Here is a 115343-nt window from a genome sequence, read left to right as displayed (position 1 = left end):
GAAGCCGGCCAGCGTGTCGCGGCCGAACTCGGCGACGCCGCACGTTTCCAGCATCTCGACGTGACCCGCGAAGCCGACTGGCAGATTGCCGTCGATGCGACGCTCGCGCAGTTCGGCCGGCTCGACATCCTCGTGAACAACGCGGCGATCCTGAAGCTCGTGCCGATCGAAGCGTGCTCACTCGACGACTATCGCAAGGTGATCGACGTGAACCAGGTCGGCTGCTGGCTCGGCATGAAGTCGGCGCTTGGCGCGCTGAAGGCGGCAGGCGGCGGCTCGATCGTCAACGTGTCGTCGACGGCCGGGATGGAAGGCGTCGCGGGCGGCAGCGCATACGTATCGAGCAAGTTCGCGGTGCGCGGGATGACGAAGGCCGCCGCGCTCGAATTCGGCCGCTACGGCATTCGCGTGAACTCGGTGCATCCGGGCGGCATCGATACGGTGATGGCGCGCCCGCCCGAATTCGCGGATTTCGATCCGTCGTCGATCTACAGCGGCCTGCCGATCGCGCGCATCGGCAAGCCGGACGAAGTGGCGAGCCTCGTGCTGTTCCTCGCGTCCGACGAATCCGCTTATTGCACGGGATCGGAATTTATCGTCGACGGCGGGATGCTCGCGGGCAGTTCGTTCCACTAACCCGCCTCCAGGTCAACGCGCGCCCGCCAACCCGGCGGGCGTTTTCGTTTTCGTTTTCGTTGGCGTTTGCGGCCCGCCGCATGGAAAGTACGGCCGCCCCCCCCGCAGGCAATCACACGCCCGCAAACGACAATGCCGCCGGCGGCTCTCCCGCGCGGCGGCATCGTCATTTGCAGCGCAGCCCATCACGCGCTGCTCTTACCCCTTCGGCTGGATCGCCGGTGCTCCATTGCCGCGCACCACCTGCATGCCGCCGCGCACGAAGCGTCGCCCGTGCGGACCGTACACGCCATCCGGTTCCGGATACAGCGTCAACAGCACGAAATACAGCACGCCGCCCACCAGCAGCGACACCGGCACGCTCAGGTCGAGCCCGCCCGCGAGGTTGCCGAGCGGCCCGACGAACTGGCCCGGCAGGTTCACGAACGACAGACCGACGAACGCGGCCGGCAGCCACGCGCCCATCGCGCGCACGTTCCAGCCATGCGTGAACCAGTAGTGGCCGCCGCGCAGCCCGCGGTTGAACACCTGCAGGTCGTCCGCGAGATAGTAGCCGCGGCGCGTCACGTAGCCGATCACCATGATCGCCATCCACGGGCAGCTGAACGTATCGATCAGCGTCGAGAACGTCGCGACGCTTTCGACGAGGTTGAACCAGAAGCGGCCGACGAAGATGAATGCGATCGCGATCGTGCCGATCAGCAGCGTCGCACGCACGCGGTTCAGCAGGCGCGGGAACATGCTCGAGACGTCGAGGCCGGTGCCGTACAACGCGGTCGTGCCGGTCGACATCCCGCCGATGATCGCGATCAGGCACATCGGCAGCAGGAACCAGCGTGGCGAAATCGCGAGCAACCCGCCGACGTAGTCGTTCGACGCGATGAACGCGGGCGCCTTCGTCGCGATGATCGTCGCGGTCGCGAGGCCGAAGAAGAACGGCACGAAGGTCGCGATCTGCGCGGCGAACACGGCGCCCATCACGCGATGCTTCGGCGTGTTCTGCGGGATGTAGCGCGCCCAGTCGCCGAGGGTCGACGCGAACGAGACAGGGTTGCTCAGCGCCACCAGCACCGCGCCGACGAACGCGGCCCAGAAGCCCGCGCTACCCTGCTGCACCGTGCCGGCGTAGTTCATGTCGAACAGGCCGGCGAACGCGAACAGGCCGGCGACGAACAGCACGCTCGCGGCCCACACGGCGATCTTGTTGACCCACAGCATGAAGCGGAAGCCGTAGATGCAGACGATCAGCACGAGCACCGCGAACACCATGTAAGCCGCGCCGAGCGTGAAGCCGTTGACGGGCACGCCAACCATGTTGTGCGCGCCGCCGACGAGCGCATCGCCCGAGCTCCACACCGCGAGCGAGAAGAACGCGATCGACGTGAGCAGCGCGAGGAACGAGCCGACGATCCGGCCGTGAATGCCGAAATGCGCGCCGGACGACACGGGGTCGCTCGTACCGTTGCGCGGGCCGAACAGGCTCATCGGCGCGAGGATGCAGGTGCCGGCGAGCACGCCGAGCACGATCGCGCAGACACCCGCCTTGAACGACAGCCCGACCAGCACGGGAAAGCTGCCGAGCACCGAGGTGGAAAATGTATTGCAGCCGCCGAACAGCAACCTGAACAGATCGATCGGCCGCGCATAGCGCGATACATCGGGAATGCGCTCGAAACCGAACGACTCGACCTGCGTAATCCTGCCTTCACTCATTTGTCTCCAACTCCTCTGGTGCGTCTGTACTGCCCGGGGCTGCGGCGATACGACACATCGTCATCGATTCGCGGCCACTCTAAACCGGATCGCGCGGCGCAAATATCACGCATTCGAGACGTTTACGACGAAGGAGAACGATGTTTCCCGGCAGGCCAGCGGCCGGCGCCCGCGCCATCCGTGCGGCGCGGGCGATGCGACGTCAGCGCGCGCCCTCCGCCGCCGGCGCGCGGCATGCGATCAGGCCCCGCTGAACGGCCTGCCGCGCCTCGATGCCGGCGAGCCAGCGCTCGACGTGCGGGTAGCCGGCCAGGTCGAGATCGAGTTCGGGCGCCGTGCGCAGCCACGGAAACGCGGCGATGTCGGCGATCGAGTAGCGCGGCGACGCGAGATACGCCGATTCCGCCAAGCGGCCGTTCACGACCCCATAGAGGCGCCGCGCCTCGTTCCGGTAGCGCTCGAGCGCTTGCGCATTGACCGTCTTCGATGCATGCAGGAACCACCAGAGCTGGCCGAGCATCGGCCCGATCCCGCCGATCTGGAAGTGCAGCCATTGCTGGACGGCCGTGCGCTCGGCCAGCGTGTCGGGCTGCAGAACGCCCGTCTTCGCGGCGAGATAGCCGAGGATCGCGCCGGATTCGAACACGGTCAGCCCGGCATCGTGGTCGACGATGGCCGGGATCTTGCCGTTCGGGTTGATCGCGAGGAACGCCGGGCTGCGCTGCTCGCCGGCGGACAGGTCCACGTGCACGCGGTCGTAGGCGAGCCCGGCCTCTTCCAGGTAAATGGCGATCTTGTGTCCGTTCGGCGTGTCGGCCGTATGGAACGTGAGGGGATGCGTCGAGATCATGTCGGTCCTTGTCTTCCGGTTATCGTTGCAACTACAATCGTTGCAATTGCAATCCTATGCCGGAACCGATAGCTCCGGCGACATGCCAGTACTCGAAGGAGGGACATGCAGACTGCGCGATCCGGTCCGCCCGTGCGGACACCCGACACCCGCCGCGCCGCGGCGGCCTGCCTCGAAAGGCTGCTGACGCAGCGGCTCGCGCCGCGTGGCCGCGCGGTGTCGCCGCTCGGTGCGATGCGTGCCGCCGCCGATTGTCTCGAACGCGATGCCGCGACATCGGAGCGCGTATGGATCGTGCGTGCCGATGCGCGGGAGCCGTCTGCTGACACGGGAGCCCATCGCCGCATCAGCGCATGGCCGCTGCGGTTTCTCGATGCGCGCAAGCGGTTCGAGAAACCCCTGCTGTACCTGCTGCATGCGCGCGCGACCGACCGGCTGCGGCTGGCGTCGGTCGAAACCATCGATCGCGGGATCTTCGTCAACGATGCCGAAACGGTCGCGTCGTCCTGGCCGAAAGGCGTGACGCCCGACGTCCCGCACTGGCTGGCCGCGAACCCCGCGTGCACGCCGTACGATCCGGCTTCGGGGCATGAGGCGATCGCGATCCTGCGCCACGCGCTGCGCACGCTTTATGTCGCCGGCCAGCCGGGATTCTGTTACCTCGCGAGCCACGACAACCTCGTGCCCGATGCGAAACCGCTGTCGGCCACGGCGGCCCGCGATGCATTCAGCGGCATGGTGCGCGCCGGCCGGCGCGCGGCAGCGGGCGCGGCCGCGCAGATCCGGCTGTGCGGCGCGGGCAGCACGCTCGCGCAGGTGATGGAAGCGGCCGATCTGCTGCACGACGAATGGCGCGTCGATTCGACGATCTGGAGCTGCCCGAGCTACACGCAGCTCGCCCGCGACGGTCACGCGGCCGACCGGTGGAACCTGCTGCACCCGCAGGACGAACCGCAGATCGCGCATGTGCGCCGATGCTTCGGCGACAGCCGCACACCGGTGCTCGCGGTGACGGGCTACGCGGGGCACGTCGCCGCGCAGATCGGCGCGTTCGTACCGGCCCGCTTCGCGGTGCTCGGCGCGGATCTGGCCGGCCCGAGCCCCGGTACGCGCGTGCCGGGTGCGCGCTGGATCGCCGCGGTGGCGCTTCGCCTGCTGGCCGACGACGGCCGCGTGCCGGCCGACTGGGCCGCGCAGGCAATGCGCCGCTATGCGAGCGGCTGACGCGCGGGCCGGCCGCCGCTACTTCGCGTCGGCCGCCGCGTCGCGCGCCGCGGCGGCCGCACGGTCGAGCGCGGCGGCCATCGCCGCCTGCTCCTTGCCGCCGAACTGATCGAGGAAGAGTTCCGCGACCGTCGACTGGTACACCTTCCACATCTTCTTGCGCAGCGTCCGCCCCTTGTCGGTGATGCGCGCATACGCGGCGCGGCCGTCGTCCGCCGAACGGGCGCGCGTGACGAGCCCCTCCTGTTCGAGCCGGTCGACGAGGCGCGTAAGGTTGTAGCGCTCGATCGCGAGCACGTCGGCCAGTTCGTGCATGCGGCGCGTGCCGTCGGGCCCGCTTTCGAGCCCCCACAACGCGTCGTACCACGCGTAGGCCGGCAGGCCGGCCGCCGCGAGGCGGCGCTCGATCTCGCGAATCATCGTCCGGTGTGCGCGGACGAACGAGAACCACAGATCGGGTTCGGGTGCGCTCATGTCAGGTCGTTCCTCTCGTTGAATTGCAGTTGCAATTAAATTTTACCTCGATAACAATTGCCTCCATACGATTGCAATTGCAACTATCTGCCCGCCGATCGGCGGGCGTTCCGTCGCGCGACGCGGCGCCACGACCGTCGCCCCGCGCAGTCTTATGCTTCTGGAGACATTGCATGACCGCACCTCTCGCGCTACCCGACATCGACCCGCAGGAAACCCGCGAATGGCTCGATGCGCTCGAATCCGTGATCGCGCTCGAAGGCCGCCCGCGCGCGCACTTCCTGCTCGACCAGCTTTCCGACCTCGATGCGGCACGCCACGGCGACCTGCACGGCCGCGTGACGACCGCGTACGTGAACTCGGTGCCGCGTGAACGGCAACCGGCCTATCCGGGCGATCTCGCGCTCGAACGGCGCCTGAACGCGATGATCCGCTGGAACGCGATGGTGATGGTGCTGCGTGCCGGCCGGCATTCGAACGTCGGCGGGCACATCGCGACCTACCAGTCGGCCGCGGTGCTGTACGACGTCGGCTTCGATCACTTCTTCCGCGGCCGCACCGATACGTTCGACGGCGACATGGTCTACATCCAGGGCCATTCGGCGCCCGGCATCTATGGCCGCGCATACCTGGAAGGCCGCATCACCGACGCGCAGCTCGACAACTTCCGCCGCGAGACCGGTCGCGAAGCGGGACGCGACGGGCTGTCGTCGTATCCGCATCCGCGGCTGATGCCCGATTTCTGGCAATTCCCCACCGTGTCGATGGGGCTCGGGCCGCTCACGGCCGCGTATCAGGCGCGCTTCATGCGCTACCTCGAATATCGCGGGCTGAAAGCGCATCAGGGCCGCAAGGTCTGGGCATTCCTCGGCGACGGTGAAATGGACCAGCCCGAATCGCTCGCCGCGATCTCGCTCGCCGGGCGCGAACGGCTCGACAACCTGATCTTCGTCGTCAACTGCAACCTGCAGCGACTTGACGGCCCCGTACGCGGCAACGGCAAGGTCATCCAGGAACTCGAAGGCACGTTCCGCGCAGCGGGCTGGAACGTCATCAAGGTGATCTGGGGCGCCGGCTGGGATCGCCTGCTCGAACGCGACACGACGGGCCTGCTGCGCCGGCGCATGATGGAATGCGTCGACGGCGACTACCAGACCTTCAAGTCGCAAAGCGGCGCGTACGTACGAGAGCACTTCTTCGGCAAGTATCCCGAACTGCTCGAACTCGTCGCCGACCTGTCCGACGACGACATCTGGAAACTGGCGCGCGGCGGCCACGACCCGGAAAAGGTGCACGCGGCCTATGCGCAGGCGATGCGCGCGGACGGACGGCCGACCGTCGTGCTCGCGAAGACCGTCAAGGGCTTCGGGATGGGCGAAGCCGGCGAAGGCCAGAACGTGAACCACCAGTTGAAGAAGATGAGCGCGGACGCCGTCCGCGCGTTCCGCGACCGCTTCGCGTTGCCGGTCAGCGATGCGCAGCTCGACGAACTGCCCTACCTCAAGCCGGAGCCGGGCAGCGCCGAGGCACGCTACTTCGAGGAACGCCGTGCCGCGCTCGGCGGCCACGTGCCGGCCCGCTTAAGCCACGTGGAACCGCTGCCGGTGCCGCCGCTCGCCGCGTTCGACGGTCAGCTCAAGGACAGCGGCGAACGTGGGCTGTCGACGACGATGGCGTTCGTGCGCATCCTCGGCACGCTGCTGAAGGATCCGGCGCTCGGCAAGCTCGTCGTGCCGATCGTGCCGGACGAATCGCGTACGTTCGGGATGGAGGGCCTGTTCCGCCAGATCGGCATCCACTCGCATCTCGGCCAGCTCTATACGCCGCAGGACGCGGGCCAGCTCAGCTACTACAAGGAAGCGAAGGACGGGCAGATCCTGCAGGAAGGCATCAACGAATCGGGCGCGATCGCGTCGTGGATCGCGGCCGGCACGGCGTACAGCAACCACGGCCTGCCGGCGATCCCGTTCTACATCTTCTATTCGATGTTCGGGCTGCAGCGTGTCGGCGATCTCGCGTGGGCGGCCGGCGACGCGCGTACGCGCGGCTTCCTGCTCGGCGCGACGTCGGGCCGCACGACGCTGATGGGCGAAGGGCTGCAGCACGACGACGGGCACAGCCACGTGCTGTCGTCGGTGATTCCGAACTGCGTGTCGTACGACCCCACCTATGCGTACGAACTCGCGGTGATCGTGCGCGATGGCCTGCGGCGAATGTTCGCGGAACAGGAAGACGTCTACTACTACATCACGCTGCTCAACGAGAACTATCCGCATCCGGCACTGCCGGACGGCGCGGAGGCCGGCATTCTCAAGGGTCTCTATTTGCTGCGCGAAGACACGTCGCGCGCGGCAGATACGCCGCGTGCGCCGCACGTGCAACTGATGGGCAGCGGCGCGATCCTGCGCGAAGTGCTCGCCGCAAGCGACCTGCTCGCGCAGGACTTCGGCGTGTCGAGCGACGTGTGGAGCGCGACGAGCCTGAACGAGCTACGCCGCGACGGGCTGGCCGCGGAACGCTGGAACCTGCTGCATCCCGAGCAGGCGCCGCGTGTGCCGTACGTGCAGCAATGCCTCGACGGCCGCACGGGCCCGGTGGTGGTGGCGACCGACTACATGAAGATCGTCGGCGACCAGATCCGCGCGTTCGTCGACGGCCGGCGCTTCGTGTCGCTCGGCACCGACGGCTTCGGCCGCTCGGATACGCGCGACGCGCTGCGCACGTTCTTCGAGGTCGATCGGCACTTCATCGTGATCGCCGCGCTGAAGGCGCTCGCCGACGACGGCGCGATACCGCGTGCGCGCGTCGGCGAAGCCATCCGGCGCTACGGCATCGACATCGACAAGGTCGATCCGGCCAGCGTGTAGTCACGCGGCGGCGCGGCAGGCAGGATCGCTCCGGCCTGCCGCGCCACCGTGCCCGCGCGTTACTGCACCGACTGCGCGAGCGGGCCTTGCGGGCCCTGCCCCGTTCCCGACGGCCAGCCGCCTGCCAGCGCCTTGTACAGCGCCACCGTCGATGCCGCGCTGCGCATCTGCCCGTCGGCCGCCGCATCCTGTGCCTGCAGCAGCGTGCGTTGCGCATCGAGCACTTCGTAGTAGTCGATCGCGCCCGCCGAAAACCGCGCCTGCGCCAGTTGCGCGGCACGCGCGCTGTCGGCCGCGGCCTGCACGAGATGGCCCGTCTCGTCGCGCGTGCGAGCGGCGCGCAGCAGCGCGTTCTCGGTTTCCTCCAGCGCCCCGAGCACGGTCTGCCGGTACTGCGCAAGCTGGCCGGCCGCTTCCGCATCGCTCGCGGCGATCCGTGCACGCACGCGGCCGACGTCGAGGAACGACCAGTCGATGCCGAGCGCGATCAGGTTCGTGTCGCTGCCCGCGCGGAAGAACCCGTAGCTGCTCGTCGCACTGCCGAGCAACCCCGACAGCGTGAAGCGCGGGAACAGGTCGGCCGTCGCGACGCCGACGCGTGCGGTCGCCGCGTGCAGCCGCGCCTCGGCGGCCGCGACGTCGGGCCGCCGCCGCAGCAGGTCGCCCGGCGTGCCGGGATCGATGTCGGCGGCCAGTGCCGGCAGCGGCACGGGCGTGCCCGCCGACGCGGCTGCCTTCGGGAGATCGAAGCGGCCGATCAACGCGTCCGGCGTCTGCCCGGTCAGCACTGCGAGCCGGTGCTCGTCGACGCCGATCGCCGCTTCGTACACGGCGATCCGCGACGTCGTCGATTCGTACTGCGCGCGCGCCCGCGCCGCATCGAGTTCCGACCCTCTCCCCGCGCCGACGCGTGCATTGATCAGTGCGAGCGTCTGCTTCTGGTTATCGGCGTTTTCACGCGCGATCCGCAGCCGCTCCTGCGAGCCGCGCAGATCGACGTACGTGCTCGCCACCTCGCCTGCGATCGCGACGCGCACCGCGCGCACGTCCGCCGCGCTGGCAGCCGTTTCCGCCCGCTGCGACTCGATCGAACGGCGCACGCGGCCGAACAGGTCGAGCTCCCACGCGGCATTGATCCCGATGCTGGACGTCGGCGTATCGCGCTGACTGCGCGACGCGCCGAACGCCTGGTCCTTGCTCATCAGCTGATGGCCGATCTGCCCGCTCGCGGTGATCGTCGGATAGCGGTCGAACGTGGCCTGCGACAGCAACGCATTCGATGCGTCGTAGCGCGACACGGCGACCTGCAGGTCCTGGTTCGCCGCAAGCGCCGTGTCGATCAGCTGCGTCAGCGCCGGATCGCCGAAGCCGCGCCAGAACGTGGCATCGGCATCGGCCGACGCGTCGGGCGGCGTATCCGGCGTCGTACCGGGCGGCGCCGCATCGCGCGACGCCACCGGATGCGCGTCGCGGGCGAACCGCGCGGCCGTGGTCGTGTCGGGCCGCTTGAAATCGGGGCCGACCGCGCACGCGGCGAGGGTCACCGACATCGCGAGCGCGGAAAGACGGAAAGCGGCGCTCATCGGTTTTCTCCTTCGAGGGTGCCGTGGTGTTCGCTCCACACGGCCGGCGTGCCGCCCGCGAGCTTGCGGATCGCCACATAGAACACGGGCGTCAGGAACAGCCCGAACAGCGTGACGCCCAGCATCCCCGCAAACACGGTGATGCCGGTGGCCGCCCGCACTTCGCTGCCCGCGCCGCCGCCGATCAGCAGCGGCACCGAGCCCGCGATGAACGCGACCGACGTCATCACGATCGGGCGCAGCCGCAGCTTGCACGCTTCGAGCGCGGCTTCGATCACGCCCTTGCCCTGGATTTCGAGCTCGCGTGCGAACTCGACGATCAGGATCGCGTTCTTGCACGCGAGCCCCATCAGCACGACGAGCCCGACCTGCACGAACACGTTGTTGTCGCCCCCCGACAGCCACACGCCGAACAGCGCGGCGCAGATGCACACGGGCACGATCAGGATCACCGCGAGCGGCAGCGTCCAGCTCTCGTACAGCGACGCGAGCACGAGGAACACGAGCATCACCGCGAGCGGGAACACGACGATCGCCGCATTGCTCTGCGTGACCTGCTGGTAGCTGAGGTCGGTCCATTCGAGCGTGATGCCCGGCGGGAGCACTTCCTTCGCGATCTGCTGGAGCTTCTCGATTGCCTGCGACGACGACATCACCTTCGGATCGGCATCGCCGATCAGGTTCGCGGCCGGATAGCCGTTGTAGCGAACGACCGGGTCGGGCCCGTACGCCGGCGCCACCGTCACCATCGAGCCGATCGGCACCATCTCGCCCTTCGCGTTGCGCGTGCGCAGGTTCGCGATGTCGGCGGCCGTCTGCCGGTGGCCGGCATCGGCCTGCGCCATCACGCGGTACACGCGGCCGAACAGGTTGAAGTCGTTCACGTACATCGAGCCGAGATAGACCTGCAGCGTGCTGAACAGGTCAGTCAGCGCGACACCCTGCGCCTTCGCCTTCAGCCGGTCGACCTTCACCTCGAGCTGCGGGATGTTCGCCTGGTACGAGCTGACCGGGTAGCTCATCCCCGGCGTTTTCGCGACCGCGCCCTGGAACGCCGTGAGCGCGTTCTGCAATGCGCCGTAGCCGAGCCCGCCGCGATCCTCCAGGTACAGCGAATAGCCCGAGCCGTTGCCGAGGCCCTGGATCGGCGGCGGCATCAGCGCATAGGTAATGCCGCCGCCGATCGCCGCGAAGCGCGCGTTCAGGTCCGCGTTGATCTGCGCGGCACTGCGGTGGCGCTGGTCGAACGGCTTCAGGATCACGTACGAGTTCGTGATGTTCGGCGTGTTCACGCCTTGCAGCGCGTTCAACCCGGCAAACGCCGGCACCATCTCGACACCGTCGGTGCCGAGCGCGATCTTCGTCATCTGCTCGGTCACCTCGCTGGTGCGCGCGAGCGACGCGCCTTCCGGCAGTTTCGCGCCCGCGAACAGGTACAGCTTGTCCTGCACGGGGATGAAGCCGCCCGGCACCGCGTTGAGCAGCAGCGTGGTCGCCGCGAGCAGCGCCGCGTAGACCGCGAACACCACCCCGCGCCGCTTCAGCGTGCGCGACACGAAGCCGTGATAGCGATCGGAACTGCGGTCGAAGAAGCGGTTGAACGGATGGAACAGCCAGCCGAACGCGCGGTCGAGCCCGCGCGTGAGCGCATCCTTCGGCGCACCGTGCGGACGCAGCAGCTTCGCGGCGAGCGCGGGCGACAGCGTCAGCGAGTTGATCGCGGAAATCACCGTCGAGATCGCGATCGTCACCGCGAACTGCCGGTAGAACTGGCCCGTCACGCCCGACATGAACGCCATCGGCACGAACACCGCGCACAGCACGAGCGCGATCGCGACGATCGGCCCCGACACCTCGCGCATCGCCTGGTGTGCGGCGTCGCGCGGGCTCAGGCCCTGCGCGATGTTGCGCTCGACGTTCTCGACGACCACGATCGCATCGTCGACGACGATCCCGATCGCGAGCACGAGCCCGAACAGCGTCAGCGTGTTGATCGAATAGCCGAGCAGATAGAGCCACGCGAACGTGCCGACCACCGAGACGGGCACCGCGACGAGCGGAATGATCGACGCGCGCCACGTCTGCAGGAACAGGATCACGACGAGCACGACCAGCACGACGGCCTCGATCAGCGTGTGCTGCACCGCGCGGATCGATTCGCGCACGAACACCGTCGGATCCCACACGGGCCGGTACGCGACGCCGGGCGGGAACCGCTTCGACAGCTCGTCGAACTTCGCATACACGGCCTTCGCGACCTCGAGCGCGTTCGCGCCCGGCGACAGGAAGATGCCGACCACCGCCGATGGCTTGTCGTTGAAATACGAGCGCAGCGTGTAGTCGCCCGCGCCGAGCTCGATGCGCGCGACGTCGGACAGCTTCACGACCTGCCCGTCGTCGCCGGTACGCAGCACGATGTCGCTGAACTCCTGCACCGTGCGCAGCCGGCCGCGCACGTTGATCGACAGCAGGAAGTCATTTTTCTTTGGCGACGGCTCCGCGCCGAGCTGGCCGGCCGACACCTGCACGTTCTGCTCGCGCACGGCGGCAATCACGTCGCTCGCGGTCAGGCCACGCGACGCGAGCCGGTTCGGGTCGAGCCACAACCGCATCGCATAGTCGCCGGAGCCGGACAGGCCGACGTCGCCGACGCCCGTGAGCCGCGACAGCTCGTCCTTCACGTGCAGCGTCAGGTAGTTGCGCAGGTACAGCGAATCGCGGCTGTTGTCCGGCGAATAGAGGCTCACGTACATCAGCGGCGTGGGCGACTGCTTCTGCGTGGTCACGCCGTACTGGCGCACCTCGTCGGGCAGGCGCGACAGCGCCTGGCTCACGCGGTTCTGTACGCGCACGGCGGCGGTGTCGGGATCGACGCCCTGCAGGAACGTGACGACGACCTGCAGGCTGCCGTCGGAACCGGCGACCGACTTCATGTACATGATGCCTTCGACGCCGTTGATCGCCTCTTCGAGCGGTTCGGCGACCGATTCGGCGATTTCCTTCGGGTTCGCGCCCGGGTAAGTTGCTCGCACGACGACGCTCGGCGGCACGACTTCCGGGTATTCGCCGGCGGGCAGCATCGGAATCGAGATCAGGCCGATCGCGAAGATGACGATCGACAGCACGACCGCGAAGATCGGCCGGTCGATGAAGAATCGGGAGAAATCCATTGCCTGTCTCCCGTTACTGCGCAGCCGGCGGCGCGCCGGCATCGGCGACGGCCTGCGTGCCGTTACCCGGGCCGTTACCCGTGCCGTTGCCTGCGCCATTGCCGGCACCACCGGCATCGGCGCGCGCGGGCAGCGCCTTCGGCTTCACCTGCGCGCCCGGATAGTAGATCCGCTGCAGACCGTCGACGACCACGCGGTCGCCCGCCTGAATCCCCTTCTCGATGATCCGCTCGCCATCCAGCCCGCGACCGATCGTTACGTCACGACGCAGCGCCTTGTCGCCGGGTCCGATCACATAGACGTACTTGCGGTCCTGGTCGGTGAGCACGGCCTTGTCGTCGACGAGCAAAGCATCCTGGTCGCGGCCGCTGACGAGCTGCACGCGCGCATACAGGCCCGGCGTAAACGTATGGTCCGCATTCGGCAGCCGCACGCGCGCGCGGATCGTGCCCGTTTGCGGGTCGAGCCGGTTGTCGAGGAAGTCGACGGTGCCCGCATGCGGGAAGCCCGTCTCGTTCGCGAGGCCCACGCGCACCGGATCGGCACCGATCGCGCGATGCTTGGGATCGGCACGCCGTGCGTTGTAGCGCAGGTAGCTCTGTTCGTCGCAGTCGAAATACACGTAGACGGGGTTCTGCGACACGACGGTCGTCAGCAGCGTGTCGTCCGCGCGCGCCAGGTTGCCGACGGTGGCGACCGCACGGCCGACGCGGCCCGCGATCGGCGCGCGCACTTCGGTGAAACCGAGATTGAGCTTCGCATCGGCGACGGCCGCATCGGCCGCCTGCAGGTCCGCACGCGCTTGCTCGGCCGTGGCGCGCGCGTTGTCGAGTTCTTCCTGCGACGTCGCATGCGCATCGATCAGCGTCTGCACGCGCTTGAGCTGCACGTTCGCGAGGCTCGCGGCCGCGCGGGCCCGCTGCAGCTGCGCGTTCGCGCGATCGAGCGCGATCCGGTACGGGCGCGGGTCGATCTCGAACAGCAGCGCGCCCTGCGCGACCAGGTCGCCTTCCTTGTAGGCGACACGCTGCAGATAGCCGCTCACGCGCGGCCGCAGTTCGACCGCATCGACCGCTTCGACGCGTCCGTTGAATTCGTCCGCGAGGCGGATCGTGCGCGGCGCGATGGTGGCAACGCCGACTTCGGGAAGGGATTGGGCCGACGATGCGCCTTTGCCGTCGTGACAGCCCGACAACGCCAGCAGCAGTGCACAGGCCGCACCCAAAGGCGACGTCCTGCGTAGGGATAAGGAGAGCATGATGCCTCGCGACGGGTTAAACTGCCGCGTAGCATAAAAGTTGAAGTTAACTTCAAGTCAAGCTTTCCCGGAGGGGCAACATGGGTATCCAGGAAACACCACAATGGCCGCTGATGTCGATTCGTGAAGTGGCCGCACGCAGCGGCGTACCGGCGTCGACGCTGCGGTTCTACGAGACGCGCGGGCTCATCAAGTCGCACCGCAACGGCTCGAGCCATCGCCACTATTCGCGCGCGGTGCTGCGGTTGATCGCGTTCATCGTGTTCGCGCAGAAGATCGGCTATACGCTCGACGAGATCGCCGAGCAGCTCGTCAGCCTCCCCGAGGACACCGCGCCGAGCAACAAGGACTGGCAGCGGCTGTCGCGCGGCTGGAAGCAGCGCGTTGCGAACCGGATCGAGGAGTTGCAGCGCCTGTACATCAACCTCGACGAATGTATCGGCTGCGGCTGCCTGTCGCTGAAGCGCTGCAAGCTGACGAACCCGGAGGACCGCGCGGGCCGCAACGGGCCCGGCGCGCGGCGCTGGCTCGGCGACAAGCCGCCGACGGATATCGAATGACCGGCAGGCCGGGCGTGGCACGCGATGCCGTGCCGGGCCACCGGGGTCGATTGCGTCACCCGACGCGCCAGCCGCCGTTCACCGCGATCGTCGCACCGGTGACGAACGATGCACGCGGCCCGGCGAGCCACGCGACCGCGTCCGCGATATCGTCCGGATGCCCGGCGCGGCCGGCCGGCGTCTGCTCGCGGATCGTCGCGGCGATGGCCGGCGCGACGCCGCTTTCGCCGAAGAAGCGCGTGTCGGCGATATAGCCGGGCGCAACCGTATTGACCGTTGCGCCGCGCGGCCCGAGTTCGCGCGCCAGTGCGACGGTGAACCCTTCGACGCCGGCCTTCGCCGCCGCGTACGCCAGGCCGCCCGGCAGCAGGCTGCCGGCGCGCGCCGCGATCGAGCCGATGTTGACGATCCGCGCACCCTGCTCTGCAAGGTGCGGCAGCACGGCCACGGTCGTCACGAACAGGCTTTTCAGGTTCGCGTCGAGCACGGCGTCCCACACGCGCTCGGCCTCGCCCGCCTCCGTATCCGCGCCGACACGGCCGGTCAGCCCTGCGTTGTTGACCAGCACGTCGATGCAAGGCCACTGCTCGACGATCGCGGCGACCGCCGCCTCCGCACTCCGTCGTACGCTCAGGTCGGCCGCCTGCCCGATCGCCGCGCCGCCGAGCCGTGCGACGGCCGCTTCCAGCCGCGCCGCGTCGCGCCCGACGATCGCGACCCGATACCCATCCTCCACCAGCCGGCGCGCGATCGCAAAGCCGATCCCGCTCGACCCGCCCGTGACGATTGCCGTTCGCGCCTGTTCCCTCGCTGACATGACCTGCCCTCCCGAATGTCGACCGTTGATGACAAGACCATTCTGGGCAGCGCAGTGTGATAGGTAAAATACGAATTCGATGATCCACTGATACGCAAAAGGTATCGCATGATCGATCTACGGCAGTTCAGGCAATTCATCGCGGTCGCCGAGACGCTCAACTTCCGGCGCGCGGCCGAGCGGCTGCACATGGCGCAGCCGCCGCTCAGTGCGGCGATCCGCAAGCTCGAGGACGAGCTGGGTGTCTTGCTGCTCGAGCGCGACAACCGCGGCACGGCGCTCACGCCGGCCGGCGAGGCGTTCCTGCTCGAAGCGCGGCGCGCGCTCGAACAGGCCGAACGCGCGGTGGCCGTGGCCCGCCGCGCGGGCGCCGGCCTCGGCGGCACGCTGCGTCTGCGCTTCGTCGACAGCACGGTCAACGCGCTGCTGCCGCTGATCCTCCGCGCGTTCCAGGAACGCCATCCGGACGTCGATTTCCAGCTCGAGGAAGGCACGACCGCCGAGCAGGTGCTCGCGCTGCGCCAGGACCGCACGGACGTCGGCCTCGTCGTGCTGCCGGTGGCCGATGCGGGCGACGTGCGCGTCGAGCCGCTGCTGCGCGACCGGATGGTCGCCGCATTGCCCCACGGTCACCGGCTCGCACACCGCCGGCGCATCGCGCTTGCCGAGCTGGCGGACGAACCGTGGGTCATGTTTGCCGCGCACCACGGGCCCGGCATGCATGCGCTGATCGCAACGGCATGCGCGCAGGCCGGCTTCGCGCCGCGCATCGTCCAGCAGCCGCGCCAGATGCAGACGACGGCCGGGCTCGTCGCGGGCGGCATCGGCGTCGCGCTGATGCCGCGCCTGTTCGTGCCGATGCAGCCGCAAGGCATTACGTTCTGCGAACTGAAGGATGCGGGCAGCCCGCTCGCGTACGAGCTGGCGATCGCGTACCGGACGCCATCGCCGCTCATCGATGCGCTGCGCGAGACCGCGCGAAGCGCGGTACGCGAACTGGGGCTGGTGCTGGCGACGTGACCGAGTGCGTCACGCGCGCCGTGCTCAGCCGCCGACGACGTTGAACGCGACGTCGACCACGGCCTTCCGGAACGCGTCCTGCTGCGTGGGCAGCGACGTGTACTCCAGCATCATGTGGCTGTACGACACCGTCGTGCCGATCGCACTCGCAAACATGAAGAACAGCACGGTCGGATCGACCGGGCGGATCACGCCGGCCTCGACACCGTCCGACAACAGCGGAAACAGCACGTCGTAATACGGGCGCACGATCCGCTCCTGCAGCCGGTCGAGCCGCCCGCCCACTTCGGTCGCCGCCGTCGAGAAGAACATGCCCATGTCGGGCTCGTCGAACTCGTGCTCGACACACCGCTCGATCGCGCGCAGCACACGGTCGCGAGGCGACAGCGGCGACGTGCGCAACGCGCGCAGCGTGTCGAACATCGGCTCGGCCAGCTCGGCGATCTGCTCGACGACCGCCAGCCACAACGTTTCCTTCGTACCGAAATGGTGCGCGATCAGCGCCGCATCGACCCCCAGCTCGCGCGCGACTTCGCGCACGCTCGTTGCGTCGTAGCCACGCTTCGCGAACGTGCGACGCGCGGCCCGCAATATCACGTCCGGCCCCACGGACGCCCCGGCCAGCGGCCGCCCTCGCATACGCCGCTTGGCCGGCGCGCGCTCAGTGACTTCAGCCACGTCTTCCTGATCTCCTTGAATGATTCGAATACCCCTGTTCAGACCCCGCTTTAGCGGCGCCGAAAACCGGGTGACCTGCCCCGCTCCGTTGACACGCGAAGCCGGGAAGCGCTAGGATCATACCTTATTCATCACTTGATGATTTATCCATGACAACCCCTACACGCATCGTCATCGTCGGCGGCGGCATCGCCGGACTGCAGCTTGCCACCCGTCTGGGCGAGCGCCTCGGCCGGTCCGGGCGTGCACAGGTCACCATCGTCGACCGCAGCCCGACCCACATCTGGAAGCCGATGCTGCACACGATCGCGGCCGGCACGCGCGATGTGCAGCAGCAGCAGGTGATCTTCCTCGCCCATGCCCGTGACCACGGGTACTCGTACCAGCCCGGCGAACTGACGGGGCTCGATCGCGCACGCCGTCGCGTGCAGCTCGGCGAGATCCGCTCGCAGGACGGCGAACTCGTGCTCGAGGCACGCGAACTCGAATACGACGTGCTGATCCTCGCGCTCGGCAGCCAGGCCAACGATTTCGGCGTGCCGGGCGTGCGCGATCACTGCTATTTCATCGACAGCCAGAAGCAGGCCGAGACCTTCAACGAAGCGTTGCGGGTGCGCGTCTTTCGCAGCATCGCGCGCGACGAGCCGTTCCGCGTCGCGATCGTCGGCGCGGGCGCGACCGGCGTGGAACTCGCGGCGGAGCTGAGCCGCTTGCTGGAAGTGGCCCAGGCCTATGGCGACGCGACCGTGCGCGAACGGCTGCAGCTCACGCTGCTCGAAAGCGGCCCGCGCATCCTCGCCGCGTTTCCGCCGCGGATTTCCGCGTCCGCGCAGCGGCGGCTCGAACAGATCGGCTTTCACGTGCTGACGTCGACCCGCGTCACGTCCGCCGCCGCAAACGGCTTCCACTATGGCGACGGTTCGTTCGCCGAGGCGGACTTGATGGTCTGGGCGGCCGGCGTGAAGGCGCCCGATTTCATGCAGGCGCTCGACGGGCTCGACACGAATCGTGCGAACCAGATCGTCGTCGGGCCGACGCTGCAGGCAACCGGCGACGACCACGTGTTCGCGATCGGCGATTGCGCGAGCCTGCTGCCCGACGGCCACGAGCGGCCGCTGCCGCCCACCGCGCAAGTCGCGACGCAACAGGCCGAGCATCTCGCGAAGCACCTGCCCGCGTGGCTCGAAGGCAAGCCGATTCCGCCATTCGCGTTCCATGATTTCGGCGCGCTCGTGTCGATCAGCGACTACGACGCGTTCGGCACGCTCGGGCAGTTCGGGTTCTTTCGCGGCGGCTTCATCCAGGGGCGTTTTGCGCAGTTCAGCCACCTGATGCTCTACCGGCGGCACCAGCAGGCGCTGCACGGCTTCTCCAAGGCGACCCTGCTGTGGATCGCCGAACGGATCAACGGCTGCGTGCAGCCGCGCATCCGCCTGTCGTGATACCGCGCGTGGCGGTGTCGCGTAACGTTTCGAGGAAAACTGACATGAACAACCGTTTAGCGCCCTGGCTCGTGACCGTTGCCGCGATCAGCAGCTTCGACATGCCGTCCGTCTCGTGGGGCGTGCCGCGACGCCGCAGCGTCACGCGCGACCGGCTGCCGTCGTGGGACGCGACGAGCAAGCCGTCCATCAGCGTGCTCGAGCGGCCCACGGCCGACACCGTGATGATTTCATGGTGCGACGCGTGCACCGGGCACTACGGTTATCAGAAGTGGCGGCTGTTCACCACGCGCAAGCGTGGCGTGTGTGCGCTGTCGGGGCAGCCGATCAAGATCGGCGACAGTGTCTTCGCGCCGCAATTGCTCGGCTCGACGCCGGGCAACGCCGCCGCGATGGTGCTGGCCGCGTGCATCGACGCGGCCCGCCCCGCCGAGGCGGCCTGACAGCCCGGGATTCGACCCGGGATTCCGCTTCAGGCGGTGGTGACGCGATCCGTATCGCGGACCGCCTCGTTCATGCGTGCTTCGGCTTCCGCATCCAGCCGCGCCGCATTCGCCTCGGCTTCCGCTTCCGGCATCAACTCGCCTTCCCATTTCGCGACCACCGCGCTGGCGATCGAGTTGCCCACGGCGTTCGTGGCCGAACGGCCCATGTCGAGGAACGTATCGACGCCCAGAATCAGCAACAGCCCGGCTTCCGGGATGTTGAACTGGTGCAGCGTGGCAGCAATCACGACGAGCGACGCACGCGGCACGCCGGCCATGCCTTTCGACGTCAGCATCAGGATCAGCAGCATCGTGACCTGCGTGCCGAGCGACAGGTGAATGCCGTATGCCTGTGCGATGAACAGCGACGCGAACGTGCAGTACATCATCGAGCCGTCGAGGTTGAACGAATACCCCATCGGCATCACGAAGCTCGAGATCTTGCGGCGCACGCCGAAACGGTCGAGCGCATCGAGGATCTTCGGATACGCGGCTTCCGAGCTCGCGGTCGCGAACGACAGCATGAACGCTTCCTTGATCAGCACCAGCAGCTTGAACACGCGGCGGCCGAGGAACAGCAGCCCGGCAGCGACGAGCGTGCCCCACAGCAGGAACAGGCTCAGGTAGAAGTCGCCCATGAACACCGCGAACTTCAGCAGGATCGACAGGCCGTTGATCGCGACGGTCGATGCCATCGCCGCCAGCACCGCGAGCGGCGCGAGCTTCATCACGTAGCCGGTGATCTTGAGCATCACGTGCGCGAGCTGGTCGATCGCCGCGACGAGGATCTTGCCGCGTTCGCCGAGCGACGCGAGCGCCACACCGAAGAACATCGAGAACACGACGATCTGCAGGATCTCGTTGTTCGCCATCGCCTCGGCGATCGACTTCGGCACCATGTGGCCGACGAAATCCTTCAGCGTGAACTTGGACGTCGCGAGATGCGCGGACGCGCCGATATCCGGCAGCGGCAACCCGAGGTTCTCGCCCGGACGCAGCAGGTTCGCCATCAGCAGGCCGAGCAGCAGCGAGATCAGCGACGCGGTGACGAACCAGCCGAGCGCCTTCACGAACACGCGGCCCACCGACGACGCGTCGCCCATGTGCGCGATGCCGACGACCAGCGTCGAGAACACCAGCGGGCCGATCACCATCTTGATCAGCCGCAGGAACACGTCGGACACCAGCGAGATGTAGCCGGCGATCTCCACCGCGGACTGCTTGTCCGGCAGCTGCGTATAGATCATGTAGCCGATCAGGATGCCGGCCGCCATCGCGAGCAGGATCCAGCCTGCCGCGGACATTCGTTTGTTCATAGCGGAATTCGACGCACGGGAAGAAGTTGACGGATGAAAGGCGCGCATCCCGTGCCGTGCCAGGGGGCGCGCGTGGCGAGCCGGTCGTGCCCGGTGTGTCGGGCACGGGCGCCGGCGCCGGTCAGGCTCGCGGCTATCCGCGAGCTGACGTGCTGCCGCCGCTACGGCATTCGCGCGAAGGCGAACGCCGGCGGCAGCGATTCAGCGTGATGCGATCAGGCCAGATCAGTAACCGATTGCCGAGCCGGCCGGACGGCGCGGATCGTTGTAGCCGTAGATGAAGCCGACCCGCACGTTGCCGGACACGGACGAATCGTTCCCGGAACTCTGGCGGCTCGCCGCTTCGGTGCCCGGCAGGCCGACCATGATCAGCTCGGCGGCGCCCCACGGCGTCTGCTCGACCATCTTGTAGCCCATGTTGCGCAGGATCGCGAGCGTGTCGGGCGACAGGCCGTAGGTTTCGTAATAGACCTCGTCAGGCAGCCACTGGTGGTGGATGCGCGGCGCGGTGACCGCGTCCTGCGGCGTCATCCCGTAGTCGATCACGTTCAGCACCGTCTGCAGCGTGATCGTGATGATGCGCGAGCCACCCGGCGAGCCGACCACCATGAACACCTTGCCGTCCTTCTTCACGATGGTCGGCGCCATCGACGACAGCGGACGCTTGCCCGGCGCGATCGAGTTGCGCGTGCCCTGCACGAGGCCGAACAGGTTCTGCGCGCCGACCTTCACGGTGAAGTCGTCCATCTCGTCGTTCAGGAAGAAGCCCGTGCCCGGCGCGATGACCACGGCGCCGAAGCGGCCGTTGACCGTGTAGGTCGTCGACACCGCGTTGCCGTCCTTGTCGATGATCGAATAGTGGGTCGTCTCCGGCTTCTCGTGCACGCCGACGCCCGGCTGCACGTCGACCGACGGCGTTGCCGTATCCGAATGGATGCTCTTGCGGATCTGCGCCGCGTATTCCTTGCTCGTCAGCTTCGCGACCGGGTTGTCGATGAAGTTCGGGTCACCGAGCAGCGTGTTGCGATCTTCGTATGCATGGCGCATCGCTTCGGTCATGTAGTGAACCGCCGCGGCCGAATGGTAGCCAAGCTTGCGCATGTCATACCCTTCGAGGATGTTCAGCGTCTCGCACATCGTCACGCCACCCGAGCTCGGCGGCGGAGCCGACACGAACTCGTAGCCGCGATACGAACACGTCAGCGGCGCGATGTCCTGCGCACGGTACGACGCGAAGTCGGCCGCCGTGATCAGGCCGCCGCCCTTCTTGGCCGCCGCCTCGACGATCTTCGGGATCTCGCCGTGATAGAACGCGTCGGGACCCTGCTCCGCGATGCGCTCGAGCGTGCGGGCCAGGTCCTTCTGCACCAGGCGGTCGCCCGGCTGCAGCGGCGTGCCGTCCGGCCGCAGGAAGATGCGGGCCGCATCCGGGTCCTTCTTGAAGCGGTCGATCGTCGTGTCGAGGATGTCCGTATCGCCACGCGTCAGCACGAAGCCGTCGCGCGCGAGGCGGATCGCCGGCGCCATGACCTGCTTGCGCGTCAGCTTGCCGTACTTGCGCTGCGCAAGATCGAGGCCGGCGACCGTGCCCGGCACGCCGACCGCACGATAGCCATACAGGCTGTCGTCGGGAATGACGTTGCCCTTCGCATCGAGATACATGTTCGCGGAAGCCGCAGCCGGTGCGGTTTCGCGGAAATTGATGAAGCGGTCGCGGCCGTCGGCCAGGTGGACGGTCATGAAACCGCCGCCGCCGATGTTGCCGCAGCACGGGTTGGTCACGGCCTGCGCGTAGCCGACCGCCACCGCCGCGTCCACCGCGTTGCCGCCTTCCTTCAGGATGTCGACGCCGATCTGCGACGCGAAATGCTGCGACGAAACGACCATGCCGTTCTTCGCTTCAACCGCGGGGTCCGACGCGGCGAACGCGCACACGCTCATGGCCGACAACAGGGTGAGTACTACGAGCCGCCTCATGACGGAATCCTCCAGACAAATAAACCGGGCCAGGCCGGGATGCGCCGTCGCATCGTCGCGTGTCGGCGCCACCAATCCGGCATGTAATAAACAATACATTCCGGCGAGGCCGCGATCATAGCACTCGCTTTTTTTCGCTAAAACCTAGGGTTATCACTGAATTTATGACCACTGCGGCCGAGGGCGCATTTCGATGTATGTTTGTTTTATTACAGAGACTGATGCGTCACGTGATCGCGCGATGCGTCCCTCTAATTTCGGGCCGCCGGCGGCCTGCCGCGCGTCGATCGGCTAACATGCGTGGAGTCGCCGGCAGACATCCGTCTGCCGTTTGTCATTCAGATCAGAGAGCTGGAGTGCCCGATGGGGACGAGCATCAGGGCGTTGCTGTTATCCCAGATGGATAGCTTCACGCCGTCGGAACAGAAGGTCGCGCAGGCATTGCTGGACCGCTACCCGAGCCTCGGGCTCGGGCCGATTGCGAGCTTTGCCAAACAGGCAGAAGTGAGCGACCCGACCGTGTTTCGCTTCGTCGTCCGGATCGGCTTTCCGAATTACTCGTCGTTCCAGCAGGCGCTGTACGGTGAAATCGACACGGCGATGAATTCGCCGCTCGCGCGGATGGATGCGTTCCACTCGTCCGCGGGCATGCGCGACAGTCATTCGGCAATTTTCCAGCGGCTGTCCGAGTCGCTGGCCACCACGATCGAGGGGCTCGATGCTGCGGCGTTCGACGCCGCGGTGGCGTTGCTGGCCAATCCGGATGTGCGTGTCTTTTGCGGCGGCGGGCGTTACACGGCGCCGCTCGCGTCGCTGTTTTCGTTCACGCTGACCTACGCGCGGCCCCATGTTCAGTATGTCGAACCGAATGTGAACCTCGCATCGGTCGCGCTCGCGGACATGGGGCCCGGCGACGTGCTCGTCATTTTCGATTTTCGCCGCTATCAACGGGACAGCATCCGGTTCGCGCAGGCCGCGCATCGGCTCGGTGCGCGCGTGTTGCTGATCACTGACGAATGGCACTCGCCGATCGGCGAGTTTGCGGAGATCGTGCTGCGCATCCGGGGGCAGCCGTTCGCGATGCTGCAGACCAATGTGCCGGCGCTTGCGCTTGCCGAGGCGCTCGTGATTGGCGTGACGAACCAGCTGCCGGAACTGGCGCGGCAGCGGATGGAGAAGATCGAGCATCTGAATTCCGGGGGAAGCGAGCCGGATATCAGTCAGCGGGATTTGCCGGAGTGAGGGGTGGTTGAAGCATGAGCTTCAAAGCAAACGATACCCGTCAAGTCACGATAACGGCATACCCACAGCACATATCCTAGGAAAATAGCGGCGGAAAATACCACAACCATCCCGCCAATTGTTGCCCAAACGGGCCATGTCAATACACATTGCATGACAAACCACGCACTCAGCAAACTGCTCGCCGCGTACAGCAAATTCAGCATCCGCCGCGGCCGCTTCATCGGTCTCCAAGTTTCAGGATGCACACCCGCATCGACGAATACATCAAGGTCAAACCGCAAACCACGACCAGCAAGGCCGCGTAGTATCGCAACAATCAGTGCGTCGCGATTCCTGAACCGTATGCATCGCATAGCATTAGACGTGAGCCTCATCGGAATTCGTTGCTCGACGATTTCACCGGTCGCCAAGCGGCGCCAGAACACGAAGTTCTTCGTGAATGACCTGGATGTCTGGTATTCGGTTCGCACGTCACACCCGGCATCCGGCTTCCCGACTATCTCATCCCAGAGGATGCGTCTTCCCGCGGACAGCGCGTTGCTATCCGATAACTTTCCAGTGCCATACCACAGACCAATCTGATCGACGTGAAACCACGCCCCTGCCTTGATTCCCTCGCGCGTCATGACAATGGCTGACGCGGCCATCGAAACAAACAACGCAATCAAAACGATCGCCAACTCGAAGGTCCACTGAATGCGGTCGTCTATCGCAGATGTCGCTCCGAGCCCCAGACACGCGACCATGCAGAGCAACGCCGTGGCAAAACTGATGCAGCGAGTGCCGAATAAGTCGGGATCACCTTCAACCACGGAAAATTTTCGCAGATGTTGCGGTAGTCGAATAACGTGCGCTGGCCGGGCCATCGCTAGTAGAGAAGGGGCTCGCCCCTTGCAATGCCGAGTGCTCCGAGACATGCTAACTCCCCAAAAAAACTTAGCATAAAAATTCGACGATCCGTCTGTTACATATTGGATAACGTAACGTGCGTTTTCGTGACGGCAACACGTCCGTTAACCCACTGTCCCGCAAACAACCATCAAGCCATATGGCTAGGTCCGGATCAAAGCACGATTTCCCTGAATCGACATCCTGTGGCCGTCACGTTGATGCAGAAGCGAAAACACACCTCGATCGACGAAATGCAATGTGTGGGACGTCGTCTCGTGCACCTTGGTGATCTCATGTATCGCCCACAATTGGAAGTCAGTCTGAAATAGTCACTTCGACTCGCCGGTTTCTCGCCCTTCCCGACGCGGTACCGTTGTCCGCCAGCGAATCGGCATCGCCGTTTCCCTCGACACTGATACGCGGCGCCGATACGCCAGCCGCAACGAGAATTTGAGCCACGTGCCGAGCGCGTACGTCGGAAAGCACCTGGTTAGATGCTTGACGTGTCGAACTGATCGGAGTGCTGTCCGCGTATCCCGCAACCCGGAGGGTCGCGCCCTTGGTCACAGCGGCGATTTCCCGGCCAGCCGAAGCCACCACCGAAGCACCCCACGGCGCCACCGTTGCCTCGCCTGGCCCAAACATGCCGCTGAATCGGAGCGTCAACGCATTGCGCCCGGAGTCGCGGATCAGTTCGACATTCCCTGCAGCGACCTCGTCGCGAAGTTGCTGCTCCAGGTTTCGGGCGAGCACATCGAGCTGCGATGCCCGGAGCCCCTCATTCGTGCGCACCCAACGGTCCGCCGCGACGTAGCCCCCTGCCCCCAGCAACAGCGCAACAATGAGACCGCCTGCGAACCTCGCTCGCGACCGGCGCACCGGCACCGGACGTACCCACGGATCGATCGTCTGTCGCGGACGTTTCCGCGGCTCGCTAACGCGATTCACGCTCTGCCCTCCGGTCATCACCGCGTCGTGTACGTGTTCGCGAATGACCTGCAAGCGCTTTTGACCGCCTGCTTCGAATCGGTATCGCCCACGGAACCCGAGATCGAGTACGTTTTGGTACAACTCGATGAGATCGAGGTTCTCGCGCTGATTACGCATGGCGTCGTCGATCAGTTGGAAAACACGGTCGCCGCCCTGACGATCATGCCCCAACGCGCTCGCCAGGCTGTTGTCCTGCCATTCGACGCCGGTTGTTTTGCCCTTTCCCCAAGGCGTCCGCATCGCCGCCTCGTCGAGCGCGGAGCACAAACAATAGCTGGCGCATCGGACGTGCTCGGGTCGGAGCCGGAGTTCACTGCAGAGCCAGGTGAAGAGACGAATTTCCTGCCCCAGCCATCGACGCCACCGTGCAATGGCATCGGCATCGAGCGTTGCGGGCGTCTCGGCCAACGCGTGCAACAGGACGCGCGACGCTTCGAGCAGCGGGTTGATCGCCTGCTCCGCGGCTTTCAGCCGTGCGGCAACAGACGGCGACGCCATGGCCCCTGCATGGCCCTGCGGATCGGTTGTCGAAAGAACCATCGATCGCCCCTCCTGGTTCAGCGGGAAGCGCTACCCGCGCTTGCCGGCAACATGCCTCGCGGCAACCCCGGCGGCGGGCCACTATCCGGCAGGTTGAACGCCGACATCGTGCTGGGGCACCGGAACGTCTTCAGCACGTCACTCGTCAGCGGATTAGCGACGCTCCCGGCACTTGCGACGTCGAGTGCTGCCTGACGACCGTCGAAACCGAACGCGATGCGCGTGCGGCCCGGCGTTGCCGTCTCCACCACACGACCGTTCTGGAGCAGGCGCATCAACGCCCACGGTCCGTCTGCTGCGATCGTCGACGTATCCGGCCGAATCCGCGGGCTGGCCGTGATTTCCGTGTGGACGCCGCCGCGCGGCCCCGGCCATGTGACAGTGAAAGGCGCAACAGGACCATGTTGGTAAAGCGTCGTCTGTCCGTCGATGTCGAGCGAGAGACTCATGATCGTCGGATCGAGTTCGGGAATCCGGATGTCGGCCTTCCACGTCATCTGCTTGCGGCCGGGATCGTTGAAGAAGACGTCGCGGATGGCCTTCGCATGCTCGAACGGCTCCAGGTCTGGCCCCTGCATGGGTTCGGTCGCGCCCGGCAGCGTCCGGTAGCGCCAAGGCTTCGCGGCTGTGTCGACGAACGGTGCAAGCGTTTTCGTGAAGAAGTCATCGATCAAGCCCCCTTGTGCAAACACCCGGGTGAAATCGTCGATGCTGACATCGCGCTTGCTGTCCGGCGAAAACGGATAGTTACCCTCGACAATCAGCCGGCATGTGTCGCCGACCACCGCCTGCATCTGACGCGACAGCAATTGGCCGATGCCTTGATTGACTTCGCGCGAGCCATCGGAGGCAAGCTGCAGCAATACCGCGCGGAACGGTGCGGGCATCGTGTCGGCCGCCATTTTCAGTTTCGCGGCTACGTCGCTCGCCGGTGGCATGCTGTTGTTCGACAACGCATTGTCGGCAACCGTGAGCGCCGTGTAATAGTCGTTCAGCAGGTTGGTGACGCCGTCCAGCCCCGTCTTGTCCGCCTGCGTGGCGGCTGGCCGTGTATCGGATTGCGCATCCACGCTCCCGGTTACGACCTCGCGCAGCGCCGCAAAGTGATTGTCGACGAGTTCCCGTTCAACGCGCTCCGATGCTCGAATGCCCAACGCCTTGTCCGCCTTCTGATTGAGCTGGTCGGCGGCTCGCTGCAGCAGCGCCCCGTCCGACACAGCCATCGCCTGCGTGAGCGTCGTCTCGTGCACGGCTGCCCGCGCAAGCCGCACGAGCGGCGAATCAGGCGCCGCGAAGCTGCCCAGCACCTTCAGATTGAACGCAAGGCTCGTGCCGCTCACGGTCCGGATGTCGTTGAGAAACGCGTCCCACTGCTGCGCATATTCCATCAGGTATTCGCGACGGACCGCGTCGGTCAGCGCATCGTCCACGCCAGTCGCGTTGCTCACGATCTCAGCCGTTTTTTTTTGAGCCAAATCCGACGAACCCGCCAGATACGAGCGCCCCATCACCCACGCATCGTCATCTCGCGCGATCTGCACGAATTCGGGCAAGCGCTTGTCGAACAGATTCCGATAGCCGTCGAACGTGAAAAGCCCCGCCACGCCACGCGACAATGGTGCGTCGCTCGCCCGCGTGAACACCGTGCCGGCCTGCGGGCCGACCGCGCGCAGGAGCGTAAACTCGTCGGGCGCTTCCTTGAGCATCGCCGCCTTCGCACGCTGATAAAGGCGATCGGTTGCGTTGCTGCCGTCGAGAAACGCGCGCGCCTGCTGCACCAGCGCATCGTTGCGAATCAGCGGCGATTGCACCACGCGCTCTCCGGAGAAAAGCTGCTGCACGTGGTCGATCATCGACGCACGTCCACCGAAAACCGCCGCGCTGTCGGTCTTCGCCCAGTCGTCAAGCACCCAGGCCTTGACGTCCGCGGCGTTGAACTTCGCCTTGTCGTACAACATCAGGTAGACACGCAGCGCATCGTAGGCCGCCTTTGGAGCCTTGCTGGCGATCGCACCGGACATGACGTCTTCCAGGCGGTACACGATCTGCGGCAGCAGCAGGTTGTCCTCGAGGGCGTCGTACGCATGGCGGCTTTCGGTGGCGATGTCCGCTGGCGTATAGAGACCGTAGCGCCACGTACTGTCCGGATTCGACAGGTCCAGCCCCGGGAAGGTCGCCAGATAGCGGGCCTCGGTCAGCGTGTCGGGCACCGATTCCGGCTTGGGTTCCTTGTAGAGTTGGGTGACGCGGGTCGTGAGCGCCTTCACCTTGCGGCCGATTGCATCGAGATAGTCGCCGTTGTTGCCGAAGCTTGCACGCAGGCCGATGGCCAGCCACACGAACACCAGCAGCGCCAATGTGTGGCCGATCAGGCGCAACAGCCGGTAGCGGTATTCCCAGCGCAGGTTGGGCCTCACCAGATGCGCTTCCGGGAACACGACGCGAGTCAGGAGGTCATGCAGGAAGAAGCCCTGGTTGCCTTCGGCGCGTACCGACGACACGGGAGCGTGGTCCTGGGTCGACAGAAGGCGTTGAACGACTGTACCGCGCTCCGCGACGATCTCGCTGCCCCGTTGCCGCGCACTCGTGAAATACACGCCGCGCAACGTCGAGTGGAGTTGGGTATCGTCGTACCGTGAGTCGAGAAATACCCGATCGATCAGGTCGAGCAGCGGTTCGAGCAGCGCCGAAAATTCCTCGGGCAATGCCGCAAGCGACCGGCGCTTGCGGGGATCGTACTCATCCTGAAGATGGGTATCAATCGAACCGCCGAGCCGTTGTGCGAGTTCGGCAAGCTCGGCGCGGCAGCGCTCGCGCACGCCTTCCTTCGCAACCGTTTCCTTGCCATACGGAAGCGTGAAGCCCCATGCCTGCACTCTCCCCTCGGCCGTCAGCGTCCCGAAACACTCGGCGAAACCCGTCAGACGGTCCATCTTCGTGACCATCACATAAACAGGAAAGCGAATACCCAGTTCCTGCCTCAGTTCGGCCAGCCGCGCGCGCAACATGGCAGCCTCAGCCACTCGCGCCTGTTCGTCGGCGCCCGCCAACGTGGCGAGATCGATCGTCAACAACGCACCGTTGATCGGCGCGCGAGGCCGATGCCGGCGCAGCATGCCCAGAAATCCGAACCATTCCGCACGATCGACCTTCTGCCGGCGTTCCCCCGCACCTTGACCGGGCGGAACGGCAGAGCCGCTGGCTGCGGACACGGCGGCGGCTTTCGATTGCGACGCCTCATTGCGCTTCGCATCGTCTTCGGCGCCCTCCGCAGCCGGCCCGGTATCGGCGCCGTCCTTGCCCGGAACGCCGGTTGCCGGCTTTCCCGTTTCCGAGACGGGCGCGTCGACGTCCTCGGCCGTCGACATGCCGTGATGCGCGTAGTAGCCGGCCGTGTCGATCAGCACCGCGTCATTGGTCATCCACCATTCCACCGCGGCGGCGTCACCGATCGGTGCGCCGGTCGCGCGCTGCATCTGCTCTGCAACGGGAAACACCAATCCGCCGTTCGTCAGTACGCTGGTCTTGCCGGACCCTTGCGAGCCGAGCGTGATGTACCAGGGCAGTTCGTACAAATAGCGCTTGCCCTGGAACAGCTTGCCAGGACCTCGCGCGCCGGTACGCATCGATTTGAGACGCGCGAGCGCGCTCGTCATGATCCCTTCGACTTGACGCAAGCGCGGTGCAGCGGGTGAATCATCCTTGCGGCGGTCCATGCGCAGCATCTTCTTCAGGAACGCATCGTCTTCCCGCATCTTCTGCCACAGACGGAACATCCCGAAAAGAACGAAAGCGCCCGCCACCAGCGCGATCGCGGTGAGCCGAGCCGACACCGCCTCGAACGGCGCCACATGACCGAACGAGAGCAGCGGTGCCGCATACCAGATCAACAAGCAAAGCAATGCGGCAAACACGACGATCGTCGACCAGCCCACGAGCCAGAGCAACACGCCGGCGAGCAACAGCGCGATCAGCAGCACACGCATGCCGGCACTGGCGAGCGGCTTGAGCCCGCCGAACGCGAAAAACGGGCCGACGAACCAGATCACCAATGCAACGACGATCAGTGCAAGGAACGCGAGGAACTGGCGCGAGGCCAGAAACGACAGGAACTGGAACTTCTTCATGTGTTATTCCGGAAACGGATCTGGCTTATCGTGCGACGTCGATCTCGACGCGGCGGTTTTGCGCACGTCCCTGCGCAGTTCGGTTGTCGCCAACCGGATCGGTATCGCCCTTGCCGACGGCTTCGAGCCGGCTTGCCGGCACCCCCGCGGCTTGCAGCATCTGCATGACCTGGATGGCGCGCTCTTCCGACAGCACCTGATTCGATGCGAAATGCCGGCTGCGAATCGGAACGTTGTCCGTGTAGCCGATGATCGTGACCTTGCCCGGCACCTTGGCGACCTCGCCCGCGATCTTCAAGATCAGCGGATTCATCGATGCCTGAACCGAAGCCCCGCCGGGCTTGAACATCGCGTCGCCGCGGAACGTGACGGCGCTGTGGCGGGCATCCTCGTCGACACTGACCGTGCCGGCCGCGATTTCATCCTTGAGCAATTGCTTGAGGTGCAATTGCCGTGGCGGCGCAGGCGGTGGTGTCATGCGGGCGATGTCGACAATCTGCTTCTGGATGTCCGCGCTGCGGCTAAACAGTTCGTACTTGAACCATCCGAACAGTCCGAGCAGGATCACCGACAAGACCGTGACGGTGATCCATACCGGAAAATCGGTGAACGACAAGCGCTTGCCATGCGCGGTCGATTGCCAGTGGGGCGATAGCGTCAGCGGTACGGGTTCGCGCTGCGATGTAATCACGTTGTAGAGCCGTTGACGAATCGCGTCGTGCTTGCGCGGGCCATCAGCCACGCCTCGGTAGCGTCCTTCGAAGCCGAGACTGAGAATCCGGTAAATCACTTGAAGGATGTCCCGGTGCTCATCCGGATCCTCCAGCAAGCGGCCAATCAGAAGATAGACCTTGTCGCCACCCTTGAGGTCTCCGTGGAAAGTGGTCGCAAGACCGCCATTGATCCATTCGATCGCCGATGAGCCATTCTTGCCCCATGCGGTTTGCGCTACCGCTTCGTCGAGTGCCGTACACAGACAGTAGCTCGCGCCGATCATGTGGTCGCGTCGAATATTGGCCTGTTCGCATAGTCTCTCGAACACGCGGACCTCTTCCACGAGAAGCGTCCGTAACAACACGGTTGCATCTTTCGACTCGAACGTTTCGGGCATGTCGGCCTGCGCACGCAGCAAGACGCGCGATGCCTCGAGCAAGGGATTCGAAGCGGCCTTGACCTTGGCCAGACGCTGCTCGAAAACTTCGGGAGGTGCAATATCCTGACTGACAGGTGTATCGCCCTCCCGGTTCAGCGCTTTCTCCAATGCTTCCTCGCCATTCGCGGGAGTGTGCGCGACGCCAAACGGCGTACTGGATTTCCTTGGTGTCGACATAACTAGCGCCCTACCTTGGCTGTCGAAGTCGCAATCAGCCGGCAGCCGCACTCGGTGCGATGCCCGTGCAATGCCACGTAACGCCCGCCGACGCTAAGCGTCGGATGGGCTTCGATAATCTTGTTGATGCCGTGCGGACGCCCGTCCGGATAGGTTTCCGGACAGTCGACCAGATCGTGCAGACGGGCTATTTTCTTGCCGCCGATCTTGTGCGTATCAGAGCCGGTAATGATCCGGCCGCCATGGTCGGTTGCGTCCCCGACGACTGCGATGCTGATTGACATGGTGCTATTCGTAGGAGCGCGCTCACTAGCGCGGAAAAGTGCTGAAGTCGACTTTCACCGGGGGCGGCAACGTCCTCGACCGCTCGACGACGAACTTGCCGCGATCCGCCGCCGCTTTCTGCTCTCGTGATGCAGCAACGGCTGTGGCTTGATCCGTAAGACCGAGGTTACGGACACGCCTATCATTGCCGACAAAGAACGTGCGCGCCCATCCATAGCCGCCTGGTGAATATTCGTGAAAATACGGAACGCGAAACCAGGCGCGGCTGTCGTGTACGTAATCGTCCATTAGGCGCACGACGGCTGGCGAGAGCTTCCGCACAGCCTCGTCGGACGTGTGTTCAAGTAGAAACGGCAACATCTGCGTTTCCGGAGCCAGCACGAAGTCCAAGACCGGCTGGTAGGCAGCGACAGCGCCGAGGAGTTGGATGGCGAGATCGCGATCGCCCAACCAAACGGTGTTCGAACCTTGTCGTCGGTGAGAACCCGCGTCCTTTCGATCGACGGTCAAATAGTAGGCGTTGGGGTTCTGTGATATGAAAATCTCTGCCGAGAAGAGCCCGCTCCCCATCTTGACTGCTTTCGCCGGCGCCTGCGACCAGTACACCTGCAAGCGCGTTCGCTGATCGGGGCGCAAATATGCTAGAACGAGCCGAAATTCCTCGGCCGCCTCGAGAAGGTCGGTCTTGTCATTGGTGGTGATGTCCGTCGCCCCCTCTCCAGGCCGACTTTCCTTTCCGTTATCTGCCGCAGCCTCAAGTATCTCCTTATCCTTCTTCTTGATTTGCTCGGCAAGTTGCTCGGCTCGCTTTTTAAACACATTCGACTCGAGGGGGTTTCGGATCGTTCCAAGCGCTGCGGCCTCGAGGGTATTCTTTCGAATTTCGAGCTCGCGCTTTTCACGCTTCAGGCCGTCAAGCCGAGCTGATGATCCCTTTTTCTCGAGGCGCTTTTCCAGTCCGTACGGGGTGACCTGATCCTCCCGCGCGCGGCGAAAGAACTCCTGAGACGTAATGTATGTATGAGAATTGCCTACATCCGCTCGCAGCGTCCGCCACGCGAGAGATTGCCCCATGCCAATACGCAACGCCGTTTCAACGCTGTCGAGCGGCTTCTGATTGACAGTCGACAACCAGTCGTTAAAGGCGTGGACGACTGCTGAAGAAATCCGAAAATCTTGCCCTACAACCTTCGGAAGCGGATTTTTATCATTTCCTGTCAACAGTGGCACCCCAGCCTTCAGCGCCTCAATGTACATATTGTGCAAGGCAATCTGGCTGAGCTTACTACCTTCTCCCGCTCTCGATTTACCCTGGTCACCAACGGGATAACCACCGCCGACGTCAGAATGCACCCCGGGGTAAGCAATCTCGATCCTACGAGGTTCGCCTATTGGATATATCTGCCGCTCCCGAATGGAATCGAGCGGAAAGCTCATCCTCTGTTCGTGGATCGAGAAGAAGTGCACACATTTCTTGACCGATATGGGAACGTTGAGCGCCCCCCTTGACGTCCATGCCCAATGCCCATCGAGTTCCACCCGATTGATCGCCGCCGTAGCGGTATCGGGTATGCCAACCGATGCGACAGTGTCGAAGATCCCCAGGAAATTGACTTCGTACGGAATCGCACCAGCGATCTTTCCACCTGGCGCCCATGTGTTAATGAGACGATTCACGAACACCCGCGCGCCTGCGGCACCTCGAGAAAAGCCGAAAACGTTAACCCACACCTTCTTGATCGACCGGTTGAGCTGCCCGCCCGGGCTGCTGTGCTTCCTTTGAAGCGCCGACAGCTCCCCATGTAATCGCTCAAGCTTCGATCGAACCTTGTATCCGTAGTAAAACATAGGACTACTTGCCGCTACTCCTGCAATGCGGCTGGTCTTAGCTATGTTCGTGACGGCTGAAACTACAGTTCCGTTGGTCGCGATGACCTCATCGTCGATTAGCGAGCATAGTGCGCGAGCATCAGGGTCATACAACAGGATGTCGCCCACTATCGCCTCATGCACAGCGTTCAGCAAGCGAGTGTACCCCCACGCGACGCGCATGCCGAAACCAGCGGCGAATGCCTTACCCTTCGCGGTGAATTCTTTCTCACCGATTTCAGGAAATGGAGTACCAACACCAGGCACGTAGAACCGATACTCCCCATCCGCGTAGTTGTAACTACACGCGTTGAACAACCTTGCGACGTTGCTATGCGTGGGCCTTTCCGCGCTCTTTATGTCCTCTTCCAGATTGTTATTCGTGCCGTCAAAGAACAAATTGACATGTAGCGTCTGTGGGCAACCTGGCGTTTCCCCGGCCAAGGCACTCTTGCCCATTGATTGGGCAGCAGCCCCTTCGGACAAACGCCCTTGCTCGTTGAATGGTTCGGGCCAACGGATCTCACTCATCGCATCTTCTCCTTACTTCTTGTTCAATTCCGGGTCGAGTGCACCCTGCACGATGTAGGGGTCTTGGTCGTCGATTCTGCGGAGGCCCCCTTTCTCATCACGAATCTGGATACGAATTCGGTCGCGAGACAGGAAGTGCACTACGAAGCCAGCGGTACGCGGTCCATATGGCGGAACTTCCGTGATCGCAGTAAGCCACTGATCACCGCTTCGATCGTCGTCGTAGGGATGCGTGTCGCGTCGCCACTTGACCACGAGCTTCATGTCAGGACGCCATTTGGAAGGGATACTGATGCAACACATTCCCCCCCCACCACCAGAGCGAGACTCGCCATGCCGTTTCGGAAAAATGTTTGGCCCGCCCGCCCAAAGATCTTGACCTTCATTCCCGACACGAAATCCTGCGATGTAGTAGTCGGTATAGTTGTAGCCGCTCACATCTGACGGATTGCTCTCATCTGCATCTGAGCAACCCGCCAGTGTCAACAGCAACCCGACGACGAATAGCATTGCGAAACGCTTCCAAACAAACACAATCATTTCCCGCCCCCCAGCTCGTGGAGCACCGCCGTATTTTCTAGATGACAGTTTTCGCTGAATGGTTCGGGCCAACGGATCTCACTCATCGCATCTTCTCCTTACTTATTGTTCAATTCTGGGTCTAGTGCACCTTGCACGATGTAGGGATCCCGTTCAGCCGGTTTAGCCGGCATCGGCGGCTTATCCTGAATTTCAACGCGAATACGATCGCCCGGAAGAAAATGCACCCAAAAACCATAGGTCCGCGGCCCATACGGCGGAACTTCCGTGATCGCCGTGTACCATTTGCTCGGAGTTTTTCCATCTTGAATCTTGTCGACCCTCCACTTGACCACGAGCTTCATGTCAGGCCGCCATTTGGAAGGGATACTGATGCAACACATTCCCCCCCCACCACCAGAGCGAGACTCGCCATGCCGTTTCGGAAAAATGTTTGGCCCGCCCGCCCAAAGATCTTTACCTTCATTCCCGACACGAAATCCTGCGATGTAGTATTCGGTATAGTTGTAGCCGCTCACATCTGACGGATTGCTCTCGTCCGCATCGGAGCAACCCGCCAGTGTCAACAGCAACCCAACGACGAATACCACGGCGAAACGCTTCCAGATAGACTCGATCATTTCCCAACCTCCTGTTCTTGGAGTGCCTTCGCCTTCTTCTCGTGGCTACGCATCAACTCCCGCCAGACATAGGCCGGAACCATATCGAACGATTGCACCAACGGCGCTCCGCTGGCGACACTCGATCGAATCGCCGCTCGAACTTCATCTTGGCGTTCGAATGATTCTCCGTATTGGTACGAGGCCACACAGAACGCGTGGCGGTCTGCGCGTGAAATCAGCCCCAACTCACCTGCACGTTTATAGCCTCGAAGGAAATCCTTGAATCGCGTTGCATACGACTGATTCCCATCGATCAAACCAAGGTCGCTCAACTCGCTCATGAGCGCGTGCGGTTCGTCATGCCGTTCCAACTCATCGAGCTGCTGTTGACTAAAGAACAGGGGAATCTCTCCCGCGTCTGCGGCCGACGCGCGTGCGTCGATTCCAACGTGTTGCCACTCCGAGCGGCCTCCCCGGTACATCCACATCGTCAACGGGCGAGTTAGTTCTGCCTGTGCCGCTTTCCCCCAGACTTCCAGAATCGACGGAAGCGAACGCGGGTCGAACCAGCGGAGCAGTGCGTGCATCCCTTCACCGATGTCGACAAAGAGAAAGCGCTGCAGGTGCACCTTGAGCTCATCAATACTCAATGCGCTGCGCACCACGGTGAAGCATGGTCGATACCGGTCCAACTCATCGATGTGGCGAACCCATTCGCTCTTTGCATCGTCGATCTCGAAGAGGATCGGCGCGGAATTTCCGGCCTCTTCCTCCGGAAGCCCCTCGAACAACGATCGCACCTCTGGCGAGAATTCGAGCACCCATGTAGCAATCGAATCTGGATACTGAGCACCGTCAACCAGACCGTAAAGTTTTGCGTTGTCGTCTACTATCGTCATGATGCAAACCTTAGAGCCGAGGAACAGCGGATGCGCCACTCTTCGCGGCTTTCAGCAGGCACTCGATACACACCTTGGGAACGTGGAGCTCGACAGGCACTTCGTCTGGCTGAGGGAAATAGTGATTGGCTGCATGGGCAAGCCAGACGCCGCTCGTCCCGCTCTTGATACTGCCCTGTTCAAGCTCGATATAGCTGCCGCCCCCGTTCAACACCAATTTCTTCTTCGCGCTGATATGAATCGTGTCGCTGGTTATGTTGACCTCGAGCATGGCCAGCAGATTGATCGCCTTCTGAAGCGCGTGAATGTCGATGTTCCCGTCTGCCGCGACGGATTTCATGCCCCCACGTGCCGCAAACTGGCGCACTGAATCCTGTGCGCTGATGAGGACACTGCCGTTTGCCGACGCCGCGATGTGCTCCCCGCTCGTCAGTGCGACGTGCTGACCGCTTGCGATATGCGTTGTCGCTGGCGTCGTGGTCTGGATACCGGCAGCGCCGGCGATGACGACGTGCGGCGCACCGAGTTCAGAAAAGCCATCGGCGGCAGCGCCTTGCGATCCGCCTATCACAGCGTTCTGTTTGGCGAGCGTCTTGGCGACTTCCTCCTGATGGCTGTTCGCCTCTTGAGCCGTCGCCTGCTGCGCCAGTTCCGCGATCATCGTCTGCCAACGCTCGGCCTCTTCGAGTCGAGCCGTCGTTTCACCCATGTCGGTCACATGGGCCTGCGCGTCTTGCCGAACTTCGGTCGTGAGCAGCATCCCCTGCCCGGCACGAAATACGCCATGACCATCCGTGCGCAGTTCAGCCCCGCGACCACGCTCATCCTGCCGCCCTGCGTTGCCCGCAATACGCGTGATGTAACCCAAATTCAACTGCGACGCGCCTTCGTCGCTCGACAGATGCGCCTGAATTTTTCCGTTCGTATCGTCGAAGGCAAGCGTGTTCGCACGACGACCGCCGATCTCCCGGCTGCGATAGCCGGCCAGCGTCTGGTTCTCCGGCAACGCGAACGGCGGCATATTGAACGCATTGCTCGCGCTGCCCACGATGATCGGCAGGTCAGGATCGCCGTTGACGAAAGCGACTTCGACCTCATGTCCCCGACGCGGCAGGAAGATTCCACCGAACTGATCGCCATGCCATGCACCGGCCACTCGCACCCAACAACTTGAACGCTCGTCGTTATTGCCGAGCCGATCCCACAGAAACTGCAGCTTCACCCGACCATAGGCATCGGTCCAGATCTCCTGGTTCTCGGGACACGTCACAACGGCGTATTCGACGCCGGTCATGCGCGGCTTCGCGATAGTTCGCAACAGCCGGAATGGCTCGTTGGCCGGCTGCAGCGTGAAATCCGCTTCGCAGCGATAACGCTGACCGGAACCTGACGCTTCGCCGATATCCTCAATCGTCAGCATGCAGCCGACGACTGCATACTCTCGGTTGGCCGCGTCCTGCGGGTAGTGCGCCAGCACAAACGTCTGACCTGTGACGAGGCCGCGCAGGTTACCTTTACCGTAAGCCCTCAAGCCTTGGCAACGCCACGCCTGCATCTGCACCAGCGTCAGATACTCCGCCTCCGTGCGCGGCTCGTTGTGGTCGCCTGAAAGACCAGCCGCGCCAGCTTGAGGCTGCGCATAATCCCCCCATGAGTACTGCTCCTGATGGGCGAGCCCAGTGTCGCGGGGGTCCTCGCGCGTCACCTTGAGATTTGCGCGCGGCAACGTGTAGTCGTAGTCGACACTCGTCACTGCGCCCTTGGTCAGCGCATGTGATACCGAGAATTCGTGAATGTGCTCTTCATCAATCCGCCGACTGGTCGGCGGATCGTAGCGAAGTGCGGCATAGGCATCACTCAGCGGTTTGAGTGCCCCCATCGAGTCGCAAAGCACGAGACGATGCTTGCCCTCGTCGTGCTCGAAGAAATAATAGATGCCCCACTCTTCCCACAAGCGCTGCAGGAATGTCCAGTCGCTTTCGAGATGTTGGCGCTGGATGTCCCGTTTGGGCCATACCTTGTTCGGCCGCGGAGTCGTGAGTCGTTTTTCGACCGGAAACGGGTAGACCGAGAGTACCGCATCGGTGATCTCGACAACGGACATATCCTGGAAGATGCGGCAATCGCAGTTCTTGGTCGCGTGCCACAGCCACGGTCGGAGCGTGAGCTCATAGACGATCGACCGTCCGTCTTCACGCACGATCGTCGCATGGCTTACAACACCAGTGATCTCGCGCATGCCAGCACCGACGTTCGCCATTCCGGCGGCACCGGCTAGACCCGGAATGAAACGCCCTTTTCCCTCGAGCTGGATCGATACGGTCACTTCCGTGCCAATCAGCGCATCAAGATTGACGTTCGCAGCGATGCTCTGCGAAAACCCGAGCGAATCCGGCGTTTTCAGTTCGAGCGTGTACTCGAACAATTCTCCGATGATTTCGCCGCCGGTCAGCTTCATCGGAGTGAGGATCGACTGTCCGCCGTACATCGGCAGCGCAGCGCCGGAAACCGACAACGTCCGTGGTACATCAAGCAAAGCCATTCCGGGATCTCCGTTGAATCGATCGGATCACTGATCGTCTTTCATGTATTCGAGATGTGACGGATGTCCTACCTTACTTCCAACCATTTACGCGAAAGCAGCCCGACAATATCGCCAGGAAAATCAAATAGGTGATCGTTACCGCAGCCTTCTTGAACATATATCCTCACTTAAGTCGTGCTTATGCGCGTACGCCCCACAATTCGAGCTTGAGAGACGGAAACTCCCCCGCGACGTGCAGCGCAACACCGCCATGCCGCACCACCTCCTCCCACAGCGCCCCGCCCTGCATCAGCTCGTAATAGATGTATCCGGCGTTGAACGGAATCTGCCGCGGCGGCACCGGCAGGAGCTGCATGCCAACACCCGGCAGATGACTGCGCACCAGGCTCGGCAGCTTCTCCGACGGCCCCGCCTTTGCCTGCGCGAGAAACTGCTGGCGCAGCGCATCGGGCGGCATCGCCGCATGAACGGCCAGCACAAGCGACGCAAAACCCTGCATATCCACCGGATCGACCACCGCATTGCGCATGCCGTGGCCTTGGTCCTCGAGCACGATGCTCTGCGCGCTCCGCACCAGTACGGCGTTGAGCAGCCGATGCGTGTCGTCGACCACCGGCTTCAGGCAGAGATGCGGCGTCGTATGCTGATATGGCGGATGCGTATCGAGCGGGCGGCGCGTGTCTGTACGCAGATGGGTCGACAACTCGCCAGCCATCGCGATCAGCAACGTGTACACATCGGCAGGCGACGTGGTCGGCACGCTCAGCATGTGCTGCAGCAACGGCTCGTATCGATTCAGTATCTGCAACAACAGATAATCCGTGACCGTCGCCGCACTCGCGGTTGTGTCATCGGTACCGGCCAGCCGTTGCGACAACGCATTCGCACGCAGGTGGGCGAGATCGTGGATTTTCGTGACCCAGCTCGTCAGCAGATCGCTCGCGCCATAGCCGGACACGGGCGGCACGATCGTGTCGTCAAGTTCGATGCTGCCGTCCGCGCGGATGGTCTTCACACACGTCAGCGCAAGGCCGATCCATGCATCGCCCAGCTCCTTCTCGGGCACGAGGCGCAACCTCAGGTTCGACAACTGCACGGATTCAGGCGCCAGCCCGACTGAATTCGAGTCGCGCAGTTCGGTATCGAACACCTGGTAGCGCGCCATCGAATCCGCCTTGTTCTCGAAGGTGGTTTCCTCGCAGTTCGGCAAGCGCACCGGAACCGCCAGATAGATCACCTGATCGAGGTGTTCCTGACGGATCGTCAACGGCGGCGGCAACGGCGTGTTGCCCGGCGCATCGAACGGCGTGCCGTCGGCGAACACGCCGGCGGCCGCCTTGACGATCACCTTCCCGAGTGCGAGCGACTCAAGATCGAGCCCGTAATGCGCGAAGCCGAAGAAAAACGGCGACAGCGGCGCCGCACGCATGTGTGCGTACTTCTCGAAGTAGCGTTCCTGTTGCTGGAACAGTTGCGGTCTGAAAAACAACCCTTCCTGCCAGGCGACCTTGGCGTACCAGCTCATACGTATCGTCCGTTGTGTTGCGCGACGTGTTTCATTTCTTCTTCGCTTCGTCGATCCTGACGGCCTTGGCCTCAAGATCGACAATCAGTTTCAGCTTCGTTGTAAAGCGGTACCACGCCTTGTCAGGCGAGGCCGGCATCGTATAAACCGACCGCCACACCGCGTTCGGCAGGTCGCGATAGGCCGCGATCACGCCGATGGCAGTCGTTTCCGGATCCGGTCGGCGGACGACTTTCCGTTGCTCGCCGGGCCGCAGCTGGAACTCGTCGCGCTTGACGACGTCGTCGGCCAGCACCGTCTTGTCCTGATTCTCCAGCGTGAAGAAATCCGCCGCCTCGAATGCGTTGTCGTTCTTCAGCTCGTAGATGCGCACGACGATCGGCGCCGCCCGGCCACGATCGTCTGGATTGACGTCGGATGCCGCCTTGACGGCCAGTTCGAGCCGAACCGGCTCCTTCGGCTTCGGTTCGCCGCTCGCGCAGGCCGAGAGCAGCACGACGCCGGCGAGCGACGCGGCAGTCAGAATCGAACGCATGCAGAATTCACCTCGATGACGAACGAAATGCACCGTGCACGGAGAGCACGAACGCTCCGCCGCGCCCGGTGCCCCGCACTTACGCTTCCTTGTTGCCCTTGATGTCGAAGCTCGCCGTGACGGCGCCGCCGCTGCCGCCCTGCGCGTTCTGCACGACATACTCCTGCTTGACCTTCGAGAACGACAGCGACACCGTCTCGCGGCTCTTCTCTTCACCGGCCTTGCTGCCGGACGGCTTCACGCGCGTGACGATCACGTCGCTCATCGTGAGCTTCAGGTACTCGAGCGGATTGCCGCCGGCCTTGCGCATCACCAGCACGGCCTGGTCGATGTGCTTGCCCGTCAGCGCATACTTCATCAGGTTCGGGCTCGCACGGTCGATGTTGTGTTCGAACGTGAGATCCTTGACCGTTGCCTTGCCGGCACCGCCGCCGCTGCCCGAGTGCATCGACGATTCCTGCTGGATTTCCCAGTCCCAGTTCAGGATCTCGATTTCGTCCTTGTGCTTGTCATCGAGCGATTCACCGTTGATGCCGTCGATCTTCAGAAAAATGTCCTGCGACATGTGTAGTACTCCTTTTATTTAACGATTTGAAACTGGCCGATCGTCGGTTGCCGAAGCAAGCCGATGCCCGGCCCTGCGGGACCTACCGGGTGGTTAAGCGGCTTCCTTGATCGACGGCAGCTTCGTCACGAGCCGCAGCGAAACGGTCAGCCCTTCGAGCTGGAAGTGCGGGCGCAGGAAGAACTTCGCCTGGTAATAGCCGGGATTGCCTTCCACTTCCTCGACGAGCACTTCCGCAGCGGCGAGCGGCCGGCGCGCCTTCGTGTCCTGCGACGAGTTCGCAGGGTCGGCGTCGACGTAATGCATGATCCATTCGTTGAGCCAGCGCTGCATGTCCTCGCGCTCCTTGAATGCACCGATCTTGTCGCGCACGATGCACTTCAGGTAATGCGCGAAGCGCGAGCACGCGAACAGATACGGCAGGCGCGCGGACAGGTTCGCGTTGGCAGTCGCGTCGGGATCGTGATACTCGGCCGGCTTCTGCAGCGACTGCGCGCCGATGAAGGTCGCGTGATCGGTGTTCTTGCGATGCACGAGCGGGATGAAGCCGTTCTTCGACAGCTCGGCCTCGCGACGATCAGAAATCGCGATCTCGGTCGGGCACTTCATGTCGATCCCGCCGTCATCCGTCGGGAACGTATGGCACGGCAGGTTCTCGACCGTACCGCCCGATTCGACGCCGCGGATCAGCGAGCACCAGCCGTATTGCTTGAACGAGCGGTTGATGTTGACGCCCATCGCGTAGGCCGCGTTGGCCCAGCCATAGCGGCTGTGGTTCGAGCCGTTCGTATCTTCCTCGAAATCGAACTGGTCGACCGGATTGGTCTTCGCGCCATACGGCAGGCGCGCCAGGAAGCGCGGCATCGCGAGACCGACGTAGCGCGCATCCTCAGTATTGCGCAGCGAATTCCACGCGGTGTATTCGAGGTTCTGCGTGAAGATCTTGGTCAGGTCGCGCGGGTTGGCGAGTTCCTGCCAGGACTCCATCTGCAGCACCGACGGAGCCGCGCCGGTCACGAACGGCGTGTGCGAAGCCGCTGCCACCTTCGCGATCGAACCGAGCAGGTCGACGTCCGGCGGCGTATGGTCGAAGTAGTAGTCGGCCACGATGCAGCCGTACGGCTCGCCGCCGAGCTGGCCATATTCCTGCTCGTAGATCTGCTTGAAGAGCGGGCTCTGATCCCACGCCAGACCCTTGTAGCGACGCATCGAGCGATGCAGCTCGGCTTTCGAGACGTCCATCACGCGGATCTTCAGGTGTTCGTCCGTCTCCGTGTTCGACACGAGGTGGTTCAGGCCGCGCCACGCGGATTCGAGCGCCTGGTAGTCGTCGTGATGCAGGATCAGGTTGATCTGCTCGGAAAGCTTGTGATCGATCTGCGCGATGATGGCCGCGATGCTCTTGTAGGCGTCGTCGCTGATCGTGATCGATTGCGTGAGCGCCTGCTCCGCAAGCGTTTGCACCGCATGTTCGACCGCCGCGCGGGCCTGGTCCGTCTTCGGCCGGAATTCCCGCTCCAGCAGCTGCGTAAAGTCGGACTGGGTGGTCGCCTGGGCCTCGACGGCCGGTGCTTGCTGTTTTGCCATGATGGTCATCCTCGATCGGTTGGTCGGTCAGCTCGCGTCGCTCGAATCGGCCGCGCCTTCTTCGCGCCGCTCGGGCCGCGGCGCCGCGGCCAGCGACTTCAGCAGGGCCGGGTCCTGCAGCAACTGGGTGACGAGCGCCTCTGCCCCCGACTTGCCGTCCATGTATGTCTGCAGGTTCGCCAGTTGCGTACGCGCCTGAAGCAGGCGGCGCAGCGGCTCCACCTTGTCGGCGATCGCGGCCGGCGAGAAGTCCTCCATGCTTTCGAAGGTCATGTCGACCATCATCTGGCCTTCGCCCGTCAGCGTATTCGGTACGGCGAACGCAACGCGCGGCCGGATCGCCTTCATGCGCTCGTCGAAGTTGTCGATATCGATTTCCAGGAACTGGCGATCCGACACCGCAGGCAGCGGTTCGACCGGATGCTTGCCGGACAGGTCGGCGAGTACGCCCATCACGAACGGAAGCTCGATTTTCTTCTCCGAGCCATACACTTCAACGTCGTATTCGATCTGCACGCGCGGCGCACGATTGCGCGCGATGAACTTCTGCGAACTGCTAGCGGACATGAACAGTCTCCTGACAGGGATTGACGGATGTCGAGCTCAACGACACGGCTCGACAGGATGAGAAGGGGTCGCCTCGAACGTCAGCGCCTGGGCAGGCGAAGCGGAGGCATCGGCCACGCCGATCGCGATGCGTGTGAGCGGCGCGCGCGATGTGAACGCGTCAAGCCAGAGCGCGGAAAGGCGCGGCAGCACGTGTTGTTCGATGAAGCCGATGAGCACGCGCGCACCGGTCTCCTGAACCAGGCAACGGCCGACGATGTAGTTCACGACCGTGGCGTCGTAGGCAAGCGCGATGTCGTGGCTGTCCGCCATGCGTTTCACGACGCGATCCAGATGCAGGCGAACGATGCTGGCGAGCGCGTCGTCGGCAAGCGGCCGGTACGGCACGACCGTCACGCGCCCCATGAATGCCGCCGGAAATGCGCTCAGCAATTCCGGGGCTAGCGCGGCCCGCAGGTGGTCGAAATCGGGCGACAGTGCCGGATCCGCGCACAGGCTCGCGCTCAGTTCGGCACCGACGTTGCTCGTCAGCAGGATGGTGGTATTGCGGAAATCGATATGGCGACCATCGCCGTCCTCCATGTATCCCTTGTCGAACACCTGGAAGAACATTTCATGTACGTCGCGATGCGCCTTCTCGATCTCGTCGAGCAGCACGACCGCGTAAGGGCGACGGCGCACCGCTTCGGTCAGCACACCGCCCTCGCCGTAGCCGACATAGCCGGGCGGCGCACCTTTCAGGCCCGACACCGTGTGCGACTCCTGATACTCGCTCATGTTGATCGTGATCAGGTTCTGTTCGCCCCCGTACAGCGCTTCGGCAAGCGCCAGCGCGGTTTCGGTCTTGCCGACACCGGACGGGCCGGCCAGCAGGAATACGCCCAGCGGTTTCTTCGGATCGGTCATACCCGACCGCGCAGTCTGTACACGCTCGCCGATCAGGTGCAGCGCTTCGCTTTGTCCGATCACGCGCGCGCCGAGCGTTTCCGGCAAGCGACGCACGGCGGCGACCTCGTCGATGACCATGCGGCCGACCGGGATTCCGGTCCAGTCCGAAACGATTTCGGCGACGATGGATTCGTCGACCTCGGGAAAGACGAGCGGCACATCGCCCTGCAGCTTGGCCAGCGTACGTTCAAGTTTGCGCAGTTGATCGACCGATACCGGTGAATCTCCTGTGCCTGCGATCGCGGCATCTCTGCCGGCGAGCAACGCCTGGGCGGCTGACACCTGCTCGCGCCAGCGATCCGCGATTGCCGCTTCTTCCGTCGCCAGCACGTCGATGCGCGTGCGGACGCGATTCAACGCCTTGTCCGCATCAATACCGATACGGGCCTCGTGCACCAACAGCAACTCTTCTGCGCGCGCGGCCGCCAGCCGCTGCCGCACGTCATCCAGCTCGCGCGGCGTCGCATGCTGCGACAGCGCCACACGCGCGCATGCAGTGTCGAGCAGGCTGATCGCCTTGTCGGGCAACTGACGGGACGGGATATAGCGATGCGACAGCGTCACCGATGCCCGGATCGCTTCGTCCCGAACAACGACGCCATGATGCGACGAGAACGTCGGCACGAGCCCGCGAATCATGTCGGTCGCAGCCGCCTCGGACGGCTCCGCGACCAGCAATACCTGAAAGCGCCGGGTCAGCGCCGGATCCTTCTCGATATGCCGCTTGTATTCGGCCCAAGTCGTCGCACCGATCATGCGGATCGTACCGCGCGCGAGTGCCGGTTTCAGGAGGTTGGCAGCATCACCCGTGCCGGCCTGTCCACCCGCGCCAATCAGCGTATGAATTTCGTCGACAAAGAGGATGACGGGAACCGCCGATCTTGCCGCAGCCTCGAGCACCCCCTTCAGGCGAGCCTCGAACTCGCCCTTCATGCTCGCCCCTGCGAGAAGCGCGCCCACATCGAGGCTCAGCAGGCGTACCTCCGCGAGATTCGGCGGCACGTTGCCCGATGCAATCGCACGCGCCAGCCCTTCCACGACAGCCGTCTTGCCGACGCCGGCCTCGCCGGTAACCAGCGGATTGTTCTGCCGCCGGCGCAGCAACACGTCGATCATGGTGCGGATCTCGAGTTCGCGGCCGATGACCGGATCGATTTCTCCTGCGCGGGCCAGAGCGGTGAGATCCAGGCAATACTGCTCGAGTGCATTGCCCTTCGACGTGCCCGACACGGCACTGGATGCCTCGCCCGGCAAGGCCGGCTCGAGTTCGCTGTGATCGTACGCCCCGTCGGCCGCCTCCGGCGAACCAGCGATCCAGGCAGGCACCACATCGCCGAAGCCTTCCACCGGGATCTTGCCGAATTCCGGGGAAATCGCGAGCAGCACGCGCCGCAGTTCGGGGGTCGAGACAAGCGCCGCAATCAGCCATGCACCGCGCACACGATGGTCACCATGCCCGAGTGTCGACAGCACCCAACCACGTTCGATCGCCGCTTCAACATGCCACGAGAAATCGCTGATCGAACTCGCGCCTGCCGGCAAGTCAGCCAGCGCCCGCGCAAGATCGCGCTCGAGCGCATCGCGATCGATATGCGCATGGCGCACGATCCGCTGCAGGTCGCCGTCCGGCTGCTGGAGCAGTTGATGCAGCCAATGGACAAGTTCGACGAACGGGTTCCCGCGCAGTTTGCAGAAACTCGTTGCCGACTCGATTCCTCGGTAAAGCTCGACCCCGAGCTTGCCGAACAAGGTCTGGCGTGAAATGTTCATGGTGGTCTAGTTTTGTTCGTTAGCGTGTCGCGAACGAATCCGTCACGGCAGTAAGGACTCCTTTATGGATACCTTGCCAGATGGGATCGACGACTTTCGAAACACGCTTCTCTCTCAGGTTCGGAAAAGGCGGCCACTCCGAATCGGGAGTCGCATTATCAACACGAAACAATAATTGCGTCAACGCAATAATGTCGCCAACAACATCAATTAAAAGTTCGGACTAGTCTTATATTTCATCAGATCTTGATTCACACAAAAAATCCTGATCAGCCATGTGAAAAACGGCAAAAACCACCAAACACCCCGTCTACAAGCCATTGTTATTTCGAGATAAATTCCAAAATCAGACGAACAATGACGCAAGCGAACGATTTCATTTTTTTGTCGGAATAACGTTTCCGCTTATTCGTTGCAATTTTTGACAATCAATTTTCCATCAATCTCAATACATTTACGTCCACAGCGCTTTTTCGAGATGAAAGATTCGTCGATACTCGCGTTTGATTTTCAGATCTTTCGCTATCGAACCTGCTCATGCGCTCCCTTCTCTTGCCCTGGCGTCGTCAGTCGAACACCTCGCTCATCGCGCCCACGCCGGAGGACGCACGCTCGCAGCCCGTTGCCGGCACGTTGCCGCTGGACGACGCCTTCGGTCCCGTTCGCATCGACGACGACATGCTCGGCCTCCTCGGTATCGGCACCCGGGATGGTGCGGCAGCCTATCCGCATACCGCAGCTGACACGGCCGGCGTCGACGCCGACCACACCGATGCACTGATCGATACGCTTCATGCGCAGTACTGGCGTGCCCTGACCGACCCCGGCGCGCCGATCGCGTCAGTATGGGCTCCATCGGTAGACGACACGGCCCTGCACCAGAACACACCGGATCATCGGCACGACACGCATGCCGACGAAACCCGCGAGCGTTCGGAATCGATCGAGACGCTCCTGTCAGGTAATCGCACGATCGAGGATGCTTTCGGTCATCTGGAAGGGCACGTGGAAGCGGTGATCGGTGGCGAATCCGTTCCGGAGATCCTGCAACTGTTCGCGCCGCTCGAATTTCATACCCAGTCGGCGCACCGCTCCCTCTCGCCGCCTCCGCCGCTTACCCGGCGCGAGCACCATGCGCTGTCCGTGGACAGTCCGCTGGCCGCGCCCTTGCGCAAGGACCAACCATGACCACACTCACCGCCACCGCTACGCCCTCCGCTCAACGTGCGGGCGACCTCCCGCTAGTCGACCAGATCGCACGTATCGAAGCGAACATCCGCTCGCAACCGACGAGCGCCTCCCATCGCTGGGCACTGTTCCAGTTGATGTGCCTCGTGGGTGAATGGTCACGCGCCATTCAGCAACTGCAGGTTTGGGCGCAGCTTGAACCGGCTCAGGCTCGAACCGCGCAGGTGTATCGCGATCTGATCCGTGCCGAACGGTGGCGGGCAAAGGTCGTCGAGGGCCGGGAGCGACCCGGTGCCGTTCTTCCATCGCCGCCGTGGATCGAGGCGATGCTGGACGCGATCCGCCACGCGGCCGACGGGCAGGTCGAACAAGCCGACACCCTCCGCGATACGGCATTTCAGGCTGCATCCGACGTTCCGCTCGTCGCGCCACTGCAGGGCCCTGCCGCATGGATTGCGGACAGCGACACCCGTTTCGGCCCGGTCTGCGAAGTCATCACGGCCGGACACTATCGCTGGGTACCGTTCGCCGACCTGGCGGCATGGCGCGTGTCGCAGCCGGCGCAACCGGTCGATCTGGTCTGGGCACCGTGCACACTCACCTACATCGACGGAAGCCTCGTCCACGGCTTCATGCCGGCCCGCTATCCGGGTTCGGAAACCGGCAGTGACGCCGTGCGCCTTGGGCGCGAAACCCGCTGGCACGACATCAGCCGCACGGGTGTCGTCGCGCTCGGACAGAAAACCTGGGCAACCGACGTGGGCGACTTCAGCCTGTTCGAGCTGGCGCACGCCGAGTTCGGCTCGCGCGCTGCGCCTGCCGCGATCGACGCGGATCAATCCCATGACTGAGCACCGGAAGCGCCAGCCGGGTGCCGACACCCCGACCGCACGTACGCCGCGACGGGCCAGTTCGTATCTGATGCCGACGCTGCTCGATCGCCTGCGCGACGACGCACCGCATCGGCAGACCGAAGCCCCGGAGGAATACACCGTCACGCGCAAGCAGATGCGCGACATAGTGCAGCGCGATCTCGCCTATCTGCTCAACACGACGAGTATCGAAGACCGGATCGATCGCGGCCGCCATCCGCAAGCAGCGGCATCGACAGTGAATTTCGGCGTCCCGCCGCTTGCCGGCACGTTTATCGCATCACGCCAGTGGAACGATGTCGAAAAGATGATCAGCCGGGCCATCGGCGATTTCGAACCGCGCCTGATCCCGGATTCGCTGCTGATATCACCCCGCACCACCGCCGATGCCGATGCCGATTCCGCGGGTGAACATCACAACGTGCTCGCCTTCGAAGTCCGCGGCCTGATTCACATGGATCCGTATCCGCTCGAATTCATGGTGCAAAGCTCGCTGGATCTCGAAACAAGCGAAATCCGCATCACGGGCATGCGCGCCGGCTGAGCACGGCGCACACACCGACTACAACGAGACCTCTCCGATGGACCCGCGACTGCTCGACTACTACAACCAGGAACTCATTTACATGCGCGAGCTCGCCGCCGAGTTCGCGCATGCCCATCCGAAAATCGCACGACGACTCGGCATGCAGACCGGCGAAGTGGCGGACCCTTATGTCGAGCGTCTCATCGAATCGTTCAGCTTCATGGCTGCGCGCATGCAGATCAAGCTCGACGCTGAGTTTCCGCGCTTCACGGAACGGCTACTCGAGGTCACCTATCCGAACTACGTCGCGCCGACCCCGTCGATCTCGATCGCTCGCCTGTATCCCGGACAGGCAGAAGGCAACCTCGTCAATGGCTATCGCCTTGCTCGCGGGACCTCGTTCACCGCGAAGATTCCCGATGGAGAGCGCACGGCATGCCAGTTCACGAACGGGCAGGACATCACGCTGTGGCCGCTCACGATCACCGAGGCACGGCTGACAGGCATTCCACCCGACATCCCGGCGCTGGAGCGCTATAGTCCGCCCGACAAGCAAGTGCGCGGCGCGCTGCGGATCAGGCTCGCGACCACGGGGAACATGCGGATCGCCGACCTGAAAGGACTCGAGCGGCTTCCGGTGTATCTGGCAGGCGACGAACAGGTCGCATCGCACCTGTTCGAGTTGCTGCATGCGGGCGGAATTGCCTCCGTGATCGGTGCACCTGGAGAATTCGGCACACCTGGTCGCTCGCTCGCGGCCGTCATGGAAACCGCGATCGAACACGAAGGACTGGGTGTCGATCAAAGCCTGTTGCCGCTCAACTGGGCCAAGTTCCACGGGCACAACCTGCTGCATGAATACTTCGCGTGCCCCGCGCGGTTCTGGTTTTTTGCGTTGAACGGCCTTGCCGAGGGCTTTTCGCGGGTCAATGGCAGAGAGGTCGAGATCGTCGTGCTGCTCGACCGGGCGCCCGGGCCACTCGCCAATCTCGTCGATGCATCACGCTTCGCACTCTTCTGCACGCCCGTCATCAATCTGTTCCGCAAACATACCGACCGGGTCGAGATCTCGCCGCGCGACACCGAATTCCATCTGGTGCCGGCGAGACTCACGCCACTCGACTACGAGGTGTTCTCGGTCCGCACCGTCTATGGGCAGGTGGCCGCGACGTCTTCCGAACTCGAGTTCCGGCCGCTCTATCAGACGCTGAACAACGACGAAGGCAATCACGGTCGTTACTTTTCGGTGCGGCGCGAGCGTCGCCTGCTGTCCGATTCGGCACGCCGCTACGGTACGCGCACGCCTTACGTCGGTACGGAGGTATTTCTCTCGCTCGTCGACCAGGCAGAGGCGCCGTACGGCGAAAACATTCGCTTCCTGTCGGTCGAGGCACTGTTGACGAACCGGGATCTCGCCACACTCGTGCCGCGCAACGGCGTGCACGACCTGGAAACCGCACAGTCCGCGCCGGTCGACAGCATCGGCCTCATTCGCCCGCCGAGCGCACCGTTGCCGCCTTATGCCGAGCGGGAAATGGCGTGGCGCCTGATCCGCCAGCTGAACTTCAACTATCTGCCGCTCGAAGCACTCGATCATCGGGAAGGCGGTCAAGGCCTGCGCGACCTGCTGCGTCTGTACCTCGTGGATGGCGACTCAGGGCAAGGCCGTCAGGTCGAGAGCCTCGTGGGTGCGAAAACGCGCCCCGTCACGCGCAAGCTGCCGGGAACCGGCCCGATGACCTTCGGCCGCGGCATCGAATGTGCGCTGACGGTCGACGAGACAGGCTTCTCGGGCGTAAGTCCCTATCTCTTCGGGGTGATCCTCGAGCATTGGCTCGCGCGGCACGTCTCGATCAACAGCTTCACGCAGACGGAGTTGCACTCGATGCAACGCGGCCGGATCGCGCGATGGCCGGCGCGCACGGGCACGCGCGGAGCGCTGTAATGAAGCGCGCCACACTACCCACGTTGTCGCCCGAATTGATCGAAGCCCTGCAGGCCGAACCCTGGCGCTTCGGATTCCTGTCGTTGTTACGGCGGATCGGCGCGAACCCGGCGGTCGACCCGATCGGCACCGCACGCCGGCCACGGGCCGAACCGTTCAGACTAGGCCAACAGCCGAGCCTGGCCTTCCCGCCGCGGGAAATCGCGAGCGCACACGAGACGGCCGGGCGACTCAAGGTGCGGCTGTTCGGCCTCGGCATGCTGGGGCCCAACGGTCCATTGCCGATCCACGTTACCGAGATCGCGAAGGACCGGGAAAGCAGCCGCCGCGACACGACCACCGTCGACTTCTTCGACATCTTCCATCACCGGTTCTTCACCCTGTTCTATCGGGCGTGGGCTTCGGCGCAAGCCGCTGCGGGCCTCGACCGAAAACACGACGAGCAATTCTCGTTCTATATCGCAAGCCTCGTCGGGCAAGCGGTCGGCGAAATCGACCGGCGCCCTCTTCCGTCGCATGCGCGCCTTGCCGCTTCGTCCCATCTCGTCCGCGAGTCGCGTAATCCGGACGGGCTTCGCACCACGCTCGAACACTACTTCGGCGTTCCAGTCACCCTCGAGGAAAACGTCTTTCACTGGATCGAAATCGATCCGGCCGACTGCGGGCGCATCGGATACCCGGGCGCTGCGGCCACGATGGGCCGGGGCGCCGTGCTCGGGCGTGTCGCACCGGATCGTCAGCACCGGTTCCGCATCGTAATCGGCCCCGTCGATCTGGATGCATACCTGCGCTTCACGCCGCAAGGCGAAGATCTGCCGCGACTCGTCGAGTGGGTTCGGGCATTCGTCGGCCACGAGCTCGAGTGGGAACTGGAACTTCGCATCAAGCCCGAGAGCGCGCCGCCGGCCGTCATGGGTGGCCGGCAACGCATGGGCTGGTCCGGCTGGCTGGGCCGCCCCGCCGCCGACAAGCCGATCACCGGCATGCGCTTCGAGCCGGAACGCCATGCACGCCATTTCAATCGTCGCGCCCCTGTCTCCGACCATCGACAATGAGCAAAAAATCATCTCCCGCCTCAAACAAGCCTGTCCGTTCACCCGTCGCAGATACGCCGCATGACGACTGGCTGGCGCCGTTGAACGGTACCGAGCCGTGCGGCCCGGATCTCGAATACGACCACGATTTCGTGGTGCTATTTGCCGGCAGCGCGCCTAGACCGGATGTGCAATACGGCACATTCGTCGGTTCGCCCGAACCGCTCAACTGGAGCGAAACCGAGCGGGACTGCCGGCGGTTGATGACGCGCACGAAGGACATACGCGTTGCCGTGCTGCATACGCGCTGTCGCACGCGCCTGGGCGGCGTGGCAGGCCTATGGGAAGGAATGCGGTTACTGGCGGCGTGGTTGCAGGCATTTCCGGAGCAGGTCCATCCGCAGGCCGATGCCGACAACGATCGCCATGCAGCGCTCGAAATGCGAATGAACGCGCTGCAAGCGCTGTCGGATCCGGAAGGGTTGCTGGCCGATGTGCGAGAGATCGTACTGATGCGATCGACTGCCACCCGGTTGCAGGTTCGTGACGTCGAGCGCGCGTTCGCGCATCCGCGTCCGGTCGATGCGCTCGCGCCCGATTCGGTCATCCTGCAATTGCAGAACCTGCGGGAACAGCAGCCGTCAACGATGAAGGCCTTCGACGACGCGATCTCGAGTCTCTCCGCTATCGATTCGTGGTGCTCGACGCACCTCGAGACGTACCTGCCGGATTTTTCCCCGTTGATCCGCCTGCTCAAGCTATTTCAAGCAAGCGATTCGCTGGACGAAACCAGGCCTGACACTTTGCCCGCAGCCAAATACGAAGATCGCGACACGGATGCGCCGTCAGTGCTCGCCGAAGCAGTGCCCTCGCCAGTACTTCCGGATAGCGAATCTGCTGTTTCGCCGGACTCGCCTTCCATTGTTGCGCGCCCCGACCATGTACCGATGGACCGGCAAGCAGCGCTTACACTGATCTACACGGCACGCCGGTGGTTCGAAACCAACGAACCAAGTAGCCCGATCCCGGTGCTGCTCAGGCGCGCGGAGCAATTCGTCGGAAAGCGCTATGTTGATGTCGTCAGGGCCATTCCGGCGGAGCTTCTCACGCAGTGGGAAGAAGCAGACGGCGCATGACCGCACCTCGTCACCACCCGGCGTGACGAGATGCGGTGTTCACTCGACTTTCAGCTCTCGACATCCTCGAGGCTGAACACCTCGGTCTTGTCGTTATACGAGAACACTTCGCCGTAACGGCCCCAGTCGATCACCGCGTCGAGCGTTTCCTCGGCCGCTTCGTCGGACAGGAAATCCTCCAGCTCCTGCTCGAAGCGCACGCGCGGCGCACGATGGCCCGGGCGCTCGTTCAGTACCTTCCTGATCCGTGCAGCCAGCGGCACGTGCTTCAGCAGGTGATCCGCGAACATCAGCTTGCGTTCCTGCGTGCCGAATTCCGCGAACACGCGTGCGGGCGGCGTCAGGAACACGTCCCCTTCCCGCACGTCCGCGAAGCCGAGGTACTGCAGCACTTCGGCGATCGGGAACAGTTCGTCGACCTCGAGGTGCAGCGTACGCGCGATTTCCGGCATGTCCGCGCGGCCGTGGTACGGCGCCATCGCGAGTGTCTCGATCAGGCCGGCCATCAGGTTGGTCGACACGCGCGGCATCCAGCTGCCGAGCTCCAGCCCCTTCTTCGTCGCCTCGTTGGTCTGGCGGGCGGTCATCTTCGCGTAGATGTCGTCGACGAGCTTGCGGAAATCGGTATCGAGCCGGTTGCGCGGATGCTTGAACGGCACCTTGATCTCGGCGATCACGCGGCCCGGGTTCGACGACAACACGAGGATCCGGTCGCACATGAACACCGCTTCCTCGATGTTGTGCGTGACGATCAGCACCGACTTGATCGGCATCCGGCCTTGCGTCCACAGATCGAGCAGGTCGGTACGCAGCGTCTCGGCCGTCAGCACGTCGAGCGCGGAGAACGGCTCGTCCATCAGCAGGATCGTCGGATCGACGACGAGCGCGCGCGCAAAGCCCACGCGCTGGCGCATGCCGCCCGACAGCTCGCGCGGGTACGCGTTCTCGAAGCCGTCGAGACCGATCAGGTCGATCGCGGCGAGCGCACGCTCGCGCCGCTCGCGCGCGCCGACGCCGAGCGCTTCAAGGCCCGCTTCCACGTTCTGCAGCACGGTGAGCCACGGGAACAGCGCGAAGGTCTGGAACACCATCGCGACGCCTTCGGCCGGGCCGCGCAGCGGCTGACCGAGATAGGTCACTTCGCCGCCGGTCGGCTCGATCAGCCCGGCGATGATGCGCAGCAGTGTCGACTTGCCCGAGCCGGAGCGGCCAAGCAGCCCGACGATCTCGCCTTCGCGCAGCGACAGGTTCGCATCGTCGAGCACGAGCAGTTCGCCCTGCGACTTGCTGAAGCCGCGGTTCACGTGCTCCACGCGCAGGATTTCATCGCCGAGGCGCGGCGGCTGCAGCGGCTGGTTCGTCTTGACGGGGGCGTTGATAACGTTCGAATTTTGCATCGCGCTTACTCTCAATCGAGACGGAGCCGGGATTCCGCATAGGCGTACATCGGACGCCACAGCACACGGTTGAACAGGGTAACGAACAGGGACATCACGGCGATGCCCAGGATGATCTTCGGGAAATCGCCGGCGGCGGTGGTCTGCGCGATGTACGCGCCAAGGCCGTGAGCAACGACCTTCGTGTCGCCCCACTGCACGAACTCGGACACGATGCTCGCGTTCCACGCGCCGCCCGATGCGGTGATCGCACCCGTCACGTAGTACGGGAAGATGCCGGGCAGGATCGCCTGACGCCACCACTGCCAGCCGCGGATGCGGAAATTCTTCGTCGCTTCCTTGTAGTCGTTCGGATAGGACATTGCACCGGCGATCACGTTGAACAGGATGTACCACTGCGTGCCGAGCACGATCAGCGGCGACAGCCAGATGTCCGCATTCAGGTGGAAGTGGACGATCACGATCACGAACACCGGGAACAGCAGGTTCGCCGGGAACGCGGCGAGGAACTGCGCGAGCGGCTGGATCTTCTCGGCCAGCGCCGGGCGCAACCCGATCAGCACACCGAGCGGCACCCAGATCACCGACGCGATCGCGATCAGCACCAGCACGCGCAGCAACGTGATGAGCCCGAGCACGAGCACGTGCCCGACTTCGCCCATCGTCACGCCGGTCGCGACAAACGTGACGACGCGCCACACGACGTACACAGTCAGCAGGATCACGAAGGTGCCCCACACGATGTCGCCGATGCGCGACGAACTGCGCGACGACGCGCCACGCGCACGCGTGCCCTTCATCGACGGAAAGCGCAGCGGAATCCGCGCGGCCTGCGACAGCAGCCAGCCGGCCGGCACGAGCAACTGATGGATCAGGTGCGTGCGGCGCATCATGTCGAGCAGCCAGGATTGCGGCGCATCGCCCGACGCGGTGTTCTCCATCCGGAACTTGTCGGCCCATGCGACGAGCGGGCGGAACAGGAACTGGTCATAGGCGAGAATCACGACCGACATCGCGACGATCACCCAGCCGACCGCGCCGAGGTTCTTGTCGGAGATCGCCTGCGCGAGATACGCGCCGATGCCCGGCAGCGTGATGGTCTGGTTGCCGACCGTGATCGCTTCCGATGCGACGACGAAGAACCAGCCGCCCGACATCGACATCATCATGTTCCAGATCAGGCCCGGCATCGAGAACGGCACCTCGAGCTTCCAGAAGCGTTGCCACGGCGTCAGGTGAAAGCCGCGCGAGACTTCGCTCAGGTCGCGCGGCACCGTGCGCAACGACTGGTAGAAGCTGAACGTCATGTTCCATGCCTGGCTGGTGAAGATCGCGAAGATCGCGGCCAGCTCCGCACCGAGCACGCGGCCCGGAAACAGCGCAAGGAAGAACGTGACGGTAAACGAGATGTAGCCGAGCACCGGCACCGACTGCAGGATGTCGAGGATCGGAATCAGCACCATGCCGGCGCGGCGGCTTTTTGCGGCGAGCGTGCCGTAGACGAGCGTGAACACGAGCGAAGCGACCATCGCGGCGAGCATCCGCAGCGTGGTGCGCAACGCATATTCGGGCAGGTTCGACGGATCGAGCGAGATCTTCTGCGTCTGCAGCACGCCGATCGGCGCCATCGTCTGGTGGAAGCCGACGATCGCCATCGCGAGCAGGCAGATGATCAGCGGAAACGCGACGGCATCCCAGCGGTTGGGCAGCACGCGCCACGCCGAAGCGTTCGCGGTGCGGTTCGGATCGAAACTGATATCCATCGGTAGCGTCTTGTGTTGAATTGAAAATCGATGGGACCAGCCGCGCAATGCGCGGCCGGACGTCGCGCCCCCCGGCGCGGGTCAGAACAGTCCGTGCAGTACCCAGTACAGGCCGGCCGACAGCGCGATCGATGCGGGCAGCGTGAGCACCCACGCGAGCACGAGGTTGCGCACCGTATCCCAGCGCAGGCCCGCGCCGCTGGCCGTCATCGTGCCGGCCACGCCCGACGCGAGCACGTGCGTTGTCGACACCGGCAGCCCGTATGCGTCGGCCATCCCGATCGTCAGCATCGCGACGGCTTCGGCCGATGCGCCCTGCCCGTAGGTGAGATGCGACTTGCCGATCTTCTCGCCGACCGTCACGACGATCCGCTTCCAGCCGACCATCGTGCCGAGGCCGAGCGCGATCGCGACGGCGACCTTCACCCAGGTCGGGATGAATTTCGTCGCGCGGTCCATCTGCTTCTTGAACGCTTCGAGCGCGCTCGCGTCCTCGACCGAGAACGCCGGCGCCTTCGCCTTCTCCATCAGCCGGATCGCCTCGGACGCGACGTACATGTTGTTGCGCACGTTGTCGACGAGGTTCTGCGGCACGCTCGAGATGCCGCCGGCCTGCGCGACCTGGTCGGCGATCGTGTCGGTGAGCTTGCCCAATGCCGGGACCGTCGCGGGCGTCAGCTTGTGCGTGCGCACGTACGCCTCGACATCGGCGCGCGGGTCGGCCGACTGTGCGGCCGGGTCCGCGTACTTGACGAGCGTCGTCGACGCGTGACGCGCCACCGCGACGAACGTGCTCGTCTGGTCCGGCGTCACGGCCTTGTTCAGCGCATACGCGGTCGGCATCACGCCGATCAGGATCAGCATGATCAGCCCCATGCCCTTCTGCCCGTCGTTCGAGCCGTGCGCGAACGACACGCCCGTGCAGGTGAGGATCAGCAGCAGGCGGATCCAGAACGGCGGCGGCTTGTTGCCCTTCGGCTCCTGGTACAGCGCCGGCACGCGCACGAGCGCCTTCAGGAGCAGCAGCACGAGCGCGGACAGCACGAAACCGATCAGCGGCGAGAACAGCAGCGCCTTGCCGACGCCGAGCGCCTGGTTCCAGTCGACACCGCTCGTGCCCGACGGGCCGCTGACGATCTGGTTCATCAGGCCGACGCCGATGATCGAGCCGACGAGCGTGTGCGAACTCGACGACGGCAGCCCGAAATACCAGGTCGCGAGGTTCCATGTGACGGCTGCGATCAGCAGCGCGAACACCATCGCGAAGCCCGAGCCGCTGCCCACCTGCAGGATCAGCTCGACCGGCAGCAACTGCAGGATGCCGAACGCGACGGCGCCGCTCGACACGAGCACGCCGGCCAGGTTCCAGAGGCCCGACCAGACGACGGCCAGATGCGGGTCGAGCGAATGCGTATAGATGACGGTCGCGACCGCGTTCGCGGTGTCATGAAAGCCGTTGACGAACTCGAAGCCGAGTGCGATCAGCAGCGCGACGATCAGCAGCAGGAACGGGAGGACCGAGCTTTCCTTGACGGGACTGAGATCGGCACTGAGATGAATGCCGACATAGACGATGCCGCAGGCAATAATCAGAAAAAACAGCGCGAGGCTGATGGTGCGCGTGCGGTTGCTGACCGCACCGCTGGTTTCCGTTGCCGCGAGATTCGGCATGAAGGGGCTCCGGAGAGGTGACTCGGAGTGGCAGGCTATCGGTCGGTCGTGACGCAAATGTGACGTGTCACTTACAAGACATTGACAGGTCATCCTTCAAAAATCCTGCACCGCCGCGCAAGCCGCCAACACGGGTGTTCGACCTTGTAACGCACGGGAATAAATTCGCCGCTGCGCCGGTATGGCACGCGAAGGCGCCGGCTTATTCCAGGACGATCCGGCCGTCCGGTTTCGTCACACGAATGCGAGGCTCACATGTCTTCATCGACCCCCACCAACCCGTCGCGCCGCAAGGCCCTGCAGTGCATGGCCTTCGGCGGCCTCGGCACGCTGTTCACGCTGTCGGGCGGCATCCTGACGCCGTTCGACCTCGCGCTTGCGCAGACCGGCGACGCACTCCCGGCCAACGCGGGCCGCCCGCTGTTCGTGCAGATCAGCGACACGCATATCGGCTTCAACAAGGAGGCGAACCCCGACGTATCGGCCACGCTGAAGCAGACGATCGACCTCGTCAACGGCATGCCGGCGATGCCCGCGCTGGCCATCCATACCGGCGACATCACGCACCTGTCCAAGCCCGAGGAGTTCGATCACGCGTCGCAGTTGCTCTCCGCGCTGCGCGTGCCGGAACTGCATACGGTGCCCGGCGAGCACGACGTTACTGACGGTTCGGGCGCCGAATATTTCGGCCGGTTCGGCAAGGCGTCGGACAACCGCGGCTATTACAGCTTCGATCACGCGGGCGTGCACTTCATCGGCCTCGTCAACGTGATGCACTTCAAGCCGAACGGGCTCGGCAGCTTCGGCGACGACCAGCTCGCGTGGCTCGCGCAGGATCTCAAGGGCCGCTCGTCGAGCACGCCGATCGTCGTGTTCTCGCACATGCCGATGTGGACCATCTACGAGCCGTGGGGCTGGGGCACCGGCGACGCGCCGCAGACGATGGCGCTGCTGCGCCGCTTCGGCTCGGTCACCGTGTTGAACGGGCACATCCACCAGATCGTGTCGAAGGTCGAGGGCAACGTGACCTTCCACACCGCGCGCTCCACCGCGTTCCCGCAGCCGACGGCCGGCAACGGCCCGGGCCCCGTGCCGCTCACCGTGCCGCGCGACCGGCTGCCGTCGATGCTCGGCGTGACGACCGTCGACTTCGCGGGCCATCCGGTTGCATCGTCGCTGCACGATACAACGCTGGCCTGACACACCGAACCCAAGGGAGACCGACATGACCCGCTTCAAGCAATCCAGCCTCATCGCGGCGCTGATCCTGTGCGCCACCACCCCGCTCGCCGCGTTTGCACAAGGCCCGGACGCCACGCTCGTGACGATCCACAACTTCATGTTTTCGCCGATGTCGACCACGATCAAGGCCGGTACGACGATCACGTGGAAGAACCTCGACGGAGAGCCGCACACGGTCGTCAACGATGCCGGCATCTTTCACTCGAGCGCACTCGACCAGAACGATACGTACTCGTTCCGCTTCGACAAGCCGGGCGTCTACAAGGTGTTCTGCGGGATTCACCCGTACATGAAGGAGACCATCACGGTCGAATGACGCGGCGCACCGCGAAACACGCGGACGAATGGCGGACGGCAGGCCGCCTACAATGCCCCCATCCCATTCGCCCGCGTGGCTGACGGAGCCGCCCATGCCCAGGATCGACCTCAGCGCTGTGCCCGAACGCCTCGGCAGCGGCTATCCGCAGCCGTTCGACGCGCCGTGCGCGCAGCGCATCCGCCAGCGCGTCGGCTACGCCGGCGGGCTGCGCGATTTCGGCGTCAACCTGATGCGCGTGCCGCCAGGCGGCTGGTCGAGCCAGCGCCACTGGCACTCCGACGAAGACGAATTCGTCTACGTGCTCGAAGGCGAACTCGTGCTGATCGAGGACGGCGGCGAAACCGTGCTGCGTGCCGGCGACTGTGCGGCGTTCCCGAAAGACTCGGGCAACGGCCATCACCTGGTCAACCGGTCCGATGCGGTCGCCGTGTATCTCGAGGTCGGCTCGCGCTCGCCGGACGACGTGATCACCTGCCCGGACATCGACATGATGAGCCCGAGCCGCGACGGCCGGTTCTTGCACAAGGACGGCACGCCTTACCCGGACGCGTGACGCCTGCTGCTCATGCCGGTGGATACGCGGCCCGAAACGGCGCGAGCTGCCGCACGCGAGCGCACCACCCCGAACCTGCTTGAGGGTCGGATGCGACTGGCGAAGCACCTGCAGCCGCCCGCTGCACTGCGGGCAGCCCTCCGCCGCCGATCGCCTAAACTGAATCGATCCGTTCGGATCCGACCCACCATCACACGCAGCGAGGCCAGCCATGACCGCGAGCCAGCCGGCACGCATGGATCTCCCCGGGCAAGTGGTGCTCGTGCTCCAGGGCGGCGGCGCACTGGGCGCATTCCAGCTCGGCGTCTTTCAGGCGATGGACGAAGCCGGTATCCGGCCCGACTGGGTGGTCGGCACGTCGATCGGCGCGATCAACGCAGCGTTGATCGCCGGGAACCCGCCGGCGTTGCGCTACGAGAAACTGTCCGCATTCTGGCGCCGGGTGACCGAGCGGACCCGTTTCGACACTGCGCCGCTGCTGCCCGGCTGGGACCGGACGCTGGCCGAGCTGATGATCATCGGCGGCGGCATCGCGGGATTCTTCCAGCCCAATCCGGCATCGTGGCTCGGGCCGATGGTCCGCCTCGGCGTCGATCGCGCGTCGTATTACCGGATCGCGCCGCTGCGCGACACGCTCATGTCGCTGATCGATCCCGACCTGCTGAACGCGGGCCACCCGCGCCTGACCGTCAGCGCAGTCAATGCGTGCACGGGCACGATGCGCTATTTCGATTCGCGCGACACGCGGCTCGGGATCGAGCACATCATGAGCTCGGGTGCGCTGCCGCCCGCGTTCCCGGCGATACGGATCGACGGCGAGCCGTACTGGGATGGCGGCGTGTACTCGAACACGCCCGTCGAGGTCGTGCTCGACGACAACCCGCGCCGCAGCTCGATCATCTTCTCCGTCCAGATGTGGAACCCGGCCGGCCCCGAGCCCGAGAGCATCTGGCAGGTGTCGGAGCGGCAGAAGGATATCCAGTATGCGAGCCGCACCGACAGCCACATCGCGCGCCAGCAGCAGATTCATCGGCTACGCCACGTGATCCGCGAACTGGCCCGGCACGTGCCGGAAGCCGAACGCGCGTCGCCGGCGGTGCGCCGGCTCGCCGCGTGGGGCTGCGAAACCACGATGCACCTGGTCAAGCTCGCGGCGCCGCGACTCGCCGGCGACAATCAGTTGAAGGACATCGACTTCACGCCGGACGGCATCGCCGCCCGACGGCAAGCCGGCTACGAAGCTGCACAACGGGCCATTGCGGCACGTCCGTGGGACACGCCGACGGACCCGACGGAAGGCCTGACGGTATTCGACGCCAGCGCGCCGCCCTTGTCGGAAAACCCGGCATGACACGCGGCCCTGCAACCGCGCGCCGACAGCATTGTCACGATCACGTGCGATCGGCCTGAAGCCGGGCACGGCCGGCCGCACTCACCTCGACCATCGCCACGCCGTCACGCGCCGGGTGCCGCACCACGTAGCCGCGCGCGCAGGCTTCCTCCCACACCGGCAAGCGCGGACACGACGTGCGCCACGCATCGATCACCTCGTCATAGGGCCGCCCGGCAGGCCCGATCCATTCGAGCAGGTCGAGGATCAGCGGCTCGATCGACGCCGTTTCGCGCGCGAGTACATCCGGGTTGACCACGTGGATCGGCTGTCCGGCCGCATAGGACACGATCTGGTCGAACACATCCGAAAACTGCGTCTCGTATTCGTCCTCGGTCACGTAACCGATATGCGGCGTACACACGACATTCGGCAAACTCAGCAGCGGATGCCGCGGGTCGCGCAATGGCTCCGTCTCGTAGACGTCCACCGCCGCCATCCCGGGCCGGCCGGCCTGCAACGCCGCTTCAAGCGCACCCGGTGCAACGAGGCCCGCGCGGCTCGTGTTCACCAGCAGCGCGCCGGGCTTCATCCGCCCCAGATCCTCGGCCGTCACGATGCCGCGCGTGGCCGGCACGAGCCGCATGTGCAGCGAAAGCACGTCGCAAGTGTCGAAGAAAGTGTGCTTGTCCGGCGCCGTGCGCCACCCGTCGTCGCGCGCACGCTGCAGCGACGCTTCGCGCGCCCAGACCAGCACGTTCATCCCGAATGCGGCGCCATACCGGGCGACCTCCGCACCGATCCGGCCATAGCCGTAAATCCCCAGCGTGCGCCCGCGCAGCGTCCGCCCGACGCCGATCTGCCAATCGCCGGCCTGCAGCGCGCGCATCTGCTGCGGAATCTGGCGCATCGCGGCAAGCACGAGGCCCCACGTGAGCTCGGCGGCCGCATAGGAAGGCGTGCCCGAATGCTGGTTCGACGACACGATCACGCCGTGCGCGGTGCACGCATCGATGTCGATATGCGGATAGACGCTGCGCTGGCTGATCAGCCGCAGCTTCGGCAGCCGCGCGATCAGCGGCGCGCGAATCTGCGTGCGCTCGCGGATCAGCACCAGCACGTCCGTGTCGCGCAGGCGCTCGGCCAGCGCGTCGACATCCTGCACGTGATCGTTCCAGATCGTGACCGTGTGCCCGTCCAGCTTGCGAAAGCACGGCAGTGTGCGCAGCGTGTCGAAATAATCGTCGAGGATCGTGATGTTCATGGGGAGCGCTCCTGGCAACGCCGTCATCCTGAACCAGGAGCGCTTCGCACGGAAATGAATTTATCTTGCCGATTCCTGCATTTTTCTGATCGATCGAGCTTCACCGTGAGCGGACCTCGCACGCACACTCACTGCCCCGCCGCCCGCAGGTCCGGTGCCGTACCGGCAACGACCGGACACGATGGCGGCAATGCCTGCCCGAACAGCACGGCCAGCCCGCAAGCGGACGTGAACATGCCGAGACCGTCATGCCCGACGCCCGGCACTTCGACGACCTGCTGCGCGAGATCGTCAGGATGCCGCTTCTTCAGGTAGTCGAAATACGCGAGCCCGCGCGCGAGCCGGTACGGGCCTTGCGCCATCGCCGCGCACGAGCGGTCGATGAAGTGGGTGTACGGGTTCGTGTCGGCCTGGCCGAGCAGGTAGACGACATGACGCGCGACATAGCGGGTTTCGAGATCCCGCACGTCCTGCGACGCGACATAAGGCGGCGCCGACTGCAGCCCGTATTTCCACTCCGTCGCGCCCGGGCAGGTTCCGCCTGCGATCGCCTGGCCATCCGGCCGTTCGTCGTCGAAATACAGGTAGCTCGACGGGTTCGCCACCACATAACGCACCGCGATGCCGGCCCGCTCCAGCGCATCGCCTTCGTGCCCGGCTACCGCATAGCGCTGCAGCAACTGCGCGCCGGCGGAATGGCCGATCACGACCACGGTCGACAACGCGGGATACAGGCTGCGGTCGGAGAAATGCGCGAGCAAGGCGTCGAGCGCCGTGAACGAACTGATCGGCCCCGGTTGACGGGCCGCTTCACCGCCTTTCCATCCTTCCTGCGTCCACGCCAGTGTTTGCGCAGGCAACGAAAACGCGCGCGTATCGGCACGCGTCAGGAACTGCGGCGCGACGACCATCGTGCCCTTCCCGGCCGCACCGGCCTTTTCAACGACCTTGAGCCCCGATGCGTAGTACGCGTCGGCATTGCGCAGCGTGCCGTGAATCACGACGAAGACACGTGTGACGTCGGGTGCCGCCTTGTCGACCCGATGGTCGGCGTAGACGGGCAACATCGCGCTGCCCTGCGGCGTGTCGACGGTCAAGCGCTGGTCGGCGACGGCCTTCACCGGTGCTTCGAGACGTTCGCGCTGGGTGGGCGTGGCGGCTTCAACTGGATCCGCGCCACCCAGAACGCCGATGGCTGCCGCGACCGGAATCGCGAACGACAGGATTCGGGCGGCCGGCAACGCGCGTGAGCGCCGGAGGCTGGCAAAGGCAACGGAAATGAGTGACATGGCGACGGATCGAGTGGCAGGTATGACTTTAACGGCGATGGTCGCAGAATCCGTCGCTCGCTGCCGGCCCGTTGCGCAATACGGCTCAGTCGGCCGGCTCGGAAACCCGCCCGGCGTCGGCTCGGGTTTTGCGCGCGTCGCCGCGCGGCGCGTTCCGGCCCTCTGCCGCCGGCGGCAAGTCGCCCGCCGTCACGGCGAGCAACGAGCGCTCGGGATGCACGAACAGCCACAGTACCGCGCCGCAAGCCGCCGCGGCACCGATCACGAACATCCCGCTGCCCCAGCTGCCGGTGACCTTGACGACGAGCGCGAGCACCATCGGACCCGCGACGTTCGACAGCGCACCCCACACGTTGGTCCAGCCCGACATCACGCCGGCGAACGGCCGCCCGAGATCCTGCGCGGCCGACCAAACGACGACCTGCACGAACCCGACGGCCGCAAACGACAGGCACAGCAGCGAGATGACCGCGGCCATCGCATCCGCGCGGGACGCGGCGACCAGTGCCAGCGCACTCACGACGAATCCCGCGACGGCGACCGGCGTGCGCGCCCAGTAGATCGAGCCCGTCTTCCTCAGCAAGCGGTCGCTGACGGTGCCTGCTACGAATACCGCCACGAACACGGCAACCCACGGCAGCGACGCGACCACCCCCATCGCCTTCAGCGACAGTCCGCGTGCGCGCATCAGGTAGGTGGGCAGCCACGTCGTGTAGAAGCTCTGGATCAGCACGAGCAGAAAATACTGGATGCCGAAGATCCAGAAGCGCCCCAACCGCAGGCAACGCATGAGCGAACCCGACACGACCGTGTGGCCGGGCGGCTGGCCGGCCGCGATGTAGTCCACCTCGGCCTGCGTGATGAGCGGATGCGACGCCGGTGCATCGCGATAGCCGAACCACCAGATTGCACCGAGCAGCAGGCCGAGCGCACCGAATCCGTAGAAGACCGCATGCCAGCCGAAATGGACGATCGTCCAGGCCGTGAGCGGCGCCGACACGATCGGGCCCAAATACAGTCCCGAGAGCAGCACCGCGTTGCCTTTCGCGCGCTCGCCGGCCGGAAACCAGCGCTTGAGCGCAACGACGCTGCTCGACCAGTCGGCCGACTGCGCGCCGCCGAGCACCAGCCGGCAACCGAACAGCCACGCGAACGAATTGCCGAACGGCGTGACGATCATCATCAGCGACCACACGGTGCTCGTGCCGAACAGTACGCTGCGCGACCCGAAGCGTTCGGCCGCGCGTCCGGCCGGAATCTGGCCGAGCGCATAGGCCCAGAAGTAAATCGTCAGGATCATCGACATCTCGACGATCGACAGGCCGAATTCGCCCTGGATCGTCGGTGCAGCCACGGCCATCGCCGCGCGATCGAGCGTCATCACGAAGGTCATCGGTGCGACCAGAAACGCGACGATCTTCCAGCGAAGATGGTTCACATGGCGCGCCATCGTGCGGCTCCCGAATCCGGCGTCAGGCGTCGTGCGGGCCGGACGCGTGGCCCGGATCGCGCTGCATTTGCTGCACGATCGCGTCCAGCTCGCCGATATGCGTGCCTACTGCCAGCTTGCCCGCGCGCGCCCATCCGTCGAACGACGTCATCCCGCTCACCGCGCCGACAAACGCCACGCCGGCGCGCTCGGCCGCCTGTGCGTCCACCGCGTGGTCGCCGACATAGATCGCAGCGTGTGCCGGCAGATCAAGCCGTGCCAGTGCCTGCACGAGCCCTTCGGGATCCGGCTTGTGACGCTGCACGTCTTCCCCGCCGATCAGCACGTCGACGAGTGACTGCAAACCGTTACGTTCGAGAATCGCTTCGATCCGGTAGCGAAACTTCGATGAAACGATCGCGACCGCGAGCCCTTGCGCCCGCAACCGGGCAAGCAGCAGCGGCACCTCGGGATAGATATGGGTGCCGGGCACCATGATCTCGTCGGCACGTGCCACGAAGTGACGCGCAAACGCATCGGCCCGCGCCGGTTCAGTTTCGCCCGTCAACAAGCGGAACATCTCGTGCAGCGGCAGCCCGATCACGGCACCGATCTGCGCCGGCGTCGCGCCGGCGGCATCCAGCTGGTGCAACGCGTATTCCGTGCACTCGATGATCGCGGCGGACGAATCCGCCAGCGTCAGGTCGAAATCGAAGATGACAGCCCGAACCGACATGAAAGGACTCCGCAAACGAAGGTAACTCGCGCCCAATGCGCGAACCGGTATGACATTGCGAAGCGCACCCGCGTGCCGATCGTGTCGATCGATCAGCGTTCCTGACCGGATTGCTCGCGATCGGCCGCGTCGAACCCGTCCGGGTCGCGCTTCGCCCATTGTTTTGCCCACCCCAGCAACGGCTGCAATGCCGCCTCGAGCCGCCGGCCTTCAGCCGTCATGCAGTAGCCGCCCTCGCCATGCTCGACGAGACCCGACGCCTTGAGCTCGGCCAGCCTCATGTTGAGCAGGCGCGCATTCGTTTCGCAGGCTTCCTGCAGTGCGCGGAACGTGAGCGGCTCGCCGCGCAGCTCCCACAGGATGCGCAGCGTGGTGCGCCGCCCGAGCAGATCCAGCACGACCATGATGGGTCGTCCCGTCTTCGATCCGCGAACGCGTTGTCCGATCTTGGGTGTGGTCATGCTGTACTTTTTAAAGCATCCATCGCGTGACGTCAACGAATCGATGCGATGTCGTGTGCATGCCGCATTGCAGTGCCGAGGGGATTTTCTTCCCTCTTGCTTTACTTTTTAAAGCACGCCACCTACGCTACCGACTCAGCCATCGGCGACTGCGAGCAGTCACACGCCCCGCCATGAGCACGAGCACGAAGGAGTTCACATGACTCAGCGTATCGCATGCGCAGTGCCGCCGTTCGCCCCCGACATCGCCGCGTCGATCGACCGGATCATGCGCGGCCGCCCGCCGTTGCGCCTCTTCACCACGCTGGCACGCGATGCGCGCCTGTTCACAAAGTTCTTCGCCGCCGGCCTGCTGGACAAAGGCCACCTCGACATCCGGCAACGCGAGATCGTCATCGACCGCACCACCGCGCTGTGCCGGTCCGAATACGAATGGGGCGTGCATGTCTCCGTGTTTTCGCCGGCCGCGGGCTTGACCCACGAACAGATTCGCTCGCTGGCCCGCGGCTCGGCCGACGACGCATGCTGGAGCGATGAGGACCGGTTGCTGATCCGGCTGTCCGACACACTGCATCGGCAGTGCGATATCGACGACGACCTGTGGCAGGCGTTGCGCCCGCATTACAGCGACGAGGCGCTGCTCGAGCTGCTGATGCTCGCGGGCTTCTACCGGACCGTCAGCTACCTCACCAACGGGCTGCGCCTGCCGCCGGAGCCGGGCGCCGCGCGATTCCCGTCATGAACCGCAAGCCGCCAGCGCGACGGCAATTCATGCGTCACGATTCGCCGCGACGCGCGCGCGTCTTCTCGAGCCGCCAGTGCATGACCTCGTCCGCACCGGGCCCGGCCTCCACGCGCAGGTCCGTCCAGTCGATCGGGCTGCCCGTCTCGGCATCGACCACCGCGAGCCGTACCGCATGCCCCGAGCGCGCCTCCATGAAACGGAGCGGCGGCGCCTTCGATTCCGCCTGCCCCCAGGCATCGCCGACCTGCGCGAGCGCCATCAGCACGATGCCGATGTCGCGGCCGCGCGGCGTCAGATGGTATTCGTACCGGTCGGGGCGCGACTGATACAGCCTGCGCTCGATCAGCCCCCTGCCTTCGAGCGCCTTCAGCCGGTCCGACAACGTCGCATGGGTCACGCCCGTGGACTGGCGCAGATCGTCGTAACGCGCCAGGCCGAGCGCCAGATCGCGCACGATCAGCGTGCTCCATCGATCGCCGAGCGCGTCGAGCACGCTGGCGATCGAGCAGGTCATGCCGTCAAAACTCTTGGATTTCATTGCGAATCACCTTTCCTGACTTCGACGCGCAGCCCATGTCGGCGCGCGCGGCGGTAATCGTATCGCATCCGGCAATGCTTGACGGCGCGTCGCCCGCCACTTACTCTGATAATAAGAGTTACGAGAAACCTTGTCAGTCCAACCCCTTGGAGGCTTGAACATGCAGCAAGAAGATCGAGGCGTGATGGTCGTCACTGGCGCGTCGTCGGGTATTGGCGCCGTCTATGCGGATCGTCTCGCCGCTCGCGGCTACGACCTGATCCTGGTTGCGCGCCGGCACGAGCGACTCGCGGCGCTCGCCGACCGGCTCCGGTCCGCATACGGCTGCGATGCGCAGGCCGTCGCCGCCGACCTGTCGAGCCACGACGGCGTCGCGCAAGTGGAGGCGCTGATCGACGGCACCGTCGAGTTCGCCGGCATCGTCAATGCCGCCGGCCTCGGCGCACTGGGCCTGTCGGCATCGGTCGACCCGGCCGCCGTCGACGCGATGATCCGCGTCAACGTGCTCGCGCTGACCCGGCTCTCGCTCGCGGCCGCGCGCCGCTGCAGCGCTACGGGACGCGGCATGATCGTGAACATCGGGTCGATCGTCACGCTGATGCCCGTACCCGGCGCGGGCGGATACAGCGGCTCGAAAGCGTACGTGCTCAATTTCACACGTTCGCTGCACGCCGAGCTTGCACCGCGCGGCATCGCGGTTCAGGCCGTCATGCCGGGACCGGTGCGCACGGAGTTTTTCGGCAACGCCGCCGCGCCGTTCCCGGATGCGCTGTTCATGTCGCCGGAAACGCTCGTCGACACCGCGCTGCACGCACTGGATCACGAGGAATCCGTGTGCTTTCCGACGCTCCACGATCTCGGCGCCTGGCAACAGTTCGACGGCGCGCGCGGCCACCTCCTTCACGCCGTCACGCGGGATGGCCAGCCCGCCGCGCGTTACAGCGCAATCTGAGGCCACATCCGCTCTCTTTCACGAACCGGGGAACACCCATGCCGCTCTGGAACATCTACCATCCCGAACACACCTATACCGACGCCGACAAGCTGGAGATCGCCGGGCGCATCGTCGGCTTCTACGACGGGTTTCTGCCGCGCTTTTACGTGAACGTGCTGTTCCAGCCGCTGCCGAGCGCGTCATTCCTGATCGGCGGCAAGCCGACCGACGACTTCGTGCGGATCCGGGTCGACCATATTGCGCGGCAGATCGAAGACCCTGCCGAGCAGGCGCGGTTCATGCAACATGTCGGCCAGCGCCTCGCGCCGTTCATCGGCGAGCGCGGCCTGCGCTGGGAAATCCATATCGGCGAAACGCCGTTCGGGCTGTGGACGATCGAAGGGCTGCGCCCGCCGCGGCCCGGCACGCCGGCCGATCTCAAGTGGCGCACGGAAAACCGGCCGTCACCGTACTGAGAAACGGCGCCTCCCGGGGCCCGCAGCCTGACCCGGAAGCCCCGGAGGCATCCCCGCCGCACCCCACGATTCGCGAATGGAGGCACTGCCGTGATCACCGAAATCGTCTTCTTCAAGCTACAGCCCGACGTCGACCTGCCCACGCTGCGGGAGCGATATGAGGCGACCGCCGCGAAGTGGGCCGTGAACCCGGACCTGCTGCACAAGTGGTACTTCTACGACGCGGCAACGCACGAAGGCGGCGGCGTGTACGTGTGGCGCACGCGCGAAGCCGCCGCGCGCTGGCACGGCGACGACTACAAGGCGATGGTCGAGCGGGTGTACGGCTTTCCGCCGGTGATACGCGTGCTCGATACGGTCGCGCATGTCGATGCAACGCAGGGGCGGTACGAGATCGTCGGCCTGTCGGGCTGAAGCCGACGTGCATGGATGCGGGGCTCGTCGGTCGAATCTCCCCTGAATCACGAGTCCGGAACACCGTCTCCACGCGCTTCAATATGGATACCTTAGTGATTCGACCATGCCCGTTTCAGGAATGTGTCCGTATGCTCAACTATCGTTGAGAAATCGCCCCAGGCCGTTGTACGTCGCAGGCCGCGCACGTCGCAGCCAAACCGCGAAGCCCGCACCCGCGACAGCAACCGCCGGCGTCGTCCACGGCAGAAGCGAAACGACGGTCGAAGCCGTGCCGGCCATCAGCGATACGTTGCCGATCATTGCGTACAGGAAGTACGCGAATCCGGCGAAGCTCAAGGCAGGGAAAACGGCCCACCGGATGAACCGCGTTTCACGCTCGCGGCGGGCAGCGAAGAAGCGGATGACCGCCAGCGCGGTCAACGCCTGAACGCACACGATCCCGATCGCGGACGGAATGCTGAGGTAGGGTGCAATCACCATCACCGGATCGACTCGATAGGCGGCAAACAAAGCGATCAGCGCGATCATCAGCACGGACTGCAGGTTCGCGGCCCGGACGGGCAGGCCCTTCTTCTCGCTCAATTGCGCGAGCTGCCTGAACGCTATGCCGTCGCGGCCGAGCGAATACCAGTAACGCACGGTCGCATTGTTGAAACTGATGATCGCCGCGAGCATGCTGGTGATCAGCAGTGCGTTGGTGACCACCACCATCTGCTTGCCCAGCACCCGCTCCGTCACGGCGAACCACAGATCCGCGGGCGACTTCACCGCCAGCGCGACGACTTCGGCATAGCCGAACGCATTGGACATCTGCACCGTCGACACGACATAGATCGCCATGACGACCGCGACGCTGACGTAGGTCGCAATCGGAATGGAGCGGCCCGGATTGCGGACATCGTTCGCGTAGATCACCGTCGTCTCGAAGCCCATGTAGGCGACCACGACGAACACCAGCGACGTGCCGAATTTCCCGGTGAACACGTTCGCGGGGTGCAGCGGCGCGAGGCTGAAGTGCTCGACCCCGCCGCCCGTGGCAGCGACCTTGAGGTTGAATGCGACGATCAGCGCGATCTCGACGATCATCAGCAGGAACAGCACGGCGCCGTTGAACTGGACGTTGTTGATCGCGAACGCGTGCACGATGGCTGCCGCGCAGAGTGTGCTGACCCACCACGGCACAGCCAGGCCGGCGAGGTTATTGATGAAATAGCTGATATAGAACCCGAGCAACGCGTAACACGCGAGCGTGATCACAAAATACGACACGACCGCCATGAACGCGGCGCCGACACCCGCCGGCCGGCCAAGCCCCTGCCCGACGTACGCATACAGCGCGCCCGCATTCCCCACATGACGGCTCATCGCCGTGAAACCGACGGCGAAGCACAGGTAGATCAGGCCGACGCACAGGTAGGAACCGGCGATGCCGATGCCGTTGCCGTACGCGACGCCGTACGGCACGCATCCGATCAGACTGGTGAGGGGCCCGTTGGTGGCGAGGACGAAAAACACGATCGCGATCCAGTTCAGGGGGCGCGTGGATGGGGATTCCGAGGTTACCGCTGACGTCTCCATGTCTGCTCCTTGTCGATGATGTATGTGTCACGCGCCCGCGCGCTCGGCGAACAGCGCCTGCCGGCGCTCGGCATCCGGATCCTCCTCGACGCGGCAGACCCGATCGAAAATTCGTGTCGCACGCGCGTCCGGTGTGTAGTGCGGCCAATCCGACCCGCCGCTGGCAGACGGATCGCCGTATCGGGCGAAATCGGCCCACGCGCGCTGCACACGTGCAGCCAGGTCGAACCGCTCGCCACGCGTGTCATCCGAATACCGCGCGTTCGGGAGATCAGCGTCATCCCAGGCCGGCAACGGGTAGTCGAGCATGCCGAATACGAACGGGATTTCGGCGCCGTGAATCGAGTAACGGCCGCCGCAGCATGAGAATGCCCAGTCAAACCGGTACATGAACGTGTTCGCATGCACGCTGTTGCATTCCGCCAGCGCGACCGCCGGCATCCAGAAAAGGACGTCGGTGAGGTCCCTGCCGATCGAGCGAGGCGGTATCGCACGCGTACGCCATGCGACGTCAGACGTTGCCCTCGCATCGTCCGGGCCGATGCTGAATGGCCTCAGGCCGTCCTCCAGCGCATCGCGGTAGCCGCCCGGCTCGAGCGGGCCGTGCGCGAGCAGCCGCGGCGCCAGGAAGTACGCCGATTCGTGCCGGGTCGTGCCGATCATCATCGGCACCGATGCACGCGGGATTCTCGACGCATCGATGACGATACCGTCGTCGACGGGCCAGAATGCGGTATAGCCGTACCGTTCGATCAGGCGGCGCGCGACCGCAAGAACCTGTTCCTCACTGATCGTATCGAGTGCGCGGATGTCGGCGCCAAGCATCGACAGGAACGCATCGGCCCTGACCTTTGCCTGCGCTCGCGACAGCACGGTAAGAAAGGCTCCGCTCTGGACAATCGCCTTGTGAAACAGGCCATCGGCCGACGGCATCATCGTGAGCGCGCAGATCTTCCCGCCACCGCCCGATTCGCCGAACAGCGTCACGTTGCCTGCATCGCCGCCGAACGCACCGATGTGTGCCGCAATCCATTCGAGCGCCAGCACGATATCCTGCTGCCCCACGTTCGCTGCAGACGAAGGGCTGTCGCCCCGATCGCCGAAGTGCAGGTAGCCGAACGCGTTGAGACGATGGTTGATCGACACGACCACCACCTGCTCCTTCTCGGCGAGCACGCGTCCGTCGTACAGGGGCAGGTTGGCGGACCCGGACAGATAGGCGCCGCCGTGCACCCACACCATCACCGGCAAGCGATCGCCGGGCGCCGCCGACGCAGGCGTCCAGACGTTGAGATTGAGACAGTCCAGCGAGTGATCTCCATCGAATTGCCATGCGGGCAAGTCGTCGTTGACCTGCGGACACGCATCTCCGTAGCTGCGGCAATCGCGGAGTCCGTCCCATGCCGGCGCCGGCACGGGCGGCCCGAACCGCCGGTCGCCGATCGCAGCCTTTCCGTAAGGAATGCCAAGAAATCGGCAAATGCCATCCTGGCAGTCGCCACGGATCCTGCCCTGCGGAAGCGTCAGCACGCCGCCGTGGCGCTCGATGCAGTCGTCGATCGTGGGGAGGCTTGCATGTTCGTTCATCGTTCTATCCATGCCCGGGTAGAGGGGTTCGAGGTTCGCTGGCACAAACTATACCGTCCAGCCGGTACAGCACCGAACGCAAAAAAAATGGCAAAGGGAATTTGTATAATGCACCGTCCAGCCGGTACGGCTCATTTCAGTAAATTTTCCGCGCAATTCCCGATGAACGAGAATATCGATAGCGAAATTGGCGATACCAAGAGAAAAATATTCGAAGCCTCGCAAAAAATCCTGCAGGACAAAGGCATCCTGGGATTAACCCTTGCAGAGGCCGCGTCGGTTGCGGGCATCAGCAAGGGGGGGCTGCTCTATCACTTCTCGAGCAAGTCGGAACTCCTCGCAGGGCTGCTGCATTTCGAAGCGACCACCTTCGAGCAGGCCGTGACCGACGCCGCGCTGGCGGACGGCCAGCCCGGGGCATGGACCCGCGCGTACATCATCGCAAGCTCCGAGCAAGCGCTTCAGGGCAGGAGCCTGTCGGCCGTGATCGGCAGCCTGCTCCTGGAGCCGAGCCTGCTCCCCGTCTATGCGGGCCACGCTGCCCGCTGGACGGAATTGCTGAGCCGGGACGCGTTGCCGGAACGAACCGCGCGGATCATCCGCTTTGCCGTTGAAGGACTGTGGTTCGATGAAGTGTGTGGGGTACGCCCGCTGGACCCGACGCAGCGCAAGGAATTCATCGACGAATTGCTGGCGATGACACGGTCGAACGGCTGAAGCACGCCGACGTGCGGCGGGCGCGTACCGGCCCCGCGTCGATTCGGCAAGCCACCGGTTCAAATGACGAAGGTGCGGCGCGCAACACGTTCCGCCGCGCAGCTCATCGTCGATAGAAGCCGTCCATGAACTCCCCTGCTTCCATCAAGCTCCCCGATCTGCCCCCGATTTTTGTCCGAAGCAGCTTGAGCGTCCATCGTTGCCAGCCGCTGCGTGTCACGCCTCGCCGAACGATCTTGGCGTCAGATCACCCAGCCAGCCTCGATGCCCCGCGACAGCCGTTCACTATCAACCCCATTGGCAGCAATGCTTTCAAACATATCGTCAGTTAACGATATAAGATTCGCCCATCGACGATACCTTGTTGCCCGACCGACACACCCAACCTATCCATGCCGACCGAACTCGACATCGACGCGATCCTGAAAGCGCTCTCGAACCCCGTGCGCCGGGAGATCCTCAACTGGCTGAAAACGCCGGGCGAGCATTTCCCGAACCAGACGCTGCCGTATGAACACGGCGTCTGCGCGGGCCAGATCGACGCGCGCTGCGGGCTGTCGCAATCGACCGTCTCCGCACACCTCGCGACGCTGCAACGCGCGGGGCTCGTGACGTCGACACGGATCGGCCAGTGGGCGTTCTTTCAGCGCAACGAGGCCGTCATCGACGCATTTCACGACGCCCTGCGCCGCGAACTCTAGTCAACACGGCCGAACCGGCCATGCGGAGCGCTGTCGCCCATGACGCGACGGTTTCCCGCCTTTCGTGAAGAGGTTATTTGCCATGCCCACCCTGTTCGATCCCGTCACCCTCGGCGACCTGACCCTGCCGAACCGCATCGTGATGGCGCCGCTCACCCGCTCCCGTGCCGGTGCGACGCGCGTGCCGAACGCCCTGATGGCCCGCTACTACGCCGAGCGCGCAACGGCCGGCCTGATCATTACCGAGGCCACGTCGGTCACGCCGCAGGGCGTCGGCTACGCGGACACCCCCGGCATCTGGTCCGACGAGCAGGTCGAAGGCTGGAAACAGGTGACGCAGGCCGTGCATGCGGCCGGTGGGCGCATCGTGCTGCAACTCTGGCACGTCGGCCGGATCTCCGACCCGGTGTTCCTGAACGGCGACCTGCCGGTCGCGCCGAGCGCGATCGCCGCGGGCGGCCACGTGAGCCTCGTGCGTCCGCAGCGCCCGTACGTGACGCCGCGCGCACTCGAGCTCGACGAAATCCCGGGCATCGTCGCCGCATACCGCAAGGGTGCGGAGAACGCGAAGGCGGCCGGCTTCGACGGTGTCGAGATCCACGGCGCGAACGGCTACCTGCTCGACCAGTTCCTGCAGGACAGCACCAATCGCCGCACCGATGCCTATGGCGGCCCGGTCGAGAACCGCGCACGCCTGCTGCTCGAAGTGGTCGACGCTGCGATCGACGTGTGGGGCGCCGGCCGCGTCGGCGTGCACCTTGCACCACGCGGCGACGCGCACACGATGGGCGATTCCGATCCGGCGGCAACGTTCGGTTATGTCGCGCGCGAACTCGGCCGTCGCAAGATCGCGTTCATCTTCACGCGTGAGTCGTATTCGGGCGATCACTTGAGCCCGCGCCTGAAGGAAGCGTTCGGCGGCCCGCTGATCGCGAACGAGCAATTCACGCTCGACACCGCACAGGCCACGCTTGCAAGCGGCAACGCCGACGCGATCGCATGGGGCAAGCTGTTCATCGCGAACCCCGACCTGCCGCGCCGCCTCGAACTCGGTGCGGCGCTCAACAAGCCGGTGCCGGAAACGTTCTACGCGGAAGGTGAAACGGGTTATACCGATTACCCGGCGCTGAGCGACGCGGCCTGATCGCACGGCAGGCCATGCGCGATGAACGGCGGGGCCCCACCCGTCCGTTCGTCGCGCACACCACCACCGGGCGGGCACGTCACGTGTCCGCCCCGCCCGTTCACCGCCTGCCTTCCACGTCGGACGCTTCCGCGAACAGCGCCAGACCGACCAGGCTCGCGGCGCTGCATCCCAGCACATACCACGCAGGCGCGTAAAAGCTGCCGGTCGCGCGCCACATCGCGCCGACGATCAGTTGCGCGAACCCGCCGAAAATCGTCACGCCGAGCGCATAGATCATCCCGAGCGACATCGCCCGCACCTCGGGCCGAAACGCATCGAGGATCATCACGAAGCCGGCGGGACTCGACAGCGTCATCAAGCCGATCAGCACGATCACGACCGCAACCGCGGTGCCCACCGACGGCCACATCTTCATCGCATAAAACGCCGGCAGCACGAGCACGGCCGACGCGACGCACGTCACGCCCACCAGCCGCTTGCGACGGCGCACGCGATCCGCGAGCCGTCCCGCGAACGGCGAACCGATCAGCAGCACGGCACCGGCCGCACAGCCCGACAGCAGTGACACCGATGCAGGCATGCCGACGGTCAGCGTCAGGAACGACGGCAGGAAAAACACGATCGTATAGGTGGTCGACGTGCCGCCGATCACGAGCAGCGTGCCGGCCACGACCTGCCGCCACGGAATGCGCGCACGCTCGCGCGGTGCGCCGGCCGCTGCGTGCGGCAGCGTATCGTCCAGATGGCGCCGCAGGTAGAAGCCGACCGGGCCGATCAGCAGACCGAGCACGAACGGGACGCGCCACCCCCACGCGTGCAGCGCGTCGGGCGGCAGTGCGCGCGACAGCGTCAGCGCGACGAACGCGCCGACGAGCGTCGCACCGCCCTGGCTCGCCATCTGCCAGCTCACCCGCTCGCCGCGCCGGCCGGTGTCACCCGACTCCATCAGCAGGGTCGTCGCGGCCCCGACTTCACCACCCGCCGAAAAACCCTGCAACAGACGCCCGATGACGATCAGCAGCGGCGCGGCGATACCGATCTGCGCATAGGTCGGCGCGAAGCCGATGATCCCGGTGCCGAGCGCCATCAATGCGACCGTCAGCACGAGCGCGGGCTTGCGTCCGGCACGGTCCGCATAGGCGCCGATCGCGACGCTGCCGAGCGGCCGTGCGACGAACCCGACACCGAACGTCGCGAGGGACAGCATCAGCGCGCCTACATCGCTCGACGCGGGAAAGAACAACTTGCCGATCAGGGCGGCGAAGAAACTGTAGACGGTGAAGTCGAAAAATTCGAGCCCGTTGCCGAGTGCGGCCGCAACGACCGTGCGGCGCGTTACGCGCGGCCCGGCTTCGACCGGCGCAGCGGCCGTGCGATTCAGGGTATGCATCGGAAATTCCCGTTCAGAAGTTGTGATACATGCCGAGCGACAGCGTCACGGGGGTCGTCCCGGTGCGCGGTGTCGTTCCGCCCGGTTCGGTCGGCAGCGGATTGCCGTTCAGCAACACGGTCGAGATGCCGTAGTTGCGGATGAACCCCGCACGCGCATAGAGGCCCGTGCGTTTCGACAGCAGGTAGTCGTAGCCGAGCATCGCACCGAGTGCCGAATCCCTGGCCGGCTGGCCGGCCGCGTCGCGCACGCCCGACGTATCGCGATAGACGACCGACGCGCGAATCGCATTGACGCCGAACGGCACGATCGCGCCGAGCGTGTAGACGCGCGCGATGCCGTCGCCGGCCAGCTTCGGCGCGTACTGGTTGAACGATGCGGACAGCACGATCCGCCCGGTGTCATAGACGGCGCCGAGCCCGTACAAGTCGTTGCGCACGGTGCTCGCCCCGTTGATGCCCCACACCTGGTTGTAGCTCGCGGCCAGATAGGTCGTGCCGTTGTACCACTGCAGCAGCGCGCCTTGCGCGGACGCCGCGGGTGCCCGCCCGGCCACGTTGCTCGGCGCGTACATCAACATCAGCGACGTGGTGCCCGCGACGATCGGCGTACGGTACGTGATGGCGTTGTCGACGCGCGCCGGCAATTGCGTCGCGCCCGGCCCGAGGTCCGAGTTGTAGCCGACGCCGCGGCTCGTCTGCACGGCTGCCGCGCCCAGCCACGTATAGACCGAGTTCGTGCCCACCGTGCCGAACACGTCGATGAACAGCGGCAGCGCCGTGCCGATCTGCTTGCCGAGACGCAGCCGCCCGTAGCTGTCCGACGACAGGCCGACCCACGACTGCCGGTTGTACGTCGATTGCGCATCCTGCTGCGCGCCGCTGTTCGCGAGAAAACCGCTTTCGAGGTTGAACTCGGCGCGCCAGCCGCCACCGAGGTTCTCGCGGCCGAAGAAGCCGAATTTGGAGGTCCACTCGCCGCCGCTCTGCGTCTGCCACAGCGAACGGCCGCCGACCGTCTGGTAGTTGATCCCCATGTCGAGCGAACCATACAGCGCGACGCCCTCCGTCATCCGGCCGTTGTACTCGGGCACCGCCGCCAGCAACACGTCCTGATAGGGCGTGGCGCGCGCGTTGCCGGCGCCGAGCGCGAGACAGGCCGCGCCTAGTGCAAATCGCTTCTTCATTCGTTATCCTTATCGTCAAGTCAACCCATGTCCGGCCAGCGCGTCACCGTTGCGCTTTCGTCAGTCCGCCTTCAGGAAGCGTTCGGTAATACCGGCGAAATAGGCCGCCCCCCAGCTCAGCGCGGTGTCGTTGAAGTCGTAATGCGGGTTGTGCACCGAACATCCGCCCCGGGAATCGACGCCGTTACCGATCAGCACGTAGCAACACGGCGCGCATTCGGTCATCCACGAGAAATCCTCGCTGCCCATCACGCCATCGGGCAACAGCGTGAGCGCGCCCTCGCCGGCCAGCGCCGCGATCGTCTCCACCGCGAGATCCGACGCCGCACGGTCGTTGTCCACGACACGCGAGATCGACTGGTATTCGATCTGCGCGGTCATCCCGAACGCCTGCGCCTGCGCGTCGACGATCCGGCGGATCCGCGCCTCGACTTCGTCGCGTGTGGTCGCGTCGAGCGCGCGCACGGACAACTGCAGCGTCGCCGTTTCCGGGATCACGTTCGGGGAGGTGCCCGCATGGAACGTGCCGACGGTCACGACGGCCGGCTTCAGCGGGTCGACGTTGCGGGAGACGATCGATTGCAGCGCGGTCACGATTTGCGCGCCCGCGACGATCGGGTCGCTCGCGAGCTGCGGCATCGCACCATGCCCGCCCTTGCCCGTCACGGTGATCGTCACCGAATCGGACGACGCCATCATCGGCCCGTAGCGCAACGCGAAATGGCCGACCGGCACGCCCGGCGCGTTGTGCAGCGCATACACGCGTTCGCACGGGAAACGTTCGAACAGACCGTCGTCGATCATCCGCTTTGCGCCGCCGAGCCCTTCCTCGGCCGGCTGGAAGATCACGTTGAGCGTGCCGTCGAAACGGCCCTGTTCGGCAAGGTAGTGGGCCGCGGCCAGCAAGATCGCCGTGTGGCCGTCGTGGCCGCACGCGTGCATCGTGCGCGCAACCGTGCTGGCATACGGCAGCCCCGTCGCCTCCTCGATCGGCAGCGCATCCATGTCGGCGCGCAGGCCGAGCGTGCGCACCGACGCGCCGCGCCGCAACTGGCCGACGACGCCGGTGCCGCCCACCCCCGTCGTCACGTCGTAGCCCCATGCGGTTAACTGTTCGGCGACGAGCTGCGCGGTGCGGGTCTCGGCGAAACCGAGTTCGGGATGGGCGTGGATATCGCGGCGGATAGCAACGAATCGGGACTCCGACTCGCGAATCGCCGCGAGTACGTGAGCAAGGTTCTGCGTCATGGATGGCTCCGTGGAATCGGCCGCCTCGCGACCGTCCCGGCCAAGCATAGAGACGCGTTTCGGGTCAAAAAACTCACGAATTTTGATGCGGATAACTTTTGGTAATATCTTCCGCATCATGAAAATCCATCAATTGCGCGCACTCGTCGCGGTCACGACGGCCGGCAGCATCAAGGCCGCGGCCAGGACCCTGCACGTCACGCAGCCGGCCATCAGCAAGGCGATCCAGGAACTGGAAAACGAGTTCGGCGTAACGCTCCTCGAGCGCAAACCGTGGGGCGTGGTGCCGACGCCGGAAGGCGACGCACTGCTCGGGCGCGCCCAGGCCGTCGTGCGCGAGCTCGAACGGGCGAGCGAGGACATGGCGCACATGAAGGGGCTGCGTGACGGGCGGCTCGTGATCGGCTTCACGCCGATCGTCGCGGTGACGGGCTTTGCGGAAGCCTACGCCGCCTTCCGCCGCCACTGGCCGAACGTCGAATGCGAACTTCGGGAACTGACGTTCAACCTGCTCACGGAACAGTTGCGCAATCGCACGCTCGATCTCGCGTTCGTTGCCGTCACGGGCCCCATTGCCGAGTCGGTCGACATCAGGGCGATCCGCACGTTCGACACCGCGTTCGTCACCCGCGAGAACGGGCGCTTCGCGGGCGCGACATCGCTCGAGGCGCTGCGTGACGCGGAATGGATCCACGCCGACGCAAGCGACAACTTCCCCACGTATATCCGCGACCTGCATGCGCATGCGGGCCTGCCCCCGCCGCGCTGCATCACGCGCTGCACGTCGTATGCGCTGTTCTACAGCCTGCTCATGACCAACGATGCGGTTTTCTCGTGGACCCGGCTGTCGCTCGCGGAAACCGTGTTCGGCCAGAAGCTGACGCCGCTGCCGTTGCCGATGTCGCCGCCACCGCTTCAGTTGTACCGGCTCACGCCGCCCGGCCTGCAACTGACGCGGCCCGCGTCCGACTTTCTGGCGCACGTGGAGGCCGCGTTCGCGTCGCTGCCGGCGACCGGAAGCCCGGCATTGCGCTGACACCCGGTCGCGCCACCTGCACCGCGACTCGCCGGGACTGCGTCAGCCCGGGACGCGCATCCGCATGAACACGCGCAGTGTCTCGTCGAGCCCGAGCGACACGTGGTGCGCGCGGATCGCACGCAGCGTGTCGTCGAGCGTGGCGTCGTCGACGATGCTGAAACCCAGGCGCGCGTAATACGGCGCATTCCACGGCGCCTCGCGAAACGTCGACAGCACGACCTCCGCGATCCCTTCCTGCGCCGCCCGCGCCGTCACCTGTTCGATCAGGCGCGCGCCGATCCGCTGCCCGGCATGCGACGGCGCGACATCCAGCTCTTCCAGATAAAGCCGCCGCGCATCGAGCAGCCGGTAGAACGCAAACCCGACGCACGTACCCCGCGGATCGATCGCGACATACGCGCGGCCGTCGTCGATACGGACGAGCACGGCCGCCGCATCGGTCGGCTCGGCGTCGGCGATATGGGTCATGCCGATTTCTCGAAACCGCTGCGCGGCGGCGACTTCGACGGCGGCCATTGCGGCCGCGTCTTCCCGCGTGGCGGGACGGATCAGGATCGATGCAGTCATGACGGCAATTCAGGCAGGCAGTCTGGAACGGTCGTCACTATAATCGAAACCTCATACGTTTCGAACGCCCCCACCCACGAGGTTCGTCATGACGTTGTCCGCGCTCGCCGTCTTCGCTGTCACCCTGCTCGTCACCGCCGGCACCCCCGGGCCGAGCGTCGCCGCGCTGGTCGCGCGCGTCCTGACGAACGGCGTGCGGGACGTGCTGCCGTTCCTCGCCGCCATGTGGCTCGGCGAAGCGTTGTGGCTCACGCTCGCGGTCGCGGGGCTGTCCGCGTTCGCGCACACGTTCGCGGCCGGCCTGATCGTGCTGAAGCTGCTCGGCGTCGCGTACCTGCTGTTCCTCGCGTGGAAGATGTGGACCGCGCCGACCGAAGCAGGCGCCGACGACCTGCCGCGCGGCCAGTCGCCGTGGCGCATGTTCGTCGCAGGCATGCTCGTCACGCTCGGCAATCCGAAGATCATGGTGTTCTATCTCGCGCTGCTGCCGACCATCGTCGATCTCACGCACGTCGGCGTGACCGCATGGGCCGAGCTGATCGGCACGATGCTCGCGGTCCTGATCCTCGCCGACTGCTTCTGGTCGCTGCTGGCGTCACGCGCACGGGCGTTCCTGACGTCGGCGCGCGCCAAGCGGGTCGCCAACCGCACGAGCGCGACCGCGATGGCCGGTGCGGCGGTGATGATCGCAACGCGCTGAGCGCATCTGTCCGGCGCACGTCGCGCCGCGCCCGCTCCACTGCCCGGGGAATCGACATGAAAACCTGGCTTTCGGCTGTCCTGCTCTGCCTGTCCGCCACGGTCGCGCACGCGGCCGGCATCAAGTTCGTCACGATCCCGGCCGACGCAGCCGGCCCCGAACTGCGCGCGGCCATCTGGACACCGTGCGCAGCTCCCGCGCAATCGCTCACGATCGGCCCGTTCCTGCTGAAAGGGCAACGCAACTGCCCTACCGTCGGCGACAAGCTGCCGCTCGTCGTGATCTCGCACGGCCACGCCGGCACGTACTTCGGGCATCACGATCTCGCCGAAACGCTCGCCGACGCGGGCTACGTCGTCGCGGCGATCAACCATCCCGGCGACACGCATACCGACATGAGCCGCGCGGCCGACCTGAGGGAGCTGGTCGAGCGGCCGGACGACATCAAGCGACTGGTCGACTACATGCTGGCCAACGGGCCCGACGCCGCGCATATCGATCCGGCGCGGATCGGCTTCTTCGGCTTCTCGCGCGGCGGCTACACGGGCCTCGTGCTGGCCGGCGCCAATCCGGATTTCGTGCACGCGCACGTGGCCTGCCCGGATCCGACCTGGCTGATCTGCAAGCAGATCCGCGACCATGACCTGCCGCGCCAACCGCTGACGCACGATCCGCGGATCAAGGCCTACGTGATCGCCGATCCGATGAACGAATTCCCGAGCGCCGATACGCTGAAGAACGTGCACGCGCCGATCCAGCTGTGGGGCTCCGAAGCGGGTGGCGACGGCGTGGAGCCGGAAACGGTCCCCGCGCTGGCCGACATGCTGCCGCAACGACCGGAATTCCACGTCGTGCCGAATTCCGCGCATTTCGCGTTTCTCGCGCCGTGCCCCGAACAGCTGGCGCGCGTCTCGCCTGAAGTCTGTACCGATGCGAAGGGATTCGATCGCGCGGCCTTCCACGAAACGCTCGACGCGAAGGCGCTCGCATTCTTCAGCGCCAATCTTCGCTAATCCCCGCTAGCAGCGAAACGTCTTGCGCCACACACCCTGCTCCGGCGCATGGTCGTTGCACGCGATCAGCGCGCGCACCAGCGCCCAGTCGTCGTCATCGCAGAAGTCGAGCAGCATCGCGCCATACGGGCCGGGCTGCTCGCGCAGCCGTGCAGCCAGCCGCGCATGAATGCCCCGCACCCTGCCGTCGCCGTGCGCGACCACCGACGGATTCGCGCCCATTCCGGTCCCGCTGCAGAAGTTGATCGCCCAGCGGCCGCTGTCCGGCAACGGCAGGTCCGTCAGCAGCGCATCGATCGCACGCCACTTCCAGCCGATCGACGCGGCCACCGGCACGCGATATTCGTCCTGGATCACGAATGCGCCATCGGGGTGATCGATCGTGAACGTCGCGTTGTCGGGCCACGCGGTCAGGTCGATGCCGAGCGGCCGGCTGCTGCGAAAGCGGCGCAGCAGTACGATTGCACCGCGCACGTCGCCGAGCGCGGGCAGCGTGCCGCCGGCATGCCAGCGCAGCCGCGGATGCCGCGCGCGATGCGCGTCGAACGTCGCATCGAAACTGCGCGTACACGCGTGCGCCGGCCATTCATCCTTCACCGACATCACGATGCATTCGCGCGGATGCGCGTCGAGAAAGCGCGCGCAGGTTGCCAGCACGTCGTCGAACGTCATGCCGAGCGCGATGCCGCCGTGATGGATGTCGAACGCATCGCGCACGTGCCGGCAGCGGATGTCGAGCAGCCGCACGCCATGCGCGAGCTGGGCATCGAGCGGCACACGCTGGGTGCGCACGAGTAAATCGTCGACGGTATACGCACAGGTGTCATGGCTGCCCGGTAGGGTCAGCGTATGCAGCAGCCGCGCATCGTCGAGCGCCGACATCCAGTCGGCGAGCGGCATGCACGTATCGTGGCTCGAAGGGATCATGAATCGATGAATGACAAGGAAAGAAAGCCGTGGGTCACGGCATCGGATGTCGCAGCGCGCGCCGGCGTGTCGCGCTCCGCGGTGTCGCGTGCATTCTCGCCGACGGCGAGCATCGCCCCGCAGACGCGTGAGCGCGTGATGGTCGCCGCGCGCGCGCTCGGCTATCAGGTCAACCTGATCGCGCGCGACATGATCACGCAGCGCAGCAGCATGATCGGCGTCGTGACGGCCGGGTTCGAGAATCCGTTTCGCGCGCGGCTGCTGTCGGACCTGATGGCCGCGCTCGGGCAGCGCGCGCTGACGCCGCTCGTGACCAACGCGGAAGATCCGCGCCAGGTCCGCCAATCGCTCGAACAGTTGCTCAGCTACCGGATCGCGGGCCTCGTGATGACGTCCGCGTCGCCGCCGCTGTCGGTCGCGCAGCAGTATCTCGAACACCGGATCCCGGTCGTGATGATCAATCGCGAGGCGAACCTGCCGGGCGCGGACATCGTCGTCAGCGACAACGCGGCCGGCGCCGTCCATGCGGCGCAGCGGCTCGTGCGGGCCGGCGCGCGCCGGCTTGCGTTCGTCGGACCGCGCAGTGCGAGCTACAGCGCGCAGTCGCGCGCTACCGCGTTCGAGCACGCGATCGGGCGCGGTGACGCGTTCGATGCAACGCTCGCGCACGTGCTCGACACGCCATCCGATACGCATGCAAGCGGCGTCGAAGCCGCACGGCACCTGTTCGCGAACGGCAAGCGTCCCGACGGTGTGTTCTGCTCGTCGGACCTGCTCGCGCTCGGCGTGATCGACGTCGCGCGCAGCGAATTCGGGTTGCGCGTGCCGGACGACGTGCGCGTGATCGGCTTCGACGACATCCCGGCCGCCGAATACGACGCCTATCGGCTCACCACGCTCCGACAGGACACGCGCGGCCTCGCGCACGCGGCAGTCGAGCTGCTCGCCGACCGGATGCAGACGTTCGACGGCCCGTCGCGCACCCGCATCGTGCCGGTCACGCAGGTGGTGCGGGCCAGTTGCGCGTGAGCGTGACTCAGTGAAATCGGGCGCGGCGTCGCCGCGCGTCACTTCAGCCCGCCCGCGAATCCGCGCAACAGGTAGCGCTGCACATAGCCGGCCACGGCCAGCGTGGGCAGCGACGCCATCAACCCGGCGCTCATCAGGTCGCCCCAGTCGATACCGTTCTCCGTCACGTAGCCGGCAATCGCGAGCGGCAGCGTGAAGCGGCTCGGCGTCGACACGAACAGCAGCGCGATCAGGAATTCGTTCCACGCGGCGATGAACACGAAGATCGCGGTCGCGATCAGCCCCGGCGCGCACAACGGCAACACGATCTGCACGAGCCGGCGCGCGAGCCCTGCGCCGTCGATACAGGCGGCTTCCTCGTACTCGATCGGCACGTCGCGCACGAACGCGAGCAGCATCCAGATCGCCATCGGCAGCGCGTAGATCTGGTACGCGAGCATCAGGCCGAGCGTCGAATCGAGCAGGTGCAGCCGCTTCGCGAGCGCGAATAGCGGCACCGCGATCGTGATCGGCGGCATCAGCTTCAACGCGAGCACGAGCACCAGGAACAGCAGGTCGAGCCGCGCCGGAAACCGCAGCCGCACGAGCGCGTACGCGGCCGGAAACGCGAGCGCCAGCGCGAGCAGCGTCGTGCCGAAGCCGACCAGCAGCGAATTGAACAGCGGCGCGCCGATGCCGTTGGACCAGACCGACGCGAAATGCTCGAAGGTCGGCGCGGCCGGCCAGATCCGCAACGGATGATCGAGGCGTTCGAGCGTCGGCATGAACGCCGCGCCGGCCATCCACAGGCACGGCAGCAGCAACAGCGCGAGCGCGGCGATGCGCAGTGCCCACGGCATCGCGCGACCGAATGCGGCGCCCATGCGTGCGCCCGTGATGCCTGCGGGTTGCGCCGTCATGCGCGCCGCTTGCGAACCGTCTGCCATACGTACCCCGAGACCAGCAGCGCGGACGCCGCGAGCATCAGCACCGACGCGGCACTCGCCGGCCCGACGTTGAAGAAGCGGAAGCCCGTGTCGTAGATATAAGTCGACAGCGTCTGCGTCGCGTTGCCGGGGCCGCCGCCCGTCAGCGCATAGACCTTGTCGAACAGCTTGAACGTGTCGATCGAGCGCAGCAGCATGGCGAGGCCGATCTGCGGCGCCGCGAGCGGCAGCGTGATGTCGCGCAGGCACTGCCACTCGCTCGCGCCGTCGGTGCGCGCGGCTTCGTACAGTTCCTGCGGAATCGACTGCAGCCCGGCGAGCACGATCAGGAACGCCATCGGCGTCCACTGCCACACGTCGACGAGCGCGAGCGACCACAGCGCGAGATGCGGATCGGACAGCCAGCGCACGCCTTCGATGCCGAACACGGCGAGCAGTGAGTTCAGGAAGCCGTCGAAATTCAGCCAGTTGCGCCAGATCGCCGAGCACACGAGCGTGGACAGCATCATCGGCAGGATCGCGAGCGGCAGCGCGATGCGCCGGCCCGGAAACGCGCGCACGAACAGCAGCGCGAGGCCGAAGCCCAGCGCGACTTCGGCGAGCGATGCCACGATCGTGAAGCGCAGCGTATTGCCGAAGCCGGCCGTGAACGCGTCGTCGCCGAGCACCGCGCGATAGTTCGCGAGCCCGGCGAATGCGCGGCGGCCGGCCGAGTAGTCGACCTGGCAGAACGAGTCGATCAGCACCTGCGCGACCGGATACAGCGCGAGCGCGGCGAGCACCAGCAGCGCGGGCCCGAGCAGCGCGACGAACGGCAGGCTGCGGCCGAAGGCTTTCATGCGCTGATTCCCGGCGATAGTTCGAGACGAGCCGTCACTTGCCGGCCGCGGCCGTCGCCTGCGCGATCTTCTGCTGCGCCTGGCGCAGCGCGGCGTCGGGTGCGGCCTGCCCGGTCAGCGCGAGTTGCAGCTGGTCGCCGAGAATGCTCTCGACTTGCTGCCAGTCCTTCACGCGCGGCCGCGCACGGCCGGCTTCGAGCGCCTTCAGCTGATCCGGATACCAGCGGTACTGGCGCACCAGCGCCGGATCGTTGAACACGCTGCGGCGGGTCGGAGGAATGCCGATGCCGGCAAGGCGCGTCTGCGTGTCGCGCGCGGTCAGGTAAGCCAGGAAATCCTGCGCGAGCTTCGCGTGCGGCGCGTCCTTCGGAATGCCCATCTGCCAGATGCCGAGCATCGGCGCCGGGCCCGCGGTCTGCCCCGGCGGCGGCTGCAGCGCGATCTGGCCGACCACGCGCGACTGCTTCGGATCGTCGAGCGCCGGCACCCACGCCGGCCACACCTCGATCGACTGCGCGGCCGTGCCGCGCTGCAGCGCATCGCGTACTTCCGCCGCGCCGTACACGTCGACATCCTTCGGCGCCGACGCCTTCAGCGCGAGGAAGGTCTTCAGCGCGGCCTGCGCCTCGCGCGAATCGATCGTCACGTTGCCGGCATGGTCGAACACGTCGCCGCCGTAGGCCCACAGGATCGGCAGGAAGCCCGTCACGACCGGGTTGCCCTTCGTGCCGCGGAACACGACGCCCGACACGCTCTTGTCCGCGCCGCCGACGGTCTGCGCGATCTTCAGCACGTCGTCCCAGTTACGCGGCGGCTGCAGCTTGTACTTCGCGAGCAGGTCCTTGCGGTACGCGAACATCTCGACGTTGCCGACGATCGGCAGCGCGTACAGCGCGCCGGCCGCGTTGCGGCCGAGCGCGACGGTGGACGGCACGAGATCGGCATCCGCGAGTGACGCGGGCAGCGGCTTCAGCCAGCCGTTGCCGATGAATTCGGGCGCCCACGTGTCGTCCATCATCACGAGGTCGTATGCGCCGGTGCCTTCGCGCATCGACAGCTTGAGCTTCTGGTACAGGTTCGCGTTCGGCAGCTTGAGCAGCTCGATTTCGGTGCCCGGGTGCAGTTTGTTGAAACCGGCGACGGCGTCGGCCAGCCCCTTTCCGTAGATGTCGTCGCGGCCTGCGATGACGAGATCCGCGGCAACGGCGTGCGTGGCGGCGAAGGACAGCGCAAGGGCGGCGGACAGCGCGCGCAGGCGGCTCAGCAGGGTCATGTGGTCTCTCTCGATCGGCGTTTGTAGCGGGACAACCATTCGTTGCACACGTGTGCAACGCGGGCGACACGTCGGGTCGCCTGAAGCGTCGCCATTGTTCACGTCGACCGTGAAGGTATTGTGGCAAGCGGCAAGCCGGGCAATCCGGGACACGCGAAGGTGCGCCGGACAGAACGATCCGGCACCTGATGAAAATGGCGGGAAAACCGCTCCCGACCTTCCACGCCATGGCTCGCGATATTGGGTTTCCATCAATCTCGCCCGTTCAGTCAAGCATACGGGCGATTTTTTCAAGCATCGCTTTCCATCGATGGACTGGCGCCAGCGCCGCAGACGGTCAGAAGTTCACGCGAATCCCGGCCATCACCGCCAGTTGCCGGCTCGAGTTGCTGTTCGCGAGCACCGGGATCTGCGCGTAGTTCACCGCGTTGCCGTCCGCGTCGGTGCCGAGCCCCTTCCCGCTCGCGATCTGGCCGATCGCGACCGCATACAGCGCCGTGCGCTTCGACAGGCTGTAGTTCGTGCCGACGTTCACCTGGTGGAACCGCGTCGTGCCGCGCCCGTCGGTATGCGCGGCGTTGAAGATATAGGCCACGCCGCCCTGCAGCGCCGGCGTGAACATGTAGGTGGCGTTCAATTCGCCGATGTCGAACGTGAACGCCTGCGTGCGCGGCTGCGCGGTGGTCGAGAAATAGCGGCTGTCGCCGAGGCGCGTATGCGTGTAGGTGAGCGCGATCGTCGCATCGCCGAACGTGACCGATCCGCCCGCACCGAACGCGCGCATCGAGCCGGCGTCCTGCAGCAGGCAGTACATCGCGCCCGGGTTGCTGCACGCGAAATCGCCGATATAGCCGCTCGCGCCGCCGAGCGCCGCGTCGAGCGGCTGGTGCAGGTCGAGGTAGCCGACCGAGAACGCGACCGGCGCACGCGTGTACGTCGCGGCCACCGCATAGCCGCGCTTCGCGGAGAAGTCGCCAGCCTGCCCGCCGAAGCTGAACGTGCCGCCGAACGTGAGGCCGTTGAAATCGGCGCTGGTGAACTTCACCGCGTTGTTGAAGTTGAATGCGGCGTTCAGGTTGTCGACGTCGCCGAGGTGCGAGCCGTACGGTGTCGCCCAGTTGTTGCTCGACACGTACGCGCCGAGCATGTCGGTGTACGAGTCGTATTGACGGCCAAGGCCGAGCGTGCCGATTCCGTCCTGGCGCAGCCCGACCCACGCCTGCCGGCTGAAGGCCGTGCCGCCCTGCAGCGCCTGCCCGTTCGCCGACAGGAACTGCTGCTCGAGCGTGAACACCGCATTGAGCCCGCCGCCGAGCGGCTCGGCGCCCTGGAAGCCGAAGCGCGACGGCACGAGGTTGCCGCCGCCCATCTGCCACGCATGGCCGCCGCCGGTGCTGCCGTCGGCGCGCGTGAACTGCTGGTTCGTCGAGTAGATGATGCCGGTGTCCACGGTGCCGTACAGCGTCACGCTGCCCGTGGTCTGCGCGTGTGCGTGCATGCAACCCAGCGTCGCCGCAGCCGCGGCCAGTCGTCGTCCGATCTTCATGTCCCGCCCCTCTGTTGTCATCGATTCGCAGTGCAGATCGATGGGGTTATCGATATGGGTGACAGGACTCTATCCAGCGAAAATTCAGGACCTCTATCGCAAATCGGCAAACAGTCGCACGCGTTGCCCGCGACCGTGCCCAACAGCGCCGTTGCGGCGCGCGTGCGTCATTCGGGGCGCGTTGTCTGCGACGGCAGCTCGCCGAACAGGTCGCGATACTCGCGCGCGAAATAGCCGAGGTGCGTGAAACCCCAGCTCGCGGCGGCCTCGCCGACGCCGAGCTGCTGCACGGACGTCGTCCGCAGCATGCGGCGCACCGCGTTCAGCCGGATCGTGCGCAGATAGCCGACCGGCGTGACGTCGGCTACGCGTTGAAAACTCGTTTGCAGCGTGCGGCGGCTGCAGCGCAGCGCGCGGCACAGTTCGAGCACGGTGACGGGTTCTTCTGGCCGGTCGCGCAGATGCTTCTCGCAACGGCTCACGATGTCGCTGTAGGTGGCGTGCGTGATGTCGCGGCGCTCGACGCCGATGCCCTGCTCGAGCGCGTCGAGGAACATGCCGAGCATCGCGTCGCGGAACATCTTGCGGGTGGCCGCGTATTCGAGGTGGCCCGGATTGCGCTGCGCGTCGTCGATCAGCGCCGACAGCCGTACGCCGAGCGCGACGCCCTGCTCGTCGGACAGCCGCGTCACGTGGCGCAGCTTGCGTGCGCCGGATGCGCCGAATTCGGCTTCGCACAGCTCGTCGACCATGTCGGACGCCGCGCTGATCCCGACGAGCCCCATCCCTTCCGGCGTGTGGAATTCGAAATCCTCGCCGGCGCGCAGCGCGAGCAGCGCATAGCCGTCGACGGGCTGGCCCTGGAACGTGCCGGCGAGCGGCACGGACAGCGGCACCGCGAGCGACGTGCGCCCGGCCGGCGCGAGCCCGGTTTGCGCGACGCGCCGGTTGGTCGTTTCGCGGAAGAAGTGGAAATCGTCGTACAGCACCTGCGTGACGGTGCCCTTGAAGCGGCCCGGCGTCATCTGGCGGTAGACCTGATGCCAGCCCGCGATCGCGAGCCCGTGATCGTGCACGTCTTCGTGTGAGCGTGACTGGAACAGCATCGGCATCTCCGGTAAAACCCCTAAACGCGGCCGCCGGGCTCCCCCGGCGCGCAACGCCACAGCTTACCCGTGCAAAATCCTGCGTAGTGCGGTTTCGAACGCAAGACAGGCCGCCGACAGCGCGGCGGCCTGCTCGCCCGTCAGGCGGACGTAGCGGCGGAACGACGGCATCCGGTTCACGACCTCGCTGCCGCCGAACGGCACGATCGCGAGCGTCCAGCGGCCATCGTGCGCGTCGATCGTGCAATCGGTCAGGTGCAGCGGCCGCAGCGCGTCGGCCAGCGACGGCTCTGCCACCAGCGCGGCCAGCGTGTCGACAAATCCGGGGTCACATCCCGGCACGGCCACCGCGTCGATACCCGTGCTGCGCAGCCAGCCGGTCTGGCGCACGCGCGCGCTGCCCTGCACGGCCGGGCCGCACACGGTGGCCGCCACCTTCACGCTGACCGTATGCATCAGGAACTGGCGGTCGACCCGCTCTTCCATGCTCACGCGCACGCCGTTCGGCAGCCGGGCCGTCAGACCACCGGCCCCGTCGGCATCGCGCTCGGCGCGCAGGTCGGCCAGCACGCGCGCGGCGATCGCACCGGGTCGATGGCCGGGCGGCGGCGCATCGGGCGCCGCGCGCCAGCGGGTGAGTGCGAGCTTCACGATGCGACGTGCTCGTTGCGCAGCACTTCCTCGACCGGCACCGGCTTGAACGGATGCTGGCGCTGCACGACGAGCGTCCAGAACAGTGCGTACAGCGCGGTAAGCCCGAGCATCGCGCCGAACGGCACGTAGATGTCGCGCGCGTTCATGCCTGGCGGCGTGATGTACCAGATCGCCAGGACGATGCCGACGCTCGACACGATCTGCGGCAGCGGGAACAGCGGCGAACGGTACGGGCGCGGCAGGTCCGGGCGGCGAATCCGCAGCATCACGACCGACGCGGTGACGAGCAGGTACGCGGTGCCCCACGCGCAGGTCGCGGCCAGCACGAGGTGCAGGATGCTGTCGAGATTGCCGTTGATCAGCCACGCGTGGAAGATCGGCACGATCGCCGCGGCAACGATGCCGACCACCGGCGTCTTGAAGCGCGGATGCAGGTACGCGAAGCAGCGCGGCAGCGCCCCGTCGATCGCCATCCCGTACAGGATGCGCGGCAGCCCGGCCATCAGCGTGTTGATCGTCGCGGCGCCCGCGCACAGGAACGCGATGCCGAACCAGATGCGGCCGAAGGGCCCGAGCACCTGCAGCGCGAACGCGGGAATCGCGCCCGGTGTGTCGAGCAGGTGCGTGAGGCCGTCGGGGCTCACCGGCACGTTCGCGACCTGGCGGCGGATCGCCGCGCCGTACAGGAACATGCAGATCGCGACGCCGACGAGGCCCAGCGCCATCGCGCGCGGGATCGTCTTGCCCGGCGACTTCATTTCCGGCGCGAGCGGCGTGACGAACTCGCAGCCGACGAACATGAACATCGCCATCCCGACCAGCGACAGCACGGCCGGAATCGACGTGCCGACTTCCGAGCCGCCAAACCAGCCGTCGAGGTGCACGGCCGGCGCGGCCGCGAGCCCGAGAATCCCGAAGATCATCAGCGACAGCCACATGCCGGCCGTCAGCACGATCTCGAGCTTGCTGAACACCTTGATGCCGATGATGTTGGTGATCGCGAACGTGACGACGAGGCCGACACCGACGAGCCACGAGCTGTTGTGCTTCTCGAACGCGGCATTCAGCGATTCGAAGTTGACGAGCGCCATGATGCCGCTCAGGATCGTCTCCGCCGTGCCGGCGAACACGTGCACGAGGAAATACGCGGAGATCGTGCCGGTGATCGCCCAGAAGCGGCCGAGCCCGCACGACAGGTAATCGTAAACCGAGCCGGCCGTGGGCAGCATCGCGGCGGCTTCGGAGAAGGTCGTCGCCTGCGCCTGCATCATCACGAACGCGATGATCATCGCGACCGCGAACGCCCAGCCGCCCATTCCGAAGCCCGACGTCGCGGTGAGAATCACCGGGCTTGCCATGATGAGGCCGACGGCGCTCGCCAGCGCGGTCGGAAAACCGACCGCACCCGCCTTCAGCGCCGTGCCGCCGCCCGCTTCAGCCGGCGTGCCGCCGGGCGTATCGCCCGCTGCGCCGGTAACTCCAGACCATCCCGACATCCTTGTCTCCTTCCTGTGTCGACCCCGGCCGCCGCTTCGTCGGCGGCCGGGGTTCCATGGCTATGCGGTCGGCCCGGAGCGGCGCTCAAGCGCTTCGATTCCCGGGCCCCTTGTCGATCACAACTCGATCCGATGTCGAAAAAATACGCAGGCAAAATAATCCGGTCATAGCGCAAATCGGCAAACCGGCGGCAGCCGCGCTGCCCGCCGCCGGCGTGCCGTCACGCGATCACGCCATCACGCGAACGGCACGGCCTCGAAGCCCGCCGCCAGAGCGTCGACGATCCGGTCGAGCTGCTCGCGCTGGATCACGAGCGGCGGCGACAGGATGATCTTCGTGCCGACCGGGCGCACCAGCACGCCGTTCTCGCGCGCGACTTCCGCGACCGCGTTCGCATAGCCGGACAGCGGGTCGATCGGCTCGCGCGTGTCCTTGTTCGCAACCAGGTCGAGCGCGAGCATCAGCCCCTTGCCGCGCACCTCGCCAACTGCCGCGAAGCGTTCCGCGAACGGCTTCAGCGCTTCGAGCAGATACGCGCCCTGCTTCGCCGCGTTCGCCGGCAGGTCTTCCTTCACGACGATGTCGAGGCTCGCGATCGCGGCCGCGCAGGCGACCGGGTGGCCCGCGTACGTATAGCCGTGCATGATCGCGCCGCCGAAATCGGCGTTCGCGGCGAACGCGTCCTCGATCCGCGCGTTCACGACCGTCGCGCCGAGCGGCACGTAGCCCGACGAGATCCCCTTCGCGAGACACATGATGTCCGGGCGCACGCCCCAGCCGCGGCTGCCGAACATGCTGCCGCTGCGGCCGAAGCCCGTCACGACCTCGTCGGCGATCAGCAGCACGCCGTAACGGTCGCACACCTCGCGCACGAGCGGCCAGTAGTTGGCCGGCGGCACGATCACGCCGCCCGCGCCCTGGATCGGCTCCGCGATGAACGCGGCGACCGTGTCGGGGCTCTGGAACTGGATCTCGCGCTCCAGCATTTCCGCGCAGATCCGGCCGAGTTCCTCCGGATCCTGCGTGAACGGGTTGCGGTACAGCCACGGCGTCTCGACGTGGAAGCAACCCGGCAGGTTCGGCTCGTAGTTGCGGCGGAACACCGTGTTGCCGTTCACCGACGCACCGCCGAAGTGCGTGCCGTGATAGCCCTGCTTCAGCGAGATGAACTTGGTGCGGTCGGCCTGGCCGCGCACCTTCCAGTATTGGCGCGCAATTTTCAGCGCGGTCTCGATCGAATCGGAGCCGCCCGAGCTGTACAGCACGCGACGCATGCCTTCCGGCTCGAGCATGTCGATCACCTTCTTCGACAGCTCTTCCGCGCGCGGATGCGAAATGCCGTCGAACAGCTGGAAGTATTCGAGTTCGTCGAGCTGGCGCACGATCGCGTCCTTCACTTCCTGGCGGTTGTGGCCGACGTTCACGTTCCACAGGCCCGCGACGCCGTCGACGAGTTTCCGCCCCTCTTCATCGAACACATAGCAGCCGTCGCCGCGCACGATGCGGATCGGCTTGCGTTGCTTCATCTCGTTCGGGTGCACCATCGGATGCCAGAATTTCGCTTCGTTGTAGCTCATTGCAGTCTCCACTGTCGGATCGTTTGAACCTCGTTGGCCGAGGTCCGAGGTTTTCGTCGTTGGCGCCGCGCGTCAGTGCGCGATGCAGACGGATTTGGTTTCGGTGAAGCCTTCGATCGCGTACTGGCCGAATTCGCGGCCGATGCCCGATTGCTTGTAGCCGCCGAACGGCATCGACGGGTCGAGCGGGATATGGCAGTTCACCCACACGGTGCCGGCCTCGATCTGCGGCACGAGGTTCATCACGCGCTTCAGGTCGTTGCTCCAGATGCTCGCGGCGAGGCCGTACGGCGACGCGTTCGCGAGGCGCACCGCATCGGCCGCGTCGTCGAACGGCACGACGACGATCACCGGGCCGAACACTTCGTCGCGCACGATCGCGCTGTCCGGATGCGGATCGGCGATCACCGCCGGCTTCACGTAGTAGCCGGGCAGGTCGTCGGCCGGCGTGCCGCCCGCGAGGAACGTCAGGCCCGCGCGGCGCGCGCCTTCGATGTGCTGGACGACCTTGTCGCGATGGTGCGCGGAAACCAGCGGGTTGATCTGCGCGGTCGTGTCGAGGCCCGCGCCGAGTTTCATCGATTGCGCGACGCCCGCGAGGCCATCCGCAAGCTGCGCGAACTTGCTGCGGTGCACATAGATGCGCGATGCGGCCGCGCACACCTGCCCCTGGTTGAAGAACGCGCCGGCGGCGACGCCATCGAGCGCCTGTGCAACGTCGATGTCGTCGAGCATCACGATCGGGTTCTTGCCGCCGAGCTCGAGCGAGAAGCGCGTCATGTTCTGCACGGCCGCCGCGCCGACCAGCTTGCCGGTCGCGGTCGAGCCCGTGAACGAGATCTTCGCGATCGACGGGTGGCTCGCGAGTGCGGCACCGCACACGCGGCCGCCGGTGACGACGTTGAACACGCCGGGCGGCACGCCGGCTTCGAGCGCAAGTTCGGCCAGGCGCAGCGCGGTGAGCGGCGTTTCCGGCGACGGCTTCAGCACGATCGTGCAGCCGGCCGCGAGCGCCGGGATCAGCTTCCACACCGCGATCATCAGCGGGAAATTCCACGGCACGATCGCGGCGACCACGCCGACCGGCTCCTTGCGCGTATAGGCCGTATAGCGCGCGCCGGGCGGAAACGGGATCGACACGTCGAGCGTCTGGCCGGTGATCTTGGTCGCCCAGCCGGCCATGTAGCGCACGTATTCGACGCTTGCGCCGACCTCGATCGCGCGCGACACGTGGATCGACTTGCCCTGGTTCAGCGTTTCGAGCTGCGCGAGCGTTTCGGCGTCGCGCTCGATCAGGTCGGCGAGTTTCAGCAGGATGCGTTCGCGGTCGGCCGGGCGCAGGCCGCTCCACACCCGGGTGTCGAATGCGTGCTTCGCACTGGCGACCGCGCGATCGACGTCGCGCTCGTCGGCGTCCGCGACCGTCGCAAGCCGCTCGCCCGTCGCGGGGTCGTACACGTCGAGCCGCGCGGCCGCGTGGGCGGGCTGCATTTCACCGTCGATGAAGAGGCCGAAGTCGCGCGCAACGAAGGTGCGCACGGTGTCGCTGACGGCGACGAAATTCGTGGTGCTCATGGGCGTCTCGAGGATTGTCGTGGCTGGACCGCGTGCGCACGGGCACGCGGGCGTCGTTCCACTGTATCGACGAGGGTTCGCGCCCGGTGAGCGCAAATTGGCAGCGCGTGGGCGCCGAGGGGGGCGGGTTCGAACCCCGCGGGGGCGGGTCGAATGCCGAGACCGGAAGCCGGCTCGGTATCGCGCGGGCAGACAGGCCGGCCTGTTCGACCGGCGCGGGCATGCTCGTGCCGGTACCGGGCCGATGCCCGGTCATTGCCATGCTAGTTTCTGAAGCCGTGCCCCATCGACGCCAGGAAGTCGTACGCCTGGTAATCCAGCCAGTAGATGCCGAGCGCCAACGGAATCAGGAAGTACAGCGAATCGTATATCCCGCTTCTCACGGTCCTGACGATGAAAATCGGCAGTGCAACGCTCAAGGCGACGACCACAAGCGAAACTGCAATGATCGTGACGTCCATGTTCCCGGCCCCTGGTTGTTATCGAAACGACGATCGCGCATGGTACTGCACGACGGCAAGGGCTCGCGAGCCGGACGATTGCGGCGGCAGCGCGCCAGCCGGTGCGGTGCGGTGCGGTTCGGTGCGGTTCGGTTCGGTTCGGTTCGGTTCGGTTCGGCAGGTCGGGCTTGCGAGATGGGTGCTTGGCACGGGCTTCTTGCCGGTCAGCCACTGACATCGAGGCAGCCCGCAGGCCCGACCAGTTCGTTTTCCTTCGCATTGCCCGACGTGAACAGGCAGAAATTCGTGCCGATTTCACTGCCGAATTCCATCAGGAAATCCAGTCGGCCGTCGCGATCGAGGTCGCCCGCCCAGATCAGTGTCACGCGAAACGGCGGCGTGTCGCCGCCGAAATCATGCAGGACCGACCGCTTACCCCCGCCTTCGGCAATCACCGCGCCGGATGCGGTGTAGCGCAACGCGTACCGGCGGCCTTGAAACGCGAAACGCAGCGGTTCGCGGCCTGGCTCGATCACCCTTCCGCCGTTCCGGAACGCCAGGTTCGCCGCTTCGACCCGGCCCTGCGTGAGCGATTTGCAACGCAACAGCGCGACGGCCTTTTTCACGTCGGGCGTGACGTCGACGACTGCGCCATCCGGTTGCGCCGGTGTGAGCCGGATGCGTGCCGGCGCAAGGTTCCAGCGATTGCCGCTGGGCGCCAGCGCGAGCCATCCGTCGCCGAGATCGGTACCAGCATCGCCGACGTCATCGGCCAGCATCCGGGTCGGTTGCAGCACGGAGCACGAATCGGGTTCGCCCTCTTGCGCGAACGCCGTCGAGGCCGTGGAGGCCCCCAGCAACACGAGCAGCGCGGCCAGCAACGCTTTGGCTTGGGTATTCATGAATCGGCAATCGCGAAAGGTTCGAATTCCGGATCGCAATTATCCGATGAATTACAGGAACAGCGCCCCGACCAGTTCCGTGCGGTTCGACACGCCGAGCTTGCGGTACATGCGCATCAGGTGCGTCTTGACGGTCGGCTGGCCGAGCGCGAGATCGCGGGCGATCTCCTTGTTCGAGCGGCCGTCGCGTACGAGGCGCGCGATCTGCTCCTCGCGGTAGGTCAGCCGCTCCTCGCAGCTGATCCGGTGGATCCCGCTCCGCACACGCAACAGCGGGCTCAGCGCGGCTTCGGCCACGGGCTGCAACCGCGCGAGCGCATCGATCTCCCCGGGCGCGAACCGCCCGGCCGTGCTGTTGCCGGCCGCGCCGCCGCCCGTGTCGCCCGCCCCGAAGCGCAGCAGCGAGAACGCGCCGACCGTCCGGCCCGCGTCACGCAGCCAGATCTCGACGACGTCGGCCACGTCGTGCCGCTGCAGGAAACGGGTCCAGTACGCGGACGCATCGCGCCTTTCATCAGGCAATTGGGACGCGAGCGTGACGACCGCGCGTTCGCCTGCCGCGCAGCGCGACGGATGCAGCGGATCGAGCATCCGGTAGCGCGCGACATAGGTGCGATGCATCGATTCCGGCATTCCGAACAGCTCGAAATCGGCCGGTTCGCCGCTCTGGTCGAGCCGGTAGAACACGATCGCGGACGGGCTCGCGAACGCGTCGAACGCGTCCACGCACGCGCGCAGCGCGCGCTGCCAGTCGGCGGCGGCCGGGTCGGCGGAAACGGAGGAAGTCGGCATGGTGGAATCGGCTGGCAGGCGAACGGATCGAAGATCGAAGTTCGGGCCAGCCTACCGGCGCCGAAAAGCGCCGGTGAGCACAAATCGGCAAATCGTCCCGGCCCGGCCGGCATGGGGGATTCGGCCGGGACGATGCGGGCGCGCGACGGGGCGCGCCGCTTTCAGCGTGCGTTCGCGGCGAACGTGTCGCAGGCGCTCAGCTCGCCCGATTCCATCCCGCGCCGCAGCCAGTACACGCGCTGGTCGCTGGTGCCGTGCGTGAAGCTTTCCGGCACCACGTAGCCCTGCCCTTGCTGCTGCAGCCGGTCGTCGCCGATCGCGGCGGCGGCCTTCAGCCCCTGCTCGAAATCGCCGGGTTCCATCAGCCGCTGGTTCGCGCGCTGCGCGTTGTTCGCCCACACGCCGGCGAAGCAATCGGCCTGCAGTTCCATCCGCACCGACAGCGCGTTCGAGTGCGCCTGGCTCGCCCGCCGACGCGCGGCGTCGACCTTGTCGGAGATGCCGAGCAGGTTCTGCACGTGATGGCCGACTTCGTGCGCGATCACGTAAGCCTGCGCGAAATCGCCGCCCGCGCCGAAACGCTTGCGCAATTCGTCGTAGAAACCGAGATCGATGTACACCTTGCGGTCGCCCGGGCAATAGAACGGCCCCATCGCGGTCTGGCCCGTGCCGCATGCGGTCGGCGTCGAGTTCTTGAACATCACGAGCGTCGGCGGCTGGTACTGCGCGTGCAACTGGGTATTGAACACGCTCGTCCACGTGCGCTCGATATTGCCGAGCACCTTGCGCGTGAACACAACGTTCGGTTCGTTCGCCGCCGCGCCCTGCCGCTGCGCGGGCGCGGGCTGCGCCTGCTGCTGGTGGCCCTGCAGCGCCGATGCGCCTTCGAGTATCACGCGCGGGTCGATCCCGAAGAAATACGACGCGGCGAACGCAACCACGATCGTGCCGATGCCGATCGTCGCGCCGCGCCCGCCGCCGAACCCGCCGGCACCGCGGCGATCCTCGACGTTCGTGCTTTCCCTTTCGTCGTCCAGCCTCATAGCCGGCCCTCCCTGTTCTTGTCGATGGTCCGGCGCGCGAACGCGCCACCGGGCGATATGTTGTCGTGGCACGATCCTCGGACGATGCAACGCCCGCGCACCGGGTGTGCGCTCCCGCCGGGATCGCCGGCCTGCGGCTCCGCTCGCACGACGGAATCGACCGGCCGATGCGCCGCGCGTCGAGGCGCGGCCCGCCCGCGCTATTCTGCCGGGCTTTCGTGACTTATCGCAAAAATGTGGAGGATAGAGCGATTCGGCGCCGCACAACGTCAGCCTTTGCAAAATGGCCCGCGGTCGCACCGGCCGGCCGGATGCCGCCCGCGTTCATCCTTTCGGCTGATACCGGCGCTTGCCGGCGCCGCCTAAAGTGACCGGAAACGACACCTTTCCGGAGCACGACATGACACACCCGCAACCCCGCACGATCGCGATCACCGGCGCAGGCACCGGTATCGGCGCCGCGTGCGCGCACCGCTTCGCCCGCCGCGGCGATCGCGTCGTGCTGATCGGGCGGCGTCAGGCGCCGCTCGACGCGCTGGCCGCCGAAACGGGCGGCTTCGCGCTGGCCGGCGATGCCGCGAGCACCGCCGACTGGGCCCGCTTCCTGCCGCAGATCGCCGAACGCTTCGGCCGCGTCGACGCGCTGGTCACGTGCGCGGGCGGCCACGGGCTTGGCCGCGCGGACGAAACCGACGACGCGCAGTGGCGCGACGCGATGCACGCGAACCTCGACACCGCGTTCGTCAGTGCGCGCGCATGCCTGCCCGACCTGATCGCGCAGCGTGGCAGCATCGTGCTGGTCGCGTCGATCGCCGCGCTCGCGGCCGGGCCCGGCGTGTGCGGCTATACGGTCGGCAAGCACGCGCTGCTCGGGCTCGCCCGGTCGCTCGCGCGCGACTACGGGCCGCACGGCGTGCGGGCGAATGCGGTGTGTCCCGGCTGGGTCCGTACGCCGATGGCCGATGCGGAGATGGCACCGCTGATGTCGGCGCACGGCGACACGCTCGACGGCGCGTATGCGCGCGTCAGTGCCGACGTGCCGCTGCGGCGCGCGGCCGACCCGGACGAAATCGCGGCCGTCTGCGCGTTCCTTGCGTCACCGGACGCGTCGTTCGTGACCGGCGCGACGCTCGTCGCGGACGGTGGCGCGATGGTCGTCGACGTGCCGACGCTCGCGTTCGACAAGCTTTGATGCGCGCGGGTGCGCCGCCCGCGTGACGCGTGCGTCGCGGGCGGCCCTTCACGCTCATCCTCCTGCAGGCGTTTCCCGTCGCGCAACTGCCCTACGCGGACCGTCCAAGCCCCCCGCCGCCGCACGCGCACCGCACCGCGCCGCCCGCCTGCTTCCCTCCTGCTTCCCGCCCCCGAAAATCCGCTACCATCGACCGATCCCGCCGCCCTGCCCGGCACTGCCCCACTGTTCGAGCGTCGATGAACATCCGGTTTCTTGAAACCTTCGTCTGGCTCGCCAAGCTGGAAAACTTCCGGCTCACGGCCGAAAAACTGCACACGACGCAGGCCGCCGTATCGAGCCGCATCGCGTCGCTCGAGGAAGCATTCGACGTGCGCCTGTTCGACCGCAACACGCGCTCGGCCACGCTCACGCCCGCCGGGCGCCGCATGCTCGCGTACGCGGAGCGGATCGTGCGGCTCGATGGCGAAATGCGCCGCGATATCGATGCGGCAAGCGATGCGGGCCTGATCCGGATCGGCGTGATCGAATCGATCGTACACAGCTGGTTCCCCGCGCTGATGGCGCAACTGCGCGAGCGCTATCCGCGCCTCGACGTCGAGATCACCAGCGACACGACGTTGCACCTGATCCGCCTGCTCAGCACCGACGGCGTCGACCTGATCCTGCAGACCGACCCGGTGCCGGGCCCCGATTTCACGAACCTGCCGCTGTGCGAATTTCCGGTGCGCTGGGCGGCCAGCCCGCGCCTCGGGCTCGGTGGCCAGCCGCTCGACGTCGCGCGCCTGGCCGAATTCCCGATCATCAGCTTCTCGCGCCACTCGGGGCCGCACGCGACGATCGAGCGGCTGTTCGCGGCCGTCGAGCGGCCAGCCAGCATCAACTGCATCACGTCGGTCGCGGCGATGATCCGCCTCGTCGCCGACGGCTTCGGCGTGGCCGCGCTGCCGCCCGCGATCATCGGGCGCGAGCTGCACGAAGGCGCGCTCGAACTGCTCGACGTCGAGCCCGAATTCCCCGCGCTGCCGCTCGTCGCGACGTACCGCAGCCAGGGCCTGCCGGTGGCCGCGCGCATCGCGGAACTGGCCAGCGAAGTCGCGCGCGCGATGGCCGCGGCCGCGAGTCACGCAAAAACTGCTGCACCAGTCAGGCCCGATAGCGTCGACAAGACACCCGCCCGTCCCGCAAAAAAAGCAAAGTCCAATACGCCCGCGAAAGCAAAGCGCACGACGCCATCCGCACCACCTGCCACGCCTCCCGCGAAACGCCGTCCGCGCCGCTCATAAGAAAACCTGTTCACCGCGAATTTGTTTTCTTGTTGGACGGGCACGGCCCGTCTTCGGGAAACTGCGGTTCCTGACATCCCCCCGTCACGAGGAACCCCGCGATGACCCGCTTTTCCCTTCCGCACGGCCAGCTTTGCGTCTGGACGGATATCGACCCCGCGCACGAAGCCGATTTCAACGCGTGGTACGACCGCGAGCACATGCAGGAACGTGTCGCGATTCCCGGCTTCACGCATGCGCGGCGCTTTCGTGCGACCGATCGCGGCCCGCGCAAATACCTCGCGCTGTACGTGACGGACGCGCTCGACGTATTTCATGGCGACGCGTACCGGCGCGCGTTCACGCAGCAGACCGCATGGTCGCTCGCGAACTTCGAGCGCATGACGGGCACGCAGCGACGCGTCGGAGAACTGACGATCGAGGCCGGTGACGGCGAAGGTGCGCATCTCGCGCTGTTCGTGCTGCCGCCGGATCGCATCGACGTGCCGCAGCTGCGCGAGCGCTTCGACGACGTGCTGCACGAACCGGGCATCCACGCCGCGTGCCTCTTTTGCACCGCGCCCGAGCTGTCCGCGCCGATCGGCGCCGATGCAACCGCCCGCCCGGCCGCCGATGCGCTCGTGCTGATCGAGGGCAGCGATGCGGCCGCGACGCGCCGCGTCGCCGCCACGCTCGCCGGGCACGACGACGTGCGCACCTTCGACTTGCTGTGGCGCGCCGCCGCACCGCTGCATGCAACGCGCAGCGACGTCGAAACCGAGCCCGCTGCCGCCGCCGCGCTGCCCGCCTGATCGCCCACGCCGGCCGCACCGCAGGCACGAAGCACGCCAGCGCACCGGCCCGGCGCCTCATCGCGTTCCCGTCACGACATGCCCGACACCATGAGCACTCTCGCCCAGCCCGCCGCCCACGCGCCCCACCGCGTCCGCACCAGCCGACTCGCGACCGCGAGCATGATCGGCACGTCGCTCGAGTGGTACGACTTCACGATCTACAACACGCTCGCCGCGCTCGTCTTCAACCATCTGTTCTTCCCGTCGGTCGATCCGCTGGCCGGCACGATCCTCGCGTTCTCGACCTATGCGGTCGGCTACGTGTCGCGCCCGCTCGGCGGCTTCGTGTTCGGCAATCTCGGCGACCGCATCGGCCGCCGCGCGGTGCTGATGCTCACGCTCGTGCTGATGGGCGTGACGACCGCGCTGATGGGTGCGCTGCCGACCTATGCGCAAGCCGGCATCCTGAGCCCGATCCTGCTCGTCGCGCTGCGCTTCGTGCAGGGCGTCGCGCTCGGCGGCGAATGGGCCGGCGCGGTGCTGCTGTCGGTCGAGCACGGCGACCAGAAGCGGCGCGGGCTGTCCGCGTCGTGGACGCAGATCGGCCCGTCGTTCGGCACGCTGCTCGGCACCGGCTGCATCGCGCTCGTGACGCTGTCGACCACGTCGGGCGATTTCCTGTCATGGGGCTGGCGCGTGCCGTTCGCGGCCAGCGCGCTGCTCGTCGTGTTCGGTTTCTGGCTGCGGCGCGGCGTCGACGAAACGCCGCAGTTCGAGCAGCTCGCCGAATCGCACGCGACCGCCGAGGTGCCCGTCGCCGACGTGCTGAAGGTCCACTGGAAACGCCTGCTGATCGCGGGCGGGTCGCGGATCGGTTCGGACGTGCTGTATGCGCTGATCGTCGTGTTCACGCTCACCTACGTGACGACCGTGCTACACCTGTCGCGCCCCGTCGCGCTGACGGCCGTGATGATCGGCACGGCCTGCAACGCGCTCGCGGTGCCGTTCTTCGGTGCGCTGTCCGACCGCTTCGGCCGCCGGCCCGTGTATCTCGCCGGCGCGCTCGCCGGCATCGTGTGGGCGTTCGCGTTCTTCACCCTGCTCGATTCGGCACGCCCCGGCGCGATCGTCGCGGCCGTCGCGATCGGCCTCGTGATCCACGCGGTGATGTACGGCCCGCAAGGCGCGTTCGTGACCGAACAGTTCCCGACCCGTGTGCGCTATGCGGGCTCGTCGCTCGCGTACACGCTCGCCGGCATCGTCGGCGGCGGCTTCGCGCCGCTCGTGATCGCCGCGCTGTTCCGGCAGACGGGCACGACGACGGCCGTATCGCTGTATGTCGCCGCCGCGCTCGTCGTCACGTCGATCGCGCTCCTCGTCGCCCGCGAAACCGCGCACCAGCCGCTCGCGGATTGAGCGTTGCAGCCAGCCGCTTCATTCCTTCGCACTTCAACCGGATAACCCGTATGCCAACCCTGTCGTTCAACGTGATTTCCCGGCAACACGCGCCGGCCACCGTCGACGTCGAGATCGAGCGCGTCGTGATCGCCGGCTGGGCCGGCCGCGATCCGGCCGCGATCCAGGCGCATATCGACGAACTCGCGGCGCTCGGCGTCGCGCCGCCGTCGACCACGCCGTGCTTCTATCGCGTATCGGCCGCGCTGCTCACGCAGGCACCATCGATCGGCGTGCTCGGTGCGCGCTCGGGCGGCGAGATCGAATGCGTGCTGCTCGACAGCCCGGCCGGCACGCTCGTGACGGTCGGCTCCGATCATACGGATCGTGAGGTCGAAGCCTACGGCGTCGCGGTGTCGAAGCAGGTGTGCGCGAAACCGCTCGGCCGCGACGCGTGGCGTTACGCGGACGTCGCGGATCACTGGGATGCGATCGAGATGCGCGCGTGGCTGATCTCGCGCGATGGCGAGCGGACGGCGTACCAGCACGGCGCGGTGAGCGGCCTGCTTGCGCCCGAGGGGCTGTGGCAGCGCTTCGACGACCGCCGCACGATGCCCGCGCGCAGCGCGATGTATGGCGGCACGGTTGCCGTGCATGGCGCGATCGCGGCGATGGGCGACGGCGATGCGTTCGAGATGGAACTGCACGACCCGGTGCTCGGGCGCAGCCTTCGGCACCGCTACGCAGTGGAAGTGCTGCCGGTCGTGGCATAAGGGACGATGACGCGCGGCACACGGGCGCGACAGCGTCCTGTCGCCGCGCCTGCCCCGGCTAGTACGGCTGAAAGCAGTGATAGTCCGGAAAGTTGAACTGCGAGTTGCCGCAATACAGCACGCCAACCAGGTTGGTACACCCGCTCAATGCAAACATCATTGCGCCCGCAACCGACACTTTCCATCCGAAATGCAACATTGCGCCCCCGTTTTCGCTTTTTCGACGTTGACCGCCATGATGCTCATCGGACGCGCCCGGGTATGTGGAAAATTGTTGTGCCGCGTGGGCTCCGGTTCGCGATGACGCTTCCCCGTGCCCGGGCGCAGCCCGAGGCACGGGGAAGCGGATGGCGCGTCGCCGCCCTGGCGCACGCAACGACAGCGGCCACGGAGCACGCGGCCGCCCGTCACGCCTTGAACGTGACCCACGGCTTCAGCCGGACCGCGCTGCGAATGAGGCCGGCCTGCTCCTGCGCATCGATCACGGGCCCGATCGGCTTGTAGGCTTCCGGCGCTTCCTCGATGCGACGCTCGTCGCGCAGCGTGACGCAGCGCGACGTGCCCGGCGCCTGCTCCGTGCGCATGCGCCGCACCGCCTGCCGGCGCACGCTGCGGCCGGCGCCGTGGCTGCATGACCACAGCCAGTCGGGATGGCCGAGCCCGGTCGCGAGAAACGACGCATCGCCCATCGATCCGGGAATCAGCGCGAGATCGCCGTCGCGAGCGGGTGTCGCCCCCTTGCGATGGATGTTCATCCCGTTTTCGCGCAGCACGACGTTGTGCGGCACGTCGACCACGAGGGCCGAGCGGGTTTCGCCGGTGAGTTCCGCCAGTTCCTTGCGCACCATTTCGGCCAGCACGACACGGTTGAGCCACGCGTAGCGCGCAGCCGTGCCCATCGCGACGAGGTATTCGCGCGCCAGCTCGCCGGAAAGGCCGTACAGGCCGCTTTCCGGATGCCTGACGCCGGCCGGCCACGCCGCGCGCGCCCGGTCCATCCAGCGCCGCCCGACGTAGAAGCCGACATCGCGCGAACCGCTGTGGATCATCACGACAACATCGTCCTTCGCGAGTCCCGCGCGGTAGGCCGCATGCCGGTCGAACACGGCATCGACCACCTGCAGCTCGACGAAATGATTGCCCGACCCGGGTGTGCCGAGGCAAGGATCGCGAAAGACTTCACGCGACCCGACGTGTGCGTCCGGCGCATATTTCGCGCTGCCGTCGAACCGGTCGAGGCCGATGCACGACGACAGTTCGTCGATGAGGCGGTCGCGGTCGACGTGCTGCCAGAGCCCCTGCGACGCAACGCGATCGACGAATGCCGCCGGGCCCGCATCGAACAGCGCGCGGAATGCATCGCTGGTAACCGGCACGTCGCGCCGATCCGCGAGGATCGCGCGCGTCAGCCGCTCGACGAGGGCCGTCTCGAACGGCGCGAGCGCCGACCGCTTGAGGCCCGTGGTGACGAGACGCATCCCGCAATTGATATCGGTGCCGATCGCGGCGGGAATCACGAACGCGTCGTCGGTCGCGACGATCGAGCCGACCGGCGCAACCCCGCCCGGATGAAAATCGGGCGTCGCGCAAGCCTTGCACACGCGCTGATGGCCATCCGGCGAACGGACGGCCGCGAACGCGAGCAACTGCTGAACGGCCTTCTCCTCGAGCGGGAGCGCTTCGGGCAACAGGACGGACGCCTGCGTCAGTTCATTGCGCAGGTGATAGATGCCGGCGTGATAGTCGACATGGATGCCTTGCCGTTGCAAGGCCTTTTTTAAGCGAGGAAGAGTAGACATCGCTGCTGGAAATGAAAAAGGTACGACGCGACCTCCGGCGTTCCGGCGGTCGTGGGTACCTTCCTGCAGCAGCGTCGAGGAAGGGAGCGCGGATCATAGCAGAACGCGCTTGCGTTCGCGACCGCCGTTGCTCACTTGAGACACCCGAGCCCCGCCAGCGTCGCCTCCACCGCCGTGTCGAGCGGCGTCACCGGCTCGCGGCCGAGCACCGCGGTCACCCGCGCGTTGTCGAGCCGGATCGGCTCGCGCCACAGGTAGCGCATCTCGAGCAATTCGCGCAGCGTCGTGACGAACGGCGCCGCCGCCCACACGAACCACCACGGGAACTTGCGCACCGTCGGACGCAGCCCGTGCCGCTGCGCGACGCGGCGCACGGCCTCCGCCATCTGCGTGCCGTCCGCATCCCAATGTCCGCCGAGGTGAAAGCGCGCGAACGGTTCCAGCGTGTCGCGCCGCTCGATCAGCTCGACCATCGCGCGCGCGGCATCCGGCACATACGACCATTGATGCCCGATGCCGTCCCGCCCCGGCACGCTGATCGCCGCCACCGGCTGCCCGGCCTTGACGAACCCCGCCGCGAACCAGCTGTTGCCGGTGAGCTTCGGCCCGAAGAAATCGCCGGCGCGCACGATGATCGTGCGAACGCCCTGCCCGGCCGCATCCTGCAGCCGGCGCTCCAGCTCGACGCGGATCGCGCCCTTGCGCGTCGACGGATGCTGCGGCGCGTCTTCGTACAAGACCGGAAACGCATCGGCGCCGTAGTTGTAGACGGTGCCCGGCAACACGACGGTGGCCCGCTCCGCCTTCGCCGCCGCGATCGTGTTGTCGATCATCGGCAGCACCTGCCCGGCCCAGTCCCGGTAGCCGGGCGGATTCACCGCATGCACGATCACGCTGCAGCCGCGCGCGGCCCGGACGACCGCGTCGCGGTCCATCGCGTCGCCGCGCATCCAGGCAATGCCGTCGCGCTCCACGACCTCGGCGTCGAGCCCGCGCTTCAGCGCACGCACCTGCCAGCCCGCGTCGCGCAACTGGCGCGCGACTTCCCCGCCAATTCCGCCGCTCGCACCGAGCACGAGTGCCTGTCGTTGTGTCCCGCCTGCGTGGGTCGTCATTACCGCTCTCCTTGAATGAACTTCCGTGATGACACGCATTCTGGCGCGCCGACGGCTAACAAGGAATTGCCGAGCACAACGGATCAGCTATACATTTATGTATGGCTATCGATCTGAACTGGGAACGCTACCGCACCTTCCTCGCCGTGCTGACGGAAGGCTCGCTGTCGGGCGCGGCGCGCGCGCTCGGCATCACGCAGCCGACAGCCGGCCGCCACGTCGCGGCGCTCGAGGCCGCGTTCGGCCAGACGCTGTTCACGCGCTCGCCGTCCGGCTTGTTGCCGACCGAGGCGGCGCTCGCGCTGCGCGGCCATGCGGAAGCGCTGCGCAGCGCGGCGGCCGCGTTCGAGCGCGCGGCGGCAAGCCACGGCGCGGGTGTGCGCGGCATCGTGCGGATCTCGGCCAGCGACGTGATCGCCGTCGAGGTGCTGCCGCCGATTCTCGCGCAATTGCGGCGCAACCATCCGGGGCTCGTCATCGAACTGGTGCCGACCGACCGCATCCAGGACGTGCTCAAGCGCGAGGCCGACATCGCGGTCCGGATGGCCCCGCCCGTGCAGGAGGCGCTCGTTGCACGGCGCATCGGCGAAATCGACGTCGCGCTGTATGCGCGCGACGACTACCTGGCGCGCAACGGGTCGCCCACGACGATCGACGAACTCGCGCATCACCCGTTGATCGGCTTCGATACGGTCACGCCGTTCATCCGTTCGATGGGGCGCAGCATGCCGCTGTGGAAACGTGATGCGTTCGCGCTGCGTACCGACAGCAACGTTGCGCAGCTCGCGATGATCCGCGCCGGTTACGGGATCGGCTTCTGCCAGAGCGGCCTCGCGAAACGCGACCCACGGCTCGTGCGCGTGCTGCCGGACGGGCCCGCGATGCAGCTGGAAACCTGGGGCGTGATGCACGAGGACCTGCGGTCTAGCCCGCGCTGCCGCGCGGTGTTCGATGCGCTGGCCGACGGGCTGCGTGCGTATGTGAACGGCGAAGCCATCGAATAGACGGTTCGCGGCGACGGTCACGAACGCAGTGAACGAATCGCCCGAGCGGCGCTATTCGTAGATTTTCCCGGCGAACAGGATGTCCGCCATGCGCCGCCACGGATTGTCGGGCAGGTCGTAGAAGCGCAGCCCTTCCTCCGACGCCTCGGCCCAATCGACCATCGCGTCCAGGTACTCGCCGATCGAGTGGTTTTCCCAGCCGAGCGCGGCGCGGGAATACGGCGACGGCGGCACGTCGGCCTCGAGCTGCCGCTCCTTGTTCCAGTCGTGGCCGAGCACGCGCAGGAAGTGAATCAGCGAGCGTTCGTCGACCACGCGCTCCAGCGCATCCTGCAGCTTCGCGGCCATCTGGCGTTGCAGTTCGTCGTTCATTTTTATGTTCCTTCGCGCGCCTCTCAGATACGCGCCGCCGCAGGTCGTGCGACTGGGTTTTACATCAGCAATTGCCGCGACAGCACCTCGCGCGCCTGCGTGACGGTTTCGCGTTCGCCCGGCATCGGCGGCGTCAGCGAAAACACCGCGTCGGGCAGCGGCGGCAGCCGGTATTTCGCGCCGAGCCGCATCAGGCCCTCGCCGATCGCCGACGCGCACAGGCAGCCCACGCCAAGCCCCGCCGCCAGCATCGACTGCAGCCCCGCGACCCCCGACGCGCTGTGCACGAGCCGGTACGGCGTGTGCTGCTCGTCGAGCGAGCGCACCGCGACCTGATGCATCATGCAGTCGTCCGGCAGCAGCACGAGCGGCAGCGGCTCGGGCAACTGCTCGGCCAGCGCGGGCGATGCGACCCACGACAGCGGCTCGCGCCGCAGCACCCAGCGCGTATCGGCCGACGCCGGCCGGAACGGCCCGCTCGACAGGTTCATCACCACGCCGAGATCGACCTGCCCGCGCGCATGCGCCGTTTCGATATCCGCGCTCTTCATCGCGCTGACGTGCAGGCTCAGTTGCGGGTAGCACTCCCGCAGCCGCGCGAGCAGGCCCGCGACTTCGTTGGTCCGGTAGTAATCGGTGATCGCGACGCGCAGCTCGCCCTTGATCGCCTGCCCACGCACTTCGTCGAACGCGGCCTCGTTCAGCGCGACGATGCGCCGCGCGTGCTGCAGCAGCCGCGAGCCGGCCGGGGTCGGTTCGACCCCGCGCTTGCTGCGCACGAACAGCGGCACGCCGGCACGCGATTCGAGCTTGCGTACCTGCTCGCTGACCGTCGATTGCGACAGGTGCAGCAGCGGCGCGGCGGCCGTCAGGCTGCCGGCGTCCGCGACCGCCGCGAACGTGCGCAACTGATCCAGATCGAAACCGCGCATCGCCATTCTCCATCCATCGATTAACCCGATGGATGCTACCACCAATTCCCGCTTTTCCGATTCATCGCCACCACCCAGAATGGGGGTCAATCGCCCGTCCACGGCCGAACCGGCGCATCTGGTGTCGCGTCCGGCGTGAATGTGGCACTCATTCTTTCGGACCTGCTTCCATGACGAACGACACCCTTGCCCCCTGCGTGCCGGCCGGCACGGCCGCCGCGGCGACGCCGCGCAGCCATCACGGCTGGGCGCTGGTGGTCCTGCTGGTTGGCGCGATTTTGCCGCCGCTCGACTACTTCATTGTGAATCTCGCGCTGCCGGCCATCCGTGACGGCATCGGCGCGCGCCCGGCCGAGCTGCAGCTGGTCGTGTCGGCGTACGCGTGCGCGAACGCGGTCGTGCAGATCACCGGCGGCCGGCTCGGCGACCTGTACGGCCGCAAGCGCATGTTCATGATCGGGATGGCCGGCTTCGTCGTCGCGTCGACGCTGTGCGGGCTCGCCGGCAGCGGCGCGGTGCTGGTCGGCGGCCGCGTGCTGCAGGGCCTGTTCGCCGCGATCCTCGCGCCGCAGGTGCTCGCGACGATCCGCAGCGTGTTCAGCCCGCAGGAGCAGGTGCGCGTGATGGGCTTCTACGGTTTCGTGTTCGGCCTCGCGGCCGTGATCGGCCAGCTCGGCGGCGGCGCGTTGATCAGCCTGCATCCGTTCGGGCTCGGCTGGCGCGCGATCTTCCTCGTCAACCTGCCGATCGGCATCCTGGCACTGATCGGCAGCTGGCGTTTCATCCCGGAAAGCCGGCCGCCGAAAGGCCAGCGCATCGACGTGCCCGGCATGGTGCTGCTGTCGCTGTTCCTGCTGATGCTCGTCTACCCGCTCACGCACGGGCGCGAGGCCGGCTGGCCGCTGTGGATGGTCGCGTGCCTCGTCGGCGCGCTGCCGATGCTCGGTGCGCTGCTGGCAGTCGAGGCGCGCCGTCTCGCACGCGGACACGATCCGCTGCTCGACGTGCGCCTGTTGCGCAACCCCGTCGTCGCGCTCGGGCTCGTGCTGGCGTTCCTGTTCTATACGCTGAGCGCGTTCTTCCTGAGCTACGGGATCTACCTGCAGGGCTGCCTGGACTGGTCGCCGCTCGCGTCGGGGCTCGCGATCCTGCCGCTCGGGCTCGGCTTCCTGTCGAGCCCATTGCTGATGCCGAGACTCGTCGGCCGGTTCGGCGGCTATCGTGTGCTCACGCTGGGTTTCGCGATGCTCGCGGCCGGCGTCGCGACGGCCGCCGCGCTGGCGGGCGCAGCCGCGCCGGGCCCCGGCTTTTACGCGGGGATCGCGGCGATCGGGATCGGCCAGGGCCTCGTGCTGCCGTCGGTCGTGCGGATCGTGCTCGCGGAGGTCGACACGGCGCGCGCGGGGGTCGCATCCGGGATGGTCACCGCGATGCTGCAGATCGGTGCGGCGGTCGGCGCGGCCACGCTCGGCGGCATGTTCTTCGCCCGGCTCGGCGCGCATCCGGCCGCGCTCGATTATGTGCAGGGCTTCAGGACGTCGACGTTCGCGCTGACGGCCGTGCTGCTCGTGTGCATCGCGCTGTCGGCCATGCTCGGGCCGCTGCATCGGCGGCTGCATCCCGGGACGTAAGCGCGACGGGAATCGCAGCGACGGCAGGGTCCGACGCGGAAGCGGTGCAAGTGCAGCCGCTCGCCGGCATCCGGCTCACGCGTGATGCTTGCGTTGCGCCTGGCGCGCTTCCCATTCGGCCAGCTCGACGCGGTAGCGCGCGAGGGCTTCGTCGTAGAGATCGAAGACGCACGGCGAGCAGCCGCTGTTGCAGCAGTCTTCCAGTTCGGGTTGGATGGGCGGGGTCGGACGGGGATCGTCGACGGACGGATCCCCGGAAGGTTGGTTCGGCACGGCGTGGTCCGGTGAAGTAAGACGACCAGTATAGGTCGATCCGGGCCACCGCCGCTTCCAGCAGGCCGAACGGCTAGACGATTGTCAGTTCGACGTGCGTCGGCGACGCGACCGTCGACACCTTCGACGTCGCCAGGTCGATCACACGCATTACCGTATCGTCATACGTCCGGAAGTAATACTTGCGCGCCTCCAGGTCGGCGATCGTGGTCCACTGCGTGTATTCGTAGACGGGCTGATCGTGCTCGACGTCCTCCTTGATCCACCCCTTCGGAATGTCGAACGTATTGATGATGTGTTCGGCCAGCCGGATCGCGTCCGCGCCGCTATGCGGATTTTCTGCGTACGTCGCATACCCGACCGCGCGCACGAAACGCGACGCCGGCGTGATGTCGCCGGGCAGGCCCAGCATCCCGTAGCCCTGGCCATACGCCTTGAGCTTCACGTGTTTCGCGTCGCGCGACAGCGACAGCGTCCTGCTCGATGGCGTGACGCGCGACAGGTTCAGGTAGTTGTGCAGGTTGGTGCAATGCCAGTCGAACGGCGGCGAGTTGGTCATCACGCCGAGCGGGTTGTCGTGGACACGCAGTTCGCCGCCGACCGGCTCGACGACGAGCGATGCACCGCTCGCGTCATGCAGCGTGTAATGCAAGGGCGGCGCGCCGTCGAATGCGGGGTGCGGGATATCGGCGACGACGATGCCATCGAGCGCCTGCTTGACGTCGCTCACGCTGTCGAAGCCGGTCAGCGCCCAGGTGAGGAAATCCCACGGCGCCAACGCGTGCGCCGTGTTCTCCGGTGTCAGCGCCGGATACTCGGCGAACTCCGGGAAGTAGAGCATCCCGCCGGCCAGCCCCGCCTCGTTGATGCCGTCCACCAGGATCGGCATCTTCAGCCCGTTCATCCCGATCGCCTTGTACTTCGTCGTCCAGCTCTTGCCCTGCTTGCCGAGCGGCGGCGACGCGTACAGCGTCTTGCCGGCCTCGATGACGATCGGGACCGAACCCAGATCCTCTGCGAACTCCATGGTTCTGCCATAGACGACGTGCTCATCCACCGTGCGGATCACAAAACTCGTACACATGTTGTTTTCCTTGTTTTGACGAGAAGCGATAGCGGGCGCGTGATCGGCCCGCCCCTCGGACCATGCGCGTCCCCGACCGCTGAATGCGCGTGTGCATCATATCGGTGCAGACGTGCTCCAGGTGCGAATCGCGGCAGAATTACTGCTACGTCAACAGTCGAATCGATTCACACCGCGAAAGAAAAAATATCGCCGCCCGGGAGCCGCCCGATCGGGACAGGCGGTTCGCACCGGCAGCAGGCAGCGCAAAAGCGATTGCATCCATAATGGCGCGATGATCGACGACATCGATCCGCTGTGCCCGACCCGTTCACGCCACACAGGAGTTGCGTCATGGCTGAAGCAGTGAATCCCCCGGCAGTCTGGGCGCCGTTCGGCGCGTTCTCGATGGCCGTGATCCAGGGCGACGGCCGGATCGTGCATCTGAAGGGGCAAGTGGCGCTCGACCGCGACGGCGAGGTGGTCGGCCACGGCGACATGCGCGCGCAGGTGCGGCAGACGCTCGACAACATCCGTGCCGTGCTGGCGACGATGGGCGGGCAGATGCAGGACGTGATCTCGCTCGTGCACTACGCGACCGACATCGATGCCTTCATGCAGGCCGGCGACATCCGCAAGACTTACTTCGCCGAGCCCTATCCCGTGACGACGACCGTTCAGGTCGAGCGTCTCTACCATCCCGATCTGCTGATCGAGATCACCGCTGTGGCCGAGATTCCGATGGCGCGGTTTCGCCGGCCTGTGTCGCGCGCGTGATGTGGCGATGCGGCGATGCGGCGATGCGGCGATGCGCAGTATGACGCGCCGGCCGTAGTCTCCCCGGCCAGCGCGCTTGCCCACACCCGCGCGCTTACTTCGCCTGCGCGCCCGGCTTCGCGGCGCCCGCACCCGCCTTGTCGGCCAGCGGCTGCCACGCGGCACCGAGCGAATACCAGTCGACGCGGCGCGTGAGCGTCATGATGCCGGCGAGGATCGCGAACAGCAGCAGCGAACCGAGCATCAGCGCGTTGTCTTCCGACAGCAGCAACCCGTAGAGCGCCGCGTAGAGCACCGCGAGCAGCACCGCGAACACCGCCCCGCGCTTCACGCTGTGCAGCACGAACGACAGGTAGAAGGCGAGCAACCCGATGCATGCGCCGCTTGCCGCGAGATACGCATACGCGAACTTGATGTGTTCGGACAGGCTCAGCAGCAACAGGAAGAACAGCGCGAGCGACAGGCCGACCAGCGTGTACTGGATCGGGTGAATACGCAGCCGCTTCACGAGTTCGTACATGAAGAAGCTGGCGAACGTGAGCATCACGAACAGCGCGCCGTACTTTGTCGCGCGTTCGGCCTGCAGATAGACGTTCACGGGTTCGATCACCGACACCGACGCCATTTCGATCGCCCCTTCCCCGTTGCCCGACGTGATCTGTTCACGCGCCTTCGTGTTGAACGACGTCACGCGCCAGTTGCCGGTGAAGCCGCGCGCATCGACCGTGCGGTTGTTCGGCAGGAACGCGCCGTCGAAACTCGGATGCGGCCACGTCGATTTCAGCGAGAAATCGTTCTGGTCGCCCACCGGCGCGAACGCGACGGAATCCGCACCGCGCAGCGGCAGGTCGACGCTGAACGGCACGACCGCCCCCGCGTTTGCATCGCCCAACGCCGCGAGATCGACGTTCGCGTGCACACCCTGGCGCAGGCTGTCCAGCCGGGTGCCCTGCTCGACGTCGAAGCGCGCGCCGCCGATACGCAGGTCAGGCTGCGCGGTCAGCCCGCGAATGTCGCCGATGCCGATCGAGACATAAGCCTCGTCGATCTTGAAGCTCACGTGGCCGTCCGCCTGCGGCAGCTTCTTCAGGTCCGGCAACGGCAGCGTGCCGGTCATCCGGCTGGCCAGCTCGTACACCAGCGCCTTGTGGATGCCGCGATAGCGGACGCTGGTCGTCAGCGTGCCGTCGACGTTCAGCGTCTTCGGAAACACGAGCAGACGCTTCGTCTCGCTTCGCAGGCTCGTCTTGGCCACGCGGCCGGCCGGTGCATCGTCGCGCACGCGCGTGATTTCCGTGTAGTGCACGACGAGCACGGGGCCCGCCACCGTCTGCGGCCCCGCATAGCTCGACCAGATGCTCTGCAGCGCATCCCGGCGATAGGCGGAGCGTTCCTGCACGATGCTTTGCACCATCTGCAGCGGGATCAGGATCAGCAGCGCGAGAAACGCGGTGATCGCGAATTTGAACAACAGGACTCGATTCATGGCCGACAAGTACCGGAGTAAAAGGGTACGGTCAGCATGAGCAGCCCCGGTGAAGGGCGATTGAAGCCGGTGTGAAGCGAATGTGTGGCGAACGTGAAGCGCGCTCAGCCCGCCGACGGCAGCGTGAGTGTCGCGCACGCGCCGCCGTCGTCGCGGTTCGCGAGCGCGACCTGGCCGCGATGCAGCATCGCGACTTCGCGGACGAAGCACAGCCCGAGGCCCGTGCTGCGATCCTGCCCGTCGGGGCGCGGTAGCGAATAGAAGCGCTCGAACACGCGCGCCAGTGCGTAGTCGGGCACGCCGGGGCCGTCGTCGGCAACCCGCACCACGGCGACGTGCGCCTTGCCCGCCGGCTGCCGTTCGAGCGCGATGCGGATCGTGCTGCCCCGCGGCGCGAAATCCAGCGCGTTGTCGAGCAGGTTGCCGAGCGCCTGGCGCAACAGGAACGGATCGCCTTCGACGACCGCGGGGTCGGCCGCGTCGTGTGCGTCGATCGCGAGGTTCACGCCGCGCTGCCGCGCGCGCGGCTCGATATCGTCGACGAGCTGTTCGAGCACCGGCCGCAACGCGACCGGTTCGCGCACCGACAGGCGCTGCTTCTGCTCGACTTCAGCAAGCGCGAGCAGCTTGCGGATCATCTGTTCGAGACGGCCGGCCTGGCGGCGAATGTTCTCGGTGAAGCGCCGGCGGTTCGCGACCGGCATCTCCTCCTGCAGCAGTTCGGCCGCGCCGCTGATCGCCGCCAGCGGGCTTTTCATCTCGTGCGTGAGCGTGTGGATGTAGGTCTCGACGTACTGTCGATCCTCCAGCCGCTGATGCATGCTTTCCACCGCGCGCCCGAGCTCGGCCAGTTCGCTCGCGCCCTGCAGCGGCATGTCGGCCCGCTCGCCCGCCGCGATCGCGCGCGCATAGCGCTGCAGGCGCCGCAGCCCGACCACCAGCCACCACGTGCAGGCCACGCCGATCAGGATCGCGCCGCCCATCAGCAGCGCGCCGTACAGCATGATCTTGCGCTGGCTGCGCGCAATGAACGGCGCGACCGTCTGGTTCGGTTTCGCGATCGTCAGCACGCCGATGATCTCGTTGCCGCGACGGATCGGCGCCGCCACGTGCATCACGGTGCTGCTGTCGTCGTTCGGATCGCTGCGCGTGCTGCGCGCGCCGTATTCGCCGCGCAGCGTCCGGTACACGTCGTTCCAGCGCGAATAGTCCTGCCCGACCGCTTTCCCGGACGAGTCGTAGCGCAC

The 115343-nt window shown here is 65.8% G+C and carries 99 protein-coding genes and 1 pseudogene (2 of these 100 cut by a window edge); 37 read left to right on the top strand and 63 right to left on the bottom strand.

Annotation, left to right across the window (positions count from 1 at the left end; all coding sequences use genetic code 11):
* A protein-coding gene (locus tag BCEP18194_RS27825; RefSeq protein ID WP_011354619.1) for a glucose 1-dehydrogenase crosses the window boundary here: on the top strand, window positions 1-636 show its 3' portion. The gene continues 120 nt to the left of window position 1, outside the view; only the last 636 of its 756 coding nucleotides appear in the window; the start codon falls outside the window, past its left edge; it ends in the stop codon at window positions 634-636.
* A 198-nt stretch (window positions 637-834) separates the two neighbouring features.
* Here BCEP18194_RS27825 and BCEP18194_RS27820 read toward each other — a convergent pair whose 3' ends face one another.
* Together BCEP18194_RS27820 and BCEP18194_RS27815 are read right to left on the bottom strand one after the other, a co-directional pair.
* Window positions 835-2349, bottom strand: a complete 1515-nt coding sequence (locus BCEP18194_RS27820) for a purine-cytosine permease family protein (RefSeq protein WP_011354618.1) — start codon at window positions 2347-2349, stop codon at window positions 835-837.
* 202 nt (window positions 2350-2551) lie between these two features.
* Window positions 2552-3199: a glutathione S-transferase family protein gene (locus BCEP18194_RS27815; protein WP_011354617.1), complete on the bottom strand. Its 648-nt coding sequence runs from the start codon at window positions 3197-3199 to the stop codon at window positions 2552-2554.
* A gap of 105 nt (window positions 3200-3304) precedes the next feature.
* Between BCEP18194_RS27815 and BCEP18194_RS27810 the strand changes: the two genes are divergently transcribed.
* Window positions 3305-4423: a transketolase-like TK C-terminal-containing protein gene (locus BCEP18194_RS27810; RefSeq protein ID WP_011354616.1), complete on the top strand. Its 1119-nt coding sequence runs from the start codon at window positions 3305-3307 to the stop codon at window positions 4421-4423.
* Between the two features lie 18 nt (window positions 4424-4441).
* Here the strand turns inward: BCEP18194_RS27810 and BCEP18194_RS27805 are convergent, their stop codons facing one another.
* Window positions 4442-4897, bottom strand: a complete 456-nt coding sequence (locus tag BCEP18194_RS27805) for a MarR family winged helix-turn-helix transcriptional regulator (RefSeq protein ID WP_011354615.1) — start codon at window positions 4895-4897, stop codon at window positions 4442-4444.
* A 173-nt stretch (window positions 4898-5070) separates the two neighbouring features.
* Between BCEP18194_RS27805 and aceE the strand changes: the two genes are divergently transcribed.
* A complete protein-coding gene (gene aceE / locus BCEP18194_RS27800; RefSeq protein WP_011354614.1) occupies window positions 5071-7764 on the top strand; it encodes a pyruvate dehydrogenase (acetyl-transferring), homodimeric type in 2694 nt (897 codons plus the stop codon).
* Window positions 7765-7823: 59 nt separating this feature from the next.
* Here aceE and BCEP18194_RS27795 read toward each other — a convergent pair whose 3' ends face one another.
* The 3 genes from BCEP18194_RS27795 to BCEP18194_RS27785 are packed head-to-tail and all read right to left on the bottom strand — an operon-like array spanning window position 7824 to window position 13775.
* Window positions 7824-9347, bottom strand: coding sequence for an efflux transporter outer membrane subunit (locus BCEP18194_RS27795; protein WP_011354613.1), 1524 nt, complete (start codon window positions 9345-9347; stop codon window positions 7824-7826).
* Window positions 9344-12517 (bottom strand): efflux RND transporter permease subunit, encoded by a 3174-nt coding sequence (locus BCEP18194_RS27790; protein ID WP_011354612.1) that lies wholly within the window; start codon window positions 12515-12517, stop codon window positions 9344-9346. Before BCEP18194_RS27790 ends, BCEP18194_RS27795 begins: the two co-directional genes overlap by 4 nt.
* Before the next feature lie 13 nt (window positions 12518-12530).
* A complete protein-coding gene (locus tag BCEP18194_RS27785) occupies window positions 12531-13775 on the bottom strand; it encodes an efflux RND transporter periplasmic adaptor subunit (RefSeq protein ID WP_011354611.1) in 1245 nt (414 codons plus the stop codon).
* A gap of 80 nt (window positions 13776-13855) precedes the next feature.
* On the opposite strand from BCEP18194_RS27785, the gene soxR reads away from it, so the two are divergent.
* On the top strand, window positions 13856-14335 hold the full coding sequence (gene soxR, locus BCEP18194_RS27780; protein WP_011354610.1) for a redox-sensitive transcriptional activator SoxR: 480 nt from the start codon (window positions 13856-13858) through the stop codon (window positions 14333-14335).
* Window positions 14336-14390: 55 nt separating this feature from the next.
* Here the strand turns inward: soxR and BCEP18194_RS27775 are convergent, their stop codons facing one another.
* A complete protein-coding gene (locus BCEP18194_RS27775; protein WP_011354609.1) occupies window positions 14391-15152 on the bottom strand; it encodes an SDR family NAD(P)-dependent oxidoreductase in 762 nt (253 codons plus the stop codon).
* 108 nt (window positions 15153-15260) lie between these two features.
* Here BCEP18194_RS27775 and BCEP18194_RS27770 point away from each other — a divergent pair, with 108 nt between their 5' ends.
* The gene (locus BCEP18194_RS27770; protein WP_011354608.1) at window positions 15261-16172 is read left to right on the top strand and encodes a LysR family transcriptional regulator; all 912 of its coding nucleotides are present in this window, start codon (window positions 15261-15263) and stop codon (window positions 16170-16172) included.
* A gap of 24 nt (window positions 16173-16196) precedes the next feature.
* Here BCEP18194_RS27770 and BCEP18194_RS27765 read toward each other — a convergent pair whose 3' ends face one another.
* Window positions 16197-16850 (bottom strand): TetR/AcrR family transcriptional regulator, encoded by a 654-nt coding sequence (locus tag BCEP18194_RS27765; RefSeq protein WP_041493233.1) that lies wholly within the window; start codon window positions 16848-16850, stop codon window positions 16197-16199.
* A 149-nt stretch (window positions 16851-16999) separates the two neighbouring features.
* Between BCEP18194_RS27765 and BCEP18194_RS27760 the strand changes: the two genes are divergently transcribed.
* Window positions 17000-18292: an NAD(P)/FAD-dependent oxidoreductase gene (locus BCEP18194_RS27760; protein ID WP_011354606.1), complete on the top strand. Its 1293-nt coding sequence runs from the start codon at window positions 17000-17002 to the stop codon at window positions 18290-18292.
* A gap of 44 nt (window positions 18293-18336) precedes the next feature.
* The gene (locus BCEP18194_RS27755) at window positions 18337-18735 is read left to right on the top strand and encodes a DUF3331 domain-containing protein (protein WP_011354605.1); all 399 of its coding nucleotides are present in this window, start codon (window positions 18337-18339) and stop codon (window positions 18733-18735) included.
* 29 nt (window positions 18736-18764) lie between these two features.
* Here the strand turns inward: BCEP18194_RS27755 and BCEP18194_RS27750 are convergent, their stop codons facing one another.
* Both BCEP18194_RS27750 and ggt read right to left on the bottom strand, forming a co-directional pair.
* Window positions 18765-20093: a dicarboxylate/amino acid:cation symporter gene (locus tag BCEP18194_RS27750; protein WP_050781619.1), complete on the bottom strand. Its 1329-nt coding sequence runs from the start codon at window positions 20091-20093 to the stop codon at window positions 18765-18767.
* Window positions 20094-20318: 225 nt separating this feature from the next.
* The gene (gene ggt, locus BCEP18194_RS27745; RefSeq protein ID WP_011354603.1) at window positions 20319-22070 is read right to left on the bottom strand and encodes a gamma-glutamyltransferase; all 1752 of its coding nucleotides are present in this window, start codon (window positions 22068-22070) and stop codon (window positions 20319-20321) included.
* A 363-nt stretch (window positions 22071-22433) separates the two neighbouring features.
* Between ggt and BCEP18194_RS27740 the strand changes: the two genes are divergently transcribed.
* A complete protein-coding gene (locus BCEP18194_RS27740; RefSeq protein ID WP_011354602.1) occupies window positions 22434-23312 on the top strand; it encodes a MurR/RpiR family transcriptional regulator in 879 nt (292 codons plus the stop codon).
* On the opposite strand, the gene BCEP18194_RS27735 is transcribed toward BCEP18194_RS27740, so the two are convergent.
* The 16 genes from BCEP18194_RS27735 to tssH form a co-directional block, all read right to left on the bottom strand.
* Entirely contained in the window at window positions 23291-24127 is an 837-nt protein-coding gene (locus tag BCEP18194_RS27735) for a hypothetical protein (RefSeq protein WP_157687254.1), read from the bottom strand. The two genes, BCEP18194_RS27740 and BCEP18194_RS27735, sit on opposite strands and share 22 nt — an antisense overlap.
* Before the next feature lie 394 nt (window positions 24128-24521).
* Complete coding sequence (icmH, locus tag BCEP18194_RS27730; protein ID WP_011354600.1) at window positions 24522-25736, bottom strand: type IVB secretion system protein IcmH/DotU; 1215 nt, start codon at window positions 25734-25736, stop codon at window positions 24522-24524.
* 17 nt (window positions 25737-25753) lie between these two features.
* Entirely contained in the window at window positions 25754-29863 is a 4110-nt protein-coding gene (gene tssM, locus BCEP18194_RS27725) for a type VI secretion system membrane subunit TssM (protein WP_011354599.1), read from the bottom strand.
* Between the two features lie 25 nt (window positions 29864-29888).
* Window positions 29889-31193 (bottom strand): type VI secretion system protein TssL, long form, encoded by a 1305-nt coding sequence (gene tssL / locus BCEP18194_RS27720; RefSeq protein WP_011354598.1) that lies wholly within the window; start codon window positions 31191-31193, stop codon window positions 29889-29891.
* Window positions 31194-31195: 2 nt separating this feature from the next.
* Complete coding sequence (locus tag BCEP18194_RS27715; protein ID WP_011354597.1) at window positions 31196-31477, bottom strand: PAAR domain-containing protein; 282 nt, start codon at window positions 31475-31477, stop codon at window positions 31196-31198.
* A gap of 25 nt (window positions 31478-31502) precedes the next feature.
* Window positions 31503-33878 carry a T6SS phospholipase effector Tle1-like catalytic domain-containing protein gene (locus BCEP18194_RS27710; protein ID WP_011354596.1) on the bottom strand — a complete coding sequence of 792 codons (2376 nt, stop codon included), beginning with the start codon at window positions 33876-33878 and terminating at the stop codon, window positions 31503-31505.
* A gap of 12 nt (window positions 33879-33890) precedes the next feature.
* The gene (locus tag BCEP18194_RS27705) at window positions 33891-34418 is read right to left on the bottom strand and encodes a DUF3304 domain-containing protein (RefSeq protein WP_011354595.1); all 528 of its coding nucleotides are present in this window, start codon (window positions 34416-34418) and stop codon (window positions 33891-33893) included.
* 98 nt (window positions 34419-34516) lie between these two features.
* Window positions 34517-35038: a DUF3304 domain-containing protein gene (locus BCEP18194_RS40260; RefSeq protein WP_011354594.1), complete on the bottom strand. Its 522-nt coding sequence runs from the start codon at window positions 35036-35038 to the stop codon at window positions 34517-34519.
* The gene (locus BCEP18194_RS27700; protein WP_050781657.1) at window positions 35035-35919 is read right to left on the bottom strand and encodes a DUF4123 domain-containing protein; all 885 of its coding nucleotides are present in this window, start codon (window positions 35917-35919) and stop codon (window positions 35035-35037) included. Before BCEP18194_RS27700 ends, BCEP18194_RS40260 begins: the two co-directional genes overlap by 4 nt.
* Before the next feature lie 10 nt (window positions 35920-35929).
* On the bottom strand, window positions 35930-38461 hold the full coding sequence (locus tag BCEP18194_RS27695; protein WP_011354592.1) for a type VI secretion system Vgr family protein: 2532 nt from the start codon (window positions 38459-38461) through the stop codon (window positions 35930-35932).
* A 181-nt stretch (window positions 38462-38642) separates the two neighbouring features.
* Complete coding sequence (gene tssK / locus BCEP18194_RS27690; RefSeq protein ID WP_011354591.1) at window positions 38643-39989, bottom strand: type VI secretion system baseplate subunit TssK; 1347 nt, start codon at window positions 39987-39989, stop codon at window positions 38643-38645.
* A 31-nt stretch (window positions 39990-40020) separates the two neighbouring features.
* Window positions 40021-40524, bottom strand: a complete 504-nt coding sequence (gene tssJ, locus BCEP18194_RS27685) for a type VI secretion system lipoprotein TssJ (RefSeq protein WP_011354590.1) — start codon at window positions 40522-40524, stop codon at window positions 40021-40023.
* 79 nt (window positions 40525-40603) lie between these two features.
* Window positions 40604-41089: an Hcp family type VI secretion system effector gene (locus BCEP18194_RS27680; protein ID WP_011354589.1), complete on the bottom strand. Its 486-nt coding sequence runs from the start codon at window positions 41087-41089 to the stop codon at window positions 40604-40606.
* A gap of 93 nt (window positions 41090-41182) precedes the next feature.
* On the bottom strand, window positions 41183-42676 hold the full coding sequence (tssC, locus tag BCEP18194_RS27675; RefSeq protein ID WP_011354588.1) for a type VI secretion system contractile sheath large subunit: 1494 nt from the start codon (window positions 42674-42676) through the stop codon (window positions 41183-41185).
* Window positions 42677-42703: 27 nt separating this feature from the next.
* Window positions 42704-43243 (bottom strand): type VI secretion system contractile sheath small subunit, encoded by a 540-nt coding sequence (tssB, locus tag BCEP18194_RS27670; protein ID WP_011354587.1) that lies wholly within the window; start codon window positions 43241-43243, stop codon window positions 42704-42706.
* Window positions 43244-43279: 36 nt separating this feature from the next.
* On the bottom strand, window positions 43280-45961 hold the full coding sequence (gene tssH, locus BCEP18194_RS27665; RefSeq protein WP_011354586.1) for a type VI secretion system ATPase TssH: 2682 nt from the start codon (window positions 45959-45961) through the stop codon (window positions 43280-43282).
* 537 nt (window positions 45962-46498) lie between these two features.
* Between tssH and BCEP18194_RS27660 the strand changes: the two genes are divergently transcribed.
* Genes BCEP18194_RS27660 through BCEP18194_RS27635 form a run of 6 tightly spaced genes read left to right on the top strand, consistent with a single transcriptional unit; the run spans window position 46499 to window position 52662 of the window.
* Entirely contained in the window at window positions 46499-47149 is a 651-nt protein-coding gene (locus BCEP18194_RS27660) for a TagK domain-containing protein (RefSeq protein ID WP_011354585.1), read from the top strand.
* On the top strand, window positions 47146-48000 hold the full coding sequence (locus BCEP18194_RS27655; RefSeq protein ID WP_011354584.1) for a type VI secretion system accessory protein TagJ: 855 nt from the start codon (window positions 47146-47148) through the stop codon (window positions 47998-48000). Before BCEP18194_RS27660 ends, BCEP18194_RS27655 begins: the two co-directional genes overlap by 4 nt.
* Window positions 47993-48565: a type VI secretion system baseplate subunit TssE gene (tssE, locus tag BCEP18194_RS27650; RefSeq protein WP_011354583.1), complete on the top strand. Its 573-nt coding sequence runs from the start codon at window positions 47993-47995 to the stop codon at window positions 48563-48565. Before BCEP18194_RS27655 ends, tssE begins: the two co-directional genes overlap by 8 nt.
* Before the next feature lie 37 nt (window positions 48566-48602).
* Window positions 48603-50492 (top strand): type VI secretion system baseplate subunit TssF, encoded by a 1890-nt coding sequence (tssF, locus tag BCEP18194_RS27645; protein ID WP_011354582.1) that lies wholly within the window; start codon window positions 48603-48605, stop codon window positions 50490-50492.
* On the top strand, window positions 50492-51547 hold the full coding sequence (tssG, locus tag BCEP18194_RS27640; RefSeq protein ID WP_011354581.1) for a type VI secretion system baseplate subunit TssG: 1056 nt from the start codon (window positions 50492-50494) through the stop codon (window positions 51545-51547). Before tssF ends, tssG begins: the two co-directional genes overlap by 1 nt.
* On the top strand, window positions 51544-52662 hold the full coding sequence (locus tag BCEP18194_RS27635) for an ImpA family type VI secretion system protein (protein ID WP_011354580.1): 1119 nt from the start codon (window positions 51544-51546) through the stop codon (window positions 52660-52662). The genes tssG and BCEP18194_RS27635 overlap by 4 nt, the downstream gene beginning before the upstream one ends.
* Before the next feature lie 50 nt (window positions 52663-52712).
* Here the strand turns inward: BCEP18194_RS27635 and BCEP18194_RS27630 are convergent, their stop codons facing one another.
* From BCEP18194_RS27630 to BCEP18194_RS27620, 3 genes are all read right to left on the bottom strand, one after another.
* Complete coding sequence (locus BCEP18194_RS27630) at window positions 52713-54059, bottom strand: ABC transporter ATP-binding protein (protein WP_011354579.1); 1347 nt, start codon at window positions 54057-54059, stop codon at window positions 52713-52715.
* 11 nt (window positions 54060-54070) lie between these two features.
* Window positions 54071-55822, bottom strand: a complete 1752-nt coding sequence (locus BCEP18194_RS27625) for an ABC transporter permease (protein WP_011354578.1) — start codon at window positions 55820-55822, stop codon at window positions 54071-54073.
* 81 nt (window positions 55823-55903) lie between these two features.
* Complete coding sequence (locus BCEP18194_RS27620; RefSeq protein ID WP_011354577.1) at window positions 55904-57493, bottom strand: inorganic phosphate transporter; 1590 nt, start codon at window positions 57491-57493, stop codon at window positions 55904-55906.
* A gap of 255 nt (window positions 57494-57748) precedes the next feature.
* Between BCEP18194_RS27620 and BCEP18194_RS27615 the strand changes: the two genes are divergently transcribed.
* The 4 genes from BCEP18194_RS27615 to BCEP18194_RS27600 all read left to right on the top strand — a co-directional run bounded on the left by BCEP18194_RS27615 (window position 57749) and on the right by BCEP18194_RS27600 (window position 60958).
* The gene (locus BCEP18194_RS27615) at window positions 57749-58693 is read left to right on the top strand and encodes a metallophosphoesterase family protein (RefSeq protein WP_011354576.1); all 945 of its coding nucleotides are present in this window, start codon (window positions 57749-57751) and stop codon (window positions 58691-58693) included.
* Window positions 58694-58718: 25 nt separating this feature from the next.
* Window positions 58719-59051: a cupredoxin domain-containing protein gene (locus BCEP18194_RS27610; protein ID WP_011354575.1), complete on the top strand. Its 333-nt coding sequence runs from the start codon at window positions 58719-58721 to the stop codon at window positions 59049-59051.
* Window positions 59052-59145: 94 nt separating this feature from the next.
* Window positions 59146-59607 (top strand): cupin domain-containing protein, encoded by a 462-nt coding sequence (locus BCEP18194_RS27605; RefSeq protein ID WP_011354574.1) that lies wholly within the window; start codon window positions 59146-59148, stop codon window positions 59605-59607.
* A gap of 211 nt (window positions 59608-59818) precedes the next feature.
* The gene (locus BCEP18194_RS27600; RefSeq protein WP_011354573.1) at window positions 59819-60958 is read left to right on the top strand and encodes a patatin-like phospholipase family protein; all 1140 of its coding nucleotides are present in this window, start codon (window positions 59819-59821) and stop codon (window positions 60956-60958) included.
* A 274-nt stretch (window positions 60959-61232) separates the two neighbouring features.
* On the opposite strand, the pseudogene BCEP18194_RS27595 reads toward BCEP18194_RS27600, so the two are convergent.
* The 5 genes and pseudogenes from BCEP18194_RS27595 to BCEP18194_RS27575 all read right to left on the bottom strand — a co-directional run.
* A pseudogene (locus tag BCEP18194_RS27595) lies at window positions 61233-62201 on the bottom strand (D-2-hydroxyacid dehydrogenase family protein); the annotation flags it as partial.
* A 128-nt stretch (window positions 62202-62329) separates the two neighbouring features.
* The gene (locus tag BCEP18194_RS27590; protein ID WP_011354571.1) at window positions 62330-63490 is read right to left on the bottom strand and encodes an alpha/beta fold hydrolase; all 1161 of its coding nucleotides are present in this window, start codon (window positions 63488-63490) and stop codon (window positions 62330-62332) included.
* 85 nt (window positions 63491-63575) lie between these two features.
* Window positions 63576-64940: an MFS transporter gene (locus BCEP18194_RS27585; protein ID WP_011354570.1), complete on the bottom strand. Its 1365-nt coding sequence runs from the start codon at window positions 64938-64940 to the stop codon at window positions 63576-63578.
* Between the two features lie 22 nt (window positions 64941-64962).
* Window positions 64963-65655 carry an HAD family hydrolase gene (locus BCEP18194_RS27580; protein ID WP_011354569.1) on the bottom strand — a complete coding sequence of 231 codons (693 nt, stop codon included), beginning with the start codon at window positions 65653-65655 and terminating at the stop codon, window positions 64963-64965.
* Window positions 65656-65747: 92 nt separating this feature from the next.
* Complete coding sequence (locus BCEP18194_RS27575) at window positions 65748-66059, bottom strand: winged helix-turn-helix transcriptional regulator (RefSeq protein WP_241025182.1); 312 nt, start codon at window positions 66057-66059, stop codon at window positions 65748-65750.
* 256 nt (window positions 66060-66315) lie between these two features.
* On the opposite strand from BCEP18194_RS27575, the gene BCEP18194_RS27570 reads away from it, so the two are divergent.
* The gene (locus tag BCEP18194_RS27570) at window positions 66316-66858 is read left to right on the top strand and encodes a carboxymuconolactone decarboxylase family protein (protein WP_011354567.1); all 543 of its coding nucleotides are present in this window, start codon (window positions 66316-66318) and stop codon (window positions 66856-66858) included.
* 34 nt (window positions 66859-66892) lie between these two features.
* Here BCEP18194_RS27570 and BCEP18194_RS27565 read toward each other — a convergent pair whose 3' ends face one another.
* Window positions 66893-67399, bottom strand: coding sequence for a winged helix-turn-helix transcriptional regulator (locus BCEP18194_RS27565; RefSeq protein WP_011354566.1), 507 nt, complete (start codon window positions 67397-67399; stop codon window positions 66893-66895).
* Window positions 67400-67559: 160 nt separating this feature from the next.
* Between BCEP18194_RS27565 and BCEP18194_RS27560 the strand changes: the two genes are divergently transcribed.
* The 3 genes from BCEP18194_RS27560 (at window position 67560) to BCEP18194_RS27550 (ending at window position 69223) form a co-directional block, all read left to right on the top strand.
* Complete coding sequence (locus BCEP18194_RS27560; RefSeq protein ID WP_011354565.1) at window positions 67560-68351, top strand: SDR family NAD(P)-dependent oxidoreductase; 792 nt, start codon at window positions 67560-67562, stop codon at window positions 68349-68351.
* A gap of 38 nt (window positions 68352-68389) precedes the next feature.
* Entirely contained in the window at window positions 68390-68809 is a 420-nt protein-coding gene (locus tag BCEP18194_RS27555) for a tautomerase family protein (protein WP_011354564.1), read from the top strand.
* A 90-nt stretch (window positions 68810-68899) separates the two neighbouring features.
* The gene (locus BCEP18194_RS27550; protein ID WP_011354563.1) at window positions 68900-69223 is read left to right on the top strand and encodes a hypothetical protein; all 324 of its coding nucleotides are present in this window, start codon (window positions 68900-68902) and stop codon (window positions 69221-69223) included.
* Between the two features lie 135 nt (window positions 69224-69358).
* Here BCEP18194_RS27550 and BCEP18194_RS27545 read toward each other — a convergent pair whose 3' ends face one another.
* Window positions 69359-70741 carry an APC family permease gene (locus BCEP18194_RS27545; protein WP_244273088.1) on the bottom strand — a complete coding sequence of 461 codons (1383 nt, stop codon included), beginning with the start codon at window positions 70739-70741 and terminating at the stop codon, window positions 69359-69361.
* A 90-nt stretch (window positions 70742-70831) separates the two neighbouring features.
* The gene (locus BCEP18194_RS27540) at window positions 70832-72436 is read right to left on the bottom strand and encodes a carboxylesterase/lipase family protein (RefSeq protein ID WP_157687252.1); all 1605 of its coding nucleotides are present in this window, start codon (window positions 72434-72436) and stop codon (window positions 70832-70834) included.
* Between the two features lie 117 nt (window positions 72437-72553).
* Between BCEP18194_RS27540 and BCEP18194_RS27535 the strand changes: the two genes are divergently transcribed.
* The 3 genes from BCEP18194_RS27535 to BCEP18194_RS27525 all read left to right on the top strand — a co-directional run bounded on the left by BCEP18194_RS27535 (window position 72554) and on the right by BCEP18194_RS27525 (window position 74953).
* On the top strand, window positions 72554-73108 hold the full coding sequence (locus BCEP18194_RS27535) for a TetR/AcrR family transcriptional regulator (protein ID WP_011354560.1): 555 nt from the start codon (window positions 72554-72556) through the stop codon (window positions 73106-73108).
* 392 nt (window positions 73109-73500) lie between these two features.
* Window positions 73501-73809 (top strand): ArsR/SmtB family transcription factor, encoded by a 309-nt coding sequence (locus BCEP18194_RS27530; RefSeq protein WP_011354559.1) that lies wholly within the window; start codon window positions 73501-73503, stop codon window positions 73807-73809.
* 82 nt (window positions 73810-73891) lie between these two features.
* Entirely contained in the window at window positions 73892-74953 is a 1062-nt protein-coding gene (locus tag BCEP18194_RS27525) for an alkene reductase (protein ID WP_011354558.1), read from the top strand.
* A gap of 100 nt (window positions 74954-75053) precedes the next feature.
* Here the strand turns inward: BCEP18194_RS27525 and BCEP18194_RS27520 are convergent, their stop codons facing one another.
* Genes BCEP18194_RS27520 through BCEP18194_RS27510 form a run of 3 tightly spaced genes read right to left on the bottom strand, consistent with a single transcriptional unit; the run spans window position 75054 to window position 78780 of the window.
* Window positions 75054-76346, bottom strand: coding sequence for an MFS transporter (locus tag BCEP18194_RS27520; protein WP_011354557.1), 1293 nt, complete (start codon window positions 76344-76346; stop codon window positions 75054-75056).
* Window positions 76347-76359: 13 nt separating this feature from the next.
* Window positions 76360-77532, bottom strand: a complete 1173-nt coding sequence (locus BCEP18194_RS27515; protein WP_011354556.1) for a porin — start codon at window positions 77530-77532, stop codon at window positions 76360-76362.
* A 60-nt stretch (window positions 77533-77592) separates the two neighbouring features.
* Window positions 77593-78780 carry a M20 aminoacylase family protein gene (locus BCEP18194_RS27510; RefSeq protein ID WP_011354555.1) on the bottom strand — a complete coding sequence of 396 codons (1188 nt, stop codon included), beginning with the start codon at window positions 78778-78780 and terminating at the stop codon, window positions 77593-77595.
* Window positions 78781-78898: 118 nt separating this feature from the next.
* Between BCEP18194_RS27510 and BCEP18194_RS27505 the strand changes: the two genes are divergently transcribed.
* On the top strand, window positions 78899-79816 hold the full coding sequence (locus tag BCEP18194_RS27505) for a LysR family transcriptional regulator (protein WP_011354554.1): 918 nt from the start codon (window positions 78899-78901) through the stop codon (window positions 79814-79816).
* A 42-nt stretch (window positions 79817-79858) separates the two neighbouring features.
* On the opposite strand, the gene BCEP18194_RS27500 is transcribed toward BCEP18194_RS27505, so the two are convergent.
* Complete coding sequence (locus BCEP18194_RS27500; RefSeq protein ID WP_011354553.1) at window positions 79859-80386, bottom strand: GNAT family N-acetyltransferase; 528 nt, start codon at window positions 80384-80386, stop codon at window positions 79859-79861.
* 88 nt (window positions 80387-80474) lie between these two features.
* Between BCEP18194_RS27500 and BCEP18194_RS27495 the strand changes: the two genes are divergently transcribed.
* Entirely contained in the window at window positions 80475-81086 is a 612-nt protein-coding gene (locus BCEP18194_RS27495; RefSeq protein ID WP_011354552.1) for a LysE family translocator, read from the top strand.
* A gap of 56 nt (window positions 81087-81142) precedes the next feature.
* Window positions 81143-82099 carry an alpha/beta hydrolase family protein gene (locus BCEP18194_RS27490; RefSeq protein ID WP_011354551.1) on the top strand — a complete coding sequence of 319 codons (957 nt, stop codon included), beginning with the start codon at window positions 81143-81145 and terminating at the stop codon, window positions 82097-82099.
* Between the two features lie 6 nt (window positions 82100-82105).
* On the opposite strand, the gene BCEP18194_RS27485 is transcribed toward BCEP18194_RS27490, so the two are convergent.
* Window positions 82106-83026, bottom strand: a complete 921-nt coding sequence (locus tag BCEP18194_RS27485; protein WP_157687250.1) for a phosphatidylinositol-specific phospholipase C — start codon at window positions 83024-83026, stop codon at window positions 82106-82108.
* A gap of 6 nt (window positions 83027-83032) precedes the next feature.
* Here BCEP18194_RS27485 and BCEP18194_RS27480 point away from each other — a divergent pair, with 6 nt between their 5' ends.
* Window positions 83033-84055: a LacI family DNA-binding transcriptional regulator gene (locus tag BCEP18194_RS27480; RefSeq protein ID WP_011354549.1), complete on the top strand. Its 1023-nt coding sequence runs from the start codon at window positions 83033-83035 to the stop codon at window positions 84053-84055.
* 38 nt (window positions 84056-84093) lie between these two features.
* On the opposite strand, the gene BCEP18194_RS27475 is transcribed toward BCEP18194_RS27480, so the two are convergent.
* The 13 genes from BCEP18194_RS27475 to ypfJ form a co-directional block, all read right to left on the bottom strand.
* A complete protein-coding gene (locus BCEP18194_RS27475; protein ID WP_041493502.1) occupies window positions 84094-84954 on the bottom strand; it encodes a carbohydrate ABC transporter permease in 861 nt (286 codons plus the stop codon).
* Window positions 84951-85820, bottom strand: a complete 870-nt coding sequence (locus BCEP18194_RS27470; protein WP_011354547.1) for a carbohydrate ABC transporter permease — start codon at window positions 85818-85820, stop codon at window positions 84951-84953. The genes BCEP18194_RS27475 and BCEP18194_RS27470 overlap by 4 nt, the downstream gene beginning before the upstream one ends.
* 34 nt (window positions 85821-85854) lie before the next feature.
* A complete protein-coding gene (locus BCEP18194_RS27465; protein WP_041493231.1) occupies window positions 85855-87093 on the bottom strand; it encodes an ABC transporter substrate-binding protein in 1239 nt (412 codons plus the stop codon).
* A 337-nt stretch (window positions 87094-87430) separates the two neighbouring features.
* Window positions 87431-88639, bottom strand: a complete 1209-nt coding sequence (locus BCEP18194_RS27460; RefSeq protein ID WP_011354545.1) for a porin — start codon at window positions 88637-88639, stop codon at window positions 87431-87433.
* A 167-nt stretch (window positions 88640-88806) separates the two neighbouring features.
* On the bottom strand, window positions 88807-89745 hold the full coding sequence (locus BCEP18194_RS27455; RefSeq protein ID WP_041493501.1) for a helix-turn-helix domain-containing protein: 939 nt from the start codon (window positions 89743-89745) through the stop codon (window positions 88807-88809).
* Window positions 89746-89808: 63 nt separating this feature from the next.
* Entirely contained in the window at window positions 89809-90396 is a 588-nt protein-coding gene (locus tag BCEP18194_RS27450; RefSeq protein WP_011354543.1) for a DUF3156 family protein, read from the bottom strand.
* Complete coding sequence (locus BCEP18194_RS27445; RefSeq protein ID WP_011354542.1) at window positions 90393-91895, bottom strand: APC family permease; 1503 nt, start codon at window positions 91893-91895, stop codon at window positions 90393-90395. The genes BCEP18194_RS27450 and BCEP18194_RS27445 overlap by 4 nt, the downstream gene beginning before the upstream one ends.
* A 237-nt stretch (window positions 91896-92132) precedes the next feature.
* A complete protein-coding gene (locus tag BCEP18194_RS27440; RefSeq protein ID WP_011354541.1) occupies window positions 92133-93473 on the bottom strand; it encodes an aspartate aminotransferase family protein in 1341 nt (446 codons plus the stop codon).
* 72 nt (window positions 93474-93545) lie between these two features.
* Window positions 93546-95048 (bottom strand): aldehyde dehydrogenase family protein, encoded by a 1503-nt coding sequence (locus tag BCEP18194_RS27435; protein ID WP_011354540.1) that lies wholly within the window; start codon window positions 95046-95048, stop codon window positions 93546-93548.
* 263 nt (window positions 95049-95311) lie between these two features.
* On the bottom strand, window positions 95312-95509 hold the full coding sequence (locus BCEP18194_RS27430) for a hypothetical protein (protein ID WP_011354539.1): 198 nt from the start codon (window positions 95507-95509) through the stop codon (window positions 95312-95314).
* A 203-nt stretch (window positions 95510-95712) separates the two neighbouring features.
* Window positions 95713-96369 (bottom strand): hypothetical protein, encoded by a 657-nt coding sequence (locus BCEP18194_RS27425; RefSeq protein ID WP_244273086.1) that lies wholly within the window; start codon window positions 96367-96369, stop codon window positions 95713-95715.
* 72 nt (window positions 96370-96441) lie between these two features.
* A complete protein-coding gene (locus BCEP18194_RS27420) occupies window positions 96442-97182 on the bottom strand; it encodes a helix-turn-helix transcriptional regulator (RefSeq protein ID WP_011354537.1) in 741 nt (246 codons plus the stop codon).
* 161 nt (window positions 97183-97343) lie between these two features.
* The gene (gene ypfJ, locus BCEP18194_RS27415) at window positions 97344-98225 is read right to left on the bottom strand and encodes a KPN_02809 family neutral zinc metallopeptidase (RefSeq protein WP_011354536.1); all 882 of its coding nucleotides are present in this window, start codon (window positions 98223-98225) and stop codon (window positions 97344-97346) included.
* Window positions 98226-98625: 400 nt separating this feature from the next.
* Here ypfJ and BCEP18194_RS27410 point away from each other — a divergent pair, with 400 nt between their 5' ends.
* The 5 genes from BCEP18194_RS27410 to BCEP18194_RS27390 all read left to right on the top strand — a co-directional run bounded on the left by BCEP18194_RS27410 (window position 98626) and on the right by BCEP18194_RS27390 (window position 103644).
* Window positions 98626-99417 (top strand): SDR family NAD(P)-dependent oxidoreductase, encoded by a 792-nt coding sequence (locus BCEP18194_RS27410; RefSeq protein WP_011354535.1) that lies wholly within the window; start codon window positions 98626-98628, stop codon window positions 99415-99417.
* A gap of 239 nt (window positions 99418-99656) precedes the next feature.
* Window positions 99657-100703, top strand: coding sequence for a LysR family transcriptional regulator (locus BCEP18194_RS27405; protein WP_011354534.1), 1047 nt, complete (start codon window positions 99657-99659; stop codon window positions 100701-100703).
* A 101-nt stretch (window positions 100704-100804) separates the two neighbouring features.
* Window positions 100805-101494: a DUF4286 family protein gene (locus BCEP18194_RS27400; RefSeq protein ID WP_011354533.1), complete on the top strand. Its 690-nt coding sequence runs from the start codon at window positions 100805-100807 to the stop codon at window positions 101492-101494.
* A gap of 78 nt (window positions 101495-101572) precedes the next feature.
* The gene (locus BCEP18194_RS27395) at window positions 101573-102892 is read left to right on the top strand and encodes an MFS transporter (RefSeq protein WP_011354532.1); all 1320 of its coding nucleotides are present in this window, start codon (window positions 101573-101575) and stop codon (window positions 102890-102892) included.
* Window positions 102893-102942: 50 nt separating this feature from the next.
* A complete protein-coding gene (locus BCEP18194_RS27390; RefSeq protein WP_041493230.1) occupies window positions 102943-103644 on the top strand; it encodes a DUF2848 domain-containing protein in 702 nt (233 codons plus the stop codon).
* Between the two features lie 407 nt (window positions 103645-104051).
* Here BCEP18194_RS27390 and BCEP18194_RS27385 read toward each other — a convergent pair whose 3' ends face one another.
* Window positions 104052-105443 (bottom strand): RtcB family protein, encoded by a 1392-nt coding sequence (locus BCEP18194_RS27385; protein WP_011354530.1) that lies wholly within the window; start codon window positions 105441-105443, stop codon window positions 104052-104054.
* A gap of 131 nt (window positions 105444-105574) precedes the next feature.
* Window positions 105575-106558, bottom strand: coding sequence for an NAD-dependent epimerase/dehydratase family protein (locus BCEP18194_RS27380; RefSeq protein WP_011354529.1), 984 nt, complete (start codon window positions 106556-106558; stop codon window positions 105575-105577).
* 101 nt (window positions 106559-106659) lie between these two features.
* On the opposite strand from BCEP18194_RS27380, the gene BCEP18194_RS27375 reads away from it, so the two are divergent.
* On the top strand, window positions 106660-107562 hold the full coding sequence (locus BCEP18194_RS27375; RefSeq protein WP_011354528.1) for a LysR family transcriptional regulator: 903 nt from the start codon (window positions 106660-106662) through the stop codon (window positions 107560-107562).
* A gap of 51 nt (window positions 107563-107613) precedes the next feature.
* On the opposite strand, the gene BCEP18194_RS27370 is transcribed toward BCEP18194_RS27375, so the two are convergent.
* Both BCEP18194_RS27370 and BCEP18194_RS27365 read right to left on the bottom strand, forming a co-directional pair.
* Complete coding sequence (locus BCEP18194_RS27370) at window positions 107614-107934, bottom strand: DUF7660 family protein (RefSeq protein ID WP_011354527.1); 321 nt, start codon at window positions 107932-107934, stop codon at window positions 107614-107616.
* Window positions 107935-107993: 59 nt separating this feature from the next.
* On the bottom strand, window positions 107994-108866 hold the full coding sequence (locus tag BCEP18194_RS27365) for a LysR family transcriptional regulator (protein ID WP_011354526.1): 873 nt from the start codon (window positions 108864-108866) through the stop codon (window positions 107994-107996).
* Between the two features lie 170 nt (window positions 108867-109036).
* On the opposite strand from BCEP18194_RS27365, the gene BCEP18194_RS27360 reads away from it, so the two are divergent.
* Window positions 109037-110497 (top strand): MFS transporter, encoded by a 1461-nt coding sequence (locus tag BCEP18194_RS27360; RefSeq protein WP_011354525.1) that lies wholly within the window; start codon window positions 109037-109039, stop codon window positions 110495-110497.
* Between the two features lie 75 nt (window positions 110498-110572).
* On the opposite strand, the gene BCEP18194_RS27350 is transcribed toward BCEP18194_RS27360, so the two are convergent.
* Together BCEP18194_RS27350 and BCEP18194_RS27345 are read right to left on the bottom strand one after the other, a co-directional pair.
* Window positions 110573-110770, bottom strand: a complete 198-nt coding sequence (locus tag BCEP18194_RS27350) for an oxidoreductase-like domain-containing protein (protein WP_011354524.1) — start codon at window positions 110768-110770, stop codon at window positions 110573-110575.
* Between the two features lie 73 nt (window positions 110771-110843).
* Window positions 110844-111854, bottom strand: coding sequence for a choloylglycine hydrolase family protein (locus tag BCEP18194_RS27345; protein WP_011354523.1), 1011 nt, complete (start codon window positions 111852-111854; stop codon window positions 110844-110846).
* 333 nt (window positions 111855-112187) lie between these two features.
* On the opposite strand from BCEP18194_RS27345, the gene BCEP18194_RS27340 reads away from it, so the two are divergent.
* Window positions 112188-112610 (top strand): RidA family protein, encoded by a 423-nt coding sequence (locus BCEP18194_RS27340; RefSeq protein ID WP_011354522.1) that lies wholly within the window; start codon window positions 112188-112190, stop codon window positions 112608-112610.
* Window positions 112611-112704: 94 nt separating this feature from the next.
* On the opposite strand, the gene creD is transcribed toward BCEP18194_RS27340, so the two are convergent.
* Together creD and creC are read right to left on the bottom strand one after the other, a co-directional pair.
* The gene (creD, locus tag BCEP18194_RS27335) at window positions 112705-114096 is read right to left on the bottom strand and encodes a cell envelope integrity protein CreD (protein ID WP_011354521.1); all 1392 of its coding nucleotides are present in this window, start codon (window positions 114094-114096) and stop codon (window positions 112705-112707) included.
* A 104-nt stretch (window positions 114097-114200) separates the two neighbouring features.
* Window positions 114201-115343 carry the 3' portion of a two-component system sensor histidine kinase CreC gene (gene creC / locus BCEP18194_RS27330; protein WP_011354520.1) on the bottom strand. Its footprint extends 309 nt past the window's final position, so the window shows 1143 of its 1452 coding nt (coding positions 310-1452); its start codon lies beyond the right edge, outside the window — the gene reads right to left on this strand; its stop codon occupies window positions 114201-114203.

This window comes from Burkholderia lata (assembly GCF_000012945.1).
GTDB lineage: Bacteria > Pseudomonadota > Gammaproteobacteria > Burkholderiales > Burkholderiaceae > Burkholderia > Burkholderia lata.
This window is presented reverse-complemented; position numbering and strand designations above follow the sequence as displayed.

What these genes read in the sequence shown, in the direction of transcription:
- BCEP18194_RS27375 (WP_011354528.1), top strand. Translation starts at nt 106,660, where the DNA reads ATGGCTATCGATCTGAACTGGGAACGCTACCGCACCTTCCTCGCCGTG.
- BCEP18194_RS27600 (WP_011354573.1), top strand. Translation starts at nt 59,819, where the DNA reads ATGACCGCGAGCCAGCCGGCACGCATGGATCTCCCCGGGCAAGTGGTG.
- tssB (WP_011354587.1), bottom strand. Translation starts at nt 43,243, where the DNA reads ATGTCCGCTAGCAGTTCGCAGAAGTTCATCGCGCGCAATCGTGCGCCG.
- BCEP18194_RS27400 (WP_011354533.1), top strand. Translation starts at nt 100,805, where the DNA reads ATGACCCGCTTTTCCCTTCCGCACGGCCAGCTTTGCGTCTGGACGGAT.
- tssL (WP_011354598.1), bottom strand. Translation starts at nt 31,193, where the DNA reads ATGTCGACACCAAGGAAATCCAGTACGCCGTTTGGCGTCGCGCACACT.
- tssC (WP_011354588.1), bottom strand. Translation starts at nt 42,676, where the DNA reads ATGGCAAAACAGCAAGCACCGGCCGTCGAGGCCCAGGCGACCACCCAG.
- BCEP18194_RS27680 (WP_011354589.1), bottom strand. Translation starts at nt 41,089, where the DNA reads ATGTCGCAGGACATTTTTCTGAAGATCGACGGCATCAACGGTGAATCG.
- BCEP18194_RS27580 (WP_011354569.1), bottom strand. Translation starts at nt 65,655, where the DNA reads ATGTCGGTTCGGGCTGTCATCTTCGATTTCGACCTGACGCTGGCGGAT.
- BCEP18194_RS27615 (WP_011354576.1), top strand. Translation starts at nt 57,749, where the DNA reads ATGTCTTCATCGACCCCCACCAACCCGTCGCGCCGCAAGGCCCTGCAG.
- BCEP18194_RS27565 (WP_011354566.1), bottom strand. Translation starts at nt 67,399, where the DNA reads ATGAAATCCAAGAGTTTTGACGGCATGACCTGCTCGATCGCCAGCGTG.
- BCEP18194_RS27410 (WP_011354535.1), top strand. Translation starts at nt 98,626, where the DNA reads ATGACACACCCGCAACCCCGCACGATCGCGATCACCGGCGCAGGCACC.
- BCEP18194_RS27485 (WP_157687250.1), bottom strand. Translation starts at nt 83,026, where the DNA reads ATGATCCCTTCGAGCCACGATACGTGCATGCCGCTCGCCGACTGGATG.
- BCEP18194_RS27385 (WP_011354530.1), bottom strand. Translation starts at nt 105,443, where the DNA reads ATGTCTACTCTTCCTCGCTTAAAAAAGGCCTTGCAACGGCAAGGCATC.
- BCEP18194_RS27760 (WP_011354606.1), top strand. Translation starts at nt 17,000, where the DNA reads ATGACAACCCCTACACGCATCGTCATCGTCGGCGGCGGCATCGCCGGA.
- BCEP18194_RS27390 (WP_041493230.1), top strand. Translation starts at nt 102,943, where the DNA reads ATGCCAACCCTGTCGTTCAACGTGATTTCCCGGCAACACGCGCCGGCC.
- BCEP18194_RS27530 (WP_011354559.1), top strand. Translation starts at nt 73,501, where the DNA reads ATGCCGACCGAACTCGACATCGACGCGATCCTGAAAGCGCTCTCGAAC.
- BCEP18194_RS27635 (WP_011354580.1), top strand. Translation starts at nt 51,544, where the DNA reads ATGAGCAAAAAATCATCTCCCGCCTCAAACAAGCCTGTCCGTTCACCC.
- BCEP18194_RS27405 (WP_011354534.1), top strand. Translation starts at nt 99,657, where the DNA reads ATGAACATCCGGTTTCTTGAAACCTTCGTCTGGCTCGCCAAGCTGGAA.
- BCEP18194_RS27770 (WP_011354608.1), top strand. Translation starts at nt 15,261, where the DNA reads ATGATCGATCTACGGCAGTTCAGGCAATTCATCGCGGTCGCCGAGACG.
- BCEP18194_RS27535 (WP_011354560.1), top strand. Translation starts at nt 72,554, where the DNA reads ATGAACGAGAATATCGATAGCGAAATTGGCGATACCAAGAGAAAAATA.
- BCEP18194_RS27460 (WP_011354545.1), bottom strand. Translation starts at nt 88,639, where the DNA reads ATGAAGATCGGACGACGACTGGCCGCGGCTGCGGCGACGCTGGGTTGC.
- BCEP18194_RS27655 (WP_011354584.1), top strand. Translation starts at nt 47,146, where the DNA reads ATGACCACACTCACCGCCACCGCTACGCCCTCCGCTCAACGTGCGGGC.
- BCEP18194_RS27380 (WP_011354529.1), bottom strand. Translation starts at nt 106,558, where the DNA reads ATGACGACCCACGCAGGCGGGACACAACGACAGGCACTCGTGCTCGGT.
- BCEP18194_RS27480 (WP_011354549.1), top strand. Translation starts at nt 83,033, where the DNA reads ATGAATGACAAGGAAAGAAAGCCGTGGGTCACGGCATCGGATGTCGCA.
- icmH (WP_011354600.1), bottom strand. Translation starts at nt 25,736, where the DNA reads ATGGTTCTTTCGACAACCGATCCGCAGGGCCATGCAGGGGCCATGGCG.
- BCEP18194_RS27755 (WP_011354605.1), top strand. Translation starts at nt 18,337, where the DNA reads ATGAACAACCGTTTAGCGCCCTGGCTCGTGACCGTTGCCGCGATCAGC.
- BCEP18194_RS27340 (WP_011354522.1), top strand. Translation starts at nt 112,188, where the DNA reads ATGGCTGAAGCAGTGAATCCCCCGGCAGTCTGGGCGCCGTTCGGCGCG.
- BCEP18194_RS27620 (WP_011354577.1), bottom strand. Translation starts at nt 57,493, where the DNA reads ATGCCGAATCTCGCGGCAACGGAAACCAGCGGTGCGGTCAGCAACCGC.
- BCEP18194_RS27560 (WP_011354565.1), top strand. Translation starts at nt 67,560, where the DNA reads ATGCAGCAAGAAGATCGAGGCGTGATGGTCGTCACTGGCGCGTCGTCG.
- BCEP18194_RS27365 (WP_011354526.1), bottom strand. Translation starts at nt 108,866, where the DNA reads ATGCGCGGTTTCGATCTGGATCAGTTGCGCACGTTCGCGGCGGTCGCG.
- BCEP18194_RS27710 (WP_011354596.1), bottom strand. Translation starts at nt 33,878, where the DNA reads ATGAGTGAGATCCGTTGGCCCGAACCATTCAACGAGCAAGGGCGTTTG.
- BCEP18194_RS27820 (WP_011354618.1), bottom strand. Translation starts at nt 2,349, where the DNA reads ATGAGTGAAGGCAGGATTACGCAGGTCGAGTCGTTCGGTTTCGAGCGC.
- BCEP18194_RS27490 (WP_011354551.1), top strand. Translation starts at nt 81,143, where the DNA reads ATGAAAACCTGGCTTTCGGCTGTCCTGCTCTGCCTGTCCGCCACGGTC.
- BCEP18194_RS27505 (WP_011354554.1), top strand. Translation starts at nt 78,899, where the DNA reads ATGAAAATCCATCAATTGCGCGCACTCGTCGCGGTCACGACGGCCGGC.
- BCEP18194_RS27750 (WP_050781619.1), bottom strand. Translation starts at nt 20,093, where the DNA reads ATGAACAAACGAATGTCCGCGGCAGGCTGGATCCTGCTCGCGATGGCG.
- BCEP18194_RS27495 (WP_011354552.1), top strand. Translation starts at nt 80,475, where the DNA reads ATGACGTTGTCCGCGCTCGCCGTCTTCGCTGTCACCCTGCTCGTCACC.
- BCEP18194_RS27660 (WP_011354585.1), top strand. Translation starts at nt 46,499, where the DNA reads ATGCGCTCCCTTCTCTTGCCCTGGCGTCGTCAGTCGAACACCTCGCTC.
- BCEP18194_RS27370 (WP_011354527.1), bottom strand. Translation starts at nt 107,934, where the DNA reads ATGAACGACGAACTGCAACGCCAGATGGCCGCGAAGCTGCAGGATGCG.
- BCEP18194_RS27360 (WP_011354525.1), top strand. Translation starts at nt 109,037, where the DNA reads ATGACGAACGACACCCTTGCCCCCTGCGTGCCGGCCGGCACGGCCGCC.
- tssF (WP_011354582.1), top strand. Translation starts at nt 48,603, where the DNA reads ATGGACCCGCGACTGCTCGACTACTACAACCAGGAACTCATTTACATG.
- BCEP18194_RS27430 (WP_011354539.1), bottom strand. Translation starts at nt 95,509, where the DNA reads ATGGACGTCACGATCATTGCAGTTTCGCTTGTGGTCGTCGCCTTGAGC.
- BCEP18194_RS27510 (WP_011354555.1), bottom strand. Translation starts at nt 78,780, where the DNA reads ATGACGCAGAACCTTGCTCACGTACTCGCGGCGATTCGCGAGTCGGAG.
- BCEP18194_RS27590 (WP_011354571.1), bottom strand. Translation starts at nt 63,490, where the DNA reads ATGTCACTCATTTCCGTTGCCTTTGCCAGCCTCCGGCGCTCACGCGCG.
- BCEP18194_RS27455 (WP_041493501.1), bottom strand. Translation starts at nt 89,745, where the DNA reads ATGCTGTTCCAGTCACGCTCACACGAAGACGTGCACGATCACGGGCTC.
- BCEP18194_RS27475 (WP_041493502.1), bottom strand. Translation starts at nt 84,954, where the DNA reads ATGACGGCGCAACCCGCAGGCATCACGGGCGCACGCATGGGCGCCGCA.
- ypfJ (WP_011354536.1), bottom strand. Translation starts at nt 98,225, where the DNA reads ATGAGGCTGGACGACGAAAGGGAAAGCACGAACGTCGAGGATCGCCGC.
- BCEP18194_RS27775 (WP_011354609.1), bottom strand. Translation starts at nt 15,152, where the DNA reads ATGTCAGCGAGGGAACAGGCGCGAACGGCAATCGTCACGGGCGGGTCG.
- BCEP18194_RS27715 (WP_011354597.1), bottom strand. Translation starts at nt 31,477, where the DNA reads ATGTCAATCAGCATCGCAGTCGTCGGGGACGCAACCGACCATGGCGGC.
- BCEP18194_RS27435 (WP_011354540.1), bottom strand. Translation starts at nt 95,048, where the DNA reads ATGAGCACCACGAATTTCGTCGCCGTCAGCGACACCGTGCGCACCTTC.
- BCEP18194_RS40260 (WP_011354594.1), bottom strand. Translation starts at nt 35,038, where the DNA reads ATGATCGAGTCTATCTGGAAGCGTTTCGCCGTGGTATTCGTCGTTGGG.
- tssM (WP_011354599.1), bottom strand. Translation starts at nt 29,863, where the DNA reads ATGAAGAAGTTCCAGTTCCTGTCGTTTCTGGCCTCGCGCCAGTTCCTC.
- BCEP18194_RS27445 (WP_011354542.1), bottom strand. Translation starts at nt 91,895, where the DNA reads ATGTCGGGATGGTCTGGAGTTACCGGCGCAGCGGGCGATACGCCCGGC.
- tssG (WP_011354581.1), top strand. Translation starts at nt 50,492, where the DNA reads ATGAAGCGCGCCACACTACCCACGTTGTCGCCCGAATTGATCGAAGCC.
- BCEP18194_RS27515 (WP_011354556.1), bottom strand. Translation starts at nt 77,532, where the DNA reads ATGAAGAAGCGATTTGCACTAGGCGCGGCCTGTCTCGCGCTCGGCGCC.
- BCEP18194_RS27785 (WP_011354611.1), bottom strand. Translation starts at nt 13,775, where the DNA reads ATGCTCTCCTTATCCCTACGCAGGACGTCGCCTTTGGGTGCGGCCTGT.
- soxR (WP_011354610.1), top strand. Translation starts at nt 13,856, where the DNA reads ATGGGTATCCAGGAAACACCACAATGGCCGCTGATGTCGATTCGTGAA.
- BCEP18194_RS27420 (WP_011354537.1), bottom strand. Translation starts at nt 97,182, where the DNA reads ATGCCGACTTCCTCCGTTTCCGCCGACCCGGCCGCCGCCGACTGGCAG.
- BCEP18194_RS27610 (WP_011354575.1), top strand. Translation starts at nt 58,719, where the DNA reads ATGACCCGCTTCAAGCAATCCAGCCTCATCGCGGCGCTGATCCTGTGC.
- ggt (WP_011354603.1), bottom strand. Translation starts at nt 22,070, where the DNA reads ATGAGGCGGCTCGTAGTACTCACCCTGTTGTCGGCCATGAGCGTGTGC.
- BCEP18194_RS27815 (WP_011354617.1), bottom strand. Translation starts at nt 3,199, where the DNA reads ATGATCTCGACGCATCCCCTCACGTTCCATACGGCCGACACGCCGAAC.
- BCEP18194_RS27520 (WP_011354557.1), bottom strand. Translation starts at nt 76,346, where the DNA reads ATGCATACCCTGAATCGCACGGCCGCTGCGCCGGTCGAAGCCGGGCCG.
- BCEP18194_RS27740 (WP_011354602.1), top strand. Translation starts at nt 22,434, where the DNA reads ATGGGGACGAGCATCAGGGCGTTGCTGTTATCCCAGATGGATAGCTTC.
- BCEP18194_RS27555 (WP_011354564.1), top strand. Translation starts at nt 68,390, where the DNA reads ATGCCGCTCTGGAACATCTACCATCCCGAACACACCTATACCGACGCC.
- tssH (WP_011354586.1), bottom strand. Translation starts at nt 45,961, where the DNA reads ATGAACATTTCACGCCAGACCTTGTTCGGCAAGCTCGGGGTCGAGCTT.
- BCEP18194_RS27470 (WP_011354547.1), bottom strand. Translation starts at nt 85,820, where the DNA reads ATGAAAGCCTTCGGCCGCAGCCTGCCGTTCGTCGCGCTGCTCGGGCCC.
- BCEP18194_RS27525 (WP_011354558.1), top strand. Translation starts at nt 73,892, where the DNA reads ATGCCCACCCTGTTCGATCCCGTCACCCTCGGCGACCTGACCCTGCCG.
- BCEP18194_RS27700 (WP_050781657.1), bottom strand. Translation starts at nt 35,919, where the DNA reads ATGACGATAGTAGACGACAACGCAAAACTTTACGGTCTGGTTGACGGT.
- BCEP18194_RS27605 (WP_011354574.1), top strand. Translation starts at nt 59,146, where the DNA reads ATGCCCAGGATCGACCTCAGCGCTGTGCCCGAACGCCTCGGCAGCGGC.
- BCEP18194_RS27705 (WP_011354595.1), bottom strand. Translation starts at nt 34,418, where the DNA reads ATGATTGTGTTTGTTTGGAAGCGTTTCGCAATGCTATTCGTCGTCGGG.
- BCEP18194_RS27625 (WP_011354578.1), bottom strand. Translation starts at nt 55,822, where the DNA reads ATGGATATCAGTTTCGATCCGAACCGCACCGCGAACGCTTCGGCGTGG.
- BCEP18194_RS27465 (WP_041493231.1), bottom strand. Translation starts at nt 87,093, where the DNA reads ATGACCCTGCTGAGCCGCCTGCGCGCGCTGTCCGCCGCCCTTGCGCTG.
- BCEP18194_RS27440 (WP_011354541.1), bottom strand. Translation starts at nt 93,473, where the DNA reads ATGAGCTACAACGAAGCGAAATTCTGGCATCCGATGGTGCACCCGAAC.
- creD (WP_011354521.1), bottom strand. Translation starts at nt 114,096, where the DNA reads ATGAATCGAGTCCTGTTGTTCAAATTCGCGATCACCGCGTTTCTCGCG.
- BCEP18194_RS27630 (WP_011354579.1), bottom strand. Translation starts at nt 54,059, where the DNA reads ATGCAAAATTCGAACGTTATCAACGCCCCCGTCAAGACGAACCAGCCG.
- tssE (WP_011354583.1), top strand. Translation starts at nt 47,993, where the DNA reads ATGACTGAGCACCGGAAGCGCCAGCCGGGTGCCGACACCCCGACCGCA.
- tssK (WP_011354591.1), bottom strand. Translation starts at nt 39,989, where the DNA reads ATGAGCTGGTACGCCAAGGTCGCCTGGCAGGAAGGGTTGTTTTTCAGA.
- BCEP18194_RS27585 (WP_011354570.1), bottom strand. Translation starts at nt 64,940, where the DNA reads ATGGCGCGCCATGTGAACCATCTTCGCTGGAAGATCGTCGCGTTTCTG.
- BCEP18194_RS27500 (WP_011354553.1), bottom strand. Translation starts at nt 80,386, where the DNA reads ATGACTGCATCGATCCTGATCCGTCCCGCCACGCGGGAAGACGCGGCC.
- BCEP18194_RS27790 (WP_011354612.1), bottom strand. Translation starts at nt 12,517, where the DNA reads ATGGATTTCTCCCGATTCTTCATCGACCGGCCGATCTTCGCGGTCGTG.
- tssJ (WP_011354590.1), bottom strand. Translation starts at nt 40,524, where the DNA reads ATGCGTTCGATTCTGACTGCCGCGTCGCTCGCCGGCGTCGTGCTGCTC.
- BCEP18194_RS27810 (WP_011354616.1), top strand. Translation starts at nt 3,305, where the DNA reads ATGCAGACTGCGCGATCCGGTCCGCCCGTGCGGACACCCGACACCCGC.
- BCEP18194_RS27575 (WP_241025182.1), bottom strand. Translation starts at nt 66,059, where the DNA reads ATGGTCGTGCTGGATCTGCTCGGGCGGCGCACCACGCTGCGCATCCTG.
- BCEP18194_RS27570 (WP_011354567.1), top strand. Translation starts at nt 66,316, where the DNA reads ATGACTCAGCGTATCGCATGCGCAGTGCCGCCGTTCGCCCCCGACATC.
- aceE (WP_011354614.1), top strand. Translation starts at nt 5,071, where the DNA reads ATGACCGCACCTCTCGCGCTACCCGACATCGACCCGCAGGAAACCCGC.
- BCEP18194_RS27395 (WP_011354532.1), top strand. Translation starts at nt 101,573, where the DNA reads ATGCCCGACACCATGAGCACTCTCGCCCAGCCCGCCGCCCACGCGCCC.
- BCEP18194_RS27795 (WP_011354613.1), bottom strand. Translation starts at nt 9,347, where the DNA reads ATGAGCGCCGCTTTCCGTCTTTCCGCGCTCGCGATGTCGGTGACCCTC.
- BCEP18194_RS27805 (WP_011354615.1), bottom strand. Translation starts at nt 4,897, where the DNA reads ATGAGCGCACCCGAACCCGATCTGTGGTTCTCGTTCGTCCGCGCACAC.
- BCEP18194_RS27345 (WP_011354523.1), bottom strand. Translation starts at nt 111,854, where the DNA reads ATGTGTACGAGTTTTGTGATCCGCACGGTGGATGAGCACGTCGTCTAT.
- BCEP18194_RS27695 (WP_011354592.1), bottom strand. Translation starts at nt 38,461, where the DNA reads ATGGCTTTGCTTGATGTACCACGGACGTTGTCGGTTTCCGGCGCTGCG.